This is a genomic window from Phenylobacterium sp. LjRoot225, from assembly GCF_964252855.1.
Lineage (GTDB): Bacteria > Pseudomonadota > Alphaproteobacteria > Caulobacterales > Caulobacteraceae > Phenylobacterium.
Genome location: NZ_CAXUPL020000003.1, coordinates 1 through 108,921, shown reverse-complemented (window position 1 = coordinate 108,921; position 108,921 = coordinate 1). Strand labels below are relative to the sequence as shown.

The window sequence follows — 108,921 nt, the reverse complement described above, 5'->3', positions numbered from 1 at the left end:
CCATCCGCGGCGTCTCCAGTCCTGACGGGACGGAGAAGGGCGATCCTTCCGCGGCCTTTCTCTTGAACGGCGTCTATCTGGCGCGGCAGCAGTCGCTCTCCGGATCCTTCTTCGATCTCGAGCGCGTCGAAGTCCTCCGCGGGCCGCAGGGCACGCTCTACGGCCGCAACGCGACCGCGGGCGTGGTCAATGTGATCACCAACCGCCCGAAGTTCGACTTCGAAGGCTCCGTGAACGGCGAAGTGGGCAACTACGACACCCGGCGCGCGGACGTGATGGTCAACATTCCCGCGTCCGAGACGGTCGCGGTCCGTCTGGCCGCCGCCTACAACAAGCACGACAGCTACCTGGTCAATCCGCCAGGCGTGGATCGAAGCCTCGGCGTCGACCAGGACGAGACCGCGGTCCGGGGCAGCGTGCTCTGGAAGTTCGGAAGCCAGGAGCAGGGCAGCCTGCTGGTCGTCGGCGACTACGCGCACCAGGGGGGCGCCGGGCCGATGCCCGTGCGGGCGCAGGACTTCTTTACCGACGTGCTTTCGACCAACCCGACCTATGTCGGCGGGAGTTCGAAGGCGCTTCGCACGGTCCGCTACCCCTTCTTCAGCGACCAGAAGCAGGACAACAAGATCTACAGCATCACCGGAGAGCTCAACTACGAGCTGGGGCCGGTCGCGCTCACCTACCTGGGTTCATACCGGGTGTTCGACCGCTACAACCTGCAGGTCCAGGCCTTCCCCAAGTCCGCCAGCTTCCCGGACAATGTGGTGACGGGGACGACGAAGGCGCAGTCTCACGAATTCCGGGCGGCGACGAAGAAGGGCGGCCCGCTCGATGCGGTCGTCGGCCTCTACTACTTCAAGGAAAAGACCGAGGACTCCGAGAACATCCTTACAAACTTCTCGGGCTATTCGATCTTCGCCTTCCTCTATCCGGAGGTGGTCGCCGAATCCAAGGCGGCCTTCGGCCAGGCCACCTACCACGTCACCCCGAAGCTGAGGCTGACCGGCGGCCTGCGCTATTCGCGCGATCTGAAATCCAGGGAGGGCGTGATCATCGGTCAGAACGGCTCGACGGTCATCGATCCGACGCTCTACACCGTTCTCACCCTCCAGAACGCCCGCAAGACCTTCTCGAAGGTGACCTGGAAGGTGGGCGCCGACTACGACCTGACCGACCGGATCATGGCCTATGGCAGCGTTTCGACCGGCTACAAGGCCGGGGGCTTCAACGACGGCTGCATGGCCGGCTCCGCCGGCTGCGTCACACCGACCGTCGACAGCCGCCTGTTCTACAGTCCGGAAGAACTGACCGCGTACGAGGCGGGACTGAAGGGTCGCTATTTCGACGGCATGCTCAGCCTCAACCTGACGGCCTTCTTCTACGACTACACCAACCTCCAGCTGAACAGCCAGCAGGAGCCGCCGGCCCCTCCCGGCCAGCTGACGCTCAACGCCGGCAAGGCGCGCGTGAAGGGCGCGGAGATCGAGGCTGTCTTCACGCCGGGCAGGAACGACCGCTTCGACCTGTCGATCGCCCTGCTGGACGCCCACTATGTAAGATACCGCCCCAGGCTCACCGCCGACTACGCCAGCGCCGACCTCGACAATTCGCCGTCCACGGTCGTCGTCGCCGGCTACACGCGGACATTCCCGCTTGGCTCCGGGGCGAAGATCACCGCCCACGCCGACACCCGCTTCAGCAGCTCCTACTTCAACACGGACTTCAATATTCCGGCGCAGTTCCGGCAGCCGTCCTATTGGAAGAGCAACGCGGTCGTCACCTACGCCGCGCCCGAAGACAAGTGGTACGTCGAGGGCTTCGTGAAGAACATCGAGAACAACATCGTCTTCAGCGGCTACCAGTCGGGCCGCATCTACGTCTCCGAACCGCGTCTGTTCGGCATGCGGGCCGGCGTCCGGTTCTGAGCCGAGCGCTGTCGACCTCCAGGGCGGGCGGAAGCCCGCCTGGAGGGATCGTCCGGTCTACGATCAATCTGTATTCATTCGGGAAGTGACGATGACGCGTTCAGGGTTCAGGCCGCAGGCGTCGGCCGTGTTGCGCCGCCGGACCATGCTGAAGGGCGCTCTGGCGGCCTGGGGCGCGCTGGGCTTGCGGCCTGCGCGCGCGGCCCCGATCGGACCAGGTCCCAAGGGCGACATCGACGCCCGGGTGCGGGATCTGCTGGCTCAGATGACCGTCGCGGAAAAGGTCTCGTTGCTGTCTGGCGCGACCCGCTTCGCCACCGCCGCCATTCCCAGGCTCGGCGTCCCGTCTATCCGCATGGCTGACGGACCGAACGGAATTCGCGCCAACGAGACCTGGCCGGCCACCGTCTTCCCCGCCAGCGTCGCCATGGCGGCGACCTGGGATCCCGAGCTGGGCGCCCGGGTGGCCGGCGCGATCGGCCGCGAAGCCCTAGCCTACGACTATTCCATCGTCCTCGGCCCGGCCATGAACATCCAGCGCGTGCCGCTCGGCGGCCGCAACTTCGAATACTTCTCCGAGGATCCGCACCTCACCGGCCGGATCGCGACGGCCTGGACGAAGGGCCTGCAGGCGGTGGGGGTCCTGGCGACGCCGAAGCATTTCGCGGCGAACAACCAGGAGCACGAGCGCCGGCGGGTGAGCGCCAACGTCTCGGAGCGGGCGCTGCGGGAGATCTACCTGCCCGGCTTCCGCGCCGTCGTGACCGAGGCCGATCCGGGGCTGCTGATGACGGCCTACAATCGCGTCAACGGCGTCTTCGCCTCGGAGAACCGCTGGCTGCTGCGCGACGTGCTGAAGGGGGAGTGGGGGTTCAAGGGCGTGGTTCTCTCCGACTGGGGGGCCACGCATTCGACTGCGCCGGCGATCACGGCCGGTCTCGACCTGGAGATGCCCGGGCCGGGGATCTTCTTCGGCGAGGCCCTGGTGAAGAGCGTCGAGAGCGGCGAGGTCGGCGGCGACGTGCTCGACGAGGCGGCCGGCCGAATGCTGCGCATGATCGTGCGCACCGGCGCGATGGACGGACGGAGCAAGACCCCGCTCGCCGTCATCGACTCGCCTGAGCACCGCGCAGTGTCCCTGGCCGCCGCCGAGGCCGCCGTGACGCTGCTGAAGAACGACGGGGCGGCGCTTCCGCTGGTTCCTGCCCGGCTGCGAAGCGTGGCGGTCATCGGTCCGAACGCCGACGCGCGGGTCATCCAGGGCGGGGGCAGCTCGGAGGTGACGCCGATCCGGGTGGTGACGCCGCTCGAGGGGCTGAAGGCGGCCCTGCCGAAGGGCGTGGAGGTCCTCTTCAGCAACGGCGTCCTCAACGACCGCTTTCCACCGGTCGCCGATCCGCGTCTCTTCTCGACCTCCCGCAAGCGGTCCGACCGGGGGCTCACCCGGCGATACTGGACGCACGGGGCGATCGAGGGCGCTGCGGCCGAGACCCGGACCGACGACGTCTTTATGCGGTTCTACTTCGGTCACGAGCTCGCGCCGGACCCGCAGCATAAGCTCGCCATGCAGTGGACCGGATACTTCTGGCCTTCGGCGAGCGGCGAACACCTGTTCAGCCTGTGCGACCATGGAACCACCACGGTGTGGCTCGACGGCAAGCCGATCATCAGTCCGTCGATGGCCGACGAGTCGCCGCCGCTGTACGACATGCTCGAGTGGCGGGCGCGCTACGCCAAGGTCTTCCTCGAAGCCGGGCGGCCCTACGCCTTCCGGATGGACTTCCTGCCGGCCGGGCAGAAGTACGTGGCCTATCGCCTGGGCGTGCAGTCGCCGGCGGGCTCGATCGCTGAAGCCGCCGCCGCCGCGCGCGGCGCCGACGCGGCCATCGTCTTCGCCGGCAGCTCGACGACGTCGGAGAGCGAGACCGCCGATCGGCCGGACCTGAAGCTGTTCGGCGAGCAGGACGCGTTGATCGAGGCGGTGGCGGCGGCGAACCCCCGCACCATCGTCGTGCTGAACATGGGCGGCCCGGTCGAGATGCCGTGGGTCGACAAGGTTCCGGCGATCGTCGCGGCCTGGTTCCTGGGCGGCGAGACCGGGCATGCGCTGGCCAACGTCCTGCTGGGCAAGGTCAATCCGTCAGGCAAGCTGCCCGTCACCTTCCCGAAGAAGCTCGAGGACAATCCGACCTACAAATACTACCTGGGCGGCCTGGAGGCGGAGTACGGCGAGGACCTGTTGGTCGGCTATCGCTGGTATGACGCCAAGGAGATCGAGCCGCTCTTTCCGTTCGGGCACGGGCTTTCCTACACCCGGTTCGTCCTGAGCGATCTGGCGGTCGGTAGGGACGGGGAGGGTTGGCGGGCGACCTGCAGCATCCGAAATGCCGGCGCGAGGGCCGGGGCGGAGGTCGTGCAGCTCTATCTGGAGACCCCGAGATCTACGGGGGAGCCCCTGCGGCAGCTCAAGGGATTTCAGCGCCTGTATCTCGAGCCGGGCGAGCAGCGCGACCTGAGCTTTGCGATCACCCCGGACGACCTGAGTTATTGGGACGCCGGCCAGAAGCGATGGCGCTTCGATCCCGGGGTCTATCGGGCGCACCTCGGCCGCTCCTCCCGGGATTTGCCGCTGTCCGCGGCGTTCACCGCCCTTGGTCATAGTTGAGGAGCCTAGCCCATGGCGAGATACCGCACGACGATCCTAAACCCGCTTCCCGATGCTGTGCTCGCCGACGCCTTGGCCCGCATGCCGGCGGACCAGCATCTCATCTGGAATGGCCGCCCTTGTCCCGGCCACCCGGGTTCGGCCCGCGCCCTGGCCCTGCGGCTGATCAATGAGATCTGGGAGCCCGTACCCCTGCGAATTCTCGTCAGCCGCGCAGCCCGGCTGTCCGGCCGGTCCGGTCTGAATCCCGACACCGTCCGTAACGCTGTCCGGATGCACCAGAGCGCCAGCTATGCGTCCTATTTCCTCGTTCGCCGCACGGGCCTCGGCGACTATGTTGCGGTCGTGGACGTGCCCTATCCCTCCTCTGGAGGTCGCCTGCGCGAGGGCGAAGTGGTTCTCGGTCGCGCGGGCGCTCGGTATGACGGCAGCGGCGTCCTAGTTTGCGCCGTTCCATGAGAGGTGTCGCCTAGTCGCAGCGAGGAGAGCGCCGCCCGTGGCCTGCTCCTGGCGCTAGCCAGTCGTGCGCAGGGGTAAGAGGGCGCGAAGATCCGCGCCCCTGCGACAGCCAAGGTGGCGGCGCCGTTTCCGTCGCAGGGCCTCGTTGCAAAAGTCTGCCGCAGAATAGCTAGGGCTCGCGACTAGAATCTGCGAAATTTCCAAAATAATCATCGGCTACGCTCGAGTGTCGACGGACGACCAGACGCTGGACGTCCAACGCGGCACGTTGTGCGCTGCCGATTGCGAGCGGATCTTCGAGGAGAAGATCTCCGGCTCCTACCGCTCGCGCGGCGAGATCACGCTTAGCAGCCACCGGCACGACGTGTCGGGACTCGGTACGACGATCGGGAAATTGATGGCGCGCGAGCGAGCATGTCCGCAAAGATGCTCAACCAGAGTGTCCTGCGACGCGCGATCGAGAACGCCATGACGGAGCAGACGCCGTCGGCGTCCTGGCGCGGCAGCTATGAGACGAGCCTTGTCCCAAAAGCGGATCTTCGGCGCTCGGTCTTCGAACTCGCGGATGGCGAAACCGCGACCGCCCGTCTCGCGCGCGAATGCCTCGTTGGGATGGATAAGGTTCGGGACATGTATGGCTGGTCGAGCGGGAACCCGCGCCACCCGGATATCAAGTCCGGGCGGCCATGGCCCCGTGGTGTTGAATAGCGGATAGGCGAGGGGGCAAGCTGACGGGTTGCAGAGCGCGCGCACCAGCAGCCGGTCGCGTTCCTCGCCGGGATCGCGCCACGGCTGGATCTCCGTGTCCACGCCGGTCTGCTGATCTGCGCCGAAGAATTGCTGGCGGGTGCGGGTGCGCACGCGCTGGTCGGCGCAATCGACTTCCTGTTCGCCCACCTGCGCCTCCGCGTCGGCGGCGCTGGGGTAGAGCTTGAGTTCGAGAACGGGGAGCGCCGGGTTCGAGAGGCCTGTCGTGCGGCGGTGCTCCGTATCGACCGCGATGAGGCTGAACCTGTCCCAGTGCAGGATGCGCCAAGTCTCGGCCTGGGCCGCGCCGGCCCATAGCGAGAGTAAGATCGCAACCGAAAGACGCGCATGGCGCGACCCCTCCATCCTCTTGTCGCGACAAGCGCTGGCTTAGGAGGCGGGAGGTTAGCCGGTGGCGCTCGAGAATGTATTTATCAATTGGAACAATGCATGCGGGTGTCGCGGGCGGAAGCCGCCGCGCCAGACGCGCTTTGCGCGGCTTCCTGAGCCAACTGGTCGGCGCGCCGTCGAGCGCGGGCCTCGGCGCTGTTGACCAGGGCCCAGCGCAGCGTACGCCCCAGCGCCCGAACACCGAAGCGCGCAGCCGCGCGGCGGGGCGCAGACAGGCGAAAGCCGTGCATCTCAGCGGCCCAGTCGGGCAGCAGATCCTTGGCCGCATCGAAGGCGATCGACATGGCAGGCGCCGCGGCCGCGCTGGGAGGGCTCTGAGACAGCAGCGCCAGGGCCACTTCGCGGGTGCGGTGGTCGTAGCGCAGCTTGGACGAACGGCGCGGAAGTAGGCGGCGATCTCGGCGCGGCTTTCAGGTACGCCCTCCGCACCCAGGCGTCGGGCGATCTCGGCGGCCTCCCGGAAGTAAGCGTCCTGCGCCTTCGGCGGGAAATCCGGATCGACGTAGCGGAGATAGGCCGCCAGGAACGAGCTGACTTCCGCCACGTGCACCCAGGTCAGCAGATCAGGGTCGTCAGCGGAATAGCGCGTGCCCTCGGGCAAGGTCCCGACCACCCTTGCATGCACGCTGCGAACGCGGTCGATGAAGGCCTGGGCTTCGGCTTGGTCGCCATAGGTGGTGCCAGCGATGAATTGCGCGGTGCGCTTCAGGCGTCCGGTCATGTCGCGCCGAAAGTCGGAATGGTCCCACACGCCCGCGAGCGCGCCGGGGTGCAGCATCTGGACGAGCAGGGCGGTGATCCCGCCGACCATCATGCTCGCGAAGTCGCCGTGCACCTTCCAGCACGCGCTTTCGGGACCGAAGAAGCCTGTGTCCTGCCGATTGCGCTCAATCGTGTCGTCGCCCGTGCCGCCGACGAGCTGGCGCACCTGGAGCACGATCGCCTTGCGGATCGGCGATGGCACGGGTGATTTGGATGTAAGCGGCTGCATCAGGCTCCAAGATAGTGGACGCGTATGGGTGTGAAAGCGCTGCATTGTGGCATGTGTCTTGCCAAGCTCGAGCCCGTCCCGCTGCCCTGCCTTCGGTGACTGCGCTGCGAAAGTGCCCGGAGATGATCTCAGATACCGAGGTCTGCTTCCAGCTCAGCGACACGTGCTCTGACCCGCGCGATCTCCCGCTCATTGTAATGCGGCGCGTCTGGGCCGTGGCTGTGCGAGACGGCTCCAGTTGCCAGATCCGCCAGCTGGTCGCGCAGCTTGGCCAGTTCGGCGGCCTTTTCCTGTTCGCTCATGGGTTAATCTAGCACGGCGCCCGTTGAGGCCGCCCAGCGAATGTCCGGTTCCCGGAGCGGCGTCAGAGTCCGCTACTGGCGCTTTTGACCCTTTCATGCTCGCCAGAAACGCGGCTGTCTCCCCGGACTTCGCGGTTCGATGCCCAGGGAGGTAATACCGAAAGGTCGGGGCCCGGCTCAAACAGAGCCGCGCACCCGAGCTTGCACCTCGCCAAAAACCTGGACGCAGAGGATCTCGCCGTCGCGGAACACCGGATCCAGCAGGTCCGTGCGGCCGCGCAGCTGGTCGGTGCGAACCGTCTCGAAGGCGCCGTCCTCGCTCCGAACCAACGACAACCGTCCGGCCTTTGAGGCCTTGCTGAGGTCAGTGGCCGGCCGCTTCTGCACGTCGGTCCACGCGCCGTCGATTTCGGCGGCCGAGCATTTCATGGCGAACCGCAGAGTGTCGCGGTTGCACTTCTGCAGGAGGCCGCCGCCCATGCCGAACACCACGTTTTCCGCCGAGATCCCGGCATGTTCCAGCCGCTCCAAGATCTGGCCGATCGAGGCTTCTTCCACCCCGTCGCCCTGGATCACCCGCACGTGGTCGGGCAGGACCCGGAAGCCCTTGCCGTTGATCGTCGCGCCGTAGGCGTCCATCAGGGCTTCGATCGTCGAATGCACGATCTCCGTCGGATCGCCGGAGTCCGGCCGCACCACCAATCGCGAGCCGGAGGCGTCGACGATCGGCTTCAGCTCGCGGCCCCAGAGCGCCCTCACCGCATGGTCGAGGTCGTAGGAGTCGCTCACCACGGCGATGATCGGGAAGGCTGGAGCGAACTGCTCGATCATGTTGCGATAGGCGTCCGCCTCCTGCGCCGGGCCCCATGAGGTGATGGTGGAGTGCTCGGCTGCCGGCACCGAGAGAGCGGTGATCGGGGCGTCATAGAAGCGGCTCGCCGCGATGACGCCGGCCAGATTGTCCGTGCCGTCGAAGGACAACAGGTGCGCCATCCCGCCCAGCGCCGCGCTCTCCAGCGAAGACACGCCGCGCGAGCCGAAATCGTTCAGGGCGAAATTGAGCGCCGGCCCGGCGGCCGGGTCCGCCGTGCGCTCCAGATATCCGCCGATCAGCTTGCGGATGCGCCAGGAGATGGTCGCGACGGTCGTCGGATACCAGATGGCGCGCAAGAGGGCGGTTTCGATGAACGAGGTCAGCCAAAAGAAGTCGGGATCGGTGTTGACCACCTCGGCCATCACATGGCCCTCGGGCAGCACCGTCCCCTCGGCGACGGCGCGGATCTCCAGTGGCAGTCGGCCGCCGTGGCGTTCCACCAGCAGGCGCCATCCCGCCAGGTTGAACGGGATCCCGTGCGCCTTGGCGACGGCGGCGGCTTCATCGACGTCAGCCATCGTCACGGGCTTGGTGACATAGGCCTTCAGGAAGGCCTGCAATCCGAAGACCACAGCCTCCGGGAAGTCGCCGCCCTTGCGCGCCTCGACATAGCTGCTGACCCGCGTCGTGCCCGGCGGATACTGCAGGAAGTGGGAGTGCTTGTAGGAGTCGGTGTTGAGGATCGCGCTGAGGATCAGGTCGGTCATGGATGTCCCCCGTGAACGGAATGGTGAGTGGCGCTTCGGTTCAGGCCCTGGCGTGGGTCGTTCTGGACGCGCCGAGCAGCTCCTGGACGATGTCCCAGTGGTCTTCGAACATGGTCTCCGGCTTGAGATCGGCGACTGGCGTCCAGAAGGCGTGCTCGGCGTCGTCGCTGGCCTCGACGGCAGTCAGGCCACCTCCGTGGTCCGGGATCTCGATCAGGAAGCCGTGGGTGATGGTGCGACCACGGTCGGAGCGGTTGGGATCGTCGAATACCTGGCGGGCGCTGATCAATCGCTTCAACTCGGCAGCCGGGAGGGCGATCTGCGTCTCCTCCGCGAGCTCGCGGGCGACGGCGTCTTCCAGCCGCTCGTGCGGCTCGACGAAGCCCCCTGGTAGAGCCAGGCGGCCGCGCCCGGGGGCATGTTTGCGCCGGATCCCCAGCACATGGCCCGCTTGCACGACAACCGCGTCAACCGTCACGAAGGTCGGCGCATAGGGCGCCCCGGCCCAGGCCGTCTGGTAGCGGTCGATCGCGCGCCATTCCTCGGCCAAGTCGTCAGCGTCCCGAGCCTCATCGGCGAAGCGCCTGAGGAAGGCGAGGGAGGGTGTGAACTTATCAGCTTCGGGCGAGGTGAGAGGTCAATCTGAGGATCGCCCGTCGCGAAAAGGCTGAGATCCAGCCGCCACGGTTTACGCCCGGACGGTCTAATCTCGAGTTTCAGGCCTGAAGGATCCGCGCTCGCGCCTTGGGCCGAGCTCATCTCAGGTAAGCTCAGGGTGGTCGGCAAACGGCGGCGGCTCACCCCTCGCTCTCCAGGGCTGCGGACCAATCGTATCGGTAGCTCGCGACCCAGAGACGATCTGCGACCCACGAGAGATACTGTTCCGTCGTCTCCTCGCTGATGTGCCCCATCACGGGCCTGAGATAGAGGCGCACCAAGTCCAGTCCCATCTGGGGTATCAGCGACTTCGGCAATTCCTTGCCGATGCCTGCCATGGACATCTGCTCTTTAAGCAGCGTGAGAAGGGTCCGACAGGCAAAGACGTGCCTGCCGACGTGCGGCGTGTAGCCTGGGAACGGCAGCGCCGTTCCACCGGTCCACGCCTTGGAAAAGCTACTTCTCGAAAAGACGCCACCAGTCCGCTCGGAAAGGAAGAGTTGTGGAGGCGCTGGCAAGCTGGGATTCTTGTCGCGCCACCTTTCGAGCGCAAACGGCCGGCGCAGCCTACGATAATCATGCAGTGTCTCGAGGAACTCTCGATCGAAGCGGAGTGTGCGGCTTCGGCCTATTTTGTGAGGGTCTTCTGCACGCCGACCGCCCTTCGTGCCGTATTTGACGATCATCTTGGCGGGACCGAGCGGATCGAGTGCGTTGGGGTCGGGCAAATCCTCCGCCCGGAACAACAGGGTTTCCTCTAAGCGACAGCCGGTCGTAAGAACAAAGGCCGCCGCCAAGGCCCATAGTCGCACCGGAGCGCCGCCTCAAATCACCGAGCCACACCTCGATCTCGTGATCGCTTGGCAGCCTCAAGTTCTTCGGATTAGCGCGATGCCGGCGACGGTGGATCGGCTCGTTAGGTCCTCCGTAGGCGCGGATTCCTGCGCGCGCGCGTCGGCGCGGGGCGAACTTTGGGTCAAACCGTGGTCGGTGGTCGCGGTCGCCCGCCCAGCAGAGAAACTCGAGCGCGATCGCCGTCCGCCTGTTTATTGTGGAAGGCTTGAGCCCGCCTTCTCGCTCCAGGCTCCATTGCTCATCGCGCGGTCGTAGGCATCGAGCAGCCCATGCGCATCGTCCGCGCGCCAGTCAGACCCGGTGGCCTCAAGGAAGCTCACGAAGTTCTGCAGGTCCGTGGCGTACGCCGTGACGGTGTTCTCAGCCAGGCGCGAGCCTTGGTAGTAGTCGGACGCGTTGCGCGCTGCCGGGTGCCAACGACCGCAGGCACGGTCACGAATGTAGGCGCTTGGCTCGTCAAGGTACGCTTGATCGAACGACAGCAGGAAGGGGACATGCTCAAGCGCTTGGCCCGGAGAGCCAGCGAGGGACCCGAGTGCTGGATGGACGAGAGTTGCCAAGGCAAATCCTGGTTGGCGATGCGCCAGCCAAGGCCGGCCTGCTAAGCCCCGCGAGAGGCTCTCCGCTTATAACCACGGTAGTCGGCGTCGATGGCGCCGGGCGTGTTCAGGCAGGTGACGCCGGCCTTCAGCGCCAGGCCGGAGCGCGGCCGCACCTGGCCTTCGAAGCCGGCCGGCAGGGCGAAGGCGAGGCCGGTCGGCACGGCGCGCCGCGATCCCGGCTTCAGCACGAAGGGTTCGTCGTCCGGCACGGCGGCGCGCAGGTCCATGCCGGCGGCCTGGGCGGTCTCGTAGGCGGGAAGCGGCAGGCCTGCGCCGTGCGGCAGGCGTTGGATCGGAATTACAGGTGTCACGAAAGCTCCTCGGCGATCCGTTCGGCGAGTTTGCGGGCGACGGCGCCCTTGGAAAGACGGTCCCAGCGCTCGACGCCCTTGGCGCTGACGATGGCGACGGTGTTGTCGTCGCCGCCCATCACGCCGGGCAGGCTGACGTCGTTGGCGACGATCCAGTCGCAGCCCTTTCGCGCCAGCTTGGCGCGGGCGTGGTCCTCGACGTCATTGGTCTCGGCGGCGAAGCCGACCACCAGCTTCGGCCGGCGCGCAGAGGCGGACAGGGTGGCCAGGATGTCGGGGTTCTCGACCAGGGCGATCGGCGGCGGGCCGTCTTCGCCCTTCTTGATCTTGCGGGTTCCTTGCGCCTGCGGCCGCCAGTCGGCGACGGCGGCGACGCAGACGGCCACGTCGGCGGGCAGGGCGGCCTCGCAGGCGGTCAGCATCTCCAGGGCGGTCTCGACGTCCACCCGTTTCACCCCGGGCGGGGTCGGCTGGGCCACGGGGCCGGCGATCAGGGTCACCTCGGCGCCGAGGGCGGCCAGGGCGCTGGCGATGGCGAAGCCCTGCTTGCCGGAGGAGCGGTTGGTGATCACCCGCACCGGATCGATCGGCTCGGCGGTGGGGCCCGCGGTGACGACGGCGTGCTTGCCGGCGAGCGGGCGGATGGCGTCGACCGCGAGCGCGGCCTGAATCGCGCCCAGGATGGCGGCGGGCTCGGCCATGCGGCCTTCGCCATATTCGCCGCAGGCCATCGGCCCCTCGTCGGGGCCGACGAAGAGCACGCCGTCGGCCTTCAGGGTCTCGAGGTTGCGGCGGGTCGCGGGATGCTCCCACATCCGCACATTCATCGCCGGCGCCATCAGCACCGGCTTGTCGGTGGCGAGCAGGGCCGTGCTGGCGAGATCGTTGGCCAGGCCCGCCGCGGCCTTGGCCATCAGGTCGGCGGTGGCCGGCGCCACCACCACCAGGTCGGCCGAGCGCGACAGCTCGATATGGCCCATCTCGGCCTCGTCGGTCAGGGAGAAGATGTCGGCATAGACCTTGTCCTCGGCCAGGGCCGACAGCGACAGGGGCGTGACGAACTGGGCGCCGGCCTGGGTCAGGACCGGCCGCACCGCCAGCCCGGCCTTGCGGGCCAGGCGGACGAGTTCGAGCGCCTTGTAGGCGGCGATGCCGCCGCCGACGATCAGGAGAATCCGCTTCTCGACCAAAGCCCGCCCTCAAACGCTCGGAGGCCGCAGCTTTAAGCCAAGAGGTCGCGCGGGACAAACGGCGACGCTCCGGTCGCGCCGGCGCCGGCGGGGCGAAACAATAGGGACTCGACTCCCGCGGGTTTTTCTGTTCCTTCTTTGTTCCAGCGTAGCTTCAAGGAGATGGAGATGGCTGGCATCAGAAGGGCGCCGCTGTGGATGGCGGCAGGCGCGATCGTCGCCCTGTTGACGGCGTGCGACAACGGTCCCTCCGCGGTGGCGGGCAAACAGGCCGCAGGCTCGCAGATGGCCACGGCCACAGCGCCGCCGGAGCCCGGCCAGGGCTCCAGGGTCGATCACCGCACGGATCCGGTGAGGCTGGTGGACGGCAAGCCCGTTTGGGCCGCCAGCCGCCGCTATTCCGCCGAGGAGAGCGCCCAGAACGCCTTTGACCGCAACGGCGAGGCGTTCGGCGCGGGCAGCCTCGACGACTATGTCCGCAAGGCGCACGCCTTCGTCGAACATCCGCCCAAGGGGGTCGAGACCCTCGCCCGCCCCAACGGCGACACCCTCTTCTATGACGCCAAGGCCAACGTCTTCGCCGTGGCCGACAAGGCCGGCGCCCCGCGCACCATGTTCAAGCCCGACGAGGGCGCCGCCTACTGGCAGGAACAGAAGGACCGCCTGGCCAGACGCCAGACCGCACGCGCCGAGAAGAAGTCGCGCGGCTCCGACGACGAGGCCTAGGAACCAGGCATCTGGATAGCCGTCGGGCCGAACGCCCCCTCAGTCGCTATGCGACAGCTCCCCCGCAAGCGGTGGAGCATCTTCGGCCGAGATCCTCCACCGCATCGCGGGGGAGGTGTCGGCGAAGCCGACGGAGGGGGCGTTTGGCGCCGGCAGCCGTCCAATACGACTCTTAGGCGGTCGCTTCGGTGTCAACGGGCAGGGCCGCATCCCACTCAGCGCGCACCTCGGCGTCTGTCTCGCCCGCGATCCGCGCCGCCCGCAGCCCTGCGAACTCCGCGGGGTCCAGCAGCTGCGACAGGGCCCAGACCGCCGCGCCGCGCACCACTGGCGCCGGGTCGTCCAGCAGCCGCTGCGCCTCCGCCGCAAGGTTGCGCTCGCCCGCGTTGCCGAGCGCGTAGAGCACATTGCGGACGAAGCGGTCGCGGCCCAGGCGCTTGACGGGGCTCTTGGTGAAGAGGGCGCGGAAGGCCGGGTCGTCCAGGCGCGAGAGTTCGGCCAGGGACGGCGCGCGCAGGGCGTCGCGGGCGGCCAGCTTCTGTTCGTGGCCGGCCTGGGCGAACTTGTTCCACGGGCAGACCGCCAGGCAGTCGTCGCAGCCGTAGATGCGGGCGCCCAGCGCGGTGCGGAACTCGCGCGGGATCGGGCCCTTCAGCTCGATCGTCAGGTAGGAGATGCAGCGCCGGGCGTCGAGCTGGAAGGGGGCGGGAAAGGCGTCCGTCGGGCAGGCCGAAAGGCAGGCCGTGCAGCTGCCGCAGTTCATCGGCTCGGCGGCGTCGGGGGCGAGTTCCAGCGTCGTCAGGACCACGCCCAGGAACAGCCAGGAGCCGAACTCGCGGCTGACCAGATTGGTGTGGCGGCCCTGCCAGCCGACGCCGGCCCGCTCGGCGAGCGGCTTCTCCATCAGCGGGGCGGTGTCGACGAAGACCTTCAGCTCGCCGCCGAAGCGCGCGCCGAGCCAGCCGCCCAGCTGCTTCAGCCGGCCCTTGATCAGCTCGTGATAGTCGTCGCCCCGGGCGTAGACGCTGATCGCCCCGCGGGTCGGGTCGGCCAGCGCGGCGAGCGGATTTTCGTCCGAGCCATAATTCAGGCCCAGAACGATGGCCGAGCGGGCCTGCGGCCACATGGCCTGCGGGTGGGCGCGGCGCGCGGCGGTCTCGGCCATCCAGCCCATGTCGCCGTGTCGGCCGGCGTCGAGGAACTCGCCCAGTCGCGCGGCGGCCGGCCAGGCCTGGTCGAGGTCGGTGAAGCGGCAGAGGTCGAAGCCGAGCCTCTGGGCCTCGGCGCGGATCTGGTCTTCAGGCCGCTTAGAAGTCGAGGTCGTCATAGTGACCGGCCGGCGTCAGCCCGGGCCAGCGGTCCAGCAGGATGGGCCGGAAGGCCGGGCGGGATTTCAGCTTCATGTACCAGGTCTTCACCGAGGCGAAGTCCTTCCAGGGCACGTCGCCGAAATAGTCGATGACCGACAGATGGGCCGCCGCGGCGAAATCCGCCAGGGAGAGCCGGCGTCCCGCCAGCCACTCGCGGCTCTGCAGCAGGCTGTCCATGTAGTGGAGGTGGTTCTTCAGGCCTTCGCGCCCCTGGCGCAGGTTGGCCAGCTCCGGCGCGCCCAGGCCGAGCAGCCGCTTCTCCATCTTCTCGTGCAGGATGAAGCCGCCGACTTCGAACTCGAACTTGCGGTCGAACCACTGCAGCAGCCGGCGCACCTCGGCCCGCTCGGCGGCCTCGACGCCAATCAGCGCCGGCTCCGGATAGGCTTCCTCGAGATGGTCCAGGATCGCCCGGCTTTCGCACAGCACCAGGGTCTCAGGCCCGCCGGTCTCGACCAGCACCGGCGTCATGCCCGAAGGGTTCAGCGCCGTCAGCGACTTCGGCCGCTCCCAGTAGCGAACCACCAACTCGCCGAACGCCAGCCGCTTTTCGCCCAGCGCCAGGCGCACCTGGCGCGAGGCGGGGTCGAGCGGGAAGTGGTGAAGGGTGCGTTCGACGCTCATCTTGGGGGGGTGTAGATGCGGCCGCCGGTGGATTCCAGGCCCGAATCCTCTGGATCCCAAAATGAGGCAGGACCTCTTAAGGCCCCGTTAGCTTTACGCCTGCGCCCGCGAGGTTTCTGCGAAAGCTCCGCCGTGAGGCTCGGCTTTGCCGCGCGGATCGGCATGGATGATGATGTCGGCGGAGGGGAACTCCTCCAGGACCCGCTTCTCGGCGTCCACCAGCACGACGTGGGCGTCGGCCAGGGTCAGCTCCGGGTCGAGGTCGATGTGCATCTGCATGTGGACATAGGGGCCGGCGGCGCGGGTGCGCAGCTGGTGCACCCCCTTGATCCGCGCATCGCGGCTGACCAGTTCGATGATGCGGCCCCGGGCTTCGGGGCTGAGCTCGTGGTCCAGCAGCTGGTTGGCCGCCTGGCGGAAGACGCCGATCGCGCCCCAGAGCAGCACACCGGCGACCAGCAGGGCGGCCAGGGCGTCCATGCCGCCCACGCCGAACCAGGCCGAGGCGGCGATGCCCACGAGCGCGATCAGGTTCGACCCGAGGTCGGAGGCGTAGTGGGCCCGATCGCCCGAGACGGCGACCGAGCCGGTGCGGCGCAGCACCCGGGTCTGGGCGGCGATCAGCCCGCCGGTCAGCAGGGTGGACATCGCCATCACCCCGATCGCCCAGCCCTCGGCCTTCAGCGGATGCGGCGCCATCAGGTCGACGACGGCCTCGCGGCCGATCAGGGCCGCCGAGGCGAACACCAGGCCGCCCTGAAACAGGCTGGCGAAGGCCTCGGCCTTGCCATGGCCGAAGCGGTGCTCGGCGTCCGGCGGGGCGGCGGCGTAGCGGACGGCGAAGAAGGTCGCCAGCGAGGCGATGAGGTCGAGGCCGGAGTCCGCCAGGGAGGCCATCAGGGCGACCGAGCCCGAGGCCAGCCAGGCGGCGAGCTTCATCCCGACCAGCACGGCCGCGGTGACCACCGACAGCAGGGTGACCCCTCGGGTCAGCGCCGCCGACTCCTCGGCGGGCAGGGCGGGATGGGTGTTCATCGGCGGCGGAACTTAATCGGCTCCCTCCCAGGCGCCAGCGCTAACGACTCGCAAGGCGGGACATCGCCGGCGCGCGGACCCCTGCGACGCCGACTGCGACTCTGGCGCCGCCCTCACCGTAATCGAATAGCAAAGGTTGTGCGGACAAAGCTCGCGCTCGAAGGGGGACCGAATGCTCGCACCCATGTTTGCGGCGGCGGCTGCGATCGCTGCGCCGGAAGCGCAGGCGACGACGGCGCGCGCGATCCAGATGGACTACGAACTCGGGGTCGTCAGCGACTATCGGTTCCGGGGCGTCAGCCTGTCCGATCGCAAGCCGGCGCTGCAGGCGGGCGCTCGTGCGACCTTCGCCGGCGGGGCCTATGTCGACCTCTGGGGCTCCACGATCGAGGACTACGCCAGCGAGGGCGACACCTCCGGCGCCAGGGTCGAGGTCGACGTCAGCCTGGGCTGGGCCTTCCAGGCGGCCGGGCTGGATATCGATCTCGGGATCGCCGCCTACGCCTATCCGCGCGCCGAGGACCTGTCCTACCTCGAGGCGCCGATTTCTCTGTCGAGGGCGATCGGCGTCGCGACGGTCACGCTCGGCGGCGCCTACGCTCCGTCGCAGTCGGCGCTCGGCCACAAGGACAACGCCTACGTCTACGGCTCCGTCGGCTGGCGGGCCGGTCCCGTCGAGCTGACCGTGCAATCCGGCTACGAGGACGGCGCGTTCGCCCCCGGCGGCAAGTGGGACTGGTCGGCCAGCGCCGCGCGCGCGTTCGGCCCTGTGCGCGCCGAGCTGAGCTATGTGGACGCCGACGAGCCTGGCGGGTCGGCCGCCCTGGTGGCCGGCCTGGCGGTCGGCTTCTGATGACCGCGCCTTGGTTCGTCACGGCCGGAGTGCGGCGTGCGCGGAGGTTCTGGCGCCATCACGCCGTCATCCTGGTGGCGCTCGTCGCCTTCGCCATGATCATGCTCGGCTTCGCCAGCCTGATCGTTTACGCCGGGGTGGCGACCAACCGCATCACCCAGGCGCGGGAAACGGAGTTGCTCCAGCGCGCGGCGGACCGGCGGCTGGTGACCCTGCTGGAGGACCTGACCTCCGCCACCGTCTGGAACGACGCCTACGAAAAGAGCATTCGCCCGACGGACTGGGAATGGCTCGATGTGAACTTCGGCCAGTATTACAGCCAGTACCTGAAGCACGACCTGACCATCGCCTTCGACGCGCAGGACCGCCCCTTCTACGCCTCCCTGGGCGGTCAGCGGGTTCCGGTGAAACGGCTCGAGTCCTTCGCCAGCGCGGTCAGACCCATCCTGCTCCAGGTCCGGGCGCGCGAGCACGCGACGATCATCGCCAACCCGCAGAGCCTGGGCTTCCCGCGGGTCGCCGCGGCCGGCGCCGGCGTCCGGGTGGGCAGGGACGTCTACCTGGCGCAGGCGAGCACGGTCGTCCCGGAGCCCGGCTACAAGGGGCGCCTGGTCGCGCGCCACCCGATAGTCGTCACCGCCATTCGCATCGGGCCGAAGTACCTCGAGGCGCTGAATACGGACTATGGCCTGCGGCGCGCGCGCCTGGTGGCGGCCGTCCCGCCCAGCGGCCCATCGGTCGCTGTGCGAGGCAGCGACGGCGCGCCGATCGGCGCCCTCGTCTGGACCCCTGAGCAGCCTGGTGTCGGTGTCTATGCGAACGCCAAATGGACGATCCTGGCGGTGGCGGCGTTGATCACCCTGCTCCTGGCGGTCCTGGTGCGGCGCATGGACCGGATGACCTTCGAACTGCGCGTGGCGCGGGAAAACGCCGACGCCGCCAATCGCGCCAAATCGGAGTTCCTCGCCAACATCAGCCATGAAATCCGGACGCCCTTGAACGGCGTCCTGGGCATGGCGCACGTCATGTCCGCCGCCGATCTGAGCGCCCCGCAGCGTGAACGCCTCACGGTGATCCAGGAGTCCGGCGCCACCCTGCTCGCCCTGCTCAACGACGTCCTGGACCTGTCGAAGATCCAGGCGGGAAAGCTGGAGCTCGAACAGACGGCTTTCAATCTTCATGACCTCTGCCGCACGGTGTGCGCGACCTTCGAGGGGCTGGCCGCCGCCAAGGACCTGCAGCTGGGCTTCACGATCGAGGCCGGCGACCCGCTCTGGTGGAAGGGCGATGCGCTCCGCATCCGCCAGGTGCTGTCCAACCTGATCTCCAACGCCGTGAAGTTCACCGAACAGGGAACCGTGCGCCTTCATGCCGCCGCCGCCGAGGGCGGGCTCGCCTTCTCGGTGATCGACACCGGGATCGGCCTGAGACAGGACCAGGTCGCGCGCCTGTTCCAGAAGTTCAGCCAGGCCGACGCCTCCACCACCCGGCGCTATGGAGGCTCGGGCCTGGGCCTGGCGATCTGTTACGACTTGGTCCATCTCATGGGCGGCGAGCTCCGCGTGCAGAGCGCGCTCGGCGAGGGATCCGCCTTCACCTTCATCCTGCCGCTGCAGGACGCGCCTGAGCTCAGCGGCCCTGCGCCGTCCTACCCGGACGGCCAGTGGACGCCGGAGAACGAGCGGCCGCTCCGTGTTCTCGCGGCGGAGGACAATCCCACCAACCAGCTGGTCCTGCGCGCGCTGCTGCAGCCCCTGGATCTGGATCTGCGGGTGGTCTCGAACGGCCTGGAAGCCCTGCAGGCGTTCCGGGAGGCGAGCTTCGACCTGGTGCTCATGGACGTGCAGATGCCGGAGATGGGCGGAGTCGAGGCGACCCGGGCCATCCGTCGCCATGAGGCCGAATCCGGTCGTGGGCGGACCCCCGTCGTCGCCCTCTCGGCCAATGTCATGACGCATCAGATCGAAGACTATTGGGCGGCCGGAATGGACGGCCATCTCGGAAAGCCGATCGAAGTGGCCAAGCTCTACAAGCTCCTCGAGGAGGTCGCCGCCGGGTCGCTCCTGCCGGCGCGGGCCGCGAGCTGATCAGTCGCCGTCCGCTTGGCCGTTGCGCCGGAGCCAGCGCATGGCGGCGAACACCATCAGCGCCCAGACGGTCCCGAGGCACCAGCCGGCGACCACGTCCGACGGCCAGTGCACGCCGAGATAGACCCGCGTACAGCCGATCAGGATGACCATCAGGCACATGAAGGCCAGCAGGCAGATCCGCCCGAGGAGGCGGGGATCCGTCTCGGCAATCATCAGGCCGAGACTGAGGTAGACGGCCGCCGAGATCATGGCGTGGCCGCTGGGGAAGCTGGCGTTGGCGACGAAGGCCAGGTGCAGGGACGGGTCCGGCCGGGCGCGGTCGAAGAGGCTCTTCAGCACGGTGTCGATGATCGAGGCGCCGACGAGCGAGGCGCCCAGCCAGGCGGCTTCCGCGCGGCGTCGCCGCAGCGCCAGATAGCCGATCCCGGCGGCGCCGAAGATCCACAGCAGGGTGAAGCCGCCCAGCGCACTGATGTCGACGGCCGACTGCAGCAGCCACTCAGGCCCGATCGGCCGGCTGATGTCGCCCGGTCGGCGCAGAGCCAGCAGGATGGCGCGGTCCGAGCGGAAGGTGTCGCCTTCCGCGATCTCCTCGGCGATGTGCGCCGCCAGCAAGGCCCCTGCGACCGCCAGCAGGAGCAGGCTCGGCCACAGCCACCGCACGACCCGGGGCGGATGGAGTTCCGCGCGGTTCATGCCGCGTCGGCGGCCCGCCTGGAGCCGATCGGGATATGGGCCGACCTGCCCCGTCCGCGGTTCTTGGCCTCGCCCATGAACGCTCCTCGATGGCGGCCGCCCGCCGCCGGGCGAGCATGGGGCGGCACGCGTCGTCCGCCGACGCAAGAAGTCCTCCGTCGGCCCTACGGTTCCGCCTGATCTGGCTCTAGCCCAGCCTGGGCTTCAGCTCGCGCGCGAAGAAGTCGATGAATTTCTCCTGCTCGTCGCCGACGCCCAGGAGGACGATGTGGTCGAAGCCGGCGTCGGCATATTTGCGGATCGCCTTCAGGTGGCTTTCCGGGTCGGGACCGAGGCCAGCGGACTCCTTGAGGTCCTCGGGCCGGACGAACTGCGAGGCCGCCTCGAAGCCCTCGACGGTCGGCAGTTCGCTCATCACGCTCCAGCCGAAGGCGCCGAAGCGGGAGCGGTCGCGCAGCAGTTCCAGCGCCGCCGTCTCGGTCTCGGCGTAGGCCAGGCCGACCTCGCCGTAGCGCGGTCCCGGCCTGGCGGCCTTGGCGAGGTAGTCCTGGACCAGCTTCGGATCGGCTTCCGTGGCCATCATGCCGTCGGCCTTTTCGGCGGCCAGCGCCACCGACTGGGGCCCGCTGACGCCGACGGTGATCGTGATCGGCCTGTCCGGCAGGTCGTAGAGGCGGGCGTGATCGACGGTGAAATGCTTGCCGCGGATCGTGTGGGCGCCGCCGCTCCACAGCGTGCGGAAGATGTCGATCGCCTCCTCCAGCATCTCGTGCCGTTCGGGGATGGAGGGCCAGCGCGCGCCGGTGACGTGCTCGTTCAGCCGCTCGCCGGCGCCGATCGCCAGGCTGAAGCGGCCGCCGCTCATCACCCCGATGGTCGCCGCCGCCTGGGCGATGATCGCCGGGTGGTAGCGGAGGATCGGGCAGGTCAGGCCGGTGGTGATGCCGATCCTCGAGGTGGTCGCGGCGATGGCGCCGAGGACGCTCCAGGCGAAGGGCGAATGCCCCTGGCTCTCCAGCCAGGGATGGAAATGGTCGGAGATGGAGACGAAGTCGAAGCCCGCGGCCTCCGCCCGTTTCGTGTTCTCGACCAGGGCCGAGGGGCCGTGCTCCTCGGTCATCAGCTTGTAGCCGTACTTGATCATCCCGCCTCTCCGTTCGTCTGGCGCTCAAAACCAGCGAACGGCGCATTCGATCCCCATGCAGGGTTCGCCTCCCCCGCGGTCGCGGGGGAGGCGAAGGGGTTATTTCTGCAGCTTGAGGCGCTTGCGGAAGAAGTCGGCCATCACCTGGAAGGCCTCGCGCGATTCCGGCAGGTCGATGTTGTAGAAGAAGGCGTGGCCCAAGCCGTCCCACATGTGGAGATCGGCCTCGACGCCGGCCTTGACCAGCTCGCGGTGGGTGTTGACCGCAGCGCTCATCTCCATCGCCCGGGTCGCGGTGACGATCAGGGTCGGCGGGAATTTCTTCAGGATGTCGGGCGCCAGCACCGGCGAGGCGAGCGGATTGGTCAGGTCCTCGTCGCGGAAGTAGCTGAGCCCGCCGGGACGCGGCCCCAGCCCCTGGAAGGGTCGGCCGAAGGCGCGGCTGTCGCCGCCCCAGCGGGCGTCCGCCGAGGCGCAGAAGATGCCGATGGCGCCGGGCAGGGGAAGCTTCTCCTTCTGGAACCAGGCCATGGACTCCGCCGTCAGAAGTCCGCCGGCCGAGCAGCCGAAGATGGCGATATCCTCCGGCCGGTGGGTCTTCAGGAGCTCGCGATAGACCGCCGCCACGTCCTCGCTGGCCGCCGGGAACTTGGTCTCCGGCGCCTGGCGGTAGGTGATGCTGACGATCTCGACCTGAGCGAGGGCGGCGAGCGGTATCGACTCGACCATGCCGGTGCCGCCGGCCGCGCCCATGACGAAGCCGCCGCCCGGCAGGTTGAGCAGGATCTTGCGCCGATTGGCGGCCGGAACCGGCTTGACCGGCGTGACGACAATGGCCTGAACCCCCGCGATGGTCGTTTCGCGCATGGTCACGGGATAGAGGTCGGCGTGGTGCTTGATGGTCCCGGCCATGTACTGGCCGATTTTTGCGCGCATCGCGCCGGCGCTGCCCGAGGCCAGAGCCCGGAACATCGGCTCTTCCGGATCGGAAGGCTTGCGCGGCAGGGCGGCCTTGGCCTCGTCGCTGAGGTAGATGGAGGGCGGCAGTTGGAAGGTGGGGACGTTCACCGTCCCGTCGGCTTCGATCGTCCCGGGCTGCGCGCCCGCGGGCGGAGCCGGTTGCGCGCCCGCGCCGTGGGCGGACAGGCCGCTCACGGCCAGGGCCGCCGCCGCGCACGCCAGCCGGCTGCGGAGGCCGGGCGAGAAGGGACGCAGCTCGTTTGAGGGTTTCCTGTAGGCTTTCATGTTCGCTCCCCTTGGCCGAACGCCCGGCTCTGGATAGAGGCCGGACGCCGAATGATGACGAAGGCCGTTACTTATGTTATATAACATAAATTGCAAGACCCGAGGCGCGCAAGTCCCCGCGAGCGATCATGGCCGTTAGGAAGATCAAGTTCGACTCGCTGGGCGACATGCTCGGCTTTCAGCTGCGTCGGGTGTCGGCCATGCTGAAGTCAGCGCTCGAAGCCGAGTTCGAGCCGCTTGGCCTTCGCACCAGCGAAGCGACCTTGCTGATCGCCATCGGCGAGTGCCCCGGCCGGACCCAGACGGAGGTCGGCCGGGATCTGCGGATCAAGCCGGCGAACATGGTCCCCCTCGTCGCCCGGCTGGCGACGGCGGGCTTCCTCGAGCGGGTCCCGGGCGCGCGCCGGGCGATGACGCTGCAACTTACCGAGGCCGGCGCCCGGCAGCTCGAGGAGGTGCGCAAGGCCCTGCAGCGTCACGAGGACCGGATCACCCAAAGCCTGTCGGCGCAGGACAAGGCGCTCGTGATCAACGCGCTCAAGCTCATCGCCGAACAGCAATGCCGCCGAGACCACGCCTAGGGCGTGACAGCCGCACCGGCCCGCCGGGCGGGTCGGCTAAAGGTGGCGGAGGATAAATTGCACCTGGTCTGCGAACAGCTCCTGGTCTTCCGGCGCCGCGCCCAGGAAACCGCCGTGCCCCATGGCTTCCCACACATGCAGTTCGGCGCTGACGCCGGCGCGTCGCAAAGCGCGATGCATCAGGACCGTATTTGACAGGAACAGGTCCCGCGTGCCCGACGTCAGCAAGGTCGGCGGGAATCCCTTGGTGAAGTCGCCAAAGAGGGGCGAGAGGTAGGGGTCCCTCAGGTCGTGCCCGTTCGCATAGAGCGCAATCGAGTTGGTAAGACGACCAAGTATGGCGTCGACGCCGTTGTTGGTCTCAAAGCTGTCCCCGGACTCGGTGAGATCGGCCTCCGGCGAGTGCAGCACGCAGGCCGCCGGCATGGGCAGGCCGTGGTCGCGCGCCTTCAGCAGGCAGGAGGCCGCAAGACCGCCTCCTGCCGACGGACCGTAGACGGCGATGTTTCCGGGATCGTAGCGGTCGAGCAGAAACCGATACGCCTCCACGGCGTCGTCGAGGCCTGCGGGGAACGGAGATCTTGGAGGCATCCGATAGTCGACTGAGAAAGTGCGAAGCTTCGCCTGCGCGGCGAGCCCGGCGGCCGCGTAGGCGGCGGCGATCCCGCCGCCGACGGTGAATCCGCCGCCGTGGACGTAGAGCACGGCGCGTCCCTCGTTCTCGGACGACAGCTCCTTCGGCGCGACAGCGTAGAGCGTCGCCGCGGAGAGACGATGTTCCTCGATCGCCAAGGCGCTCTGCTGCGCCGCGAACCGCGTCGCGATCATCTCCGTCAGCGACCTGTTGCCCTCTTCCACGCGGCGCTCCCAGGCTGCCACGTCCTGAGGATCGGGCTCCTCGATGCGACCGAAAGGGCTTCCCTGCGCCAGCACCGCCTGCGCCTGCGGGCTCACCGTGGTCGGCGCCGGGATCGTGCGCGCGGGCACGACCATCCCCTTTGCGCTGCCTTGCTCCATGACGTTTCGTCCCCTTGAGGCCTCTTGGTTCCACAGGTCGCTAGAGGCCAGCGCCCGCACTTCTGTCGAATGGCCGAAGTGTTCGAGAGGTCCGCGAACCGCAGGTCACCATGGCGAAGTGGCTGACACAAGCCGCCGACGGCCACCTGATCGGCCACCCGCTGCTGGGGCCTCACGCGCCGCCCTTGAGGCGCAGCCGGATGTCCTGGTAGGCCGCCGCGATGAGGTCCCTACAGGCCGAAGCGTCCGGCGGCCGCCCCCAGTGGAGCTTCACGTGGCGCATGCGCTTGCCGACGCCCTGCAGGAGCCCAGCCGGATCTTCCAGGGCCGCACCGTAGAAGAAGCCCAGGTTCGCATGCGCGGCGAAGGCGTCGACGTAGGCGAAGGCCGCATCCGCCACGCACACCGTCGGATGGCCGTCGTGGAGAAGCTCCCGGACATCCGCACCGCAGCCGCGCAACTCTTCGAACCACGGCTGGACCATGCCTCGCAGCGCGTCGCCCTGGGCGAACCAGGCGTCTACGTCGGGGTCGCGCCGAACGGCGCTCGGCAATCGGAAGAGGTCCGCCATCAGTCCAGGTTGGCAGTCCGGCGCGGAAAGTCGAGCCGACCTGCGCCGGCCCTCCGACGCCGGCCATCGCGGATCCGGAACCCGCCTCAATCGCGAAGGTTATCGGCTGTGCGCATTCGGATGCGCCATCCGGCCATGCGTCACGCGCTGTGATTGGGGAATGCAATATGTCTGACCGCGTGGTGGAACGAAGCGACTGGGCGGCCCTTGCGGGCGGTTTGTCCCGCCAGCTGCAGGGCGTTCAGGCGGAGATCGAGGTCGCCGCCCTCGGCATCGGCGACCAGATCCAGGCGGAGTGGGTTCCGCTCCTTGGCCTTGCCTATGACCCGAAAGACGACATCTTCGAAGTGGCCGTCGCAGGCCTTGATCACATCATCCACGAGCCCGAGACCCTGGTGGTCCAGCAGGAAGGCGCCGTCGTCCGCAACCTGGCCATCGGCGCAAAGAGCGGCGACCGTCATATCCTGCGGTTCCGCGAACCGTTGCGTCTCCCCCCGCCTGGGTGAAAGCTCTCCACCCTGGACGTCCCGAAGGTCGGCCGCCGTGGGCCGCGTCCTCGATCACGACGGTTCGAAAATGCTGGCCGGACGATCAAACGCCAGTGTCAGTTTCCTGCAACGGCTCATCATCAGGTGGCGCGCTGGTGACGAGCCCTCATCGCCCCCGCGCCTCGCAGCGGCGAGCCGCCGCTGCAACGGATGCCCCCCGCGCGTCATGGTGCGGGGGGCGTCTTCTTCATCAAACCTCGTTCCTGCCGAGGCGCGCGCCGCGCGCCAGCGAACACCATGAAGGCTCACGTTTGGCTGACGCGCAGGCGCACCGACACGATGGTGGAGAAAGATCGAGCACAGCCGATTGCGGCGCATATTTTAGGCTGGCTAACCTTGACCTTAGGTGGCGTTCAACTCACCTTGGAGTTGTGCGCTCCCGCCCCCCACGTTGCGCACACGCTCGGATGGCTCCGGTCGCTCCCCCCCTCGCGACCGGAGCCATTTCGCACGAGCCCCGGCGGGCGATCCGCAGGATCCAGGCGTGCTGGCGGCCTATCGTCCCTCCATCTGCTCAAGCATCCGCTCGAGAGTAGGAAGCTCGTCGGCCTCGCCGGGCGGCTTGTCCCAGCGGATGCGGTTGATGCGCGGAAAGCGCATGGCGACGCCAGACTTGTGCCGGCTGGAGCGCTGCAGGCCCTCGAAGGCGACTTCGAAGACCAGGCCCGCGTGCGGCTCGGCGCGGACCGAGCGGACCGGGCCGAAGCGCTCGATCGTGTGGTCGCGGACGTATTTGTCGATCTGTTTCAGCTCCTCGTCGGTGAAGCCGAAATAGGCCTTGCCGACCGGGGTCAGCGTCCGCTGGCCGGCCGCGTCGGCGGTCCAGACCCCGAAGGTGTAGTCGGAATAGAAGCTCGATCGCTTCCCATGCCCGCGCTGGGCGTACATCAGCACCGCGTCGACTAGGAAGGGGTCGCGCTTCCACTTGAACCAGGGCCCCTTCGGCCGGCCCGCCTCGTAGATGGAATCCCAGCGCTTCAGCATCAGCCCTTCGGCGATCTGCGGATCCCCGGCCGGCGGACGGGCCCGCAGGTCCGCCAGCTCCGGCCAGCTGTCGAAGGGCTGCAAGGGCGAGAGATCTATCCGGGCGGAATCCTGGCGCGCCACGAAGGCCTCGAGCCGGGTCCGGCGCGCGACGAAGGGCAGTACGCGGAGGTCGTCGGGCCCCTCCGCCAAGAGGTCGTAGGCGCGGATGGCGGCGGGATAGGCGGCCATCAGTTTGGCGTCGACGCTCTTGCGGTTCAGCCGCTGCTGCAGGTCGCCGAAGCTCGCGACCTGGCCGCCGCGGATCACCAGCAGCTCGCCGTCGATCACCCCTCCGTCGGTGAGCGCACCCAGGATGTCCGGGAAGGTGCGGGAAATGTCGTCGCCGGTGCGGGTGTAGAGCCGGCGCAAGCCCCCCTCGTTCACCGCCTGGACGCGGATGCCGTCCCATTTCCATTCCGCGGCGTAGTCGGCCGGATCGAGCTTGGCGAAGTCCACCGCCTCGTCGATCGCCTGGGCCAGCATGGCGGGGCGGAAGCGGGCGGGGTTCTCCGACGAGGGCTTGTCGGAACGCCCCTCCAGCCAGGCGAACAGGTCCTCGTAGGGCGGATGCAGCGCATGCCACAGCTCCTCCACCTCGGCGACGGGGACGCCGGCCCCCTCCGTCGGGATGTCGGCGGTCGCCTGTTTCGCCAGCCGGGCGGAGAGGCCGACGCGCAATCCCCCGGTGACCAGCTTCAGCAGCGCCCAGCGCTCCCGCGGCTTATTGAGGGCGTCCAGCCAGCCCTCGATCAGCCGCTGGACCTCGGCGCGGCTGGCGGTGCGCAGGGCGTCGACCACCTCGGACAGCTGCGGCTCACGATTGGCGCCCGGCCGGGCCGGCCAGACCAGGGCAGCGGTCTCGGCCAGGTCGCCGACATAGTCGTAGGACCAGGCGAAGAGCTGCGGATCCATCCGCTCTTCCACGGCCTTGCGGATGAAGGCCGGCTTGGCCGCGTTGAAGCTGAGCTCGCCGGTGAGCGCCGCCAGCGCCCAGCCCCGGTCGGGATCGGGGGTGGCGCGGAGATAGTCGCGCACCAACGTCAGCTTGGCGTTGCGCGAGGCCGTCAGGGACAACCGGTCGAGCAGCTCGGCGAAGGCGCGCATGCCCTAGAAAATAGGGGCCGGAGCCCGCGTCGCCAAATCAGCCCTCGCCCGCCATGCCGCCGGTGTCCCCACCGCTATCGCCGCCCTCGCCGGGCATGCCGGGATCGACGCTGTCGTCGGCGCCCCGCCGGGGCAGGTCGCCGCCGGTCTTTGGCGGCAGGCCGTCGCCGTCTGGCCTGGAGCGGCGACCGTCCGTGGGATCAGACGGCGGGGTTTCATAGGTTTCGGACATGGGTTCGCTCCTGGGCTCACGGATGCGAACGCGACGGGGGCCAGGACGCTCCCCGACCGACCGCTAGGCGCGGCGCGCGAGTCCCCCGGCCAGGGCGCGAGCGGCGCTGGCGGCGCGGTCTCCCTGCCGGTCTGGGCCTCGGCCCGGGCGCGGCTCAGCGCAAGCAGGTGGCAGCGGCCGCACTTCTTCGGACCTTTGCAGAGGCAGTCGTTGTTTGGAGACATCGGCGTCCTCTCGGGCCCAGCTCTGCTTCTGAACATCGGCGCGAGCCGCAAGCTCGGCAAGCTGTCGGAATGGCTCGCCCGGGCGCGTCCTTGTCTCGTTCGGCGCGGCCTCAGTCGTCCTCCTCGTCCTCGTAGCCCACCAGGGCCAGCGCCCGGGCCGGCACGCCGTGCAGCTCGGCCCAGCGGGCGAGCGCCTCTTCGCGGCCGTGGGTGATCCAGAGCTCGCCCGGGCGGATCTCGTCGACGGTCGCGGTCAGTTCGTCCCAGTCGGCGTGGTCGGAGATCACCAGCGGCAGCTCGACCCCGCGCTGGCGGGCGCGGGCGCGCACCTGCATCCAGCCCGAGGCGAAGGCCGCCACCGGATCGGGAAACCGGCGGCTCCAGCGGTCCTGCAGGGCCGAGGGCGGGGCGACGATGATCTCGCCGGCGAAGGCCGCCTTGGCCGCGGTGGTGGCGGGCAGCAGCGGGCCGAGCTCGACGCCGTGCCGCTCGTAGAGGGCGTTCAGCCGCTCCAGGGCGCCGTGCACATAGATCGGCCGCTCCCAGCCGGCCTCGCGCAGCAGGCGGATCACCCGCTGGGCCTTGCCGAGCGCATAGGCGCCGACCAGGTGCGAGCGCTCCGGGAACTGCGCCACCGAGCGCAGCAGGCGGGCGATCTCGTCGCGGTCCGGCGGATGGCGGAAGACCGGCAGGCCGAAGGTGGCTTCGGTGATGAAGACGTCGCAGGGGACCGGCGTGAAGGCTTGGCAGGTGGGATCGCGCCTTCGCTTGAAGTCGCCGGAGACCACCATGGTCAGCCCCTTCCAGCGGACCACCGCCTGGGCCGAGCCCAGCACATGGCCGGCCGGGACCAGGGTCACCTCGACCGCGTCGCGCGCCACGGCCTCGCCGTAGTCCGCGGCCTGCATGGCCTCGGCGAAGCCCAGGCCGTAACGCTCGCCCATGATGTCGAGGGTGGCCGGGGTGGCCAGCACCGCCCCGTGGCCGGCGCGCGCATGGTCGGAGTGGCCATGGGTGATCACCGCCCGCGCCACCGGCCGCGTCGGGTCGATGTAGAAATCCCCCGGCGCGCAGTAGAGCCCCTCAGGCTTGGGGCAGAGCAGGTCCTGCGGTCGGATCATGTCAGGGCATTTGGGGTGGGCGCGCGGCGGCGCAAGCTCAAGGCCCTCTCCCCGACGACGGGGAGAGGGCTCGTCTTGACGCCCTCGCGCCTCCCCCCTAACCCCTCCAGCATGGACGCCGAGATCGACGCCGACATCGATGTGGAGAAGGTCGCCAGGTTCATGCTGGCCGCGCCGCTGTCGCGCGCCCTGGGCGTCGGCCTGGTCGGCATCGAGGCCGGACGGGTGACCCTCGAGGCCCCCTGGCGGGAGGACCTGGTGGGCGATCCCGAGCGGGAGACCCTGGCGGGCGGGGTGGTGACCGCGCTGATCGACCATGCCTGCGCCGCGACGCTCGCGAGCATCAAGCGCGGCGGCGCGCCCACCCTCGACCTGCGCGTCGACTACATGCGTGCGGCCGGGCCGCGCGCCGGGGTGATCTGCGAGGCGCACTGCTACAAGCTCACCCGCACCATCGCCTTCGTCCGCGCTGTCGCCTGGGACGTCGACCGTAACGATCCCGTCGCCACCGCGCTCGCCACCTTCGCCGTCCCGGAGCCGCGCGCATGAGCGACCCTGCCGAGCGCCTCAACGCCTTCCTCGCCCGGACGCCCTACGCCCGGTTCCTGGGGCTGCGCGCCGAGCTGGCGGGCGACGAGATGACCGCGATCCTGCCGTTCGACGACAAGCTGATCGGCAATGTGAAGTGGCAGGCCCTGCACGGCGGGGTCCTCGGCGCCTTCATGGAGATGACGGCCCTGGCCCAGCTCGCCCTGTCGGGGGATCTGCCGCATCTGCCCAAGCCCATCGACGTGACGATCGAATACCTGAAGACGGGGCGGCCGCAGACCACCTACGCCCGCGCCGACCTGCGCAAGGTCGGCCGGCGCATCGCCAACGTCCATGTCGAGGCCTGGCAGGACCGTCGCGGCGAGCCGGTGGCGGCGCTTCGCGGCCATTTCCTGCTGCCTCGCGAGTAGGCGCGCCACCCCCTCCGTTGCCGCTCATCCCGGCGAAAGCCGGGACCCAAGCCGAACTTCCGAATGTCGCGCCGTGCGTCGCGCGGCCACCAGAGTCCTTCCGTCGACGCGGCTTGGGTCCCGGCTTTCGCCGGGATGAGCGGATGATGGGCGGATGGTGTGGGCGCATTACACCCGAAAGGCCTTGAGCCTGCGGCCCCGGGGGGGTACCGCCTCGCCATGTTGCAAGGTCTCTCCCACCGGGCTCGCGAAGCGAAGAGCTGGCCCTTCGAACAGGCGCGGCTCCTTCTGGACCGTATCCTGCGCCTGCGTCTCTCCGACGCTGAGCGCGATCTGGCCGCCAGCCTGATCGGCGAGGGCAAGGCGCGGGAGGCCGTCGCCGCCCTTCCGGCGCTGACCCGGCCGGTGATCTTCCAGTGCGGCTATGGCGCGTCCGGCCTGCCGCACATGGGCACCTTCGGCGAGGCCGCGCGGCCGACCATGGTGCGCACCGCCTTCCGGGCGCTCACCGAGGACGCCATCCCGAGCAAGCTGATCGTCTTCTCCGACGATATGGACGGCCTGCGGAAGATCCCCGACAACGTGCCCAACCGGCACATCCTGGAAGAGGACCGCGACAAGCCGGTCACCTCGGTGCGCGACCCCTTCGGCCGGTACGAGAGCTTCGGGGCGCACAACAACGCCCGCCTGCTGGCCTTCCTCGACGGCTTCGGCTTCGACTACGATTTCCACTCCTCGACCGACTGCTACAGGTCCGGCCGGTTCGACGCGGTGCTGCTGCGGGTGCTGGAGCGGTTCGACGCCATCCAGGCGGTGATGCTGCCGACGCTCGGCGAAGAGCGCCGCGCCACCTATTCGCCCTTCCTGCCGATCAGCCCGAAGACCGGCCGGGTGCTGCAGGCGCCGACCGTCGAGCGCAATCTCGAGAAGGGGACCATCGTCTTCCCGGACGAGGACGGGACCCTGACCGAGGTCCCGGTGACAGGCGGCCATGTGAAGCTGCAGTGGCGGCCTGACTGGGCGGCGCGCTGGACGGCGCTCGGCGTCGACTACGAGATGAGCGGCAAGGACCTGGTGGACTCGGTCCGCGTCTCCAACCGGCTGTGCAAGGTGCTGGGCGGCGAGCCGCCGGAGAGCTTCCACTACGAGCTCTTCATGGACGAGAACAACCAGAAGATCTCCAAGTCCAAGGGCAACGGCCTGACCATGGAGGAGTGGCTGCGCTACGGCACGCCCGAGAGCCTGGCCTACTACATGTACCAGTCGCCGAAGTCGGCGAAGCGGCTCTATTTCGACGTCATCCCCAAGGCCACGGACGAGTACCTGCAGCAGCTCGACGCCTATAACAAGATCCGCGCCGAGACCGGCCAGCCGGCGATCGACAACCCCGCCTGGCATGTCCACCGCGGGGCGCCGCCGGAGGCGGGCTCGCCGGTCAGCTTCTCCTTGCTCCTCAACCTGGTCTCGGCGGCCGACGCCTCGACCAAGGAAATCCTCTGGGGCTTCCTGGAACGCTACATCCCCGGCGCCAGCCCCGAGACCCAGCCGCTGCTCGACAAGCTCGCGGGCTATGCGATCAACTACTACGAGGACTTCGTGAAGCCCTCGAAGACCTTCCGCGCCCCCGACGATCGGGAGCGGGCGGCGATGGGCGATCTGGCCGGGCGCCTACGCGCCCTGCCGCCAGGCGCCGACGCCGAGGCCATCCAGAACGAGGTGTTCGAGGTCGGCAAGGCGGCGGGCTTCGAGCCGCTGCGCGCCTGGTTCTCCGCCCTCTACGAAGTCCTGCTCGGCCAGAGCCAGGGGCCAAGGTTCGGGTCGTTTGTGGCGATCTTCGGCGTGGAGCGGACCATCGCCCTGATCGACCGCGCTCTGGCGGGGGAACTGGCGGGGGTCTGAAGGGGCGGCTACTCCTGGGCGGCGTCCGGACGTCCTGTTGCGGCCCCGCACCAGCTTGGGCGCGGTGACGGGGAAGTTCTGACTCTTAGCTGACGTTGGGAACGTCCGATTGTCGCCGCCTGTCCGAGCTTCGCTGTATGAAGCCTCGAGCTGACGCGCTTCGGTCGTATCGCGCGCGAAGGATTGAACCGGGCTCACGCCCGGGCGCGAACGCGCTCGTCAGTTCACACCGGTCAGTTCCTTCATACTCGCCTTGAGCTCTGCGAACCTCTGCTCGCCAATCTGGCTTCGCCAATCCGCTTCCAGCCGCTGCATGGCTTCGATGGTGACATCCAGAATCTGCCAGCCGCGCTCGGTGTAGTGGATGGTTGTCTGCCGGCTCGCCGGTTCGGAGCGACGCTCCAGATAACCGCAGCTCTCAAGGTGGCCCAGGAGATGATTGAGCGCCTGCTTTGAGACGCCCAGGCGTCTGGCGACGTCGCTCGGCCTGGCGCCGTCGATCGGCGGATACTGGAAGAGGCCGAGGTGGGGCAGGCTGATGTCGCTCAGGCCCGCGTCCGCCAAAGCGTCGAGGATGCGGCCGCGCGCCAACTCCAGCCCCATGCGCATCAGAGCTCCGATGTAAGGCGCCTGGTCGAAGCCTGAGATTTTGCGAACCATGGGGCTTGACCGGGGGGTAAAGGGATTTTACCAAAATGAGCGTAAAGTGATTTTACCATGCGAGCGTGCGACAGCAAGCACGGTCGCGAGGCGCGGCCGGGTAGTGCCGCTTGGAGCCATCACGAGGGGGCTGCAATCTTGGCCGGTCAGGACGTTATCTCGATTGGATGCCTGGAGATCCGCTACCTTCGCGACGGCGCCGCCGACGGCGCGGCGGGCATGTTCGAGTTGACCGTGCCGCCTGGCGCAACGTCGCCGCCAGCGCACAGCCACGCCAGCGAAGAGATGCTCTACTGCCTTGAAGGTGTGCTGCGCACCACGGTCGGTGATGAGGTCCGCGACCTTGCGCCGGGCCAGAGCGGATATACGCTGCCGGGCGTGGTGCACGGCTTCAGCAACCCGCATGACCGGCCAGCTCGCGTGCTAGTGATCAACACCCCGGACATCGGCGCCCAGTATTTCCTGGACATCGCCGCAGCGGTCGCCGGGCCGGACGGCCCCGACCCGGCCAGGGTGGTCGAGGTGATGCGGCGCTACGGCCTGACCATCGCGCCGCCGAGGGGCAGCACCTCGTAGACCAATCCATCCAAAGGGTGTCGCCATGGTGGACCATCGGCTTCTTCGCATCGATGTGCTGTGTCCCGCCCGGACACTCATCGCTTCATTCGCGTCTCCGCTCGAGGCTTGGCGCTATGCGGCCTTGGTCTACGAGCCGGATTTCCGGCCGAGCCTGCGACGCCTGAGCGATGGCGCCGAGCTTGAATTCGTCGCCACGTCCACGGCGGCGGCCTTCGCGCGATGGGCCTGCGAGCCCGATGATGCCGCGCCTCGGGCGCCTGCCATCAGATGGAGCGTCGCAGTCTAGATCATCTAGGCTGCCCAGCCCGCGGGCAAATATTCCCGTAGGTATTCGCGTAGGTATTCGGGGACAGGATATCCTGTCCCCGAATACCTACAGCCGCCGCCAGAAACTCGTACTGACGCGCTTGCGTCCTTCAGCTTCTCGGCCGAGCCTCGAACGCTCGCGCCAATTCCTCCAAAGCCTCGGCATCGCCGTAGCGCATGGCCAGTTCACACGCGGCCAGGACGTAGCGCGCGACGGGCTCCTTGCCCGCATCCATGATGGCGGCTGGTAGGTGCAGGTTCGCCCCGTCCTCATCGAAGACGATGGCTGCTGCGTGGTCGGGGATCTCGGTCATGTCCGAGTTGTAGCGCTAAGCCGCCAGCGCTTGTACTTCCTAGCGCACAGGCCTTTCCTAACGAACGCCGTTCGACTATACGGGCGGGCTCCGCGCGACGGAGCCCACACTCGAACCGCAGGAGCCTCCGATGTCACGTTAGGTAATCACCTAGGATACGTGACAATGGCCCACTACAAACGCGGGTATCCAGCGACGCGCGCCAAGACGCGCGTGCGCCTTTTCAGCACGCCAGGGCGCTGGAATATCCAATACCACAACAGGCCCCGGCGACATCGGAACCGGCTCGCCTGCCACGACGTGGTGCGCGGAGTCGATTTCGACGAACTCCTGTGGCCGCTGGAGAAGAGGCCGCACCATTATTATTGGTAGCTCAAGATAGTCGCCAGCGCTTGTAATCACCTGCGCTGGCGATCTCGTCCACCCAGCCCTTCACGTATTCGGGGACAGGATACCCAGTCCCCCCGAATACCCAGTCCCCCCGAATACCCAGTCCCCGAGTACCCATGTCCTGAAACGAATTCCGTGACAGGTTAAATATTCCCGTTTTGTTCTTCATGAGTTAAGCTAGGGCATGGCCCGGCTCGCTCGCATCGTTGTCCCTGACCTGCCGCATCACGTCACCCAGCGCGGCAACCGGCGCGAGCCGATTTTCCTCGAGGATGGCGACCAGGACATCTACTGCGATCTCCTGGCCGAGTAGACCCGCAAGGCCGGCGTGCAGGTCTGGGCTTACTGTCTCATGCCCAACCACGTGCATCTGATCCTTACCCCCTCGACGGCGGAGGGGCTCAGCCGCGCGGTCGGCGAAACCCATCGCCGCTACGCCGCCTTCGTCAATGCGCGCGGCCGCTGGCGCGGCCACCTGTTCGAGAACCGCTTCGGCTCCGTCGCCATGGACGAGGCGCATCTGATCGCTGCGGTGAGATACGTGAGCCTGAACCCGGTGCGCGCCGGTCTGGCGCGCGATGCGCGGGCCTGGCCCTGGTCAAGCGTTGCAGCGCATCTGGTCGGACAGGATGACGGCCTGGTCGTGGTGCGCCCGGTGCTGGAGCGGGTGGAGGACTTCGCCAGGCTGCTGGATACGTCCGACACGGCGGAGGTCGCGTTCCGCAACGCCACCCAGGCCATCCGATCTGCCGAGATCATCGGTCGCCCGCTGGGGACCCCCGACTTCATCGCCGATCTGGAGCGACGGCTGGGCCGGCCGCTGGCGCGTCGAGCACCCGGACGCAAGCCCAGGCCACCGTCCGCGGAGCAGCCTCTCTTACTGTAATGGATAACCTGTCACCGAATTCCGCAATTTCTGACGGATGGCAATGTCGGGACTTGCCGCCGTTCAGTCACGGCGGACCCTTCACGGGTCGTCTCATCCCTAGAGGGCGCCCATGGCGCGCCGCCCGCTGGAGCCTTGACCAACCCGCCAAATCGTTCCCTGCTTGTTCACGTATGGCCGAGCCCGAATCCCTCTCCGATCCCGCCAGCGACCCGGCCCACGCCGGGGGCGCGGAGGCGGCGCGGGGGGTGATGGCGGCGCAGCTGGCGATGCTGGGGCGGCTGGCGGAGGCGGGGCTGAACCTGGCGCTGGCCATCGAGCAGCAGGCGACGGCGGCCCAGGCCGCGGCGCCCGAGGCGCCGGACGCGGCCGCCGAGCGGCTGGGCGCGCTGGCCCTGGCCTACGGGCGGGTCTCGCGGGCGGTGCGCCTCAGCGTCGCCCTGCAGGGCCGGGTGCTCAAGGAGCTGCAGGCGCTGGACGATGTCGCGGCGCGGACGCGCAAGGGCGAACTGGCGGAGGCCGCGCGGACGGCCGCGGCGCAGGCGGCCGAGCGCAAGGGCCGGGTCGAGCGCATCGTCGGGCGGGTGATCGCCGAGGCCTTCGACGACCAGGCCGAGGTCGACCGGGCAGCCGAAGAGGCCTGGGACCGGCTGGAGCACGACGACATCTACGGCGACCTTTCGCGCAAGCCGGTCAGCGAGCTCATCGCGCGCATCTGCCAGGACCTGGGCCTGGCGCCGGACTGGCCGCGCCTGGCCCAGGAGGCCTGGGCCGAGGAGGAGATCGCCGGCGGAGCCGCTGGCGCGCCGCTGTTGCGGCTGCGAGGGCTGGATCCGCCGGGCGCGGCGCCGGCCGCCGCCGAGCCTCAGGCCAGTGAGCTTCGGGCCGGATCGCCCGGCCTGAACTCCGGCTAGACCGTCCTGCATTCGCAGAATGCTGAAAACCCTTAAGGGCCATGGCGAGATTGGAGCTCTGGCTTTCGGCTTGGTCAAGGATCGCGCCGGAGGCGCGACCGCTACGCGGCGGCCCTGCGGGCCGTCCTTGAGCAAGCCGAAAGCCAGAGCAAGCCTGCCCCCATGCACTTAAGGGCCGTTCTTTCGCGGGCCGGCCTGATCCTGTGCAGCCCGCAGCAAAAAGGGCCGCCTCGCGGCGGCCCTTCGCAGTCTCGGAGACTTGCCCTGCGCTTAGAACGGCAGGTTGTAGAGCTTGACCGCGTTGGTCTCGAGGACCTTCTTCTTCACGCTGTCGTCGTAGCCGCCCAGGGTGTCCATGATGTGGTCCTGGACGCCCGGGTAGAGCGAGGTCGGGTGCGGGAAGTCGGTCTCGAACAGCACCTTGTCGACGCCGATGGTTTCCAAGAGCAGCTTCGGGCCGACGCTTTCGAACCAGTAGGTGCACCAGAAGTGGTCGCGCCAATAGTCCCACGGCCGGCGCTGCAGGATCTTCGACTTCGACGGCAGCATCTCGTCGAACTGGTGCTCCAGCGCTTCGAGGGCGAAGGGCACCCAGCCCATGCCGCTTTCGATCAGGCCGATCTTCAGCTTCGGGTGACGGTCGAGACGGCCGCTGACGATCCAGTTGCCGAGCGTCGCGGCGTTGCCGATGGAGAACATGGTGGCGACCACCGACAGGGTCTGCTCGAAGGCGAAGCCTTGCCAGGTCAGGGTGTTGGGATCGATCGCCGCGTTCAGGTGGAAGTTGATCGGCGCGCCGGAGGCTTCACACATCTCCAGCAGCGGGGTGAAGTAGTCGTCGAGGAAGGACGGCAGGCCCAGGCGTTCCGGGGTGTCGGGCAGGACGAAGCCCTTGATGCCCATGTCGAGGCAGCGACGGGCCTCGGCTTCCATGGCGGCCTTGTCCCACAGCGGCAGGTGGCCGAGGGTGAACAGGCGCTGGCCGGACTCGACCTGCCGTTCGGCGGCCGCGTCGTTGTACATCTGCAGGATGGCGACGCCGAGTTCGTTGTCGCCCAGCGACATCAGCGAACCGGCCTGGGTGACGCCCGAGTTCTGGTAGCAGATCTGGGCGTAGACGCCCATGTCGTCCATCGCCTGCAGCCGCGCCTTGGTCTCGATGGCGCCGGGGTGGCCTTCTTCGAGGGTCGGGAAGGCCAGGCGGCCGAGCAGCTTGTTGTTGTCCTTGCGGATCACGTTGCCGCCGAAGGAGCCGAAGTCGCGGTCGCCCACGAACCACTTGTCGACGCCGTTGACGCGGCGGCAATAGGGGACCTTGTCCTTGAACTTGGCCGGCGCGCGCGAGGTGAAGAGGTCGGGCGCCTCGGTGATGTGGGTGTCGCAGTCGACGATCTTGATGCCGGCCAGCGCCGGATTGAGCCCGGTCGACTGGGTCTTGTAGTCGACTTCCCGGATCACGCCGCCCGGGGTGTAGCCCTCGGCGCTCCAGTACTTCTTCGCGGACTGTGCGAGTTCAGTGGTGTTGTCGTCAGCCATGACTTCCTCCTAGGCTCGGCGCGGGCGCCACGGCCGCTCCGGGCCCAGTCGCTCACGCCGTTGTTCCATGACAGGCGCCCTTGCGACGCTCAGACCTTCTGCCCTGGGGCCCGGTTCGCCGGTCTATCCCAGAACAGAATGGGTCGCGACGACGACCGTTCCGATCGACGTGCGGCCCACACCTGCCCTTACCAGACCCATATTGACTCCTGCGGCCTTGACCGTCTCCCCGCTGACGGCCATGTTTTGTGCAGCAACGGCCAAACGGCCGGATCGAGACGCCCGATGCTCGCAAAGCCCTTCCCCGACCAGCCCATCAATCCGTTCGTGACCTTGGTCGATCCGGCCCACCGCCCCAGGGCCGGGGCCATCCCGCAGGACGACTACGACCTCGACACGCCGTGGCACAGCCACGACATGCACCAGCTGCAATACGCCTTCGACGGCTCCATCGAGGTGGAGGACCGGCAGGCCAGCTATCTGTGCCTGCGGACCCGCGCGATCTGGATCCCGGCGGGCGTCGTCCATCGCACCAGCCTGCATCGCGTCCGGTCCGGCTCGGTCCTGTTCTCGCCGGACATGATCCCCGAGGCCGGCGATCGGGTTCGCATCATCCAGGTCTCGCCCTTGATGCGCGAGATGGTGGTGGGCGCCATGCGCTGGCCGTTGACGCAGCCTCAGGACGAAACCGGCCAGGCCTATTTCGCGGCGCTCGCCAACCTGTGCTCGGAATGGATCAAGGAGGAGGCGCCGCTCCAGCTGCCCACCACGCGGGAGCCCCAGCTGGAGGCCGCGATGTCCTACACCCGCGCGCATCTGAAGGATGGCGACGTCGCCTCGGCCTGCGTGGCGGCCGGCCTTTCGGAGCGGACCTTGCGGCGGCGCTTCCGCAGCAGCTTCGGCATGAGCTGGGACGAATACCGGCGCCGGGCGAGACTGATCGCCGCCGCAGCCCTGCTCAGCGACGCGCGCACGCCGATCGGCGACGTAGCCGCCGAGGTGGGGTTCGAAAGCCAGAGCGCCTTCGCCCGGGCGTTCAAGGACCTGACCGGGAAAAGCCCGCGCGAATTTCGTCCCCGCTAGACGTCGATACCGCCCATCGGCGGGCCGCCGTCGATCGCGAGCGTCTGGCCGGTGATGTAGGAGGCTGCGTCGCTGGCGAAGAAGAGGATGCCGCTGGCGACCTCGTCCGGCCGGCCGGGCCGGCGCAACGGCGTGCTCGTCGCGGCCGCCTGGGGATCGAGGCCCGCCACCTTCCAGGCCTCGACGGCGCGCTCGGAGGCGACCAGGCCCACGGCGACGCAGTTGGCGCGGATCCCGTGGGGACCCCATTCCGCCGCGGTCACCTTGGTGAACATCTGCAGGGCCGCCTTGGCCGAGGCGTAGTGGGCGCCGCCCTTGACCCCGTTGATCCCGGCCGCCGAAGAGACGTTGACGATCGCGCCCGACCGCTGCGCGATCATGTGGCGGCCGGCTTCCCGGGTGCAGAAATAGGCCGAGCGGACATTGAGGTCGTAGCTCGCGTCCCACCCCTTGGTGGGCAGGTCGGCGAGCGGCCCCATGCGGGTCCCCCCGGCGTTGTTCACCAGGATGTCGATCCGGCCGAAGGCCTCGAGCGTGCGCTCGATCAGGCGGACGCATTGCGCCTCGTCCTTCACGTCGGTTGGAACCGCGAGGCAGCGGCCGCCGGCGGCCTCGCCGATCTCGGCGGCCTTTCGCGCCAGTTCGTCGGCGGAGCGGCTGGCGATCACCACCTGGGCGCCGTGCTGGGCCAGCAGCTTCGCCGTGGCCGCGCCGATGCCGGTCCCGCCGCCGGTGACGATGGCGACGCGGCCGGTGAGGTCGAGGAGGTTTGGGGCGAGGTCAGGCATTATCGCGGCCTTCAGCGGTCGCCGACCTGCATCAGCGCCCCGCCGCTCGCGGCGGAGGCCCGGATCGCGTCCAGCACCTCCATGGCGGCGACCCCGTCGGCGAAGGTCGGCAGCGGGACCGCGCTCGACGGCGTCCGCCCGTCGACCGCCGCCCGCAGCGCCTCGCACAGGCGGGTGTAGGGGCCGAGCTCGAAGTGCGAGAACCGCTTGCGGGGATCGTCGCTGTCCGCTGGCGGGGGCGGCGGAAGTTCGAGATCGGCGGGGATGGGGAGCTGGCGGACGCCGTCGCGATCGGCCAGCCAGACGTCGGCGCCCTCGACCCACACCGTGCCCTGGGTTCCGGCCACCCGGACCATGGTGGCGGACGGGCCCCAGGCGGCCGCCGTCTGCTGCACGACGCCCTCGGCGCCATTGGCCATCCGGAAGCGCAGGACATAGGAGTCCTCCGCCACGCTCTGGCGGGCGGAGACGATCGTCAGGGCCGCGCTCAGCGAGGCGAAGTCGCCCAGCCAGGTGCGCACCTGGTCGACGATGTGCGACCCCTGGGCGCCCAGCCAGCCGCCGCCGGCCTCGGGGTCGAACCACCATCGCGGCATCTTCGCCTCGGGATCGGCGATCATCGGCATGTACTGGCTGAGCGTCATGAACCGGGGCTCGCCGATCAGCCCATCGGCGATGGCGCGGGCGACGATCGCGCGTTCGGGCAGCCAGCGGAACTCGTTGCCGATCAGATGGGTGACCCCGGCGCGTTCGGCCGCGGCGAGCATGGCGCGCGCTTCCGCGACATCCTTGGCGAACGGCTTCTCGCAGATGACGTGGCAGCCGCGAGCCACCGCCGTCAGGGTCAGCGGGCCGTGGCTGTTCGGCGGGGTGGCGATGGTCACCGCCACGGCGCCGGTGCGGGTGATCGCCTCGTCGAGGTCGGTGAAGGCCTGGGGCACGCCATTGGCTGCGGCGCGCCGGGCGGTGCGTTCGGGATCCGCGCCCACCAGCCCCGCGACCTCGAAGCCGGCGGCCCGCAGAGCCGGGATATGGATGCGACAGCCGAAGCCGGTGCCGACCACCAGGGCGGCGGGCGGGGCGGAGGCGTTTGTTCCAGTCATCAGCGTTCACTCATCAAGGCGCGCACGTGGCGCGCGAGATCCATCGCCCAGCTCAGGGGGTCGTCGAGGCTCAGGCCCAGCTCCGGCCTGTCGAAGTGCTCGACCGACAGCAGGCCGCGGTAGCCGAGCGCGTCGAGCCGGCGCAGCACGGCTTGGAAGTCGACGACGCCGGTCGGGTCGTCGACGTGCAATTGGCTGCAGCCGGGCCGGCCCTGCCGCAGCTGGATGTGGTCGGCGAACTGCAGCATCTCCAGCGGGTCGCCGCCCCAGTCGGCGACATGGCCGGTGTCGACCAGCAGCCGCAGGCCGGGGACCTCGGCCATCATGGCGCGGGCCGTCTCCACCGAGTTCACCACCGAGCCGGCCCAGGGCTCCATCAGGCAGCCCGGCGCTTCGCGGAACTTGCGCACCGCCAGCTCCCATCGCCCCTCGCCTTGCGACGGCGCGGGCGTTGTCGTGCGGCCGGGCTGCGGCCCCGGCGCCGCGGTGAAACAGCCCACCGGCAGGGCGAGCGTCTCCGGATCGACGCCGAACCGCACGTCGATGTGCTCGAACCCGAGGTCGTGCGCCCGCACCGAGGCGCGGACAGAATCGTCCGGGTTAAAAGCATGTTCGACGACGCCGAGCGGATAGCGGGTCATCCGGGTCAGCTCAGCGCCACGTGGACCTTGGTCTCGGTGTTCGGTCCGCGCAGCATCTCGAAGGTGGCGGGCAGCTGCTCCAGCGAGACCGTCGAGGAGATCATCCGCGCGGGGTCGACGCGGCCGGCGTGCAGGGTCTCGGCGGAGTACTGGAAGTCGCGCAGGGCGTAGCCGACCGGGAAGCCCAGCTTCACCGCCTTCAGCGCGGCCATCGCCGGCATGATGGTGTCGGGATCGATGCAGAAGCCCAGCGACAGCACCTGGCCATAGGTCCGGACGTGGGCGATCGCCTTCTGGATGATGCCGGGGACCCCGACGCATTCGAAGACGATGTCGGGCGATCCGCCCAGCGCCTCGCTGACCTCGGCGACCTCGGCGTCGCCGGACTGGACGAAGGCGTCGGCGCCCATCTCCAGCGCCAGCGCGGCGCGGCGCTCGGACCGCGAGGCGGCGACGATCCGGCCGGCGCCCAGTCGCCTGGCCCAGTAGATGGTGGTCAGGGCGACAGCGCCGCCGCCCAGCACCAGCACCTTGTCGCCCGGCCGCATCGTCGCGAGCCGCAGCGCGTGCAGCGACACCGCCAGCGGCTCGACCAGGGCGCCGTCGGCCAGCGACAGCGTGCTCGGCAGCTTCACCGCTGCGGAGGCCGGCGCCCTCAGGTATTCGCCGTAGCCGCCGAACACCGGCTTGGTCTCGTGGCAGAGCACCGGATTGCCTTCGGCGCACGCCGCGCAGTGGCCGCAGCCCACCGACGGCACCGCGGTGATGATGTCGCCGGTCCTGAAGCCCTCGACGCCGGACCCGACCTCGACGATCTCGCCGGAATATTCGTGACCGAGCACCGTGCCGGGCTGGAAGTCGAAGGCGTGCCCGGAGGTCAGGTGCAGGTCGGTGCCGCAAATGCCGCAGCGGTGGACCTTCAGGATCACCTCGCCCGGGCCGGGCTTGGGATCGTCCAGGGTCTCGATCGCCAGCGGCTGGCCGGCTCCCTTGAAGACGGCGGCCCTCATCGGATGGTCTCCTTGGCGGACTTTGGCCTCAGGTCGAACTGGTCGATGTAGTCGCCGAAGCGTTCGCGGATCTCGTCCTCCGTGAGGCCGAATTTCGTCACGTCGTACTGGTGCTGGCCGTGGGCGCGCTCCGGATCGTCGGCGATCCGCTGCCGCATCGCCGCCTCGACCTGCGGCGTGAGCTCCAGGCCCAGGAAGTCGTAGATGTCGCGGACGACGCCCATCGGGTCGCGGTGGAAGTCGCCATGCACCACGTCGACCACCTGGTCGGGATGGAGCTGGCGCGTGCGTTCGGCGTCACGCATCGCCTTGGCCCATTTCTCGGTCTCGCGGATCCCGAGGATCTTCGCCCACAGCACCTCGCGGCCGACCTCCATGACCGGGTGGTTCTTGGCGAGCAGGCCGCAGAGCGAGGGCACCGCCTTGGCCGGGTCGCGGTGGGTCTGGATCACCCGCGCGTCGGGGAAGGTCTCGAACAGCAGGTCGAGGTTGGCGATGTGGCCGGGGTTCTTGAGCAGCCAGGGCTTTTCCGGCTCGCCGCTGCCGATCAGCTGGAGCACGCGGCGGAAATACAGATAGGCCGGCCGCTCGCTCTGGGTCCGCCACCAGACGTCGTAGCTGGCCGACGACCAGGCGCAGGTCCAGATGTTCGACATGAAGCTCTGGCCGAGCACGCCCAGGTCTTCGTCGACCTCCTCGGCCACCATGTTGTGCGCGGCGCGCATGTCGGGCGTCGCGGCGAACCGGGCGTTGAGCCGCTCCACCGCCGCCTGGAACAGGGGGTGGCCTTCCCAGGTCTCCCGCGGCGGGCGCGGCATCGGGGCGTCGATCAGCCAGCCCTGTAGCCCCTGGAACTGCGGATCGACCGCCATCAGCTTGTGCAGGGCGGTCGTGCCCGTGCGCGGGATGCCGGTGATGACCACGGGCGCCTTGACCGGGTGGCGATCGAAGCCCGGGTTCTCCGCCATGGACCGGATCGCCGAGGCCCGGGCGGCGAGGGTGCGCACCACCATGCCCCAGGCGATGCGGCGGCCGAACTCGGTGAACACCGGGTCGTAGTCCATCGACTGCAGCAGGACGCGCAGTCCCCAGCGATAGTCGTCGTCGCCGAAGTCCGACGCCCCCGCGTCGCGGGCCGCCAGCTCGTGCGCCAGGTCGAAGGTGTCGGCGAAGGTGTCGGGCGGGGCGAAGCCCGCCTCCAGGGTCATGGTCATGGCGCGTCGCTCACCAGCGACGGCGGCGCTGGGCCGCGCGGATGCGGGCGCGCAGTTCGGCGTCGCGTTCTTCGGGCGTGACCGTCGGCGTGTCCGCCGGCAGGTGTTTGCGCAGCTCGGCCAGCGGGACCCGCTTGATGATCGGGGTGGGATTCGAGTCGCAGTCGTACCAGCGGCCGTAGATGGTGCCCTGCTTGAAGCCGGCCGGATCCAGCCAGTTGGGGACGCCCGGATCTTCCAGCGCGATCACCGCGCGCAGCTTGCCGTCCGAGCTGATCTTGGCCATCGCGCCGTTGGTGCTCGACAGCCGGTAGACGTATTCGACGGCGTTGAAATAGGGGTCGTTGAGCTGGATGTTCCAGTAGGGCCGGACGTCAGGCAGCTCGGTCTCGATGATCAGCGCTTCGCCGTCCTCCAGTTCGAACACCGCCGGCCAGTAGACCTGTTTCGACAGGGCGCCCTGGTAGCGGACCGGCTCGAAGACGTTGATCCCGACGCGCTCCTTCACCCCGTTCTGCATGGCGAAGAACAGCTTGGTCGCCCGCCCCGGCATCTTGGCGATCTGCCGGATCCGCTCGAGGATCTCGTCCGAGGTGAGACGCGCCTTCAGAGGGACCTTGTCGAGGCATTCGATCGACAGGTCGGGATTGCGCTCGCCCGCCCAGTCGTAGCTGCGGAAGCGGACCATCATGACATTGGCTTCGGGCGCCAGCTTCGACCAGTTGCCGGTGTAGCCGGCGGGGCGCTCGGTGCTGAAGATGATCTCCAGCTCGCCATTGGGTCCGACCTGCAGGTCGCGGTCGTCGAGGTCGTTGTAGCCGCCGACCTCGGAGACGTCGTCGATCATCCCCGAAATGCCGCGCTGGGTGTTGAAGGTGACCATCTTCACCGTGCCGCGGTCGCCGGACACCCGATAGGTCAGGTCTCCGCGGATCGGGGCGTAATAGTAGATATCGTCCGGGTTCGGCTGCAGCGTGTAGACCGGGTTCCACAGCGGCGACCAATCGGGGTGTTCGGCGTCGGCGTGGAAGTAGGCGAAGTAGCCGTACGACAGCATCATCATGATCTGCCGGTACATGTCGGCGCGATAGTCCGGGTCGTCCGGACGCCAGCTGTTGGCGATCTGGCTGAGCGCCTCGTCGACGCCATCCTTCAGGTAATCGAGAATGTTCGGGGCGATCTGTTCGGCCATCGTCGGTTCTCCACCGGGCGGGTCATGAGCTGTTCGGAGTTGCGCGCTTCGCGCGGAGATCAGTTGCTGGGCGCGGTCTCGAAGAACTGCAGCCCGCCCGCCTCAGGCAGGATGTACTCGAGGAGCTGTCCGAAGCCGGGCGCCTCGACGATGATCGCCTTTAGGAAGCCCGGGACGTCGGTGCTGTGCAGCACCTTGAAGCCCGCCGCGGCGATCTCCTCTTGCACCGCGTCCCAGGCCTCGGCGGTGGGAACGTAGTAGCCCAGGTGATGCGGGGTGATGGCGAAGCCTTCGGCCGGAAGGCCATGACGGAAGACCTCCGAGCCCGGCCCTTCGGCCCACAGCAGCTCGTACATGACCCCGCCCGCCCAGCCGATCCGCATACGGATCTTGCCGCCGGCCGCGAGGTCGCCGTCCATGCTGCGAAACTCCTTCACCCCGAAGCGCTCGCCGAACAGGGCGAGGGCCCGGTCCAGGTCGGTGGTCGCATAGGCGATCTGGAAGTGGTCGTTGCGGAACAGTCCCGAACCGTAGGTGGCGTCGGGCCGGCTCAGAGCCTCTTTCATGGTCGTCATCCTCCCGAGCGGCGTTCGGCGCCCGCTCACGTCCTTGTTAGATAGTGAATACTATCTTATGACTCGATCGAGGCGGGCCGCAAGCCCGAACCTCGCCGATAATCCATTCGACAGCGGCCGGCGGGTCGCCGATATGCTCCATCCACCAGCTCAAAAAGGACCTGCGTTGCCGAAGACCAAGCTCCAGACGGCCGAGGCTCCGCCGCCCGCGCGACGCAAGCGGCGCTCGTCCGAGGACTTGATGAACCGGATCCTGCAGGCGGCCGGCGAGGAGTTCCGCCGCTGCGGCTACGCCGGTGCGACGACGGCGGCCATCGCCCGGCGGGCCGACGTCACCGAGGCCCAGCTGTTCCGCTACTTCGCCTCCAAGGCCGACCTGTTCCGCGAAGCCATATTCAAACCGCTTGAGCAGCAACTCGCCAGCTTCGTCGAAAGCCATATGCTCGACGGCGACATCGAGACGGTGCGCAAGACCACGGCCCTCTACATCGACGAGCTGCAGCGGTTCGTCGGCGAGAACGCCCAGATGCTCACCTCGCTGATCGTCGCCCAAGCCTATGATCCGGACGCCGCCGAGGGCGTCTCGGCGATCGGCAGCCTGCGCGAATACTTCGACCGCGGCGCCGCCACCATGAGCGCCCGGCTAACCGGTCCCTTCAAGGTGGACCCCAAGCTGATGGTGCGGGTGTCCTTCGCCGCCGTCCTGGCCTGCGTCATGTTCAAGGACTGGATCTTCCCGCCCGGCCTGGCGAGCGAGGAGGAGATCCGTGCGGCGATCAACGACTTCGTCCGCGAAGGCATCGGCGCGAACCCGCAGCTGGGTCCGATCGTCGGCTGACCGCCCAGAAGGCCTGGCGGTCAGTGGGGTGTTGATCTGAAGGAGCGGATCTCTTTGGCGGGGTCCAGCTCGATCCGCTCTTTTGTCTCCCTCCGCTCCTCCGTCCGCTCCGCATCCGCCGGCGGCTTGACGTAGGTCTCGATCAGCGCGCGCAGGGCCAGCGCCAGGCCCGGGCTGACGGTGACCGCCTCGGTGTACTTGATGTGGCCGCCGGCCTTCAGGCCGAAGCTGATCCGGATCATCCCGTCGATGACGTTCAGGAAGACTTGGTTCGCGTAGGTTCCCGGAGGTTCCAGCGCCGCGCGCTGTTCAGCGCTGCATGTATCGTCGTCGCTCACGGTCGCCGTTCTTCAGGTACGAGGGACACTCCCAAGCCAACGCTACGGCGCGGCCGAAGTTGCATCCCGGGCCTGGAATTGTGACCGGATCGCGACACGTTAATTTGCGCCGCCGCGCACCGCGGATCAGCCGCCGGTCAGACCTCGTCGGTCACCGTGTTGAACTGCGGGTGGATCTTCTTCCAGCGATTATACCAGTCGCGGCCTTCCTCGACCATGTCGGTCCCGGGGAAGGTCCGGTCCCAGGCCGCCCGCATCGCCTGTTCGACCTTGTCGAGCACGGCGACGTCGAAGCCCTCCGCCTCCACCCGGGCGGCCAGGGCGGTCGCCCCGGCCCGGCGCAGGATGCTGGGCAGTCGGGTGCGGATGGCGCTGAGCGCCCAGGGCAGCATCGGGCCATTGATCTCGGGGTCATAGCCCCAGACGATGTTCTGCTGCTCGGCGTTGAGAATGTAGTGGTAGTGCGGGACCTTCTCGAAACAGTCGAACCGCGCATATTCCTCGGATCGGTCGGCGCTGAAGACGTGGATGCTGGCGCCGCGTTCGCCGACCTTGCCGGTCTTGTCGCCGAGCACCCGGCCCTCGACCGCGAAGGTCACCGGGCCCGCCTCGAACCATTCGGCGTTGTGCGCCATGATCGGGATCAGCATGAATTTGTGAAGCTGGCCGCGGACCACGGAAACGGTCTTCTCCGGCTTTGAAGGGGTCGCGACCTCACTCATTTTTCTCTCCCGTTCGGCAATCCACCGCGATCATGCCCGGCTCTATTGGCGGGCTCTGGGTGAATTCTACATTGGGAATTTTGAATCGCAAATACGGATGTAAGCTTGGCCGGCCCGACGAAGCGCTGGCTTATTCGCCCTCGAAGGCCCATTGTGGCGGCGCGACGCCGTCGGGCGTGTGCCGCCAGCCAAGCGGTCGATCAATTCCGACATGGCGGCCCTTGAGATCCCTCATGCCAGTCCTGTCCTTGATCGCCTCCTTCGCAGGTGCGCGCGTTTGACCCTCATTCCGCGCGGCCCGACCCGAACCTACACCTTCCGCACCGGCGAACGCTCGGGCGTCTGGTACGTCAACAAGAACGACGTCTTCTACGGCGACTATCTGAGCCGCAACCAGGCCATCGAAGCCGCCTGTTTCGGCGCCCGTACGGTGGAAGCCAAAGGGGGTTCGGCGCGGGTGCTGTCGATGCCGGGCGACGTGCCGGTGGCCCATCAGCTCGCGGCCGCCAACCCTCGCGCCGCCGGCGGGCGCTCGTGAAGACCCTCCATGGCTGAGCGCACCGTCGCCGAGCTCGAGCGCGAAAACGCCTATCTGAAGCTTCGCCTCGCCCAGCTCGAAACCGACATCGTCCACATTCAGGCGGAGAACGGCCGGATGATGGAGGAGCGCGAGCGCACCCACGCCCGTCGCGCCGCCCGCGCCCCGAGCCCGCTGGGCGGCGGGCAATAGGGACGCCGAGGCTCGGCCCGCCTTCGGGTGGAAGCTCGCGTCGATCTCGCCGGCGTCATGCAGTCGGACCTTCATCGGTCGATCCTCAGCGTCGCCAGAGCACCAGCGTCATCGGATAGGTGACCCAGATCTGGCCGTCCTGGACCCGCGCCTTCAGGCCGAAGCAGTCGGCCCCGCCGGCGGCGTCGCGGGCATAGAGGGCGCGCACCCGCTCCAGCACGCCCGGCGGCGGAAACGAGGTCGCCAGCGTCATCTCCAGCGGCAGATCCGTCGCGCGGGGGCGGACCTCCAGCTCCTGCAGGCCCAGCCCGGCGCCCAGGGCGCGCAGTTCCGCGACGGTCAGGGCCCGGGCGTGGGAGGGATCGCGCAGCAGCTCCACGGCGTCGAAGGCCGGCGCCTTGTCGGGCGCGGGCGTCAGGTCGAGGACGGCGATCCGTCCTCCGGGGACGCAGGCGCGGCGCATCTCCGCGAGCGTCGCGGCCGGATCGGCGGCGTGGTGGAGCATCGACCGGCTGGTGACGATGTCGAAGGTCCCGTCGGCCACCGGCAGGGCCGTCGAATCCGCCTGCCTCCAGTCGATGTTGGCGACGCCGGCCTTGGCCTGCTGGTCGCGCGCCTTGGCGAGCATCTCGGGCGTCAGGTCGACGCCCGCCACCTGTGCCACGTGGGGGGCGATGGCCACGGCGAACTGGCCGGAGCCGCAGCCAACGTCCAGCACCCGGTCCGTCGGCGCGGGCGCGAGGGCCTCGATCAGCGGATCCTTCGCCGCGCCGCCAGTGTTGAGGGGGGCGGTGTTGACGAGGGCGGCGTAGGCGTCCGCCTGCTGGCGGAATTGGTCGAGCACGCGGGCGTTCTGGTCGGCCAGGTCGGGCATGGTCGCCTCCTTCGAAATCGAACCCGAGGATGCGCCGGCGGGCTTTGACCGTCTCGCCGCCATCGGCCATGTTTCGCGCCGGAGCCGCCAAAGCGATCCTGGGACCGCCGATGCCTGACGCGCCGCTCAAGACCCTCGTCGATCCGAGCCGCCGGCCCGCGGCGGGCGCGATCGTCCAGGACGACTATGACCTGGACTGCCCCTGGCACAGCCACGACATGCACCAGCTGCAGTACGCCTTCGACGGCGCAATCGAGGTGGAGGACGCCCACGCCCGCTACCTGCTGCCGCGCAGTCTGGCGGCCTGGATCCCGGCCGGCGTGGCCCACCGCACCAGCCTGCATCGGGTGCGCTCCGGCTCGATCCTGTTCGGGCGCGACACCGTGCCGCCGACCGGCGACAGGGTGCGGATCGTCGAGGTCTCGCCGCTGATGCGCGAGATGGTGCAGGGCGCCATGCGCTGGCCGCTGACCGCGCCGCAGGACGCGACCGGCCGCGCCTATTTCGCCGCCCTGGTCCGCCTCTGCGCGGAATGGATCGTCGAGGAGACCCCGCTCAGCCTGCCCACGGCGCGCGAGCCCCGGCTGCAGGCGGCCATGGCCTACACCCGCGCGCACCTGAGGGACGGCGACATCGGCGCGGCGTGCCGGGCGGCGGGCCTGTCGGAGCGGACCCTGGGCCGCCGCTTCCGCCACGAAATCGGCATGAGCTGGGAGGAGTATCGACGTCGGTCCCGGCTGCTCGCCGCCGCCGCCCTGCTCGACGCCGGCGAGGCGTCGATCGGCGAGGTCGCGGCCGCGGTCGGGTTCGAGAGCCAGAGCTCTTTCGCCCGGGCGTTCCGGGGCCTGACGGGCAAGAGCCCGCGGGAATTTCGCCGGCGATAACGTCCCCGGCACGGTTTCCCCAAGTGTATCTTGACGTAAACGTCAACCGGCGTAGGGTGGGCGCCTGTTCGATGCGCCCGAGGATCACCTCATGTCGACGGATCTGCGCCGCCCCAGCCGCACCTACACCATCCGCCAGCTCTGCCAGGAGTTCGGCTGCACCCCGCGCGCCCTGCGGTTCTACGAGGACAAGGGGCTGCTGGCGCCGGCGCGCCAGGGCCTCAACCGCGTCTATTCGCACAAGGACCGCGCCCGCCTCGCCCTGATCCTGCGCGGCAAACGGCTCGGCCTGTCGCTGATCGACATGCGCGAACTGCTCGACCTCTATGAGGTCGGCGACGGCGGGGTGGAGCAGAACGCCCTGTCGCTGCGCAAGTTTCGCGACAAGCTGGTCGAGCTGGAAAAGCAGCGGGCGGACCTCGATGAGGCGATCGCCGAATTGCGTGAAGGCATCGCCGGCCTCGAGAAGCGGCTGGCGGACAAGCGGCCGGATCTTCTGCCGCGCGCCGCGGATTACGACCAGATGCTGCGCCGACACCTCGACGGCGCCGAGCACGGCTGAAGCCGTTCACGGCCCAGCCTTTTCCCAGCGACGGGAGCCTCCATGACCTATCAGCCGCCGGTGCGCGATTTCACCTTCCTGTTGCGCGACGTCCTGAAGATCGAGCGCTACGCCAACCTGCCGGCCTTCGCCGACGCCTCGATCGAGACGGTCGAGGCGGTGCTGGAGGAAGCCGGCCGCATCTGCAGCGAAGTGCTGGCGCCCTTGAACCGCGTCGGCGACAAGGAAGGCTGCCAGTGGAGCCCGGACTTTACCGTCAGCACGCCGACCGGCTTCAAGGCGGCCTACGCCCAGTTCGTCGAGGGCGGTTGGCCGGGGCTCGGGGCGGATCCGGCGTTCGGCGGCCAGGGGCTGCCCGCGGTGGTCAACCTCGCCGTCTCGGAGATGTCCTCGGCCGCCAACATGGCCTTCGCCATGTATCCGGGCCTGACGCACGGGGCCTATTCGGCGATCAACAACGGCGGTTCGCCGGAGCAGAAGCAGCTCTATCTGCCGAAGCTGGCCTCCGGCCAGTGGTCGGGGACCATGAACCTGACCGAACCGCACGCCGGCACCGACCTCGGCCTGCTGCGCACCAAGGCGGTCCCGCAGGGCGACGGCAGCTACAAGATCAGCGGCCAGAAGATCTTCATCTCCGCCGGCGAGCACGACCTGACCGAGAACATCGTCCACCTGGTGCTGGCCCGCATCGAGGGCGCGCCGGCCGGGACCAAGGGCATCAGCCTGTTCATCGTGCCCAAGTTCCTGCCCGACGCTGACGGCAATCCCGGCGCGCGCAACGCCGTGAAGTGCCTGAGCCTCGAAGAGAAGATGGGCATCCACGGCAACGCCACCTGCGTGATCAGCCACGAGGAGGCCACGGGCTGGCTGGTCGGCGAGGAGAACCGCGGCCTGCCGGCGATGTTCGTGATGATGAACGAGGCCCGGATCGGCGTCGCCGTCCAGGGGCTGGCCCAGGCCGAGGCCGCCTACCAGGAGGCCGCGGCCTACGCCAAGGACAGGTTGCAGGGCCGGTCGCTGACCGGGCCGAAGAACCCCGACGGGCCGGCCGACCCGATCATCGTGCATCCTGACGTGCGGCGCATGCTGATGGAGGCCAAGGCGATCATCGAGGGCGGCCGCGCGCTCCTGCTGTGGACGGCGCTGCACGGCGATCTGGCGAAGGGCGCCGCCGACGAGCCGACGCGCCAGAAGGGCGAGGACTACATGGCCCTGCTGACGCCGGTGCTGAAGGCCTTCCTGACCGATCGCGGCTTCCTGATCGCCTCGGACGCCATGCAGGTGCACGGCGGCGCGGGCTTCACCGAGGCCGTCGCGGCCAGCCAGCACCTGCGCGACAGCCGCATCGCGCTGATCTACGAGGGCGCCAACGGGGTGCAGGCGTTGGACCTCGTGGGCCGCAAGCTGGCGGCCAACGGCGGCCGTGCGGTGATGACTTTCTTCGCCGACATCGACGCCTACGTCGCCGCCCACGACGGCGACACGGTGCTGAAGCCCTTCCTCGAGGGGCTGGCGCAGGCCAAGGGCGAGCTGCAGGAGGCGACGATGTGGCTGATGCAGAACGGCCTGGCCAATCCGGACAACGCCGGCGCCGCCTCGACCGACTATCTGCACCTCTTCGCCCTGACCGGCCTGGCCTTCGCCTGGGCCCAGGTGGCCGAGGCCGCGCAAGCCCGCATCGCTGCGGGCGAGACCGACCCCTACTACGCCAACAAGCTGATCACCGGCCGCTACTACCTGACCCGGGTCCTGCCGGAGAGCGGATCCAGGCTCGCCAAGCTGAAGGCCGGCGCGGAGCTGATGATGACCCTGCCGGCGGAGGCCTTCTGATGGCCCTCTACCGGGCCAACATCGACTGGGTGCTCGAGGACGGCGAGGACTTCCCGAACGGCCGCTACGGGCGCGGCCATTCGGTGATGTTCGAGCCGGGGCCCAGGGTGCGCGGCACCGCCTCGGCCCATGTGGTCGGAAACAAATGGGCGGAGGAAGGCGCGGTCGATCCGGAGCAGATGCTGGTCGCCTCGATCTCAGCCTGCCACATGCTGAGCTTCCTGCATGTGGCGCGGCTGGCGGGCTTCGTCGTGACCCGCTACCGCGACGAGGCCGAGGGCCTGATGGAGAAGAACCCCGAGGGCCGCATCGCCGTCACCCGCGTCGCCTTGCGCCCGACGATCGACTGGGCCGGCCGCACGCCCGATCCGGCCGAGCTCGACCACCTGCACCACGAGGCCCACGAGGCCTGTTTCATCGCCAATTCGGTGAAGACCGAGATCGTCGTGGAGCCTTGCCCGACGAGCGCGTGATATTTGATGTAAGTCCGACTAACATCAAACTTGCAGAGCGGTGATATTCACGTTAGCCTATCTAACATGAATTCCGCGTCACCCTCTTCGATCCGCCGCGAGTACCGCCAGGGCGCCCGCGCCGAAGCAGCCGAAATCACCGGCCAGCGCATCGTGGGCGCCTTCCTGACAGCGCTCCGCCAGCAGTGGCTGGAGGACATCACCCTCGAACAGGTGGCCCGCGACGCCGGCGTCAGCGTCCAGACGGTCATCCGCCGGTTCGGCGGCAAGCCTGGACTTCTGGAAGCCGTGGCGGAGCTCGTGGAGCTGGATGTGCGCAGCGCCCGCGGCCTGCCGCGCGGCGACATCGAGACCACCGTCGCCAATCTCTGCACCGACTACGAAAGCACCGGCGACATGCTGGTTCGCCTGCTGGCGCAGGAGGCGAGACACCCGGCGCTCCAACCGCTTCTGGCGCTCGGCCGGGCGCATCACCGCCAATGGGTGGCTGAGGTCACCGAGCCCTGGATCGAAGGGCTCGACGCGCCGGCGCGCGAAGCCGCCCTGGACGCCATCGTCGCAAGTCTCGACGTCTACGTCTGGAACCTGCTGCGGCGCGACATGGGCCGTTCCGCCGACCAGACGCGGGCCACCATCCTTGGGATGGCGCAAGCCATCCTGCGCGATCTCAAAACCTCCGGGCGATAGGAGACCCCATGTCCGTCAATCCCGCCGACCGTCCGCTCGACCTGCTGCTCGCCACCTGGGAGGGCGGCGGGACCCTGCTGCCGATGATTGTCGTCGCCCGGAAGATGCAGGCGCGCGGCCACACGGTCCGTATCATGGGCGAAGCCTGCCAAGCGGCCGACTGCAGTGCGGCCGGGGTCGACTTCGTCGCCTGGACGCGCGCGCCCAGCCGGCGCGACCGCTCGCCGGAATCCTGTCCGGTGCGCGACTGGGAAGCGAAGAGCCCGGCCGAGGCGATCGGCCGGTTGATCTCAGAGATCATGGCCGGCCCTGCGCTGGCCTACGCCCACGACCTGACGGCGGAGCTCGCCAGGCGGCCCGCCGACCTGGTGGTCACCTCCGAGATGCTGATGGGCGTGCTGGCCTGCTGCGAGCGCCTGGACCAGCCGGTGGTGGCGCTGACCGCCAACATCTGCTTCCTCCCCTTGCCAGGTTCCCCGCCGTTCGGCGGCGGCATGCCGCCTGCCAGGGCCGAGGCGGAGCGGGAGATGCTGGCGCAGGTCCGCGCCGGCGTTGCTCAGCTGCTCGACAGCGGCCTGCCGGCCTTGAACGCCGCGCGCGCCCAACTCGGCCTCAAGCCGCTTGCCCATCTGGCCGACCAGCTGCAGGCGGCGAGCGCGCCTCTGCTGCTGGGCGCCAGCGAAGCCTTCGACTTTCCTTGGCAGGACCGGCCCGCCTGGGTGCGCTACGTCGGACCGCAGATCTCCGATCCGCCTGGCGCGTCAGACTGGGCGTCCCCCTGGCGGGAGGATCCGCGCCCGCTGGTGTTGGTCGGCTTCTCGACCAGCTACCAGGACCACGTCGGCGTGCTGCAACGGGTGCTGGATGCGCTTGCGGCCCTGCCGGTGCGCGTGCTCCTGACCACCGGCGAGACCATCGATCCCGCGGAGCTGTCGCCGGGTGCGAACGCCGTCGTCGTGCGCCATGCGCCGCACGTGGCGGTGATGCGCGAGGCCTCTGTCGTCGTCACCCACGGCGGGCACGGAACCCTGATCCGCGCCATGGCCCAGGGATTGCCCAGCCTTGTCATCCCGCACGGCCGGGACCAGGACGACAACGCCCGGCGCGTCACCGAGCGCGGCGCCGGCCTGAGCCTTCCGCCGGGCGCCAGCGTCGCCGAGATCGCCGAGGCGGCGCGCCGGTTGCTGGAGGAGCCTGGTTTCAGGGGAGCCGCCGAACGCCTGGGTCACGCGGTGCGCGCGGAAGCGCAGGCCTCGCCGGTCGTCGAGCTGCTGGAAGCCCAGGCCGGCGCGCAGGCGCTGACGCCGGCCTAGACCATTCGCCGCCGAAGTGGACGCCGGTTCGGCGTAGCGAATGGTCTAACTTCAAGACCTTATGAGCTTTCGGCGGCTCATTCGAACCGCCGAAAGCTCTAGCCGTCAGGCGTCGAGCAGCGCCCTCAGCCGTGCTTCCAACCCCGCCGCGTCCTTCAGCTCGCACTCCCAGACCGTCTCCACCCGCCAGCCCATCGCCGCCAGCGCCGTGCGGTTCTTCTCGTCGCGGGCGCGGTTCCTGGCGACCTTGGCGGTCCAGTAGTCGCGGTTCTGTTGGGGAACCCGGGCGCCGCGGGCGCAGTCGTGGCCGTGCCAGAAGCAGCCGTGGACGAAGACGGCGAGCTTTCGCCCCGGCATGGCGACGTCTGGCGAGCCCGGCAGGTCCTTGCGGTGCAGGCGATAGCGGGCGCCGAGCCTGGTCAGCGCCCGCCTCACGATCATCTCGGGCTTGGTGTCGCGACCCTTCACCCGCCGCATCACGGCGGAGCGCTGGGCCTTGTCGAAGACGTCGGTCATTTTAGATGCCGCTCATCCCGGCGAAGGCCGGGACCCAAGCCGAAACGCCGCATGGGCGCAGCGAGCGACGCCATCGACGGAGCTTGAGCCACTGGCCCCGCTTGGGTCCCGGCTTGCGCCGGGATGAGCGGGGTTGAGCAGATCAGAGACCGTCAAACAGCATCGTCGAGACGTAGCGCTCGGCGAAGCTGGGGATGATGGCGACGATCAGCTTGCCGGCCATGTCGTCACGGCTGGCGACGTCGAAGGCCGCGGTGAGCGCCGCGCCGGAGGAGATGCCGACCGGGATGCCATCCTCGCGGGCGACGCGCCGGGCCATGGCGAAACTGTCGTCGTTGGTGACCTGGACCACCTCGTCGATGATCCCGCGGTCGAGGATCGAGGGCACGAAGCCCGCGCCGATGCCCTGGATCTTGTGCGGCCCGGGGCTGCCGCCGGAGAGCACCGGCGAGGCCTCGGGCTCGACCGCGATCATCCGCACCGAGGGCTTGCGGGCCTTCAGCACCTGGCCGACGCCGGTGATGGTGCCGCCGGTGCCGACGCCGGAGACCACCGCGTCGACGCGGCCTTCGGTGTCGTTCCAGATCTCCTCGGCGGTGGAGACCCGGTGGATCAGCGGGTTGGCGGCGTTGTCGAACTGCTGCGGCATCACCGCGCCGGGCGTGGCGGCGACCAGCTCCTTGGCGCGGGCGACCGCGCCGGCCATGCCGCGTTCGGGCGGGGTCAGCTCGAGCTTGGCGCCCAGCAGGAGCAGCATCTTGCGCCGTTCGATCGACATGCTCTCGGGCATGACCAGGGTCAGCCGGTAGCCCTTGGCGGCGGCCACGAAGGCCAGGGCGATGCCGGTGTTGCCGCTGGTCGGCTCGACGATCACCCCGCCGGGCTTCAGCAGGCCCTTGGCTTCGAGATATTCGATCATCGCCACGCCGATGCGGTCCTTCACCGAGGCGATCGGGTTGAAGAATTCGAGCTTGGCGACCACTTCGCCCTTCGGCTTCAGCGCCGCGGTGAGCCTGGGCAGCCGCACCAGCGGCGTGTCGCCGATGGTGTCGATGATGGAGTCGTAGATCTTGCCCCGGCCGGCGCGCTTGTAGCGCGCGGCGTCGTAGATCTTGTCGGGGGTCGCGTCCATGGATGGATCTTTCGTCGAGTAGAGCCCTTCGCGGCCAAACCTAAGCTTTCCGGTCGGATTTGGAAGCTCTGTCGGCAGGGGCTCGTCGCGATCCTAAATCAACGCGCGTCGATCTCGAAAGTGTCGAACTGCGACTTCACATCCGTATCGCGCCGATGCGGCACGGGCAGGGCCATGCCGATGGCGATCGCCGCCGCCGCGGCCGCCGCGAGAAGGACTTTCAGCCCGACCCCGCCGCCTCCCGTTTCGTTGTTCCGCATGGCTCATCAGCCTTCTGCCGATCGTCTCCGAGTCCACCAACCGGCTGAATCAATTCCGGTTCCTACGGCCGAGGCGGCGGCCGCGACACAGCGCCCTGCGTCGCGGTGGAGGATCTCGGCCGAAGATGCTCCACCGCGCGGTGGGGAGCTGTCGGCCAGGCCGGTCGAGAGGGGTGTTCGGCGCAGCATTTTTACGCGAAAGCCGCATCGCCAATCGGGCGATTCCCCCCCATAACGGCGACCATGCGCGCCTCGCTCGCCGAACCCGATCTGGAGCCGTCCAGCCTGGAGCCCCCTCACGCGGAGCCCATGGGCGAGGCGCGCGCGATCCTGCGGCGCACCTTCGGCCATGCGGAGTTCCGCGGGCTGCAGGCCGATGTGATCGGCGAGATCCTCGCCGGGCGCAGTGCGCTGGCGGTGCTGCCGACCGGCGGCGGCAAGAGCGTCTGCTTCCAGATCCCGGCGATGATGCGTCCCGGCCTCGGCCTGGTGGTCTCGCCGCTGATCGCCCTGATGGCCGACCAGGTCGCGGGGCTGCAGCAGTCCGGGGTCGCCGCGGCCCGGCTCGATTCCAACATCGATCCGGCCGAAAAGGCCGAGACCTGGCGCAAGATCGACGCCGGCGAACTCGCCCTGCTCTACATCTCGCCCGAAGGGCTGATGCAGCCCTGGATGCTGGAGCGGCTGTCGCGCACGCCGCTGTCGGTGATCGCCATCGACGAGGCCCACTGCGTCAGCCAGTGGGGTCATGACTTCCGGCCCGAATACCGGATGCTGGGCCGGCTGGCCGACATCTTCCCGGGCGTGCCGCGACTGGCGGTCACCGCCACCGCCGACAGCCGGACCCGCGAGGACATCCGCACTGAGCTTCGGCTGCACGACAGCCGCGAGTTCGTCGCCAGCTTCGCCCGTCCGGAGCTGATCCTATCGGCCGAGCGCCGGCGCGGCTCGGCGCTGAAGCGGGTGGTCGAGCTGGTCGCCGCACGGCCGAACCGCTCGGGCGTGGTCTACGCTGGCTCGCGCGACGGGACCGAGAAGATCGCCGAGGCCTTGCGCCAGGCGGGCGTCCCGGCTGTCGCCTATCACGCGGGCCTGGAGCGGAACCTGCGCAACCGCCGGCTCGAGGAGTTCCTGGAGGCCGACGCCGCGGTGATGGTGGCGACCATCGCGTTCGGCATGGGCGTCGACAAGCCGGACGTGCGCTTCGTCATCCACGCCGATCCGCCGGCCTCGATCGAGGCCTATTGGCAGGAGATCGGCCGCGCCGGGCGCGACGGCATGCCCGCCGAAGGGATCACCTTCTACGGCTCCTCGGACCTTGCCTGGGCGATGCGCCGGATCGGCGAGCGCGAGGTGGACGAGGCGGTCAAGCAGGTCCAGGTCCGCAAGGTCCGCCAGCTCTACGCCCTGCTCGAGGGCGCCAGCTGCCGGCCGGCCGGCGTCCGTCGCTACTTCGGCGAAACGGGGGTCGAACCCTGCGGCCAATGCGACAACTGCGTCAGCCCGCCGGATTCTAAAGATGCCACAAAGCCGGCTCAGATGGCGCTGTCGGCCGTGCACCGGCTGGGCGGCCGCTTCGGCCGCGGCCGACTGATCGACCATCTGCTCGGCAAGACCAAGGAGGTCAGCGACCAGGAGGCCGCCATGTCCACCTACGGCGTCGGCCAGGAGCTGAACGCCGTGGAGTGGCGCGACCTGGTCGAGCAGCTGCTGTTCGAGGGCCTGCTGCGGGAGGACCCGAACGACGGCCGGCCGCTGATCGGCCTGGGCGACGCCGACGGCGTGCGCGCTGTCTATCGCAGCGAACGCCAGGTGCTGGTCCGCCTCGAGGCGCCCGCGCCGGAGGCCAAGCAGAAACGGACGCGCAAGGGCCGCGAGACCGCCGCCGAGATGTCGCCGACCGACCAGCCGCTGTTCGAGGCGCTGCGGTCCTGGCGCAGCCGCGCCGCCAAGGCCCAGGCGGTGCCGCCCTACGTCATTTTCCACGACCGCACCCTGGCCGAGATCGCCCAGGCCAGGCCGAGCTCGCGCGCGGCGCTGGAACGGATCTCGGGCGTCGGCGAGGGCAAGCTCGCCCGCTACGGCGAGGCGGTGATGGAGGTCGTCCGCAGCTTCGCGGAATAGATCCGTCGATCTGCGCCGGCGGCGAGCCGAGCCTTCAGGCCTCGACGACGTCGAGCGCGGGCTGTCGCGCGGAGACCGTCTCGTTCACGGCCTGGCCGTCGAACTGGGCGCGAGCTGCCCGGATCTCGTCGCGGTGCTGGCGGGCCCACTGCGACAGGGCGCGAACAGGCTCGATCAAGGTGCGGCCCAGCGGCGTCAGCTGATACTCGACGCTCGGCGGAACCGTGGCGAAGACCGTCCGGGTGACCAGGCCGTCCCGCTCGAGAAGCCGCAGCGTGAGCGTCAGCATGCGCTGGGAAACCCCGTGAATGTTGCGGCGCAGGTCGTTGAACCGGCGCGGGCCGCCGTCGAGCGCGCCCACCACCAGCAGGCTCCACTTGTCGCCGACGCGGTTCAGCACTTCGCGAATATCGAGGCACGCGTCGTCCGGGGCCGTCGAATATCCAGGTGACAAAAATGTGCCTCCTTCTGGCGGGGGGAACGGGCTGATAGTCCCAGTTCCGATTGGTGACCAGGGATCAAATCGGAACTGGATTACCACGAACCGGATGCGACGTCAGGCGCTTGGGTGAGCCAGGCTTCGCATCGAACAGCCGCAGGAAATCAAAGATGAGCGATCAAACGGGCAAGGTGGTCCTGGTGACCGGCGCCAGCCGAGGTCTTGGACGCGGGATCGCCCGCCAGTTCGGGCGTCTTGGCGCGACCGTCTACCTGACCAGCCGGCCGACCAGCGGAGCCCAGCTCGCCGAGGCCGCCGCCGAGGTCACGGCCGGCGGGGGCAAGGGCGTCGCGGTCCCGCTCGATCAGCATGACCCCGCAGCCGTCGAGGCCCTGTTCAACGGCATCCGCGACGAGACCGGCCGGCTCGACATCCTCGTCAACAACGCCGCGGCGGTCGCGCCCGAACTGGGACGGCCTGGCGTCTTTTGGGAGAAGCCGCTGGCGCTTGGCGACATGATCGAGATCGGCCTGCACACCAACTACATCGCCGCCTACTTCGCCGCGCCCCTGATGGTGGAGCGCAAGCAAGGACTGATCGCCAACATCTCCTTCTACGGCGCGGTCACCTATTTCCACGGCCCTGCCTACGGGGCGGCCAAGGCCGGGACCGACAAGATGAGTTTCGACATGGCGCTGGAGCTGCGCCCGCATGGCGTCGCCAGCGTCTCCGTCTGGCCGGGCTTCATCTATTCGGACGAGCTGGCCAAGTTCGCCGAGACGACGCCCAAGGAGTATCTGCCGGCGGCGCTCGTCGAGCACCTGCCGCAGTTCGAGCGGCCGGAGTTCACCGGCCTGGTGATCAACGCCCTGCATGACGATCCGAAGCGGATGGAGCTCTCGGGACAGGCCCTGATCGGCGCCGAACTCGGCGAGCGTTATGGCCTGCGCGACATCGACGGCAAGCAGCCCCTGTCCTACCGCGACACCATGGGCCAGCCGATCACCTTCCTGCCGCCCGATCCCAAGCGGCCGATGGGGTGAGCGGAGGCTCACGACCCGGCGGGCCCGATCTTCACCAGATTGAGCGCTGGCAGCGGACCCCCGGGGAACTGGGCCAGCCGCCCGCCTTCGACCAGTCCGCCCAGGTCGACGCCTGCGAAGCCCAGGCGGTCGATCAGGGTCGCGACCTCGGCCTTCGCCGCCTTGTCGTCGCCCGAGAAGAACAGCACCCGGCGGCCGCCGCCTTCGCGCGGATCGGCCTCGAGCAGCGGCGGCGCCAGGGTGTTGAAGGCCTTGACCAGGCGTGCCCCCGGGACCAGCCGGGCCATCACCTCGCTGGAGGTGAAGCCGGCCAGCTCCGCGGGCCGGAACAGCGGCGCCTCGATGGGATTGTTGGCGTCGATAACGATCCGGCCGTTCCATGGGCCGAGGCCCGCGACCGCATCGGGTATCTTCGACCAGTTGACGGCGAGGAAGACGATGTCGGCGGCGGCCGCGTCCTGTGGCGTCGTGGGGGTGATGCGCGGTCCGGCCTGCTTGACGAGATCTCGCAGGCTCTCCGGGCCGCGGCTGTTGGCGATCTTCGCGTCGAGGCCGGCGCGGGCGAGGGTGCGGGCGATAGCCGAGCCGATGGCGCCGGCGCCGATGATGCCGATGGTCATAGGACGTTCTCCTGAAGTCTGGGGGCGGGATCAGGCGGTGAAGCCGCCATCGACGGCCAGGTCGGCGCCGGTGATGAAGGCCGCCTCGGGGCTGGCGAGATAGGCGACGGCGCTGGCGATCTCTTCAGGTCGGCCGTAGCGACCCACCGCGATGCCGGGGCCGACGATCTGCGAGAGCGGGCCGTCCGCTGGGTTCATGTCGGTGTCGGTCGGACCGGGATGGACCGTGTTGACCGTGATCCCCTTAGGTCCGAGATCCCGGGCGAGGCTGCGGTTGAAGCCGCTCACCGCGCCCTTGGTCAGGGTGTAGACCGAGGCCGTCGGGAAGGCCGCGTAGCGTGCCATCGAGCTGCCGATGTGGATGATCCGGCCGCCCGACGTCATGTGTCGGACCGCCTCCTGCGTGGCCACGAAGACGCCGGTGACGTTCACCGCCAGAATGCGCTCGTAGTCCTCGAAGGCGACCTCTTCGATTGGGGCGGTGTTCCCCATCGCCGCATTGTTCACCAGGATGTCGAGGCCGCCGAAAGCCTCGACGGTCTGGGCGACGGCGCCGCGCACCGCCGCGGGGTCGCCGGCGTCGGCCCGGATGGCCAGGGCGCAGCCGCCGGCCGCCTCGATGGCGCGCACCACCTCGTCGGCTTGGCCGGACGAGGCGCTGTAGGTCAGAGCCACGCGGGCGCCGTCGGCGGCGAGGCGCCGGGCGATGGCTGCGCCGATGCTGCGCGATCCGCCGGTCACCAGGGCGGTCTTGCCGGCCAGGGGCGGGGCGGGGGTTGAGAGGGGCATCTGCTGAACTCCGTCAGGGGGTTTCGACCCCGGCAAAGATCGCCGATCACTTCCTCCTTTTTTAGCCAGATTGGACTAGGATCACTTTCAACGAATAATTGGAGATATGGCGTGGAAAGCCTGGCCAACCTGTCGGCCTTCGTCCGCAGCGCGGAGATGGGCGGCTTCTCGACGGCGGCCCGGGCGCTCGGCCTGACGCCGGCTGCGGTGAGCCGCAGCGTGGCCATGCTGGAGCGCAATCTCGGCGCCCGCCTGTTTCACCGCAGCACGCGACGGCTGACCCTCACCGAGGCGGGCGAGAGTTTTTTCCACGCTATCCGGGACGACCTGGAGCGGCTGCAGGGTTCGATCGCGGCGGTCAGCGCCGAAGGGGGCGAGCCGGCGGGCGTTCTCAAGGTGAGCCTCAGCCCGACCTTCGGGGTCGAGCACATCCTGCCCCTGCTGCCGGAATTCCTGGCGCGCTATCCGCGGGTGAAGCCCGACTGGCGGTTCGAGAACCGGCCAGTCGACCTGGTGGGCGAGGGCTATGACGCGGCGATCGGCGGCGGCTTCGAGCTCAATCCCGGCGTAATCGCCCGCATCCTTGCGCCGGCGCACATCATCGCCGTGGCCTCGCCCGCCTATCTGCAGGGTCGTCGGCCGCTGGTGGATCCCGCCGACCTGGCCGGCCTCGACGGCGTGGTCATGCGGTCGGAGCGCACGGGCCGGATCCGCCAGTGGCTGATGCGCAACGCCGCGGGCGAGGAGGTGGCCGCCCCCTTGGCCGAGACGATTGTCGTCAACGACCCGACGGCCATGCGCCAGGCTGCGATCCTCGGCCTGGGCGTGGCGCTGGTCGCGGTTCCCGACGCCGCCGCGCACCTGCAGTCCGGCGCGCTGGTGCGGCTCGCGCCCCACTGGTGGGCCGACGCCGGGCCGATCTCGATCTATTTCGCCAGCCGGGCCCTGCTGCCGACCAAGACGCGCGCCTTCGTCGACTTCGTCTCTGAGGCCTTCCAAGCTCGTCGATTGGCCGAGCGCTTCGCGGGCAGTCTTGGCGCCTGACGCGCTTAATCCCTTTCGAACGCCCGAGCTTGCCCTAAATAGACGCCTCGGGGCCGCCCGTAGATAATGTCACCTCGCGTCGGGCCGGCTTAGGCCGGCTCGGCCGGCGGTTGGACGGCGGCGGCGCGCCCTGAACGTTGAAGCTTTGGGAGGCGCCCATGTCCGAGACCGCGAACCCTCGGGACCGCTCAGGCGGATTTCCGGTGCGCGGCCTCATCATCGTCCTGCTGGTCGTGGCGGTGCTGTTCGCGGGACTGATCGGCTGGCGCAGGGCGCGCACGGCCGCGCCGCCGCAGGGCGCGCCGCCGCCGACCGTCGTCTCGACCATCGTCGTCCAGCCGCAGACTGTGCCGGTCGCCCTCGAAAGCGTCGGGACCCTGCAGGCGGTGCGCCAGGTGACGCTGGCGCCGGAGACCGTCGGCCGGATCGTCGCCATCCGCTTCGAGGGCGGCGCCCGCGTCGGCGCCGGCGCGGTGCTGATCCAGCTCGACGACGCGCCGGAGCGGGCAGATCGCGCCGCCGCCCAGGCCAAGGCGGATTTCGCCCGGGTTCAATTGCAGCGCTCCCAGCGCCTGCAGCCGACCGGCTTCGAGCCCCGCCAGACCACCGACCAGCGCCGCGCCGAATACGATGCGGCGGTGGCCGCGGTGCGCCAGCTCGACGCCCGCATCGCCCAGAAGCAGATCCGCGCGCCCTTCGCCGGCGAACTCGGCCTGCGGCGCGTGAACCCCGGCCAGTATGTGAACCCGGGCGACCCGATCGCTACCCTGACCGCCCTCGATCGCCTGTTCGTCAACTTCAACCTGCCCCAGCAGGACCTCGGCAAGCTTCGCGTGGGCGGGTCCGTCGAGGTGGCCGTCGACGCCTATCCGGGCCGGATCTTCACCGCTGTCGTCAACGCCATCGAGCCGCTGGTCGGCGCCGACACCCGCAACGTCAGCGTCCAGGCGACCCTGCCCAACCCCGGCGGGACGCTGAAGCCCGGCATGTACGTCACGGCCCGCCTGATGCTGCCGCCTCAGCCGAACGCCCTCCTGACGCCGACGACCGCCATCCAGACCTCCTCCTCCGGCGACAGCGTGATGGTGGTGCGGAACGGCAAGGCCCAGACGGTTCCGGTGCAGACCGGTCGGCGGATCGGCGACAAGGTGGTGGTGACGACGGGCTTGAGCCCCGGCGACGTGGTGGTCACCGACGGCCAGCTGCGGGTCCAGCCCGGCGCGCCGGTCAAGATCGCGGCGCAGGGCGGTTGAGAGGATGAAGAGCTTCACCGACATCTTCATCCGCCGGCCGATCCTCTCGGTCGTCGTCAGCCTGCTGATCCTGCTGGTCGGCGGCAGCGCCGTGGTCCTGCTGCCGGTGCGCGAATATCCGAACCTGGAAAGCGCCACCATCGTTGTCGACACCAGCTTCCCGGGCGCCACCCAGGAGGTGATGCAGGGCTTCGTCACCACCCCGATCGCCCAGGCCATCGCCACCGCCAACGGCATCGAATACCTGACCTCGACCTCCCGTCAGGGCAGCAGCCAGGTCAAGGCCAAGCTGGTGCTGAACGCCAACGCCGACCGCTCGATGACCGAGATCCTGGCCAAGGTGCAGCAGGTCAAATACCGCCTGCCCGAAGGCGCCAGCGACCCGGTGATCAGCAAGATCACCGACGGGGCGACGCCGGTGGAGTACGTCTCCTTCGTCGCCGACAAGCTGTCGCGCCCGCAGATCACCGACTTCGCCGCCCGGGTGGCCCAGCCCCTGATCACCGCCGTGCCCGGCGTGGCGGCCGCCGACATCTTCGGCGGCCAGACGCTCGCCATGCGCATCTGGGTCGATCCGGTGAAGCTGGCCGCCCGCGGACTTTCCGCCGGCGACCTCGCCGCGGCGCTGCGGGCCAACAACGTCCAGGCCGCGCCCGGCCAGCTGAAGGGCTCGTCCACGGTGATGAACATCACCGCGGCCACCGACGTCACCAACGTCGAGGACTTCCGCAGCATGGTGATCAAGTCCGCTCCGGACGGCATGGTGCGGCTGAGCGACGTGGCCACGGTGGAGATCGGCGGCTCCAACTACGACACCAGCTTCAGCACCGACGGACGCCGCGCGGTCACCATCGGCATCTCGCCGAACCCGGACGGGAACCCGCTGGAGATCGTCAAGAAGGTCAACGCTCTGATCCCCGGCATGCAGCGCGTCGCGCCGCCGGGCATGACCATCGTCGACCAGTTCGACGTGGCCCACTTCGTCAACGCCGCCATCTCCGAAGTCATCCACTCGCTGGTCGAGGCGATCGTCATCGTGATCGTGGTGATCTTCCTGTTCCTGGGCTCGCTGCGGGCCGTGCTGATCCCGGTGGTGACCATCCCGCTGTCGCTGATCGGCGCCGCGGCCATGATGCTGGCCATGGGTTTCTCGATCAACCTGCTCACCCTGCTGGCCATGGTGCTGGCCATCGGCCTGGTGGTCGACGACGCCATCGTCGTGGTGGAGAACATCCACCGCCACATCGAGGAGGGGCTCTCGCCCGTCCGCGCCTCCATCGTCGGCGCGCGCGAGATCGTCCGGCCGGTGATCGCCATGACCATCACGCTCGCCGCCGTCTACGCCCCGATCGGCGTGATGGGCGGGCTGACCGGGGCGCTGTTCCGGGAGTTCGCCTTCACCCTGGCGGGCGCGGTGATCGTCTCCGGCGTGGTGGCGCTGACCCTCTCGCCGATGATGAGCTCCTGGCTGCTCAAGTCGGCCCAGTCCTCGGGCCGCCTGGCCACCGCCATCGAACATCTGATGGCCCGCATCACGGCCGCCTACAGCCGGCTGCTCGACCGGACGCTGGCGGCGCGCGGCCTGGTGCTGGTCTTCGGCGTGGCGGTGCTGGTGGCGATCGTGGTGCTGTTCTCCGGCGCGAGACGCGAGCTCGCGCCCTCCGAGGACCAGGGCTACGTCTTCGTCGTCACCAAGGGCCCGCAGTACGCCAACATCGACTACACCAGCCGCTACACCGCCGAGGTGGAGAAGATATTCCGCAGCCTGCCGGAATATGTCAGCAGCTTCTTCAACAATGGCACGGACGGGCCGAACAACGCCTTCGGCGGCGTGCTCCTCAAGGAATGGGACGAGCGCAGCCGCAGCACCGACGAGATCCAGGCCGAGCTCAACCAGCGCGGCGCCAACATCACCGGAATCTTCGCGACCGCCTTCCAGCCGACGCCGCTGCCGGCCTCGTCAGGCGGCCTGCCGGTGCAGATGGTGGTCCGCTCGCCGGACGACTTTCCGGTCCTCTATGCGGCGATGGAGAAGATCAAGGACGCCGCCTGGGGCAGCCAGCTGTTCGTCTTCGTCGACAGCGACCTGGCCTTCGACAGCCCCGAGGCGCGGATCACCATCGACAAGGCCAAGGCCGGCGAGATGGGCGTCAGCATGCAGGCCATCGCCGACACCCTCGCCATCCTGGTGGGCGAGAACTACGTGAACCGGTTCAACTTCCACAACCGCTCCTACGATGTGATCACCCAGGTCCCGCGCAGTCAGCGGCTGACGCCGGAGAACCTCGGCCAGTTCTATGTGAAGGCCAGCTCCGGCCAGCTCGTACCGCTGTCGACGGTGGCGCGCGTCGACATGCGCCCGGAGGCCAACGGCCTGCCGCAGTTCAACCAGATGAACGCCGTCACGCTTTCGGCCGTGCTGGCGCCCGGCGTGACCATGGGCGAGGCGGTGAAGTTCCTGGAGAGCCAGCCGCTGCCGCCCGGCGCCACCGTCGACTGGCTGTCGGACAGCCGCCAGTACGTGAAGGAGGGCAATCAGCTGACGATCTCCTTCGCCTTCGCCCTGGTGGTGATCTTCCTGGTGCTGGCGGCGCAGTTCGAGTCCTGGCGCGATCCGATCGTCATCCTGGTGACGGTCCCGCTGGCGGTCTGCGGCGCGTTGATCCCGATCTATCTCGGCTTCACCACGCTCAACATCTACACCCAGATCGGCCTCGTCACCCTGATCGGCCTGATCTCCAAGCACGGCATCCTGATGGTGTCCTTCGCCAACGAGATCCAGAAGCGCGAGAACCTCGACCGGAGCGCCGCGATCGCCAGGGCCGCGGCGGTGCGGCTGCGCCCGGTGCTGATGACCACCGCGGCCATGGTCGCGGGCCTGGCGCCCCTGCTGTTCGCCGGCGGTGCCGGCGCGGCCAGCCGTTTCGCCATCGGCATCGTGGTGGTGATGGGCATGCTGGTGGGCACCCTTTTCACCCTGTTCGTCCTGCCGACCATCTACAGCCTGGTGGCCGGCGACCACCGGGCGAGCGCGGCCAGCGCGCGCGAGCGGGAACTGGCCGCTCCGGAGGAGGCGCATGCCTAAGCCCGCGGACGCGCCGAAGGTCGAAGGCGAGAAGGTCAAGCTGCAGAAGCGCCACCTGGTCCAGGCGGCCGCCGACCGGCTGCGCGACCTGATCCTGGCGGCCGAGCCCGACACCCAGATCGGCTCGCTGAACGAGGTCGCCCGCGAGCTCGGCGTCGGCATCGTCACCGTCCAGCAGGCCGCCCGCATCCTCGAGCACGAGGGCCTGCTGGAGGTCCGTCGCGGTCCAGGCGGCGGCTACTACGGCAAGCGTCCCGACGAGGCGGCGCTGGAGCGTTCGATCGCGGCCTACATCCGCGTCCATCCGGCCGCCTTCAAGGAGGTGTCGGAGATCGTCTCCCTGCTCGACTGCGAGCTGATTCCGGCGGCGGCCCGCTGCACCGACGAGGTCCTGCGCGCGGCGCTGCGCGGCCTGGCCGCCCGCGTCGAGACCTCCGACACCGCGCAGGCGCGGATCGCGCTCGAGCAGGAGCTGCACAACACCCTCTACAAGATGGTCAACCGGCCGCTGATCGAGCTGCTCACCCGGGTGACAAGCCAGCTGCAACGCAGCCAGCCCGCGCCCCCGCTGTTTTCAGGCCCGGAAGGCGTCGCCGCCTGGAAGGCGGGCCGCAGCCGGATCTTGCAGGCCGTGCTCGCCCAGGACGAGGAGCTCGCCCGGTTCGAGGCGGTCCGCTACCGCCAGGGCCTGATCGCCCGGCTGCGCCGGTTGCGCGGCGAGGGTCCGGCCGCGGTCTGAGGGCGCGGCGGACCTCAGAGGGGGCGGACGGACGACCTAGCTGTCGATACGAGGCCCCGGCTGCGCGGTGACTATGGCGCGCAGCAGGTCCAGCAGCTTGCGACGTATCCCGCCGCGGGGCAGCTTCGTGAACAGGATGGCCAGCTCCGCCCCTTCCGACGTGAGCAGGAGGTTGTGAGCGGCCAGGTCGGTGGTGGTCGGCCTCTCAGGGTTCTCGGTCGTGGAGATTCCATCGAAGAAGTAGTTCACACTGGTGTCCAGCGCGCGGGCGATCTCGAACAGCTTCGAAGCGCTCACCCTGTTCGCGGCGCGCTCGTATTTCTGCACCTGCTGAAACGTCAGGCCCAAGGCTTCGGCGAGCTTCTCCTGGCTGAAGCCAAGCTCTTTGCGACGCATGCGGATCCGCAGTCCGACCTGCTGATCCACCGGATGCGGGTCGGCGTGCAACGCCTCTTCGGTGGTCGAGGCGGCGCGGGGTCGAGAAAAGGTAGTCATCTGTCGCTTGCTCCCATCGGCGAGGTGGCGACGCTGGGTCCCACGTAGAGCAGGGTGACCGAGGCAAGCTCCGGTTGAAATTCCGGACGATTACCTCCGTACTTTTACGGGGCGCCCGTCGGTCAACCCCTCGCGACCCATGCGATGACTGGCGATCGTCTCGACGACCTCTCGCCCGGCGCGTCTGAATAGCTGCGTCGCGGCGCCTCATGGTCATTCCCGAATGCGTCTCAGATCCGCGCCTCGCCGTGGAGCCGCCGCAGGCGCACCAGCAGGTCCTGGCGGTAACGCACGGTCTCGAACCGGGCGAGGTCCTCGTCGCCGGACTGGATCGCGTCGACGATCCGACGGCGACCCGCGCGCCAGGCGTCGATCCCGTCCTGGTCGAGGAACATGGAGGGGGCGGGACTGGCCTTGTAGACGCTCATGGTGACGCGTCCGAGCAGGCCCATCAGCGGATGGTCGGCCATGCGGAACAGGACGTCGTGCAGCGCCTCTTCGACCGCGAGCTGGCTTTCGATCGTGTCGCTGCGCGCGAGCATGGCGAGCACGCGCTCGAGCCTCGTCTTCAGGTCGGCGTCCCTGGACCGCGCAGCGGCAGGCGCCAGCTCGCACTCCAGCAGGGAGGTCATCTCGAAGAGTTCGCGGAAGCGGGCGCTGTCGACCCGCAGGTAGCCGGCGATCGAGCGCTCCAGCGAGGCCTCGGTCGGACGCTTGCCGTAGTAGCCGCCGCCGGGACCCCGCCGGACCTGCAGCAGGCCTTCATGCTCCAGGATGCGGGCGGCCTGCTGGACGGTCACCACGCCCACCCCGAGCTCGCGGGCGATGTCGGTCAGCGAGCCGATCTGTGTGTCGGGCGCGGAGGCCAGAATCAGGTCGCGCAGACGATCGGCCGACGCCTCCACGAGGCGGCGCCGATCTGGCTTCGGGCTCTCGCGCATTGGCGTCTCGCCCGAGCGGCTTAAGGCCGCAGGATCCAGCCGCCGTCCACGTGCAGGGTCGGGCCGGTGACGACGGCGACCTTGCCGTCGAGGCGGTACTGATCGATCGAGAAGGTCATCAGGAAGTCTCCGAAAATCGGTCCAGGCGCGATCAGGCTTCGAAGGGCAGGCCTTGGGCGACGCGCTTGCCCATTTCGAACACCGTCCCCTGCATGACCGACGCCTTCGGCCAGCCGCCATGGATGGCGTACTGCAGGACGTACTCGTGCATCTCGTCGATGGTGGCGTTGCCGCTGGCCATGGCGGCGTAGGTGTGGCTGCGGATGGGAACGTCCGACGAGGATTCCGAGACGCCGACCATGGTGATCCAGCGACGCGACCGCTGATCCAGGCCGGGCCGCATCCACATCTCGCCGAAGACGAAGTTGTTAATCCCGGCGTCGAAGTAGGCGACGACCGGCGGCGGTCCGCCGATGGTCATGACCGAGAGGAAGTTGGCCGCCCCTTCGGCGTGCCGGACCTCGGGATCCCAAGGCTCAGCGCGGATCGGCGCGTACTCCGCCGGGGGCAGGCCGAGCGCGGTCGCTACCCGGGTGATGGCCTGATCCCAGGCGCCGCCGCGCGACCAGCCGGCGTAGACCGCCAGGTGCAGGGCGCCTTCGCGCAGCTCCGACAAGGTGACTTCGCCGGTGGTCAGCGCGCCGCGGACATAGTTGTCGAGGATCTCGGTCGGACCGGGCGAGCAGGCCGCTGCGGCCATGGCGATCCAGAAGCGCGAGCGCAGGTCGAGGCCCGGCCGGGTCCAGACCTCGGCGTAGATGAAGTCGCGCCAGGAGGCTTCCAGCAGGGTCTTCGGCTCCGGCTCCGGCGCGCCGGTCAGCGCCGCCTGCTGCTCGACGCCCCTGCGGGTGCGTTCGACGGGATCAAGGAGGCTCATTGCGCGCCCTCCACCTTGGCCAGGTTCACCCAGACGTTCTTGATCTGCAGGAACTCGTGCAGGCCGGCTTCGCCGCCGAGCCGGCCGTAGCCGCTCTGCTTCCAGCCGCCGAAGGGGACGTTGGGCTGCATCGCCTCGCCCGAGCCGTTGACGTGGATCTGCCCGGCCTGCAGCTGGCTGGCCACGTAGTGGCCGCGCCGCAGGTTCTGGGTGTGGACGTAGGCGCCCAGGCCGTAGTCGGTGCCGTTGGCGAGCGCGATCGCCTCCTCCTCGGTGTCGAACGGGGTCACCGCCAGCACCGGGCCGAACACCTCGTGCTGGGCGATGGTGTTGTCCGACCCGACGTCGGCCATGATGGTCAGGGGCAGGTAGAAGCCGCCGGCGAAATCGCCGCCTAGCCGACCGCCGCCGGTGACCATGCGCGCGCCTTCCGCGGTCGCCTTGTCGACCATGCCGCAGATCCGCTGCAGCGAGGCCTCCGAGATGACCGGGCCCATGATGGTGGCTTTGTCGAGCGGATCGCCGACCTTGATGTGGCCGCTGATCCCCTGGAGCATCGCCAGGTACTGATCGTAGATCGGCCGTTCGACGAGCAGGCGGGTGCCGTTGACGCAGCCCTGGCCGCTGACGCTCATGGCGCCGGAGAGGCCGCGCTTGGCGGCGTCTGCCAGGTTGGCGTCGGCGAAGACGATCACCGCCGACTTGCCGCCGAGCTCCAGGCCGCAGGGCTTGAGGGTTTCGGCGGCGGCGGTCAGCACCTTCTTCGCGGTGGCGCCGCTGCCGACGAACTGCACCTTGTCGATCCCCGGATGGCGCACGATCGCCTCGCCGACATCCGCGCCGCCGGCGACGACGTTGACCACGCCCGGCGGAAAGCCGGCTTCGAGGAAGAGCTCGCCCAGCCGCATCACCGTGTAGGGCGCAAGCTCCGGCGCCTTGACCACGATGCAGTTGCCTGCGGCCAGGGCGGGGGCCATCACCATGGTCGCGGCGAACAGCGGGCCGTTCCAGGGGACGATGGCGCCGACGACGCCGTAGGGCTCGTAGGCGACGTAATCATGGGCAGGGCCGCCCCAGGTGGCGATGGTCTGGCCGTGGATCTTGTCCGCCCAGCCGCCGAAGTAGCGGAACTTCTGGATCGCATCCAAAACCATGTAGGGGGCCATCAGCGACGGCGAGCCGTTCTCGATGGTCATCAGCTCGGCCAGGCCGGGCACGTTCTGTTCGAGCACCGCCGCCATCTTCAGCATCAGGTCGCGGCGCTTGTCGCCGGACAGCGCGCGCCAGGCGGGAAAAGCCGCGCGGGCGGCCTGGACCGCGGCGTCGACGTCGGCGGGGCTGGCGAGGCCGATCTCGGCGGTGACCGTGCCGGTCGCGGGATAGATGTGCGACCAAGTCTGGCCGCCGCCGCGGGTCAGCCGCTGGTCGCCGATGATCACCGGAAATTGCGGAAGCACGTCCTTGCTGGGGACCTGGAACGTCATGCGGATCCTCCCAGGGCGCTTGCCGCGCCCGCATCATTATTCGCTCATCACGAGCCGACATCAGGCCGCGTCGCCTCGAAGCGGCTCGCCGTCGGCGCTGATGTGGCGGGCATAATGTGCGCATTGACCGGGCTGTCAATCGCACCTCGCGGCCAATATGCTCGATACGGGCCAACCAACACGCATGTTATTGGGCGACGTCGCGGCGCTCGAAGGCAAGCGTCGCCGGCCAGGCCCCGCTCGACACCAGACGCTCCACTTCCTGGCGCACCACGGAGCCGAACTCGGCGACGAAGGCCCGCGGCATGACGAGATGCGGCCTGGCGGCGAAGACCAAATGCTGAGTCAGGACGGGATTGCAGATCGGCGCATGACGCAGGCGGCCGGCCTCGATCTCCCGCTGCAGGGCGCAGGCCGGCAAGACGCCATAGACGAGGCCGGACTCGATCAGCTCCTTCGAGATCGACAGGGAGTCGACGTCGAGCGGGACATGGATCTTGACGTTCAGGGCCAGCGCCGTGCGTTCGACGATGCTGCGGACGCCGGGCTGCAGCCTCGGCAGCACCAGGGGAAATTCGCTAAGCTTCTCGAAGGCGACGGGCTGGTCGGCGGAAAGGCGGCTGGCGGGGCCGCCCACCAGAACCAGATCTTCGCTCAGCAGCTCGCTGGCGAACAGCCGCTCGTCCGGCGCCGGCCCGTGGATCACGGCGAGATCGACCTCGCCCTTGAGCATGCTCTCGACTAGCTGGACGGTCTCGCGGTCCACCACGCTCAGCTTCACCATCGGAAAGACCGCGGCGAGCCGATTGAGCAGGGGTCCGGCCAGCACGCAGGCCGCGGTCTGCGGCATGCCCAGCACCACCCCGCCCTCGAGCTGGGCGAACGGCGAGCCGACGTTCTGCATGGCGAGCTCGAGCTGGCGCAGCGGCCCGACCATGGAGCCGCGCAGCTGCTCGCCGTGCTCGGTCAGCTCCATGCCCTTCGACGTCCGGGTGAAGAGGGCGACGCCCAGGGCCTCCTCGAGCAGGCGCATCTGACGGCTCAGCGCCGGCTGGGCGATGCCGAGCACCCGCGCCGCGCGGCTCATCGAGCCCTCGTCCGCGATCCGCAGGAAAAACTGGAGCCGCCGGATGTCCATGCGGCTCCAGCCATACCAAGTCGTTATGGAGCGACGCCAGACTTTGTCTTGGTTGGGGCGACCCATTGCGTCCTAGCATGGCCGAAAACCAGGGAGGCTTCGATGGCGCAAAGCGCGGACTACGGGCTCGGCGAGTTCCCCTTTCCCCGGGGCTGGTTCGCCGTCGCCAACGGCTCGGAGATCGGCGGGACCCCGACCACCGCCCGCTACTTCGGCGCGGAGGTGGTGATCTTCCGCGGCGAGGACGGCCAGGCGGTGATGCTCGAAGCCTACTGCCCGCACATGGGAACCCACCTCGGCCGGAGCCGATCCTCCTACATCGTCGCCAGCGGCCAGCACGTCGAGGCGGGCGGCATCCGCTGTCCCTTCCACGGCTGGCGGTTCGGCCCCGACGGTCGGTGCAACGACATTCCCTACTTCGACGGGCCGATCCCCGAACGCGCCCGCCTGCGCAGCTGGCCCGTCCAGGAACGCTACGGCCTGGTCTTCTGCTGGAACGATCCCGAGGGCCAGGGGCCGGACTTCGACCTGCCGGAGTTTCCGGAATGGGACGATCCGCAGTGGATGCGCTGGCCGGGGTTGGAGCACCTGGGGGATCTGCCCTGCCATCCCATCGAGATCTTCGACAACAACTCCGACTGGGCCCACCTGATGTACACCCACGGCGGCGTGGTCCGGTTCTACGAGAACGAGGTGGACGGCCACTGCTACCGGCAGCGTGAAAGCATGGTCGGCCACGCCCAGGGCATCGGCGACAGCTTCGGGGCCGAGCGGCTGCTGTCGACGGTGAACAGCTATGTCGGGCCAGGGCTCAATGCAGCGCGGTTCCTCGAGGCGAACGCCGCCCAGTTGATCGCCGTGACTCCGATCGAGGACGGCTCGGCCCGCCTCTGGCAGTGCGCGATGATCAGGCGGCCGGACGGGACAAGCGACGACCAGGCGCAGGAGGCGCTGCTCAACTTCAACCGCAACATGGCCAAGGGTCTTGGCCATGACGACGGCGAGATCTGGGCGCACAAGCGGGCCGCCATCCAGATCCTGCAGCTGCCCACGGACGGCCCCTTCCGCCAGGCGCGCACCTGGTACAGCCAGTTCTTCAATCCGCGGTCGAAGGCCGCCGAAATCCTCGAACGGGTCGAGGGCCTGCACTATGTGCGCGGCGTGCCCGCCTTCTCCGAGATGGCGGCCGAGTAGGGGCCATGGAGTTTCGGGAACTGGGCCGCAGCGGCCTGCGCGTCAGCGCCGTGGGCCTGGGGGTGATGACATTCGGCGCCCAGACGCCGGAGGACGACGCCTTCCGCCAGCTCGACCTGGCGTTCGAGGCCGGCGTCACCCTGTTCGACACGGCGGAGAACTATCCCGTCCCGGTCCGCGCCGAGACCCAGGGCCGCTCGGAAGAGATCCTTGGCCGCTGGATCGCCGCGCGCGGCGTGCGCGACCAGGTGGTGGTGGCGACCAAGGCGGCCGGCCCCGGGAACGCGGCCGGAGACATGACCCATATCCGTGGCCCCGATCGCCGGCTCGACCGGGCCAATCTCAAGGCCGCGGCCGACGCCAGCCTGCATCGTCTGAATACGGACTATATCGACCTCTACCAGGTCCACTGGCCGGAGCGGCCGATCACCACCCAGGGCCGCACGCGGTTCTCGCACCTCCCCGACGCGCCGGGTCTCACGCCGATCGAGGAGACCCTGGCGGCGCTGGGCGAGCTGGTCGCGGCCGGCAAGGTGCGCCAGATCGGCGTGGCCAATGAATCGCCGTGGGGCGTGATGCGCTATCTGGCGGCGGCGGAGGCGAGGGGCCTGCCGCGGATCGTCAGCATCCAGAACGGCTATTCCCTGCTCGATCGCCAGTTCGAACTGGGCCTGGCCGAGATCGCCATGCGCGAGCAGGTCGGGCTGATCGCCTACGCCCCGCTGGCGGGCGGCCTGCTGACGGGCAAGTACGCCGAAACCCGCAAGCCGATCGAAGGCAGCCGCTCGGCCGTCATGCCCGGCTTCGCCCAGGCGCGCTTCACGCCGAAGAAGCTGGCGGCCACCGCCGCCTATGTCGACCTGGCGCGCCGCAACGACTTGGATCCCGCCGAGATGGCGCTGGCCTTCGTCCGCCAGCGGCCGTTCACCACCTCCGTGCTGATGGCCGCCAGCCGGGCCCCGCAGCTGCAGGCCAATCTGAAGAGCCTGGCGCTCACCCTGCCGCCCGAGCTCATCAAGGCGATCGACGCCATCCACGACGACCAGCCGAACCCGCGATAGGGCGGCTTTCGGGATGAGGACCGAAACGATCATGTCTGAGCCGAAGGCGCGCCTGACGCCGGCGGCCCCAGTCGGTTCAGAGCAAGTCGCTCAAAGCCACTTGGCGCGCTTGAACCGCGAATAGAGGAAGGCGCAGACCACCGCGATCAGGGCCACCACGGCGAAATAGCCGTACTTCCAGCGCAGTTCGGGCATGACGTCGAAGTTCATCCCGTAGATGCCGGCGATGGCCGTCGGCACGGCCAGGATCGCAGCCCAGGCCGCAAGCCGCCGGGTGATCGCGCCCTGGCGCTGCTGCTCCAGAAGGGTGCTCGCCTCGAACACCGACGCCAGGACGTCGCGAAGCCCTTCCACCAGAGACGCGACGCGTCGGACGTGGTCGCCGACGTCGCGAAAATAGGGACGCACCTCCGGGTCGATGCAGGGCTGGTCATGGTGTTCGAGGCGGTTGGCCACCTCCTCCATGGGGCCCAGGATTCGGCGGAAGCGCATCAGTTCGCGCCTCAGGTTGAAGATGCGGGTGACCTCGTCGCGGCTCAGGAAGGCGTCGAGGGCGTGGCGCTCCATCGCCAGCACCTCTTCCTCGATCGCCTCGACGATCGGGAAATAGCCGTCGACGATAAAGTCGAGCACGGCGTGGAGGATGTAGTCGACGCCGTGTTTCAGGTGGGCCGGCGCCGCCTCCAGATGTTGGCGCAACTCGATGTGGGCGCGCGCCGAGCCGTGACGCACGGTGATGAGGTGGTGGGGCCCGACGAAGATGTCGGTTTCGCCGTAGCCGATCTCCTCGCCCTCAAGGTGCGCCGTCCGGGCGACGACGAACAGCTGGTCGCCATAGACGTCGATCTTCGGCATCTGCTGGGCCGTCAGCGCGTCCTCGACCGCCAGGGGATGCAGGCCAAAACGATCCTGCAAGACGCGGAGCTCCTCCTCGGAGGGCTCGAGAAGGCCGATCCAGGCGAACTCGCCGTCGCGCAGATCCAGGCTGGCGGGGACGGCGAGGTCGATCGCCCGCAGACGCTTTCCATCGCCATAGACATAGGCCGCAACGACGCTCATTCGGTCCTCCCTGGCTCAGCCAGTCCGCGCACGGCGCTGCAACGCATGGCCGAGATCCTTGGGCTAAACCGGTTCGCGCGGAAGGCCGATGGTCTTGCAACGTCGGGACAGTTCGCCGCGATCGCCTATCGGCGCGCGCTTTAAGCAAACTCGACGGTTTCGCCCCGCCCGCCGGCGCGGCGGCTTGACGGGCAGGGCCGTGGTGAACGTCATGCCCTTATGGATAGGCAGCTAAGCTCCGCGGCCGGCTACAGGTCCGACGTCCAGGGGCTGCGCGCCCTCGCCGTGCTGTTGGTGGTGGTCTTCCACGCCGATCCGCGCTGGATCCCGGGCGGGTTCGTCGGCGTGGACGTCTTCTTCGTGATCTCCGGCTATCTCATCACCCGCCTGATCGTGCGGGAGGTCGAGGCGAAGGGGCGGCTGGACTTCCGGGCCTTCTATGCGCGACGCGCCGCGAGGCTGCTTCCGGCCTCCCTGCTGGTCCTGCTCAGCGTGATGATCGCCAGCCTGCTCCTGCTCTCGCCGAGCGAGCAGAAGGATACGGCGAAGGCCGGGCTGGCGACGGCGGCCTATCTGAGCAACTTCCATTTCATCCGCGAGGCGCAGGACTATTTCGCCGCGTCGTCCGCCAACAATCCGCTGCTGCATACCTGGTCCCTGGCGGTGGAGGAGCAGTTCTATCTCGTCTGGCCGCTGCTGATCGTCGCCGGCCTGCGCCTGTTCGGGGCCAGGCGGCTTCCCGTGGTGCTGGGCGTCGCCGGCGCCGCCTCGTTCGGCCTCTGCCTGCTGCTGATGCGCGAGCACCAGACCTGGGCCTTCTTCGCCTCTCCTCCGAGAGCCTGGGAGTTCGCTGTCGGCGGGATCGCCGGGTTCGCGTCTCCGTCCCGGTCCGTCTGGGTCGGGCGCTTCGCCTCCTGGCTCGGGTTCGCCGGGATTGCCGGCAGCGCCGTCCTGCTGACCGAGGCGGCGCCCTTTCCCGGCGTCCTGGCCCTGCCGGCGACCCTCGGAACCGCCGCCATCCTGCTGGCCGAGGGCCAGGGGCTGGGCGCGATCTCGAAAGCCCCCGGCGTCCAGTGGCTCGGGAACGTCTCCTACTCCTGGTATCTCTGGCACTGGCCGGTGTTCGTCTTCGCCCGACTGGCGGGCGCGCCCGAGACCGCCCTGGTCCTGGCAGGCCTGATTCTGCTTTCGCTCGCCCTCGCCAGCCTTACCTATTGGCTGGTCGAGAACCCGGCCCGGCGCCTGGCCTGGGTGCGCTCGCGGCCGGGCCGGACGGTGGTCGCCGGGCTCGGCGTGAGCGTGATGGCGGCCGGCTGCACCGTGGGGACCTATGCCGCCTCCGAGGTCAGCGCCAACTCGCCGGCCCAAAGGCGCATCACCCGGGCCGTGGAGGCCAGGGCCGTCGCCAGCAGGCCCGAGTGCAATCCCGCCCCGGACGATGCGACGGTGAAGACCTGCGTGTTTGGAGACCCCAGGGGCGCCCGGACCCTCGTCCTGTTCGGCGACTCTCACGCCAACATGTGGTCCACCAGCGTTGACGCCGCGGCTCGCCGAAATGGCTGGAAGCTGGTGACCTTCCTCAAGCCCTCCTGCCCGGCCGCGACGATCCCGGCGACCTACTATGTGAAGCTGAAGCGCCCCTTGCGGGAGTGCGTGGCCTGGCGGGCCGAGGCCATCCGCCGGATCATCGCCCTGCGGCCGGACGCGGTGGTCATCGCCAGCGCCGAATTCTATCTGCGGCCGACCCAGGCCGGGGCGGTCCCTGTTCCCGTGGCGCAATGGCGGGCCGGCCTGCAGAAGACCGTCCAGAGCTTCGACGCCGCCGGCATCGAAGCCATCCTGGTCCGCGACGTCCCGGCCCCGGGCTACGACGTCCCCACCTGTCTGTCTCGCGCCGTCACGCGCGGCCTCGCCGACGCCGCCTGCCCGGTGGACGCCGAACGGGCGATCAATGCGGACGCGGTCCGAGCCGAGGCTGATGCTGTGCAGGCCGCCAGGCATGCGACCCGCCTGGACCTGACGGACCAGTTCTGCACCGAGGGCCGGTGCGATGTCGTGCGGCGCGGAATCGTCATGTACCGCGACGACAATCACATGTCGGCGACCTACGCCCAGGCGATCGAGCCGGCCATGGAGGCGAGGCTGAAGGCCCTGATGAATTAGGGCGCGTTGCGCAGCGCCCGAGGCGCGCATCTTTGCAGGCGCGTTTCGGGCGCAGGTCGGCTTGTGGACCGTCCGTGAATTGCTGATCGGCTCGCGTGAGGCTCAGGACCTCAAAATTCATATTGTGTTCACGGGTGACAGCGCGAGCATGGGAAGCCGAGGGAGGTTGACGCCCCATTCTGAAGCCAACTTCTGCGACGGTCCTTCGCGAGAGCAGCGGCGGAATTGTCTTCTCTGCCGCAGGACTTAGAAATAGGGCCGAATCTACAGCTAAGCGGCCGACCGCCCTTGTCCTCGATTTGGGCACATCAGCCGTGGGTGGTTCTCGTTGGCCATGCCTGATTTGACCCCAAGCTACCGGCGTCCGTCTCCGTAAATTGGCAGCGACGGGATCAGACTTGCAAGGCGCGCGTTGCAACCTTGGCAGGTGTTTTCACCGATGCACCATCTTCACCACCCGTTGTTTGTGGCCTTGTCCCTGGTCGTGGCGGTCCTGGGCTCGTGGACTGCACTGGACCTTTTCCGACGCGTCCGCTCGCATATCGGCCGGGCCCAGCGCGTGTGGCTCGGGACAGCGGCGGTGGTTATGGGCCTGTCTATCTGGTCCATGCACTTCATCGCCATGCTCGGCTTCGATCCCGGCAGCGCTGTGCGCTATGATCTGCCGCTCACCTTCCTCTCCTTGGTCCTCGCGATCGGCGCGACGTCGGGGGCCTTCTTCGCCGCCTCGAAGCCTGGAGCCGGCGCCGCCCGCATCTCGCTGGCCGGCGGCGCCATGGGCGCGGGCATCTGCCTCATGCACTACGTGGGCATGGCGGCGCTCAGGACCGCGGCCTCGCTGGGCTACGACCCGCCGCTTGTAGCCGCTTCGCTCGTGATTGCGGTGAGCGCATCCACGGCGGCGCTGTTCGCCGCGCGGTGGGAGCGGACGCTGCGCTGGCGCGCGGTGGCCGCGCTGGTCCTGGGCTTTGCTATCGCGGGCATGCACTATACGGCCATGGCCGCCCTGCGGCTTACCCCCCTCGACAGCGCCAACGTGGCCGTGCCGGGCGCGCCACCATTCATGCTGGCCACCAGCGTCGCGGCCGGCGCATCGGTGATCCTCCTGCTAGCACTGCTGGCCTCCTTGTTCGACCAGCGCCTGAACGTCCTGGCGGCGCTGGAGGCCGGCGGCGTGGGCTATTGGGAGCTGTCCTTGCCGCAGATGAGCTTCCAAATATCGCCGCGGGGGAAGGAAATTTTCGGGCGCAACCCGAACGCGCCTTTCGCGCCCGAGGACGTCGTGGCCGCCCTCGCGCCGGAGGAGCATTCCCGGCGCGGATCGACCTTCCAGTCTGCGCTGGCGGACTCGAGGGAGTACGACGCCGAGTACCGTCTTGCCGGCGATGGACCCCCGCGCTGGATCAATATCCGCGGGCGCGTAGTGGCGCGGCGCAACGGCCATCCTAGCCGCATGTCGGGCGTGGTCCTCGACGTCTCCGACCGGCACGCCGCCTTCGCCGCACTGGCCGAAAGCGAACGCCGTCAGCGCCTGCTGATCGACGAGCTGAACCATCGGGTGAAGAATACCCTGGCCACCGTGCAATCCATCGCACGGCAGTCGGCGAAGGGCGCGATCTCACAGGAAGCCTTTCGCGCCGCCTTCGAGGCCCGGCTTGTGGCGTTGTCCGAGACCCACAACGCGCTCACGCGCAGCCGCTGGTCGGGAGCGTGCCTAAAGGAACTCCTGGGCCAGGAGTTCGCACCCTATGCACCGAGCCAGGTTCACTTGGAGGGCGAGGACATCCGGTTAGAGCCGCGCCATGCGCTGGCGCTTGGGATGGTCTTCCACGAGCTCAGCACAAACGCGGCGAAGTATGGCGCTCTCTCGACGGTCGAGGGCTGCGTCACCGTCTCCTGGCGCTCGCTGCGCGACATGTTGGAGCTGTCATGGTCGGAGACGGGCGGACCGCCGGTCCGCGCGCCCATACGTCGGGGCTTCGGCTCCCGGCTGATCCAGGGCTCCGTCGATCGCGAGCTCGGCGGTTCGGCCGAACTGTCCTACGATGACCAAGGATTTCGCGCACGACTTACCATCCCGCTGGCGCCTCTCCCGGTATGGGACAGGGTAGTCGACTAGATGGGCGGGTCCAGAGCGGCGCCGGTTCAACCCGCTCTAGGAGCTGTGGACACTTAGCGTAGCCAGAGGACGATGGCTGCGAGGGTGACGATGGCGAGATAGTTCCTGGCGGTCTTCTCGAAGCGTGTAGCGACGCGCCGGAACTGCTTGAGCCTGCTGAAGCAGCACTCGACCAGGTGGCGCTGGGCGTAGAGGTGCTTGTCGAGCGGGTGCTTGCGGGATCGGGACGGGTTGTTGGGGATCACCGCGACCGCGCCCTTCTCGGCGATCGCCTGGCGCAGGCGGTCGGAGTCGTAGGCGGTGTCGGCCATTACGGCCTGGGCTGGCAGGCCTTCGATCAGCGGGCCGGCCTGGGGCGCGTCGCCGCGCTGGCCAGCGGTGAGCGTGAACCGCACGGGACAGCCCAACCCTCGCACGGCCATGTGGATCTTGGTGCTCAAGCCCCCGCGGGAGCGGCCAATGGCCTGATCTTCAGGCCCCCCTTTTTCGCCCCCGCCGCGTGCTGGTGAGCGCGGACGATGGTCGAGTCGACGATCAGGTACTCGAAGTCGGGATCATTCGAGAGCGCCTCGAAGATGCGCCACCAGATCCCCTTGGCGCTCCAGCGGCTGAACCGCCGCCAGACGCTGTTCCAGTCGCCGAACACCTCCGGAAGATCCCGCCACGGCGAACCGGTGCGCACCACCCACAGCACGCCTTCGACGAACATCCGGTTGTCCCGGCCCGTCGAGCCCTTCTGATCCGGACGGCCGATGACCAGCGGGGCGATCCGCTCCCACTGGTCGTCGCTAAGCACCAAGCGGTCCATCACCCCCAAGACTGCCCCCAAAAAGCAGTCTTGAATCACGCTTCGGAGTCGCAGGGAATCCTAAGAGTCCACAGCTCCTAGACGTCGACCTCGGCGTCGAGGGCGTTTTCCTGGATGAACTCGCGGCGCGGCTCGACTAGGTCGCCCATCAGCCGGGTGAACATGCCGTCGGCGTCGTCGGCGTGGTTGACCTTGACCTGCAGCAGGGTGCGGGCGTTGAAGTCCAGCGTCGTCTCCCACAGCTGCTCGGCGTTCATCTCGCCCAGCCCCTTGTAGCGCTGGACGGAGAGGCCCTTGCGGCCGTTGTCCATCACCGCATTGACCAGGTCGATCGGCCCGCGGACCGTGGTCGGCTTTTCCTTGCGGGTGAAGGTCGCCGGCGCCGAGAAGATCTTCGCCAGCTCCTTCGACCGTTCGGCCAGGCGCCGGGCGTCGGCGGCGTGCAGCAGCAGTTCGTCCAGCACCAGCCGCTCGGAGACGCCGCGCTTGACCCGGCTGAAGGCGTAGCCCCCGCCGGCGGCCTGTTCGCCGGTCCAGGCGCCGTCGCCTTCCTCGGCGTAGAGGTCCAGCCGCCTGGCCGCCGTCGCCAGATCGCCGCCGTCCGCCAGCAGGCCGGCCAGGGCCGCCTGTTCGATGGCGAAGGCCGGCGCCCGGGCCGCCAGACGCTCGACGTTGGCCTTGGCCCCGCGCGAGGTCTGCACCATGGCCAGGAGGTCCTGGCCGATCAGCCGTTCGCCGGAGGCGAGGTCGAGGTGGGCCCCGTCGACGCCTTCGTCGATCAGGTAGGTTTCGAGCTCGGCGTCGTCCTTCAGGTAGCGGATCGACTTGCCCTTGGCCGCCTTATAGAGCGGCGGCTGGGCGATATAGAGATAGCCCCGCTCGATCACCTCCGGCATCTGCCGGTAGAAGAAGGTGAGCAGCAGGGTGCGGATGTGCGCGCCGTCGACGTCGGCGTCCGTCATCAGGACGATCTTGTGGTAGCGGATCTTCTCGATGTCGAAGTCTTCGCGGCCGATGCCGGCGCCGAGGGCCGTGATCAGGGTGCCGATCTGGTCCGAGCCCAGCATCTTGTCGAAGCGCGCGCGCTCGACGTTGAGGATCTTGCCGCGCAGGGGCAGGATCGCCTGGTTCTCGCGGTTGCGCGCCTGCTTGGCCGAGCCGCCGGCCGAGTCGCCTTCGACGATGAAGATCTCCGACTTGGCCGGGTCCTTCTCCGAGCAGTCGGCGAGCTTGCCGGGCAGGGAGCTGATCTCCAGCGCCGACTTGCGGCGCGTCAGCTCGCGGGCCTTGCGCGCGGCCTCGCGGGCGGCGGCGGCCTCGGTGATCTTCATCACGATGGAGCGGGCTTCGACCGGATGCTCTTCGAACCAGGTCGCCAGTCCCTCGCCGACCAGGCCTTCGACGGCCGGGCGGACTTCCGACGAGACCAGCTTGTCCTTGGTCTGGGAGGAGAATTTCGGATCCGGCACCTTGACCGAGAGCACGCAGGTCAGGCCCTCGCGCGCGTCCTCGCCGGAGACCGAGACCTTCTCACGCTTCGCAGCCCCGGAGCTGTCGGCGTAGTTGGTGATGATCCGCGTCAGCGCCGAGCGGAAGGCCGCCAGGTGGGTGCCGCCGTCGCGCTGGGGGATGTTGTTGGTGAAGCACAGGACGTTCTCGTGGTAGCCGTCGTTCCACCAGAGCGACATGTCGACCTCGACGTTCTCGCGCCGGCCGCGGATGACGATCGGAGCCTTGAGCAGCGGGGTCTTGGCCTTGTCGAGGTGGCGGACGAAGGCCTCGATGCCGCCCTCGTAGTGCATGACCTCGACGAAGGGCTCGGCCTCGCGGTCGTCCTTCAGCCAGATGGTGACGCCGGAGTTCAGGAAGGCCAGCTCGCGCAGCCGGTGCTCCAGCGTCTTGCGGTCGAAATCGATCAGCCGGAAGGTCTCGGCCGAGGGCAGGAAGGTGACCTCGGTGCCCGACAGGAACTCGCCGTTTTCGCGCAGGGGCGCCTTGCCGGTGATGGCCAGGGGCGAGACCGGGTCGCCGCGGCGGAACTCCATCTCGTGGGCCAGGCCGCCGCGATAGATCTTCAGCTTCAGCCAGTCGGACAGCGCGTTGACCACCGAGACGCCGACGCCGTGCAGGCCGCCGGAGACCTTGTAGGAATTCTGGTCGAACTTACCGCCGGCGTGCAGCTGGGTCATGATGACCTCGGCCGCCGAGACGCCCTCGCCCTCGTGGATGTCGGTGGGGATGCCGCGACCGTCGTCGGTGACGGTGCAGGAGCCGTCGGCGTTGAGGATCACCTCGACCCGCGTCGCCCAGCCGGCGAGGGTTTCGTCGATGGCGTTGTCGACCACCTCGTAGACCATGTGGTGCAGGCCCGAGCCGTCGTCGGTGTCGCCGATGTACATGCCCGGACGCTTGCGGACCGCGTCGAGGCCCTTCAGGACCTTGATGGATTCCGCGCCGTACTCAGCCTGGCCGTTGGAAACGGGGCCATTGCCCTCGAGGCTTGGGTCGTTGGTCTCGATCTCTTCGCTCATGCTTCGTCCGGTTCGGGGTCGCCGCCGCTTCGCGAGGCCAAGACCTCCAGGCGACCCTGCTTGCGTCTCACGCGCGGGCGCGCGTACGCGGGGTCTTAGAGAGGAACCTATATAGGAAAGACCTGCTGATTCTGCACCTTTTTGCGCGCCGACGGACGTGTTCATCCAGGCTGCGCAGCCTGGGTTGGCGTGGGGGCCAGGCGAGGCGGGATGGGCTTGGTTTTCGGGCTGGCCGGGATCCCGGCGGCGGGTGCGCCCCTGGGGTCACGCGAACCCGGTAAGCCCCGCCGCATCCACCCGCACGCCCTGGGCGCGGCCGAGCAGGTCCTCGAACAGGTGCTCGTCGGTGCCGGTGAGGAAGGCCTGCAGCTGAAGGGCCTCGAGCTCGTCGAACAGGGCGGCGCGGCGCCTGCGGTCCAGGTGGGCGGCCACCTCGTCCAGCAGCAGGACGGGGCTGGGCTGGCCCTCGGCGCGGGCCAGGCGGGCGGCCTGGGCGAGGACCAGGTTGAGGATCAGCGCCTTCTGTTCGCCGGTGGAGCATTCGGCGGCCGGACGATCCTTCTCGGCGTGCACCACGGAAAGGTCGCCGCGATGCGGCCCGGTCAGCGCCCGGCCGGCGCCGGCGTCGCGCTCGCGGCCGGCGGCCAGGGCGGCGGCCAGCCGCTGTTCGATCTCGGCGATCTCCGCGCCATCGAGCGCCATCTGCTCCCAGGGACCGGTGAGGCCGAGCCTGGCCTGGGGGAAGGGCCGTTCGCCGCGGCTGTCGATCTCGGTCTGCAGGGCCGCCAGCGTGCGGCCGCGGGCCTCCGCCATCAGGGCGCCGGCCTCGGCGAGCCTGGCCTCCAGGGCGTCGAGCCAGGCCGGGTCCGCCGGCCCGTCGACCAAGAGCCGCATGCGCTCGCGCATGGTCTTTTCGTAGGCGCTGGCGTGGGCGGCGTGGCGCGGGATGGCGGCGAAGACCAGTCGGTCGAAGAACCGTCGCCGGTCGCCTGCGCCTTCCAGGAAGAGCCGGTCCTGGGCGGGCGTCAGCCAGACCTGGCGCACGTGCTCGGCGAGACGGCCGGGCGGCACGGTCTCGCCGTTCAGCCTCACGATCCGGCGCGAGGCGCCCGGCTGCTCGACGCCGGTGCCCAGCTTGAGCGTCTCCTCGCCCGAGGTCAGCTCCGCGGCCACCGCCCAGGCGCGCCCGGTGGTCTCGCCCGGCAGCCTGCGGCCCACCTCCGCCAGGCTTGCGCCGCGCAGGCCGCGGCCGGGGGTGAAGAAGCTCACCGCCTCCAGGAGATTGGTCTTGCCGGCGCCGTTCGGCCCGACCAGGAACACGGCCGCGCCCGTCAGGGCGAGCTCCGTCCGCGCGTAAGAGCGGAAGTCCGTCAGGGTCAGGCGGGTGAAGGCCGCAAGCGTCACGCCGCCGGTCATACAGGCTTTCGGAGATTTGCGGGACTGGACTATCAGGGGGCCATGACGCCTGCGCCGCTCCGCATCTTCGTCGACGCCGACGCCTGTCCGGTGAAGGACGAGGTCTACAAGGTGGCCGCCCGCTATGGGCTGAAGACCTTCGTCGTCTCCAACAGCTTCATGATGGTCCCCCGCTCTGCGATGATCGAGCAGGTGGTGGTCGACTCAGGCCCCGACATCGCCGACGACTGGATCGCCGAGCGGATCGCGCCCGGGGACATCGCGGTGACCAACGACATCCCGCTCGCCGAGCGGGTGCTGCAGGCGGGCGGCGCAGCCATCACCCCGAGCGGGCGGCCCTTCACCCATGACTCCATCGGCTCCGCCATCGCCCAGCGCGCCCTGATGGAGCAGCTGCGCTCCACCGGCGAGATCACCGGCGGACCCAAGCCCTTCGACCGCAACGACCGCTCGCGCTTTCTGCAAGCCCTCGACGAGGCGGTGCAGCGGGAGAAGCGGCGCAAGCGGTGACTGTCATCCCGGTTTTTCGCGCAGCGAAAAGACCGGGACCCATGAACACGGCGCTGCAATGCGGGACGCGGCCGGGCCGTGCGAGTTCTCATCTTCCGGTGTTCATGGATCCCGGTCGGAGTTTATCCTCGGGCCGACCTTAGGTCGGACCCGGGGGCTTCGCGAAACCGGGAGGACACTGAGGGTGTGTGGGCTACGCCCCCCAACCCAGCCGACGGGCATAGGCGACCACGTCCGCCGGCCATTTGGCGACGTTGGTCTCGAACCCCTGTCGGTCGTCAGCGAACAGCGCCCGGATCGCTTCCTCGTAGCCCGGCAGGTCGCCGGCCATGGAGGACATGAAGCGGAAGGCCGCCTCCTGGCTGGCCTTGCGATCGCCGCCGTCGCTATCCGCGCGGCGGGCCTGATCGACGAGCTTGCGCAGGGCGACCGAGGCGCCGCCCGGTTGGGCGCCCAGCCACTCCCAGTGGCGTGGCAGAAGGGTGATCTCGCGCGCCACCACGCCCAGCTTCGGCCGTCCGCGCGGGCGGGGCGCGGCCTGGGGCGCATAGCGCGCCGCCACCTCCGCCGCCGAACCCCGCAGGTCGAGATCCACCACCCGGCCGGTGAGGTCGTCGAACGCCAGCACCGGGCCGTCCTCGTCGCGCTGCATCGCCGCTTGGGCGGTGGCCGCGACATCGAGGGGCGCGCCCGTCACCAGACGCTGTTCGCCGGCGAAAAGGGTCCAGGTCGCGGGGGGCTCGCTCATGATCGGATTTCTGCCATAACAGTCGAGCTGCGTCAATTTGATCCGGATGTAATTGACATTTGATATTCGCCCGGGCTAAATTCAGCTCCATGGAGAAGTCAGCGCGTCGGGCGGTGGTCGCCGCCTATAAGGAGGCCAGGAAGACCGCAGGCGTCTACGCCGTGCGGTGCGCGGCCACGGGCGAGGTCTGGGTCGGCCGCAGCGCCGACCTCGCGGCCCAGCAGAACAGTCTCGACTTCCAGCTGCGGCACGGGCCGAACAATCCGGCGATGCGCCGGGCCTGGACCGCGCACGGCGCCTCGAGCTTGCAGTTCAAGCCGCCGGAGACCGCGCCGGACACCCTGACGCCGGCGGGCTGTCGCGATTTACTGAAGGCGCGCGCCTTGCATTTGCGCCAGGCGCTCGGCGCCGCAGCGATCTGAACGATCGTCGCCTGTCACGGGTGACGTTGCGCTTCCTCGCGCCTATCTTCCCCGCCATGAGCGACACCCTCGAAGCCGCCCCGCAGACTCTCGACGAGATCCCGCGCGAGCCGACCCAGGATGGGCCGCGCGTCCGCCTCTATCTGGTGGACGGCTCGGGCTTCATCTTCCGGGCCTTCCACGCCCTGCCGCCGCTGACGCGCAAGACCGACGGCCTGCCGGTCGGCGCGGTCGCGGGCTTCTGCAACATGCTGTGGAAGCTGCTGGTGGACATGAAGGCTCAGGAGGATGCGCCGACCCACCTGGCGGTGGTGTTCGACCACTCCGAGAAGACCTTCCGCAACAAGCTGTACGCCGAATACAAGGCCCACCGGCCGCCGCCGCCGGAAGACCTGATCCCGCAGTTCCCGCTGGTGCGCGAGGCGACCCGGGCGTTCGGCGTGCCCAGCCTGGAGCTGCCGGGCTACGAGGCCGACGACCTGATCGCCGCCTACGCCTGCAAGGTCCGCGACGCGGGCGGCGAGGTGGTGATCGTCTCCTCCGACAAGGACCTGATGCAGCTGGTCGGGCCGCAGGTCGCCATGCTCGACACCATGAAAAACCTGCGGATCGGCCACGACCAGGTGGTCGAGAAGTTCGGCGTGCCGCCGGACCGGGTGGTCGACGTCCAGGCGCTGTGCGGCGATAGCGTCGACAACGTGCCGGGCGCGCCGGGCATCGGCATCAAGACGGCGTCGGCGCTGATCCTGGAGTACGGCGACCTCGACACCCTTCTGGCGCGGTCCCACGAGGTCAAGCAGCAGAAGCGCCGCGAGACCCTGATCGCCTACGCCGACCAGATCCGCCTGTCGCGCGAGCTGGTGAAGCTCGACTGCGACACGCCCTTGCCGACCCCGGTCGACGAGCTGGCGGTCGAGGAGCCGCAGGCCGAGGTGCTGGCCGCCTTCCTCGAGCAGATGGAGTTCCGCACCCTGGCCCGCCGGGTCGAGGCGCACGGCAAGGGGCCCGGCGCGGCCACGCCGCAACCCGAGGCCAGGGCGCCCGAGCCGCCCAAGCACGGCGCCATCGACGTCACCGCCTACCAGTGCGTCCGCGACCTGGAGACCCTCGACGCCTGGATCGCCCGGGCTCGCGCCAAGGGCCTGATCGCCTTCGACACGGAGACCGACGCCCTATCGGCGACCAGCGCGGAGCTGTGCGGCGTCTCGCTGGCGGTCGCGCCGGGCGAGGCCTGCTACATCCCGGTGAACCATTGCGAGTCCGACGGCCTGGCGCTGGAAGCTCCCCAGGACCTGGCGCAGATCCCGCTCGAGGCGGCGCTGGCGCGGCTCAAGCCGCTGCTGGAGGACCCTTCGGTGCTGAAGGTGGCGCAGAACGCCAAGTACGACCTGGCGGTGCTGTCGCGCTACGGGATCCAGGTTGGGCCGATCGAGGACACCATGCTGATCAGCTTCGTGCTGGAGGCGGGGCTGCACAAGAGCCACGGCATGGACGAGCTCGCCAAACGCTGGCTGGAGCATGAGCCGATCAGCTTCAAGACCGTCGCCGGCGCCGGCAAGGCGCAGAAGAGCTTCAAGCACGTGGGGCTGAACGAGGCGACCTGCTACGCCGCCGAGGACGCCGACGTGACGCTGCGGCTCTACGAGCACCTGCGCCCGCGCCTGGCGCACGAGGGCCTGCTGACCGTCTACGAGACGCTGGAGCGGCCCCTGCCCAAGGTGCTGGTGGAGATGGAGCTGGAGGGCGTCAAGGTCGACCCCGAGCGGCTGCGCGGCCTTTCCCACGACTTCGGCGTCCGCATGGCCGAGCTGGAGACCGAGGCCCATCGGCTGGCGGGCCGGCCCTTCAACCTGGGCTCGCCCAAGCAGATCGGCGAGGTGCTGTTCAAGGAGATGGGGCTGGCCTCGGGCCGCACCACCGCGACCGGGGCGATGTCGACCGACGCCTCGATGCTGGAGGACCTGGCGGCCCAGGGCCACGAGCTGCCGCGGACCCTGCTCGACTGGCGCCAGCTGTCGAAGCTGAAGGGCACCTACACCGACGCCCTGACCGCGGCGATCTCGCCGAAGACCGGGCGGGTGCACACCTCCTTCTCGCTGGCGGCGGCGAGCACCGGGCGGCTGGCGTCCTCGGACCCCAACCTGCAGAACATCCCGATCCGCACCGAGGAGGGCCGCAAGATCCGCCGCGCCTTCATCGCCGAGCCGGGCCATGTGCTGATCAGCGCCGACTACAGCCAGATCGAGCTGCGCCTGCTGGCGCACATCGGCGACATTCCGCAGCTGAAGAAGGCCTTCCAGGAGGGCCTGGACATCCACGCCATGACCGCCTCGGAGATGTTCGGCGTGCCGGTCGAGGGCATGCCGTCGGAGGTCCGCCGGCGCGCCAAGGCGATCAATTTCGGCATCGTCTACGGCATCTCGGCCTTCGGCCTGGCCAACCAGCTGAGCATCCCGCAGGACGAGGCCGGGGCCTATATCAAGACCTACTTCGAGCGCTTCCCCGGCATCCGCGCCTACATGGACCGGATGAAGCAGGAGGTCCGCGCGACCGGCTTCGTCACCACCATCTTCGGCCGCCGGGTGAACATCCCGGCGGCGACCTCGAAGTCGGCGGCCGAACGCGCCTTCGGCGACCGGGCGGCGATCAACGCCCCGATCCAGGGGGCGGCGGCCGACGTGATCCGCCGGGCCATGGTGCGCATGCCCGATGCGCTGCGGGCTGAGGGGCTGAGCGCGAAAATGCTGCTGCAGGTGCACGACGAACTGGTGTTCGAAGCCCCGGAAGCCGAGGCCGAGGCGGTGATCCGCGTCGCCAAGCGGGTGATGGAACACGCGCCGGAGCCCGCCGTCGCCCTGACGGTGCCGCTCGAGGTCGAAGCCCGCGCGGCTTCCAACTGGGACGACGCGCACTAGGCGGCGGCTGCACGCCCCCTCCACCGCTTCGCGGTCCCCCTCCCCCAATGGGGGAGGAGAGGGGCGGCGCAACCTCGAATCTCCTCCCCCTCTGGGGGAGGGGGACCCCGTAGGGGTGGAGGGGGCTCGCCGGTCTAAGCCGCCCGGCGCTGCACCTTGGACTGGATCAGGCGCTGCTCCTCGCCGTAGAGCCGCACGGCGGTCAGCACGCCGGTGGCGTAGGCGCCGGTGTCGAGGCCGAGCCGATGCTTCAGCATCTGCGGCTCCTCGGTCGGGGTGTGGCCGTGGACGATGACCTTGTCGAAGGGCCCGCGGTCGTCGAGGAAGTCGTAGCGGATCCAGAGCATGTCGCGCTCGGTCTGGTCCTCGAGCGCCACGCCCGGCCGGACGCCGGCGTGGACGAAGGCGTAGTCGCCGACCACCCGGACCAGCTCGAGCTGCTGGTAGAAGCGGCGATGGGCGGGGGGCAGGGCCTTGTCGAACGCGTCGCGCACCGCGACCCAGGCCTTGGGCTCGGCGCGCGCGGCGACCGGCTGAACGCCGTAGGACACCAAGGTCGCCCCGCCGCCGTGCTCGATCCAGGTGGGGGCGAACTCGGGCTCGTCGAGGAATTGCAGCAGGGCCTCCTCGTGGTTGCCCTTCAGCGGCGCGACCTCGAAGAAGCTGTCCGCCTGCAGCCGCAGGATGAGGTCGACGACCTGCCGACTTTCCGGCCCACGATCGACATAATCGCCGAGCAGGATCAGCAACGGTCGCTCGACAGGATTGGTCGAGGCCGCGTCCGCGGCGATGTCGTGCACGAGGGGACCCAGCACGTCCATGCGGCCATGCACGTCGCCGATCGCATAGACGAGGCGACCACCGGTCGAGGGCGGCGTTTCAAGCGTCCGTTTGCGTCCGAAGAGACGGCTGAGCAAGTTGTGGGTCCAATAGCCAGTTGTCCCGCAAGATAGGTCCCCGGGACCCGGCCGACAACGCGGCCAAGTGCAGCTTGGCCGCGAAGTCTTGAAATAGAACCAATCGCGTCAAATCGAGGCGCCGCAGGCTCAGGCGGCGCGCCGCCGGCCCGCGGGCTGGACGGCTCCGGCGCCGCCGAAGCGGAAGCGGCCCATCAGTTCGATCAGCTGCGCCATCTCCGCCTTCAGGGTGTGGCTGGCGGCGGTCGCCTGCTCCACCATGGCGGCGTTCTGCTGGGTGACCTGGTCCATCTCGCCGACGGCGGTGTTGACCTCCACCAGCGCCCGGGCCTGCTCCTCGGACGACGAGGCGATGTTGGCCACCAGGACGTCGATCTCCATCACCCGCTCGGAAATGCGCTGCAGCGCCTGGCCGGTCTCGCCGACCAGGTTGACGCCCGAGGCGACGTGGGTGGAGCTGGCGTCGATCAGGCCCTTGATCTCCTTGGCCGCGTCCGCCGAGCGCTGGGCCAGCGCCCGCACCTCGGAGGCGACGACCGCGAAGCCCTTGCCGGCCTCGCCGGCGCGAGCCGCCTCGACCCCGGCGTTCAGGGCCAGCAGGTTGGTCTGGAAGGCGATCTCGTCGATCACCCCGATGATCTGGCCGATCTGGCCGGAGGATTTCTCGATCTCGCCCATCGCGTCCACGGTCTGCCGGACGACTCCGCCGGAGCGATGGGCCTCCTCCTTGGCGCCGGCGACCACGTTGGCGGCCTGACGGGCGCCGTCGGCGGCCTGTTTGACGCTGGCGGTCAGCTGTTCGAGCGCCGCGGCGGTCTCCTCGAGGCCCGCCGCCTGGCGTTCGGTGCGCCGCGAGAGGTCGTCGGAGGCCCGCGCGATCTCGTCGGCGCTGGAGCGGATGGCGCCGGTCGATTGCGAGACGGCGCCGAGGGTTTCCTGCAGGGCGCCGAGGGCGGCGTTGAAGTCGGTCTTCAGCTTGGCGAACTCGGCGGTGACCTGTTCGTCCATCCGCGAGGCGAGATCGCCCTGCGACAGCCGATCGATGGCGCGGCCCAGGGCCGCCATGGCGTCGTTCTGGCGCGCCTCAGCGGCGCGGTGCTCGGCCTGGAGCCGCTCACGCTCCTCGTCCTTGGCGTCGAAGTAGACGTTGATCGCCAGGTCCATGTCGAGCAGCGAGGCCTTGACCAGGGCGCTCAGCGCGCGGCTGAGCTTTTCGCGACCGTCGCGGCGGACGCCCAACCCCTTGGGCCAGCTCGCGTCGACCACCGCGGTCACCAGCTGTTCGATGATCAGGGCATAGCCGGCGATGTACCAGCGCGGCTCCAGTCCGATGCGCGCGTGCGCCTCGCCGATGCGGCGGACGTTTTCACCGTAGCTGGCGTTGTAGTCGCCCTGGGCGATCAGCTTCCAGTGGCTGTTCTGGGCGGACTGGGCGCGGCTGATGTGCGCGTCGTCCTTGAAGAATTTGCGCAGCTCCGGGGTCGTGCGCACCTTGCCATAGAAGGTGTCGAGCGCCGGGCCGACCGACCGGGCGAGGACCTCGCGGATGTCGCGGAGCGCCGGCGCGCCCGGTTGCAGGCCCAGAAACTCGAGACGCTGTCCCAGGCTGTCGCGATTGTTCATCCGCCGCTCCCCTTATCCTGGAGGGAGAAGCGGCTAAGGCGGTTAACGCGAGGTTGCCGCAGGCCCTGGCCGCCGCGACCGAACGCCGCTGCCCGGCCCCTGGCCCGGGGATCGTTCGCGGCCCGCGTGCGCTTTGATGGCGATCGTGGCGCCGATCTCGCGCCTGAGACCACCTGCCGCACGCAACAGGAGCCATCCGGATGAAGGGTTTTGTCGAGGACATCGAGGAACTGACCGAGGGGAACGACGACTACCGGCGCGTTCTCTACACGGGCAAGCACCTGCAGCTGGTGCTGATGGCCCTGCAGCCGGGCGAGCAGATCGGCGTGGAGGTCCACGAGACCCACGACCAGTTCTTCCGCGTCGAAAAGGGCAAGGGCGAGGTCTGGATCGACGGCGAGCGGACCAAGATCAAGAGCGACGACGCCATCATCGTCCCCGCCGGCGCCCGCCACAACGTCGTCAACACCGGCCAAAAGCCGCTCAAGCTCTACACCCTCTATGGCCCGCCCGAGCACCGCGACGGCGTCGTCCACAAGACCAAGGCCGACGAAACGGAAGAGTATTTCGACGGCACGACGACGGAGGAAGGCGCGCGCCTGTGACTAGGCGGCGTCCGGTCCGATCTTGGCCGCCACCAGAGACAGGGCGCCCGCCGCCAGGGCGGCGCCCCAGAGCGCGGTGAGGCCCATCTGGGAATAGGCGGTCGCGCCGAGGAAGGCCCCGGCCAGCAGCCCCAGCCACAGCAGCAGATAGGGCGCCCAGCCCAGCGGGTCGCCGCCGTAGAGGGCGGCGGTGATCCGCTTGCCCAGCTTCACCAGGGTTCCGGTCATGTAGGTGACGCCGATCCGCACCTCGCCGTCCTCGCTGAAGACGGCGTTCTCGGCGCCCATGGCCAGCACCATGGCCGCGACGGCGAGCCGGCCGTCGCCGAGTCCGGCGGCGATCGCGGCCAACGCTAGCAGGCCGCAGACGAACAGCAGGACCATCGGGCGGCGGTGGGCCTTGGCCATCCGGCCGACTACGGCCCCGCTGATCACGCCGAGGATGAAGATGAGGATCAAGCTCGCGGCCGTTTTCGCCGCAGCGCCGCTCTCGGCGAGGCCCACGCCCACCCGTGTGGTGTTGCCGCTCATGAAGGAGACGAAGAAGCCGCCCAGGCGGATGAAGCCGATGGCGTCCACGTAGCCGGCCACAGCCGACAGGCAGGCGGCCAGCAGCCGCAACCTTCGATCATAGCCCGTCATGTGGATTGTCTAACGCCCAGCTCGCCGCCTGGCGAGCCCACGGGTTTCCTGGAGCAATCCAATCTCTCGGAAGAGATTGGTGGAGCCGAGCGGAATCGAACCGCTGACCTCCTCATTGCGAACGAGGCGCTCTACCAACTGAGCTACGGCCCCAGGAAGGCCGCGGAATAACCCTTTCTCGGTGGCGCCTGTCAAGCGCCCTTGCGCAGATGCGACGTCGCAAGGTCACTGAGAGTCGCCTTTAGCTGCGCCTTTGCGGCGCGCGGAAAGCCCGATAGAAGACCGCGCCATGGGCAGCTTCCTCTATTTCATCGTCCGCTCGCTTCTCGAGCTCCTGGTCTGGGCGATCATCATCAGCGCGATCCTGTCGTGGCTGGTGGCGTTCGACGTGATCAATCTGCGCAACCGCTTCGTCTACAACGTCTCGCGGTTCCTCGACGCCGTGACCCGGCCGGTCCTGGCGCCCCTGCAGCGGATCATTCCGCCGCTGGGCGGCGTGGATATCAGCCCGATCATCGTGATCCTCATCCTGCAGGGCGTGAACACCTACCTCCTGCCGCTGATCTTCTCGCCGCTCGTCAGCCTGATGGGCTGAGCCGCGCTTTGCGGCTCACCGTCCGGGTCACGCCGCGCGGCGGCCGCGACGCGGTCGAGGGCTGGGCGCAGGACGAGGCCGGACGGCCGGTGCTGAAGGTCAGGGTCGCCGCGGCGGCCGACGACGGCGCCGCCAACGCCTCCGTCATCGCCGTCCTGGCCAAGGCGCTCGGCCGGCCGAAGTCGGCGTTGCGCCTGCTGCGCGGCGAGACCGCGCGGGTGAAGCAGATCGAGGTCGAAGGCCTGGACGAGGCGCAGGCCCGCCAGCGACTGGGCGCGCCCGGGGCCTGAGGGACGGGATTTCTGCGGGTCGTCGGAACCCCGGTTTTAAGCGGGGGGTTGTTGCTGCGATCGCAGGGCGTTCGCGCCTCGGCGGTCAGGATCGGCCCGGCCCGACCCCTGGCATCCCCGACCCCGCCGGGCCGATCTCCTGCAAAATTCCCCGAATTCTGCCGCCCTCGACCTGCGGCCTGGAACCCTCTGGCGCTCCGGGCCGCACGGGGCGATGCTTCGACCATGTCCCGCTCTGATCTCTCGCGAATGATCGAGGAAGCCCGCCGCGTCGTGGTCTTCACCGGCGCCGGCATCTCGACGGAATCCGGCATCCCTGACTTCCGCAGCCCAGGCGGCGTGTGGAGCAAGATGAAGCCGATCTACTTCCAGGAATTCGTCGACGACCCGATCAAGCGGCGCGAGGCCTGGCGCCGGACCTTCACCGGGGCCGCGGGCTGGACGGGCGCCTCGCCCAACGCCGGCCACCTGGCGGTGGCGCGCCTGGTGCGAAGCGGCAAGGCGAAGGCGGTGATCACCCAGAACGTCGACAACCTGCACCAGGACTCCGGGGTGCCGCCCGACAAGGTGATCGAGCTGCACGGCAACGCCAGCTTCGCCAAATGCCTCGACTGCGAGGAGCGCCACGAGCTCGACGAGCTGAAGGACAGCTTCCTGAAGGCCGGCGAGATCCCCTACTGCCGCCGCTGCGGCGGCTTGGTGAAGACGGCTGTCGTCTCGTTTGGCCAGTCGATGCCGCACGAACCCATGGCGCGCGCCCAGCAGGTCTCGCTGAACTGCGATCTGTTCCTGGTGCTGGGCTCGTCGCTGGTGGTCTATCCGGCCGCGGGCTTCCCGCTGATGGCCAAGCGCAACGGAGCGGCCCTGGCGATCGTCAACCGCGAGCCGACCGAACTCGACGTCTATGCCAACCTGGTGCTGAACGAAGAGATCGGCGAGGTGATGGCCGAGGTGACGTCGGCCTAGCGACCGGTCGGCGGCGAACCCTAGGGGCGGTCCAGCTTGCGGCTGAGCTCGTTCAGCACCCGGACGCAGACCGCGAGGTCCGCCGGATCGATGCCGGCGAACATCTCCTGCTGCAGGTCGGTGACGATCTCGTGGGCCTGGTCGAGGATCGGCTGAGACGCGGCGGTCACCTGCACCACCTTGGCGCGGCGATCGACGCTGTGGGCGCGGCGCTCGACCCAGGCGTTCGCCTCCAGCGCGTCCAGCAGCCGCACCACCGTCGGCTCTTCGACGCCGAGGCGCTGGGACAGCTCGCGCTGGACCACGCCGTCGGCGCAGCCGGCGATCTCCGCCAGGGCGGCGCAGCGCGCGTCGGTCTGGCCGATGGACTTCAGGCGCTCGTTGAGCCGGGTGCGCCAGCGTCGCGCCGCGAGCAGAAGACTTTGCGCCAGCGCCGCACAGACGTCCTGCCCCTGGGGCTCGATCTGGGCCGTATACACCAACCGCACTCCGGACAACGTCATCTGACTAAAGCGTTACAGGAGAAAAGATCAGATGGTGAAGCATCATCCTTCTATTCGGGCGCGCCTGCGACAATGTGACCAAATTCAGGCGGTTCGAAATACAGGGTGTCAAGATTTTCGGCCCCCGCCAACACCAGAACTTGCCGTCTTACAACGCGGGGCGTGGGCGAAGTGGTCGGGGTTCGGCTTCATTATCCAGCGAATGATTCGCAGGAGTCGTGACCCTCTCGAACTTAGTTTTTGCCGCAGTAATCCTTTTTCAACAGGAGAAAGCCGAAATTCAGGACCACGGGGGGGCAGAAGCGCCTCGGGTTTACGGGCGGAGTCGTCGCTGTGGTTGGAACGAACCAGACGATTTTCAAGGCGTCGCTTGCGAGCGCCTGCGGGACTCGGGTCGTCCTCATGATGGAGCACGCGTACGCCGTCGGCGGCGGCGCGGCTGGCCATCCCCGATCAATCGCCGGCGACATCGGGAAAGAGCTCTAGCCCGCCATGGAAACCCCTGCTCCTGAGAGCGCGGCCGTCTTGCGGCTCGGTCAGGTCCTCGACCTGAACGCCGCCGGCCCGCTCGCACACGAGTTACTGGCCCTGCGCGGCCGCAACGTCGATGTGGACGCCTCCGCCGTCGAGCGGCTGGGCGCCCAGTGCCTGCAGGTTCTCCTGTCGGCCCACGCCACCTGGAGCACCGATGGGGCGGCCTTCGCCCTGGTCTCGCCCTCCGACGAATTCACCACGACCCTCGCGCTGCTCGGCGCGCCCATCGATCAGCACTTCAACTCTCGGGAGCTCAGCGCATGAGCAAGACCATCCTCACGGTCGACGATTCCCGCACCATGCGCGACATGCTGCGGCTGGCCCTCGTCGACGCCGGTTTCAACGTCGTACAGGCCGAGGACGGCGTCCACGGCCTGGAAGTCCTCGCTGGCGAGACGCCAGACGTCATCGTCACGGACATCAACATGCCGCGGATGGACGGATACGGCTTCATCGAGGGCGTCCGCGCCGACGCCCGTTGCCGCGCCATCCCGATCCTGGTGCTGACCACCGAGTCGAGCGCCGAAAAGAAGATGCGGGCCCGGGACGCCGGGGCGACGGGCTGGATCGTGAAGCCGTTCAATCCGGAAAAGCTGGTGGAAGCCATCCGCCGCGTGGCCGCCTAAAGCTTCTACGAAGGACCTACCCATGGATCCGATGGCGGAAATCAAGGCGACCTTCTTCCAGGAATGCGAGGAGCAACTCGCTGAACTGGAGTCTGGTCTCCTCGCCATGGAAGGCGGCGATACTGAATCCGAGACGGTCAACGCCGTCTTCCGGGCGGTGCACTCCGTAAAGGGCGGCGCCGGGGCTTTCGGCCTCGAGGACCTCGTCCATTTCGCCCACATTTTCGAGACGACGCTGGACGAAGTCCGCAGCAACCGCCTCGCGGCCTCGAACGAGGTGGTCAAGGCCCTGCTGCGTTCGGCCGACGTGCTCGCCGACTTGGTCCGCGCCGCGCGCGACGGGGGTGACGTCGACCAGGCCCGCTGCGACGTCTGCGCCGCCGAGCTGTCCGCCTTCACCGGCATCGAAGAATCCGCCGACGGCGACGACGGCATGGGCGAGATCGATTTCCAGCCGATGCAGATGGCGCCGCTGGACCTCGATCTCGACGCCGCCGAGGCGCCGGTCGAAGAGGCTGCGCCCGAGCCCGCCGTCTGGAGCCTGCGCTTCAAGCCGCGACCCGAGCTCTACGCCAAGGCCAACGAGACCGTTCTGCTGCTGCGCGAGCTCGCCCGGCTGGGCGAGGTCGAGGTCGAGCTGGACGCCAGCGACCTGCCGCAACTGCCGCACCTGGATCCCGAAGGCGCCTATCTCTCGTGGAACATCCGCGTGCGCGGCGGCGCCACCGAGAGCGACCTGCGCGAGGTGTTCGAATTCGTCGACGCCGACTGTGAGCTGGACGTCCAGGCGATCGGCGCCGACGGCGCGCCGATCGAGCTTCCGAACTCCGAGCTCGACATCGCCGCCCTGATCAGCATGGCCCAATCCGCCGCCGGCGAGGCTCCGCTCGAGGACGCGAACGCCGATCCCGAGCCGCCGCCTCTGCCGACGGTCGAGGTCGAGGCTCCGGTCGTCGACATGGCTCCGGCCCTTGCCGAGCTCGCTGAACCTGCGGCGGCTGCGCCCAATGCGGTCAACGCCCGCGGCGACGCCAACAAGAACGCCCCTCCGGCGGCGTCGGCGGCGGCGACCATCCGCGTCGATCTCGACCGGGTCGACCGGCTGATCGACCTCGTCGGCGAACTGGTCATCAACCAGGCGATGCTGGCGCAGCGGGTGAACGAGGCGGGCTTGGCCCGCGCGTCCAACGTGGCCGGCGGCCTGGACGAACTCGAGCAGCTGACGCGCGAGATCCAGGACAGCGTCATGGCGATCCGCGCCCAGCCGGTGAAGTCGGTGTTCCAGCGGATGCCGCGCCTGGTGCGCGAGCTCGCCAACATCACCGGCAAGCAGGTGAGGCTGCTCACCGAAGGCGAGGGCACCGAGGTCGACAAGACCGTCATCGAGCGCCTGACCGATCCGCTCACCCACATGATCCGCAACGCCATCGACCACGGCCTGGAGACGCCCGAGAAGCGGATCGCGGCCGGCAAGAATCCGGAAGGGACCTGCAAGCTCTCCGCGGCCCACCGGTCCGGCCGGATCGTCATCGAGGTCGCGGACGACGGCGGCGGCATCAACCGCGAGCGCGTCAAGCAGATCGCCATCGACAAGGGGCTGATCGCCGCCGAGGCGGTGCTGACCGACGAAGAGATCGACAACCTGATCTTCCTGCCGGGCTTCTCGACCGCCAGCGCCATCTCCGACATCTCCGGCCGCGGCGTCGGCATGGATGTGGTGAAGCGTTCGATCCAGGACCTGGGCGGACGGATCACCATCACCTCGCGGCCGGGCCTCGGCTCGACCTTCTCCATGAGCCTGCCGCTGACGCTGGCGGTGCTCGACGGCATGGTGGTCACCGCCGGTCAGCAGACCCTGGTGGCTCCGCTGACCTCGATCATCGAGACCCTGCAGCCGAAGCGCGTCGACGTTCACGGCCTGGGCGGCGGGGCGAGGGTGATCTCCATCCGCGGCTCCTACGTGCCGCTGGTCGATGTCGGCTTGGCCTTGGGCTACCGGTCCGAGCCGCTGGATTCCGAACAGGGCGTGGCCCTGCTGATCGAGGGCGAAGGCGGCACCCGCGCGGTGCTGCTGGTCGACGCGATCCAAGGCCAGCGCCAGGTGGTCATCAAGAGTCTGGAAGCCAACTACCGCCGCGTGCCTGGGATCGCCGCGGCGACCATTCTGGGCGACGGCCGCGTCGCCCTGATCCTCGATATCGACGCCCTGGTGGCGGCCTCGCGTACGGCCGACGCCCCCAGGCTGCTGCAGGCGAGCTGAGAGCATGAGTGAAGCTGCGAACAAGAGCGGCGCGGGCCGCGAGCTGATCTCCTTCCGGATCGGCGACCAGGAATTCTGCGTGAACATCATGGAGGTGCGCGAGATCCGCGGGTGGACGCCCGCGACCGCGCTGCCCCAGGCGCCGCCCTTCGTCCGCGGGGTGATCAACCTGCGCGGCGCGGTGCTGCCGATCGTCGACCTGGGCGCCCGCCTGGGGCTCGGAACCGCCGACCCGACCGCCCGCCACGTCATCATCGTCGCCCAGGTGCAGAACCAGGTCGTCGGCCTGCTGGTCGACGCGGTCTCCGACATCCTGACCGTCACCGACGAAGAGATTCAGCCGACGCCCGACGTCGCCTCCGAGATGGTGCGCACCTTCGTCCGCGGCCTGCTGGCCATCGACGGACGGATGGTCAGCTTCATCTCGCTGGACCGGGTGTTGCCCGACCGCGAACTCGATCACGCAGCATGACCGCCGCGCCCCCCATGGTCGGCCGTGAAGACCGCCGCACCCAGCTGGTGGACGGCGAATTCCACTTCACGGCGGATGACTTCCGCACGATCGCCGCGACGCTGCATTCCGCGGCCGGCATCGCGCTGCCGGAGAGCAAGGCGACCCTGGTCTACTCCAGGCTGGCCAAGCGGCTGCGCGCGCTCGGGCTGGAGAGCTTCCGCGAATACTGCGCCCTGGTGACCAACGACCGCGGGGTGGACGAGCGCCAGCAGATGATCGTGGCGCTGACCACCAACGTCACGCGCTTCTTCCGCGAGCCGCACCACTTCGAGCATCTGAAGGAAACGGTGCTGCCGCCGCTGCTCGCGGCCGCCAAGCGCGGCGGCTCGGTGCGGATCTGGTCGGCGGCCTGTTCGAACGGCCAGGAGCCGTACTCGATCGCCCTGACCATCCTGTCGCTGATGCCGGACGCGCCGGAATACGACATCAAAGTCCTCGCCACCGACATCGACACCCAGATGCTGGCCGAGGCCCGGGCGGGCGTCTACTCCAGCCAGATCGTCGCGGCGGTGCCCGGCGAGTTGCGCGCCCGCTGGTTCGAGCGCGACGGCGACAACTTCCGGGTCGCCGAGCCGCTGCGCCGGCTGACCACCTTCAACGAACTCAACCTGATCGGCGACTGGCCCATGCGGCGCCAGTTCCAAGCCATCTTCTGCCGCAACGTCGTCATCTACTTTGAAGAGGAGACGCAGGCGAAGGTGTTCGGCCGGTTCCTGCCGCTGATGAGCCCGGATGCGCGGCTCTACATCGGCCATTCCGAACGCGTGTGCGGCGACGCCGCGGCGCGACTGGAAACGGACGGCGTGACCACCTACCGCCTGCGGAGCGTGCGCTAATGATCCGTGTGCTGATTGTCGACGACTCCGCCACCATGCGGAGTCTCATCGCCACCGTCCTGCAACGCGACCCCGAGATCGAGGTGGTCGGCGAAGCGGGCGACCCGCTGGAAGCGCGTGAAGCGATCAAGCGGCTCAACCCCGACGTCCTCACCCTCGACGTCGAGATGCCGAACATGAACGGCATCGATTTCCTCGAGAAGATCATGCGCCTGCGGCCGATGCCGGTGGTGATGGTCTCGACGCTGACGGTGCGCGGCGCCGAGGCGACCATGGAGGCCCTCGAACTGGGCGCGATCGACTGCGTCGCCAAGCCCTCGACGGGCGGGCTGGAAGGCTTCCAGGACCTGCCGTTCAAGGTGAAGGCGGCGGCGAAGGCCAAGGTCCGGCCGCTGCGCACCGCCGAGCCGGGCGCGGCGAAGCCGGCGCCGCTGGAGCACACGCCCAACGACTGCATCATCGCCATCGGCTCGTCGACGGGTGGCGTCGAGGCGCTGATCACCGTGCTCAGCCGCTTCCCGGCCAACTGTCCGCCGACGGTGATCACCCAGCACATGCCGGCGACCTTCACCAAGAGCTTCTCCGAGCGGCTTGACCGCATGTGCGCGCCCAAGGTGGCCGAAGCGCACGACGGCGCGGTGCTGGAGAACGGCCGGATCTACGTCGCCCCGGGCGGCGAAAACCATCTGGAAGTCGGCGGCTCCGGGACCCTGCGCTGCCGCCTGTCGACCGGGGCGGCGGTCAACGGCCACCGTCCATCCGTCGACGTCCTGTTCCGTTCGGTGGCCAAGGTCGCCGGATCGCGGGCCATCGGCGCCATCCTGACCGGCATGGGCCGCGACGGCGCCGAGGGCCTCCTGGCCATGCGCCAGGCCGGCGCCCGCACCATCGGCCAGGACGAGTCCAGCTCGGTCGTCTACGGCATGCCGAAGGTGGCCTTCGAAATCGGAGCCGTCGAGCGTCAAGCGCCGCTCGAGCGGATCGCCGCCGAACTCCTCAAAGCGCCCAGCCCCAACCTGATCGAGAACGTCTGATGCCTGTAGCCTCTTCCCTCAAGGTGCTCGTCGTCGATGATCAGCAAACCATGCGGTCGCTGGTCCGCAGTGGTCTGCAGCAGCTCGGGTTCAAGGATATCCGGGAGTGCGCCGACGGCGAGGATGGCCTGCGCGCCATGCTCACCGCCAAGTCGCACCTGATCATTTCCGACTACAACATGCCAAGGCTCGACGGCCTGGGCCTGCTCCGCGCCGTTCGCGCCCACGAGCCCATCCGCGGCACGGCCTTCATCATGCTGACGGGCCGGGCGGACAAGGAGCTGGTGCAGCGCGCGGTGCAGTTCGGCGTCAACAACTACCTCGTGAAGCCCTTCACCGTGCAGACGCTGAAGGAAAAGATCGAGGCTGTGTTCGGCCCCCTCACATGAGTCATGTCGGGACCCGTCCACGACATGACGGCCTGCGGCCCGTGCACATCGTGCAGGGCGAGCAGTACGTCACAGACGACCCGGAGGTGGTGTTGACCACCCTCCTGGGCAGCTGCGTGGCGGCCTGTCTGCGCGACCCGGTCGCCGGGATCGGCGGCATGAACCATTTCCTGCTGCCCGGCGTGGACCCGAGCAAGGGCGACGCGGATTCCGTGCGCTACGGGGTGCACGCCATGGAGCTGCTGGTGAACGCCCTGCTGTCCCAGGGCGCCCGCCGCGAGCGGCTGGAAGGCAAGCTGTTCGGCGGCGCCAGGCTGATCACCGGCCTCACCGACGTCGGCGAGATGAACGCCACCTTCGCCGAGCAATTCATGCGCCGTGAAGGCCTGAGCAACATCGGCGGGTCGCTGCGCGGCGACGCCGGTCGGCGCATCCAGTTCTGGCCGGTGAGCGGCCGCGCCCGGCAGGTCCTCCTGCCGAAGGACACGCAAGAAGTCTTCGCCCGCGAAAAGACCATCCGCGCCCCCAAGCCCGCCGCCGACACCGGCGCGCTCGAGTTGTTCTGAGCCCCGGCGCCCGTGTCGAAAACCCTCCAGCCCCTGTCGCGCGCCCTCGGCGCCTGCGCCGGCGAACTCGCCACCCTGGCGGATCGCTGCGAAGCGTTGCAGGCGGGGCTGGCGCCGGCCCTGCAGACCGGGGCGGCGATCGAGGAGGCGCAGACGCTGGATCTGCTGACCCAGAGCCTCGCGGCGGTCGCCGACTATCTGCACGCCCTGTCGGCGACCCTGCCGGGCGAATGGGTGGTCGACACCGCCCCCGCGGCCTCCGTGGTGCCGCTCACCGAGCTGGCGTGGCGCCTGTTGGGCGGCCCCCTGCATCCGCCGCCGGAAACCGGCGAAATCGACTTCTTCGGAGCCTGTCCATGACGGAGAAGGCAGAAGCCCGCCTAAACCTGTCGAAGGCCACCGTTCTGCTGCTGCAGAACAACCAGTCCGAACTCGACATCCTCGGCCAGGTTTTCATCGGCTTCGGGGTCAAGGCGATCCGCAAGTGCCTCAGCCTCACCGAGGCCGAGGCCTGCATCAAGCAGGGCATCCTTTTCGACCTGATCATCGTCGACTGCGACATGGCCGGCGGCGCCGGCTTCGACTTCGTGACGCGGCTGCGGCGGATGGAAGACAACGACAACCGGCTGACGCCGATCATGCTGGTCTCAGGCCACACCGCGCCCAGCTCGATCACCAGGGCCCGCGACTGCGGCGCCAATTTCGTGGTCGCCAAGCCGATCACGCCGAGGACCATGTTCGACCGGGTGATGTGGCTGGCGCGCGAGACGCGGCAGTTCGTGGTCACCGACACCTATTGCGGCCCCGATCGCCGCCACAAGACCTTCGGCCCACCCGCCGGAACCAAGGGCCGCCGTCGCGACGACGTCTCCGCCAAGCTCGGCAAAGCCGGCGGCCCGGACATGTCCCAGTCCGACATTGACGCCTTGCTTAACCCGAAAAGGGCCGTCCTGTGAAACCCGGCAGCAACACCTTCAAGTACGAGAACCGGCTGGCGAAGAGCGTCGTCACGAAGGGCGGCATGACCGCTTCGGAAGCGCTCTCCGCCGCCCAGCAGGCTGTCGAACAGGTCCGCGATCCGACGATCGCCGAGATCGACGCCAACCTGAAAGAGATCTACGCCCTGGGCGAGCAGCTCAAGACTGCGGGGGTCTTCGATGAAGCCGGGCTGCAGGAGATCTACATCTGCGCCAACCGCGTGGTCGCCATGGGCGGGGTCTTCGGCCTCGCCGAGCTCGGTCAGGCCGCCTACAGCCTGTGCGAGCTGGTGAGCCGCTTCCAGACGCTGGAACGTTTCCACGGACAGATGGTGCAGGTGCACCTCGACGGACTGCGCCTGCTGCGCAATCCGGGCGACCATCCTGCCGCGATCCGCGAACAGGTGCTGGCCGGCCTGCGGCAGCTCGCCACCAGCGTGGTCTGACCCCGACCCCTGTCATCTGATCTCATCTGCGCTTCGCATCGCGCGCGCGGCCGCATAGAAGGCGGCCATGACCTCGCCCCACCCGCCGCTGCGGTCCTACGGCCGGCTGAAATCCCGCACCATCAAGCCGCGCCAGGCCGCGCTGATGGACACCCTGCTGCCGGCGATCCGCGCGCCGCTGGAGCCGTTCGAGCCGCGCGCCCTGATGCCCGGCGCTGCGGAGGTCTGGCTGGAGATCGGCTTCGGCGGTGGCGAGCACCTGGCGGCCCAGGCGGCCAAACGCCCCGACGTGCTGTTCATCGGCGCCGAGCCCTTCCAGAACGGGGTGGCGAGCGCGCTTCGGCACATCGACGAGGCCGAGCTGAAGAACGTGCGCGTCCACGACGGCGACGCGCGCGACCTCCTGGCCCGGCTGCCTGACGCCAGTCTTGAGCGGGTCTTCATCCTCTTCCCCGACCCCTGGCCAAAGGCGCGCCACCACAAGCGCCGGCTGCTGCAGGCCGACACCGCCGCCGAGCTGGCGCGGGTGCTGAAGGTCGGCGGGCGCCTACGCTTCGCCAGCGACTGGGCGGACTATGTGGACTGGAGTCTGGAGCGGCTGATCGCCACGCCGGGGCTGTCCTGGACCGCCGACCGGGCGTCGGACTGGCGCACGCCGCCGGCCGACCACGTCACCACGCGCTACGAGGAAAAACGCCTCGGCGACTGCGCTCCGGCGTTCCTGGATTTCGTGCGGACGTAACATTCCTCTCCCCGCAGGCGGGGAGAGGAATTGATCAGCCCAGCGCCTTGTAGCGCTCGATCGAGGTGCGGATCAGATCGGCGGCTTCCGCCGGATCGGCCCAGCCGATGATGTCCACCGACTTGCCCTTTTCCAGGTCCTTGTAGTGCTGGAAGAAGTGGGCGATCTGCTCGGTCAGGATCGAGGGCAGGGCCCGCCAGCTGTCGACGCCGTTGTAGAAGGGGTGGAGCTTGTCCACCGGCACGGCCAGGATCTTCTCGTCGCCGCCGGCTTCGTCGCGCATCATCAGCGCGCCCACGGGACGGCAGCGGATGACCGCGCCCGGCACGACCGGGGTCGGGCCGACCACCAGGACGTCCATCGGGTCGCCGTCGTCGGCGAGGGTGTGCGGGATGAAGCCGTAGTTGCCGGGATAGAACATCGCCGTGTGCAGGAAGCGGTCGACGAAGATCGCGCCGGAGTCCTTGTCCAGCTCGTACTTCACCGGTTCGCCGCCTTGCGGGATCTCGATGATGGCGTTGACGTCATACGGCGGATTGGCGCCGGTGGGGATCTTGGAGAGGTCCATGGGGGAGGATGACCTTTGAAGAACACGCGAAAGCGAGGCGCTGTGTGGACTAAAGCCGGCCGTCAGAAAAGGGCGCTCGCGCGGTCGGCGGCTTAAATCTAACGGCGGTCAATCTGCAGCCTGTTTGTCGCCAAAGGTTTGCGGCGGGGCGAGCATCGGTCGACTCTTCGCTCGAAATGCCGCCGAAACCCTGGGCGGCGCTTGATCTTGCCGTCGCGACCCGCCGCTATCGGCGCCACCGGGCGCGGGTGGATCTCCCGGGGCGCAGGTCGAACATCGGCGCCGTTCGGCCCGCGGCCCGTCTTCATGAATCCGTCAAGGCTGCTCGTCTGCGCGGCAGGTTTCCTGTTGCTGAAAAGGCGGTCGCGCATTGAGGGCTGACAACCGCGCTGACGCCCGCTATATTGGCCTCTACATCGCTGATCGCGCTGGATAGCGCCTTCAAGCGGCGGGCTGCGGCCCGGCCGCTTTTTTCTTTGCCGGAGGACGGCCAAGCTTATGCGCGGGAAGACCGCCGAGGATTTGCAACTGCTGGAGCTGCTCGACCCCGTGGCGGAGGCGACCGGCTACGAGATCGTGCGCCTGCGTCTCATGGGCGCCGATGAGCAGCGGCGACTGCAGATCATGGCCGAGCGCCCGAGCGACGGGGACATGAATGTCGAGGACTGCGCGCGGCTGTCGCGCGCGATCTCCGAGATCATGGACGCCGCCGATCCGATCACCGGCGAATATGTGCTGGAGGTCTCCTCCCCCGGCGTCGACCGGCCGCTGACGCGGCTGAAGGACTTCACGACCTACGAGGGTTACGAGGCCCGTCTCGAACTCGACCGCATCGCCGAGGGCCGCAAGCGCTTTCGCGGCCTACTGGCCGGCGCCGAGGCGGACAATGTGGCGATCGACCTGGACGGTGAGGAGCACACCGCCCTCATCCCGTTCGCCTGGATCACCGAAGCCAAGCTCGTCCTGACGGACGAGCTGATGAAGCGCGGCGCCGAAGTGCGCGCCGCTCGCGTCGCGGCCGAACAAGAACAACAGACTTCCGAGTAAGGGACCTGACCCATGAGCCTGACGGGCATTTCCGCCAACCGGCTTGAGCTTCTGCAGATCGCCGAGGCCGTCGCGCGCGAGAAGTCGATCGACAAGGAGATCGTCATCGAGGCGATCGAGGAAGCGATCCAGAAGGGCGCCCGCTCGCGCTACGGCGCCGAGCACGACATCCGCGTGAAGATCGATCCGAAGACCGGCGAGACGCTGGTCAAGCGGGTGATCACCGTGGTCGACGACGACGCCACCTACGGTGAGACCGAAGAAGGCCTGCCGGCGGAAGCGCCTCCGGGCATGATGCGCCTCTCCGAAGCCAAGCGCGTCTATAAGGACGCTGCAGTGGGCGCCACCTACGAAGAGATCCTGCCGCCCTTCGAGTTCGGCCGGGTGCAGACCCAGATGGCTCGCCAGGTGGTCACGGGCAAGGTCCGCGAAGCCGAGCGCGAGCGCCAGTACGAAGAGTTCAAGGACCGCGTCGGCGAGATCGTCAACGGCGTCGTCAAGCGCGTCGAATACGGCAACGTGGTCGTCGACCTGGGCCGCGGCGAAGGCATCATGCGCCGCGACCAGTCGATCCCGCGCGAGAACTTCAACATCGGCGACCGGGCGCGCTGCTACATCTACGACGTCCGCCGCGAGACCAAGGGCCCGCAGATCCTGCTGAGCCGCGCGCACGGCGGCTTCATGGCCAAGCTGTTCGCCCAGGAAGTGCCCGAGGTCTACGACGGCGTCATCGAGATCCGCGCCGTGGCGCGCGATCCGGGCAGCCGGGCCAAGATGGCGGTGGTCTCCAATGACAGCTCGATCGACCCGGTCGGCGCCTGCGTCGGCATGCGCGGCAGCCGCGTCCAGGCGGTCGTCGCTGAGCTGCAGGGCGAGAAGATCGACATCATTCAGTGGAGCCCGGACGAGGCGACCTTCATCGTCAACGCCCTGGCCCCCGCCGAAGTCTCCAAGGTCGTCATGGACGAGGAGGACGAGCGGGTCGAAGTGGTGGTGCCCGACGAACAGCTGTCGCTGGCCATCGGCCGCCGCGGCCAGAACGTCCGTCTCGCGAGCCAGCTGACCGGCTGGCAGATCGACATCATGACCGAGAGCCAGGAGAGCGAGCGCCGCCAGCGCGAGTTCACCGAGCGCACCGCCCTCTTCCAGGAAGCCCTGGACGTCGACGAGGTCATCGCCCAGCTGCTGGTCACCGAAGGCTTCGCCAGCGTCGAGGACGTCGGCTACGTCGACTCCTCCGAGATCGCCTCGATCGAAGGCTTCGACGAGGACACCGCCGAAGAGATCCAGGCCCGCGCCCGTGACTTCCTCGAGAAGGAAGCCGCGGAACTCGACGGCAAGCGCCGCGAACTCGGGGTCGAGGACGGTCTTCTGGAAATCGAAGGGGTCACCCTGCCGATGGCCGTGGCGCTCGGCGAGGGCGAGGTGAAGACCGTCGAGGATCTCGCCGGCCTGGTCCCCGACGACCTGCGCGGTTATTTCGAAACCAAGAACGGCGAGCGCGTGCGCGAGCCGGGCGTGCTCGAAAGCTTCAACCTGGACCCGGCGGACGCCGAGGCGCTGATCATGCGCGCCCGCGTGGTGATGGGCTGGGTCGAGGCGCCGGAAGTTCCGGAAGAGATCGCCGAAGAGCCGTCTGAAGAGCTGGCCGAGGGACTGGACGTCGTCGACGAGGCGCAGGAGCCTGCCGGCGAGGCGATCGAGGACACCGAGGCCTTCGCCGAAGCCGAGATGGAGGGCGAGGCGCGCGACGCCTGAGCTTCCTTCTAGATCCGCTCATCCCCGCGAAAGCGGGGACCCAGGCGTTTTGTTTCCGATTTGCCGCCCTACGAAAGTCCGCCCTTTGAACCGCAGCCAAAAAAGCCTGGGTCCCCGCTTTCGCGGGGATGAGCGGTAGAGGGGTGGCCCGCCGTGGAACAGACTTCCGATGATCCGGAACTGAACGAACCGTCTGCGCCGTACGATCCGCGTGAGCGGCGCGACATCGTCTCCGGCGAAACGCGGGACGAGGCGGGCCTGATCCGTTTCGTCGCCGGACCCGGCGGCGTGGTGACGCCCGACCTCGCCCGCAAGCTGCCTGGCCGGGGCGTCTGGGTCGCCGCCGACCGGAGCTCGGTCGAGACGGCGGCGAGAAAGGGTCTCTTTTCCCGCGCGGCCAAGGCCAAGCTTGTCGCATCGCCCGATCTCGCCGATCAGGTGGAGATGCTGCTGAAGCGCCGGCTTTTGTCGGGCCTTGGTCTTGCACGGCGCGCCGGCGATCTTACCTCGGGGTTTGAGAAGGTCTCCGCCGCGATCACGTCCGGCAAGGCGGCCTGGCTGATCGAGGCGTCCGACGGCGCCGCGGACGGCCGACGTAAACTCCTGGCCGTTGCCCGAAGGCATTCCCGCACCCCCGGGATTTTCGGGGTCTTTTCCGCGACGGAATTGGGTTTGGCCTTAGGCCTGGAGAATGTGATACACACCGCCTTCCTTGCGGGGCGTGCCGCCGATCGTTGGGCGCAGGACGCCCACCGGTTGGCGGGCTTTAGCCCGCTCCTTCCTGAGAGTTGGCGCGAGGAGCCTTAGAGAGGCAAGCGGGAGCCTGAGACGGTTTCCGCCCTTCTCGTATTGATCGATCCGAAGGTCGGGACCGCCCGGCCGCTAAGTAAAGCGAGCGCATGAGCGACGAGAACAACAACGGCCGCAACTCCGCCCCGGGCGGACGCCAGCCCCTGACCCTCAAGCCCCGCGGGGGTGGATCGGTCAGCGCCGGCACGGTGAAGCAAAGCTTCAGCCACGGCCGTTCGAAGACTGTGGTGGTCGAGACCAAGCGCCCGCGCACCCATGCGCCGGCGCCGAGCAACCTCGCCGCCCCGTCGTCCCACGAGAAGCGGGTCGACCAGCCCCGCTCCGGCGGCGGCGCGCCCCCGCGTTCGCCGCAGGGCGGCGACGGCCGCAGTCTCTCCGCCGAGGAGCTGAACGCGCGCCAGCGCGCCATTGAGCTCGCTCGCCAGAACCAGGCGGTCCAGGAAGCCGAACGCCGCGCCCGCGAAGAGCAGGCGCGCGCCGCCGCC

109 protein-coding genes, 1 tRNA gene and 4 pseudogenes (1 of these 114 only partly in view) are annotated in these 108,921 nt (G+C 68.9%); 59 read left to right on the top strand and 55 right to left on the bottom strand.

The annotated features are described in order from the left end of the window. The 4 genes and pseudogenes from ACSQ2B_RS15635 to ACSQ2B_RS15620 all read left to right on the top strand — a co-directional run. Window positions 1-1,925, top strand: partial view of a TonB-dependent receptor gene (locus tag ACSQ2B_RS15635; protein WP_436051228.1) — the 3' portion only. The gene continues 280 nt to the left of window position 1, outside the view; the window shows 1,925 of its 2,205 coding nt (coding positions 281-2,205); its start codon lies beyond the left edge, outside the window; it ends in the stop codon at window positions 1,923-1,925. Window positions 1,926-2,016: 91 nt separating this feature from the next. After that, the gene (locus ACSQ2B_RS15630) at window positions 2,017-4,590 is read left to right on the top strand and encodes a glycoside hydrolase family 3 C-terminal domain-containing protein (protein ID WP_436051226.1); all 2,574 of its coding nucleotides are present in this window, start codon (window positions 2,017-2,019) and stop codon (window positions 4,588-4,590) included. Between the two features lie 12 nt (window positions 4,591-4,602). Beyond that, complete coding sequence (locus tag ACSQ2B_RS15625) at window positions 4,603-5,049, top strand: hypothetical protein (protein ID WP_436051224.1); 447 nt, start codon at window positions 4,603-4,605, stop codon at window positions 5,047-5,049. Window positions 5,050-5,275: 226 nt separating this feature from the next. Then, a pseudogene (locus ACSQ2B_RS15620) lies at window positions 5,276-5,329 on the top strand (hypothetical protein); the annotation flags it as partial. A gap of 38 nt (window positions 5,330-5,367) precedes the next feature. On the opposite strand, the gene ACSQ2B_RS15615 reads toward ACSQ2B_RS15620, so the two are convergent. From ACSQ2B_RS15615 to coaBC, 9 genes and pseudogenes are all read right to left on the bottom strand, one after another. Then, complete coding sequence (locus ACSQ2B_RS15615) at window positions 5,368-6,162, bottom strand: hypothetical protein (RefSeq protein ID WP_436052633.1); 795 nt, start codon at window positions 6,160-6,162, stop codon at window positions 5,368-5,370. A gap of 68 nt (window positions 6,163-6,230) precedes the next feature. Then, window positions 6,231-7,018 (bottom strand): annotated as a pseudogene (locus tag ACSQ2B_RS15610) (oxygenase MpaB family protein). Window positions 7,019-7,326: 308 nt separating this feature from the next. After that, window positions 7,327-7,500, bottom strand: a complete 174-nt coding sequence (locus tag ACSQ2B_RS15605; protein WP_436051222.1) for a hypothetical protein — start codon at window positions 7,498-7,500, stop codon at window positions 7,327-7,329. 177 nt (window positions 7,501-7,677) lie between these two features. Beyond that, the gene (locus ACSQ2B_RS15600) at window positions 7,678-9,081 is read right to left on the bottom strand and encodes a nicotinate phosphoribosyltransferase (RefSeq protein WP_436051220.1); all 1,404 of its coding nucleotides are present in this window, start codon (window positions 9,079-9,081) and stop codon (window positions 7,678-7,680) included. Window positions 9,082-9,121: 40 nt separating this feature from the next. Further along, window positions 9,122-9,631 carry an NUDIX domain-containing protein gene (locus tag ACSQ2B_RS15595; RefSeq protein ID WP_436051219.1) on the bottom strand — a complete coding sequence of 170 codons (510 nt, stop codon included), beginning with the start codon at window positions 9,629-9,631 and terminating at the stop codon, window positions 9,122-9,124. 247 nt (window positions 9,632-9,878) lie between these two features. Next, window positions 9,879-10,484: a hypothetical protein gene (locus tag ACSQ2B_RS15590; RefSeq protein ID WP_436051218.1), complete on the bottom strand. Its 606-nt coding sequence runs from the start codon at window positions 10,482-10,484 to the stop codon at window positions 9,879-9,881. 300 nt (window positions 10,485-10,784) lie between these two features. Beyond that, on the bottom strand, window positions 10,785-11,153 hold the full coding sequence (locus ACSQ2B_RS15585; RefSeq protein ID WP_436051216.1) for a hypothetical protein: 369 nt from the start codon (window positions 11,151-11,153) through the stop codon (window positions 10,785-10,787). A 71-nt stretch (window positions 11,154-11,224) separates the two neighbouring features. Then, window positions 11,225-11,506, bottom strand: a pseudogene (gene dut / locus ACSQ2B_RS15580) (dUTP diphosphatase); the annotation flags it as partial. Further along, the gene (coaBC, locus tag ACSQ2B_RS15575; protein ID WP_436051214.1) at window positions 11,503-12,696 is read right to left on the bottom strand and encodes a bifunctional phosphopantothenoylcysteine decarboxylase/phosphopantothenate--cysteine ligase CoaBC; all 1,194 of its coding nucleotides are present in this window, start codon (window positions 12,694-12,696) and stop codon (window positions 11,503-11,505) included. The gene coaBC and the pseudogene dut, both read right to left, overlap by 4 nt. A gap of 168 nt (window positions 12,697-12,864) precedes the next feature. On the opposite strand from coaBC, the gene ACSQ2B_RS15570 reads away from it, so the two are divergent. Continuing rightward, window positions 12,865-13,422, top strand: a complete 558-nt coding sequence (locus ACSQ2B_RS15570; protein ID WP_436051212.1) for a hypothetical protein — start codon at window positions 12,865-12,867, stop codon at window positions 13,420-13,422. A gap of 172 nt (window positions 13,423-13,594) precedes the next feature. Here the strand turns inward: ACSQ2B_RS15570 and queG are convergent, their stop codons facing one another. The 3 genes from queG to ACSQ2B_RS15555 form a co-directional block, all read right to left on the bottom strand. Continuing rightward, window positions 13,595-14,749 carry a tRNA epoxyqueuosine(34) reductase QueG gene (queG, locus tag ACSQ2B_RS15565; protein WP_436051210.1) on the bottom strand — a complete coding sequence of 385 codons (1,155 nt, stop codon included), beginning with the start codon at window positions 14,747-14,749 and terminating at the stop codon, window positions 13,595-13,597. Next, the gene (fzlA, locus tag ACSQ2B_RS15560; RefSeq protein ID WP_436051208.1) at window positions 14,730-15,416 is read right to left on the bottom strand and encodes an FtsZ-binding protein FzlA; all 687 of its coding nucleotides are present in this window, start codon (window positions 15,414-15,416) and stop codon (window positions 14,730-14,732) included. The genes queG and fzlA overlap by 20 nt, the downstream gene beginning before the upstream one ends. A 93-nt stretch (window positions 15,417-15,509) precedes the next feature. Further along, on the bottom strand, window positions 15,510-16,451 hold the full coding sequence (locus ACSQ2B_RS15555; RefSeq protein WP_436051207.1) for a cation diffusion facilitator family transporter: 942 nt from the start codon (window positions 16,449-16,451) through the stop codon (window positions 15,510-15,512). A 172-nt stretch (window positions 16,452-16,623) separates the two neighbouring features. Between ACSQ2B_RS15555 and ACSQ2B_RS15550 the strand changes: the two genes are divergently transcribed. Next, on the top strand, window positions 16,624-17,304 hold the full coding sequence (locus ACSQ2B_RS15550; RefSeq protein ID WP_436051205.1) for a TorF family putative porin: 681 nt from the start codon (window positions 16,624-16,626) through the stop codon (window positions 17,302-17,304). After that, the gene (locus tag ACSQ2B_RS15545) at window positions 17,304-19,391 is read left to right on the top strand and encodes an ATP-binding protein (RefSeq protein ID WP_436051204.1); all 2,088 of its coding nucleotides are present in this window, start codon (window positions 17,304-17,306) and stop codon (window positions 19,389-19,391) included. Before ACSQ2B_RS15550 ends, ACSQ2B_RS15545 begins: the two co-directional genes overlap by 1 nt. On the opposite strand, the gene ACSQ2B_RS15540 is transcribed toward ACSQ2B_RS15545, so the two are convergent. The 3 genes from ACSQ2B_RS15540 to ACSQ2B_RS15530 form a co-directional block, all read right to left on the bottom strand. Further along, a complete protein-coding gene (locus tag ACSQ2B_RS15540; RefSeq protein ID WP_436051202.1) occupies window positions 19,392-20,090 on the bottom strand; it encodes a phosphatase PAP2 family protein in 699 nt (232 codons plus the stop codon). A 187-nt stretch (window positions 20,091-20,277) separates the two neighbouring features. After that, window positions 20,278-21,234 (bottom strand): TIGR03557 family F420-dependent LLM class oxidoreductase, encoded by a 957-nt coding sequence (locus ACSQ2B_RS15535; protein ID WP_436051200.1) that lies wholly within the window; start codon window positions 21,232-21,234, stop codon window positions 20,278-20,280. Window positions 21,235-21,333: 99 nt separating this feature from the next. Continuing rightward, the gene (locus tag ACSQ2B_RS15530) at window positions 21,334-22,479 is read right to left on the bottom strand and encodes an alpha/beta hydrolase fold domain-containing protein (protein WP_436051198.1); all 1,146 of its coding nucleotides are present in this window, start codon (window positions 22,477-22,479) and stop codon (window positions 21,334-21,336) included. A 128-nt stretch (window positions 22,480-22,607) separates the two neighbouring features. On the opposite strand from ACSQ2B_RS15530, the gene ACSQ2B_RS15525 reads away from it, so the two are divergent. Next, window positions 22,608-23,060 (top strand): MarR family winged helix-turn-helix transcriptional regulator, encoded by a 453-nt coding sequence (locus ACSQ2B_RS15525; protein ID WP_436051196.1) that lies wholly within the window; start codon window positions 22,608-22,610, stop codon window positions 23,058-23,060. Window positions 23,061-23,096: 36 nt separating this feature from the next. On the opposite strand, the gene ACSQ2B_RS15520 is transcribed toward ACSQ2B_RS15525, so the two are convergent. Continuing rightward, window positions 23,097-24,047, bottom strand: coding sequence for an alpha/beta hydrolase (locus tag ACSQ2B_RS15520; protein ID WP_436051194.1), 951 nt, complete (start codon window positions 24,045-24,047; stop codon window positions 23,097-23,099). Window positions 24,048-24,249: 202 nt separating this feature from the next. Continuing rightward, entirely contained in the window at window positions 24,250-24,648 is a 399-nt protein-coding gene (locus ACSQ2B_RS15515) for a DUF1801 domain-containing protein (protein ID WP_436051192.1), read from the bottom strand. A gap of 167 nt (window positions 24,649-24,815) precedes the next feature. Between ACSQ2B_RS15515 and ACSQ2B_RS15510 the strand changes: the two genes are divergently transcribed. Continuing rightward, window positions 24,816-25,154 carry a DUF5335 domain-containing protein gene (locus tag ACSQ2B_RS15510; protein WP_436051191.1) on the top strand — a complete coding sequence of 113 codons (339 nt, stop codon included), beginning with the start codon at window positions 24,816-24,818 and terminating at the stop codon, window positions 25,152-25,154. 537 nt (window positions 25,155-25,691) lie between these two features. Here ACSQ2B_RS15510 and ACSQ2B_RS15505 read toward each other — a convergent pair. The 3 genes from ACSQ2B_RS15505 to ACSQ2B_RS15495 all read right to left on the bottom strand — a co-directional run bounded on the left by ACSQ2B_RS15505 (window position 25,692) and on the right by ACSQ2B_RS15495 (window position 28,903). Continuing rightward, entirely contained in the window at window positions 25,692-27,326 is a 1,635-nt protein-coding gene (locus ACSQ2B_RS15505; protein WP_436051189.1) for a cisplatin damage response ATP-dependent DNA ligase, read from the bottom strand. 37 nt (window positions 27,327-27,363) lie between these two features. Then, window positions 27,364-27,558 (bottom strand): hypothetical protein, encoded by a 195-nt coding sequence (locus tag ACSQ2B_RS15500; protein WP_436051187.1) that lies wholly within the window; start codon window positions 27,556-27,558, stop codon window positions 27,364-27,366. Between the two features lie 334 nt (window positions 27,559-27,892). Further along, window positions 27,893-28,903 carry a ligase-associated DNA damage response exonuclease gene (locus ACSQ2B_RS15495; protein ID WP_436051185.1) on the bottom strand — a complete coding sequence of 337 codons (1,011 nt, stop codon included), beginning with the start codon at window positions 28,901-28,903 and terminating at the stop codon, window positions 27,893-27,895. 75 nt (window positions 28,904-28,978) lie between these two features. Here ACSQ2B_RS15495 and ACSQ2B_RS15490 point away from each other — a divergent pair, with 75 nt between their 5' ends. From ACSQ2B_RS15490 to ACSQ2B_RS15480, 3 genes are all read left to right on the top strand, one after another. After that, a complete protein-coding gene (locus tag ACSQ2B_RS15490) occupies window positions 28,979-29,452 on the top strand; it encodes a PaaI family thioesterase (RefSeq protein WP_436051183.1) in 474 nt (157 codons plus the stop codon). Then, a complete protein-coding gene (locus ACSQ2B_RS15485; RefSeq protein ID WP_436051181.1) occupies window positions 29,449-29,862 on the top strand; it encodes a PaaI family thioesterase in 414 nt (137 codons plus the stop codon). Before ACSQ2B_RS15490 ends, ACSQ2B_RS15485 begins: the two co-directional genes overlap by 4 nt. Window positions 29,863-30,081: 219 nt before the next feature. Then, window positions 30,082-31,761 carry a lysine--tRNA ligase gene (locus tag ACSQ2B_RS15480; RefSeq protein ID WP_436051179.1) on the top strand — a complete coding sequence of 560 codons (1,680 nt, stop codon included), beginning with the start codon at window positions 30,082-30,084 and terminating at the stop codon, window positions 31,759-31,761. 219 nt (window positions 31,762-31,980) lie between these two features. Here ACSQ2B_RS15480 and ACSQ2B_RS15475 read toward each other — a convergent pair whose 3' ends face one another. Beyond that, entirely contained in the window at window positions 31,981-32,370 is a 390-nt protein-coding gene (locus tag ACSQ2B_RS15475; protein ID WP_436051177.1) for a MarR family winged helix-turn-helix transcriptional regulator, read from the bottom strand. Window positions 32,371-32,559: 189 nt separating this feature from the next. On the opposite strand from ACSQ2B_RS15475, the gene ACSQ2B_RS15470 reads away from it, so the two are divergent. Continuing rightward, window positions 32,560-32,997: a cupin domain-containing protein gene (locus ACSQ2B_RS15470; protein WP_436051176.1), complete on the top strand. Its 438-nt coding sequence runs from the start codon at window positions 32,560-32,562 to the stop codon at window positions 32,995-32,997. A gap of 419 nt (window positions 32,998-33,416) precedes the next feature. Here the strand turns inward: ACSQ2B_RS15470 and ACSQ2B_RS15465 are convergent, their stop codons facing one another. Next, complete coding sequence (locus ACSQ2B_RS15465; protein ID WP_436051174.1) at window positions 33,417-33,620, bottom strand: hypothetical protein; 204 nt, start codon at window positions 33,618-33,620, stop codon at window positions 33,417-33,419. A gap of 574 nt (window positions 33,621-34,194) precedes the next feature. Here ACSQ2B_RS15465 and ACSQ2B_RS15460 point away from each other — a divergent pair. The 3 genes from ACSQ2B_RS15460 to ACSQ2B_RS15450 all read left to right on the top strand — a co-directional run bounded on the left by ACSQ2B_RS15460 (window position 34,195) and on the right by ACSQ2B_RS15450 (window position 35,810). Next, window positions 34,195-34,323, top strand: coding sequence for a hypothetical protein (locus ACSQ2B_RS15460; RefSeq protein WP_436051172.1), 129 nt, complete (start codon window positions 34,195-34,197; stop codon window positions 34,321-34,323). A 15-nt stretch (window positions 34,324-34,338) separates the two neighbouring features. After that, window positions 34,339-34,896, top strand: coding sequence for a transposase (locus tag ACSQ2B_RS15455; RefSeq protein ID WP_436051170.1), 558 nt, complete (start codon window positions 34,339-34,341; stop codon window positions 34,894-34,896). 173 nt (window positions 34,897-35,069) lie between these two features. Beyond that, window positions 35,070-35,810 (top strand): hypothetical protein, encoded by a 741-nt coding sequence (locus tag ACSQ2B_RS15450; protein WP_436051168.1) that lies wholly within the window; start codon window positions 35,070-35,072, stop codon window positions 35,808-35,810. 270 nt (window positions 35,811-36,080) lie between these two features. Here ACSQ2B_RS15450 and ACSQ2B_RS15445 read toward each other — a convergent pair whose 3' ends face one another. Then, a complete protein-coding gene (locus tag ACSQ2B_RS15445) occupies window positions 36,081-37,346 on the bottom strand; it encodes an amidohydrolase family protein (RefSeq protein ID WP_436051166.1) in 1,266 nt (421 codons plus the stop codon). 285 nt (window positions 37,347-37,631) lie between these two features. Between ACSQ2B_RS15445 and ACSQ2B_RS15440 the strand changes: the two genes are divergently transcribed. Then, entirely contained in the window at window positions 37,632-38,429 is a 798-nt protein-coding gene (locus ACSQ2B_RS15440) for an AraC family transcriptional regulator (RefSeq protein WP_436051164.1), read from the top strand. Here ACSQ2B_RS15440 and ACSQ2B_RS15435 read toward each other — a convergent pair. Genes ACSQ2B_RS15435 through ACSQ2B_RS15405 form a run of 7 tightly spaced genes read right to left on the bottom strand, consistent with a single transcriptional unit; the run spans window position 38,426 to window position 44,943 of the window. Then, the gene (locus ACSQ2B_RS15435) at window positions 38,426-39,217 is read right to left on the bottom strand and encodes an SDR family NAD(P)-dependent oxidoreductase (RefSeq protein WP_436051162.1); all 792 of its coding nucleotides are present in this window, start codon (window positions 39,215-39,217) and stop codon (window positions 38,426-38,428) included. The genes ACSQ2B_RS15440 and ACSQ2B_RS15435 overlap by 4 nt on opposite strands. Window positions 39,218-39,228: 11 nt before the next feature. Continuing rightward, complete coding sequence (locus tag ACSQ2B_RS15430; RefSeq protein WP_436051160.1) at window positions 39,229-40,320, bottom strand: Gfo/Idh/MocA family protein; 1,092 nt, start codon at window positions 40,318-40,320, stop codon at window positions 39,229-39,231. Beyond that, window positions 40,320-40,961, bottom strand: coding sequence for a sugar phosphate isomerase/epimerase family protein (locus ACSQ2B_RS15425; protein ID WP_436051158.1), 642 nt, complete (start codon window positions 40,959-40,961; stop codon window positions 40,320-40,322). Before ACSQ2B_RS15425 ends, ACSQ2B_RS15430 begins: the two co-directional genes overlap by 1 nt. Before the next feature lie 5 nt (window positions 40,962-40,966). Then, the gene (locus tag ACSQ2B_RS15420) at window positions 40,967-41,971 is read right to left on the bottom strand and encodes an alcohol dehydrogenase catalytic domain-containing protein (protein ID WP_436051157.1); all 1,005 of its coding nucleotides are present in this window, start codon (window positions 41,969-41,971) and stop codon (window positions 40,967-40,969) included. Next, window positions 41,968-43,185: a sulfotransferase family protein gene (locus tag ACSQ2B_RS15415; RefSeq protein ID WP_436051155.1), complete on the bottom strand. Its 1,218-nt coding sequence runs from the start codon at window positions 43,183-43,185 to the stop codon at window positions 41,968-41,970. The genes ACSQ2B_RS15420 and ACSQ2B_RS15415 overlap by 4 nt, the downstream gene beginning before the upstream one ends. A 10-nt stretch (window positions 43,186-43,195) precedes the next feature. Continuing rightward, window positions 43,196-44,377, bottom strand: a complete 1,182-nt coding sequence (locus tag ACSQ2B_RS15410; protein WP_436051154.1) for a hypothetical protein — start codon at window positions 44,375-44,377, stop codon at window positions 43,196-43,198. 59 nt (window positions 44,378-44,436) lie between these two features. Then, on the bottom strand, window positions 44,437-44,943 hold the full coding sequence (locus ACSQ2B_RS15405; RefSeq protein WP_436051153.1) for a VOC family protein: 507 nt from the start codon (window positions 44,941-44,943) through the stop codon (window positions 44,437-44,439). A gap of 250 nt (window positions 44,944-45,193) precedes the next feature. Between ACSQ2B_RS15405 and ACSQ2B_RS15400 the strand changes: the two genes are divergently transcribed. Next, on the top strand, window positions 45,194-45,790 hold the full coding sequence (locus ACSQ2B_RS15400; protein ID WP_436051152.1) for a TetR/AcrR family transcriptional regulator: 597 nt from the start codon (window positions 45,194-45,196) through the stop codon (window positions 45,788-45,790). A 20-nt stretch (window positions 45,791-45,810) separates the two neighbouring features. Here ACSQ2B_RS15400 and ACSQ2B_RS15395 read toward each other — a convergent pair whose 3' ends face one another. Continuing rightward, entirely contained in the window at window positions 45,811-46,128 is a 318-nt protein-coding gene (locus tag ACSQ2B_RS15395) for a hypothetical protein (protein ID WP_436051151.1), read from the bottom strand. Window positions 46,129-46,265: 137 nt separating this feature from the next. After that, window positions 46,266-46,850, bottom strand: coding sequence for a DUF7700 domain-containing protein (locus ACSQ2B_RS15390; protein WP_436051149.1), 585 nt, complete (start codon window positions 46,848-46,850; stop codon window positions 46,266-46,268). 277 nt (window positions 46,851-47,127) lie between these two features. Between ACSQ2B_RS15390 and ACSQ2B_RS15385 the strand changes: the two genes are divergently transcribed. Beyond that, on the top strand, window positions 47,128-47,388 hold the full coding sequence (locus ACSQ2B_RS15385) for a hypothetical protein (RefSeq protein ID WP_436051147.1): 261 nt from the start codon (window positions 47,128-47,130) through the stop codon (window positions 47,386-47,388). Between the two features lie 9 nt (window positions 47,389-47,397). Continuing rightward, window positions 47,398-47,580: a hypothetical protein gene (locus ACSQ2B_RS15380; protein ID WP_436051146.1), complete on the top strand. Its 183-nt coding sequence runs from the start codon at window positions 47,398-47,400 to the stop codon at window positions 47,578-47,580. A gap of 85 nt (window positions 47,581-47,665) precedes the next feature. Here ACSQ2B_RS15380 and ACSQ2B_RS15375 read toward each other — a convergent pair whose 3' ends face one another. Further along, window positions 47,666-48,454, bottom strand: coding sequence for a class I SAM-dependent methyltransferase (locus tag ACSQ2B_RS15375; RefSeq protein WP_436051144.1), 789 nt, complete (start codon window positions 48,452-48,454; stop codon window positions 47,666-47,668). A 110-nt stretch (window positions 48,455-48,564) separates the two neighbouring features. Between ACSQ2B_RS15375 and ACSQ2B_RS15370 the strand changes: the two genes are divergently transcribed. The 6 genes from ACSQ2B_RS15370 (at window position 48,565) to ACSQ2B_RS15345 (ending at window position 54,203) form a co-directional block, all read left to right on the top strand. Then, a complete protein-coding gene (locus ACSQ2B_RS15370) occupies window positions 48,565-49,338 on the top strand; it encodes an AraC family transcriptional regulator (protein ID WP_436051142.1) in 774 nt (257 codons plus the stop codon). 91 nt (window positions 49,339-49,429) lie between these two features. After that, a complete protein-coding gene (locus tag ACSQ2B_RS15365) occupies window positions 49,430-49,900 on the top strand; it encodes a MerR family transcriptional regulator (RefSeq protein WP_436051140.1) in 471 nt (156 codons plus the stop codon). 42 nt (window positions 49,901-49,942) lie between these two features. After that, window positions 49,943-51,730, top strand: a complete 1,788-nt coding sequence (locus tag ACSQ2B_RS15360) for an acyl-CoA dehydrogenase C-terminal domain-containing protein (RefSeq protein ID WP_436051139.1) — start codon at window positions 49,943-49,945, stop codon at window positions 51,728-51,730. Next, a complete protein-coding gene (locus tag ACSQ2B_RS15355) occupies window positions 51,730-52,203 on the top strand; it encodes an OsmC family protein (RefSeq protein WP_436051137.1) in 474 nt (157 codons plus the stop codon). Before ACSQ2B_RS15360 ends, ACSQ2B_RS15355 begins: the two co-directional genes overlap by 1 nt. Window positions 52,204-52,269: 66 nt before the next feature. Further along, window positions 52,270-52,890 (top strand): TetR/AcrR family transcriptional regulator, encoded by a 621-nt coding sequence (locus ACSQ2B_RS15350; protein ID WP_436051135.1) that lies wholly within the window; start codon window positions 52,270-52,272, stop codon window positions 52,888-52,890. An 8-nt stretch (window positions 52,891-52,898) separates the two neighbouring features. After that, window positions 52,899-54,203, top strand: coding sequence for a nucleotide disphospho-sugar-binding domain-containing protein (locus ACSQ2B_RS15345; RefSeq protein ID WP_436051134.1), 1,305 nt, complete (start codon window positions 52,899-52,901; stop codon window positions 54,201-54,203). A 105-nt stretch (window positions 54,204-54,308) separates the two neighbouring features. Here ACSQ2B_RS15345 and ACSQ2B_RS15340 read toward each other — a convergent pair whose 3' ends face one another. The 3 genes from ACSQ2B_RS15340 to ACSQ2B_RS15330 form a co-directional block, all read right to left on the bottom strand. Then, window positions 54,309-54,719 (bottom strand): very short patch repair endonuclease, encoded by a 411-nt coding sequence (locus ACSQ2B_RS15340; protein WP_436051132.1) that lies wholly within the window; start codon window positions 54,717-54,719, stop codon window positions 54,309-54,311. A 142-nt stretch (window positions 54,720-54,861) separates the two neighbouring features. Continuing rightward, entirely contained in the window at window positions 54,862-55,851 is a 990-nt protein-coding gene (cysK, locus tag ACSQ2B_RS15335) for a cysteine synthase A (RefSeq protein WP_436051130.1), read from the bottom strand. A gap of 98 nt (window positions 55,852-55,949) precedes the next feature. Next, window positions 55,950-56,111, bottom strand: coding sequence for a hypothetical protein (locus ACSQ2B_RS15330; protein WP_436051128.1), 162 nt, complete (start codon window positions 56,109-56,111; stop codon window positions 55,950-55,952). Between the two features lie 309 nt (window positions 56,112-56,420). On the opposite strand from ACSQ2B_RS15330, the gene recQ reads away from it, so the two are divergent. Next, window positions 56,421-58,235 carry a DNA helicase RecQ gene (gene recQ, locus ACSQ2B_RS15325; RefSeq protein ID WP_436052574.1) on the top strand — a complete coding sequence of 605 codons (1,815 nt, stop codon included), beginning with the start codon at window positions 56,421-56,423 and terminating at the stop codon, window positions 58,233-58,235. 34 nt (window positions 58,236-58,269) lie between these two features. Here recQ and ACSQ2B_RS15320 read toward each other — a convergent pair whose 3' ends face one another. After that, the gene (locus ACSQ2B_RS15320; protein WP_436051126.1) at window positions 58,270-58,689 is read right to left on the bottom strand and encodes a winged helix-turn-helix transcriptional regulator; all 420 of its coding nucleotides are present in this window, start codon (window positions 58,687-58,689) and stop codon (window positions 58,270-58,272) included. A 155-nt stretch (window positions 58,690-58,844) separates the two neighbouring features. On the opposite strand from ACSQ2B_RS15320, the gene ACSQ2B_RS15315 reads away from it, so the two are divergent. Next, the gene (locus ACSQ2B_RS15315; protein ID WP_436051124.1) at window positions 58,845-59,717 is read left to right on the top strand and encodes an SDR family NAD(P)-dependent oxidoreductase; all 873 of its coding nucleotides are present in this window, start codon (window positions 58,845-58,847) and stop codon (window positions 59,715-59,717) included. A gap of 8 nt (window positions 59,718-59,725) precedes the next feature. On the opposite strand, the gene ACSQ2B_RS15310 is transcribed toward ACSQ2B_RS15315, so the two are convergent. Together ACSQ2B_RS15310 and ACSQ2B_RS15305 are read right to left on the bottom strand one after the other, a co-directional pair. Further along, window positions 59,726-60,337, bottom strand: coding sequence for an NADPH-dependent F420 reductase (locus tag ACSQ2B_RS15310; RefSeq protein ID WP_436051122.1), 612 nt, complete (start codon window positions 60,335-60,337; stop codon window positions 59,726-59,728). A 30-nt stretch (window positions 60,338-60,367) separates the two neighbouring features. Further along, the gene (locus ACSQ2B_RS15305; RefSeq protein ID WP_436051120.1) at window positions 60,368-61,126 is read right to left on the bottom strand and encodes a 3-oxoacyl-ACP reductase family protein; all 759 of its coding nucleotides are present in this window, start codon (window positions 61,124-61,126) and stop codon (window positions 60,368-60,370) included. A gap of 111 nt (window positions 61,127-61,237) precedes the next feature. Between ACSQ2B_RS15305 and ACSQ2B_RS15300 the strand changes: the two genes are divergently transcribed. The 4 genes from ACSQ2B_RS15300 to ACSQ2B_RS15285 all read left to right on the top strand — a co-directional run bounded on the left by ACSQ2B_RS15300 (window position 61,238) and on the right by ACSQ2B_RS15285 (window position 67,247). Then, the gene (locus tag ACSQ2B_RS15300) at window positions 61,238-62,170 is read left to right on the top strand and encodes a LysR substrate-binding domain-containing protein (protein WP_436051118.1); all 933 of its coding nucleotides are present in this window, start codon (window positions 61,238-61,240) and stop codon (window positions 62,168-62,170) included. Window positions 62,171-62,328: 158 nt separating this feature from the next. Next, window positions 62,329-63,423: an efflux RND transporter periplasmic adaptor subunit gene (locus ACSQ2B_RS15295; protein WP_436051115.1), complete on the top strand. Its 1,095-nt coding sequence runs from the start codon at window positions 62,329-62,331 to the stop codon at window positions 63,421-63,423. Between the two features lie 4 nt (window positions 63,424-63,427). Further along, complete coding sequence (locus tag ACSQ2B_RS15290) at window positions 63,428-66,508, top strand: efflux RND transporter permease subunit (protein ID WP_436051113.1); 3,081 nt, start codon at window positions 63,428-63,430, stop codon at window positions 66,506-66,508. Beyond that, window positions 66,501-67,247: a FadR/GntR family transcriptional regulator gene (locus tag ACSQ2B_RS15285; protein ID WP_436051111.1), complete on the top strand. Its 747-nt coding sequence runs from the start codon at window positions 66,501-66,503 to the stop codon at window positions 67,245-67,247. The genes ACSQ2B_RS15290 and ACSQ2B_RS15285 overlap by 8 nt, the downstream gene beginning before the upstream one ends. Window positions 67,248-67,283: 36 nt before the next feature. On the opposite strand, the gene ACSQ2B_RS15280 is transcribed toward ACSQ2B_RS15285, so the two are convergent. The 5 genes from ACSQ2B_RS15280 to ACSQ2B_RS15260 all read right to left on the bottom strand — a co-directional run bounded on the left by ACSQ2B_RS15280 (window position 67,284) and on the right by ACSQ2B_RS15260 (window position 72,242). After that, window positions 67,284-67,742: a helix-turn-helix domain-containing protein gene (locus ACSQ2B_RS15280; RefSeq protein ID WP_436051109.1), complete on the bottom strand. Its 459-nt coding sequence runs from the start codon at window positions 67,740-67,742 to the stop codon at window positions 67,284-67,286. Window positions 67,743-67,972: 230 nt separating this feature from the next. Next, complete coding sequence (locus ACSQ2B_RS15275) at window positions 67,973-68,683, bottom strand: FadR/GntR family transcriptional regulator (protein ID WP_436051107.1); 711 nt, start codon at window positions 68,681-68,683, stop codon at window positions 67,973-67,975. A 151-nt stretch (window positions 68,684-68,834) separates the two neighbouring features. Beyond that, window positions 68,835-69,620, bottom strand: a complete 786-nt coding sequence (locus tag ACSQ2B_RS15270; RefSeq protein WP_436051106.1) for a carboxymuconolactone decarboxylase family protein — start codon at window positions 69,618-69,620, stop codon at window positions 68,835-68,837. Beyond that, on the bottom strand, window positions 69,617-71,104 hold the full coding sequence (locus tag ACSQ2B_RS15265; RefSeq protein ID WP_436051104.1) for an aldehyde dehydrogenase family protein: 1,488 nt from the start codon (window positions 71,102-71,104) through the stop codon (window positions 69,617-69,619). The genes ACSQ2B_RS15270 and ACSQ2B_RS15265 overlap by 4 nt, the downstream gene beginning before the upstream one ends. Window positions 71,105-71,291: 187 nt before the next feature. After that, window positions 71,292-72,242 (bottom strand): LysR family transcriptional regulator, encoded by a 951-nt coding sequence (locus tag ACSQ2B_RS15260; protein WP_436051102.1) that lies wholly within the window; start codon window positions 72,240-72,242, stop codon window positions 71,292-71,294. 102 nt (window positions 72,243-72,344) lie between these two features. Between ACSQ2B_RS15260 and ACSQ2B_RS15255 the strand changes: the two genes are divergently transcribed. After that, window positions 72,345-73,436, top strand: a complete 1,092-nt coding sequence (locus ACSQ2B_RS15255) for a Rieske 2Fe-2S domain-containing protein (RefSeq protein WP_436051100.1) — start codon at window positions 72,345-72,347, stop codon at window positions 73,434-73,436. A gap of 5 nt (window positions 73,437-73,441) precedes the next feature. Then, complete coding sequence (locus ACSQ2B_RS15250) at window positions 73,442-74,497, top strand: aldo/keto reductase (protein WP_436051098.1); 1,056 nt, start codon at window positions 73,442-73,444, stop codon at window positions 74,495-74,497. Window positions 74,498-74,587: 90 nt separating this feature from the next. On the opposite strand, the gene corA is transcribed toward ACSQ2B_RS15250, so the two are convergent. Next, the gene (gene corA / locus ACSQ2B_RS15245) at window positions 74,588-75,556 is read right to left on the bottom strand and encodes a magnesium/cobalt transporter CorA (protein WP_436051097.1); all 969 of its coding nucleotides are present in this window, start codon (window positions 75,554-75,556) and stop codon (window positions 74,588-74,590) included. 219 nt (window positions 75,557-75,775) lie between these two features. Here corA and ACSQ2B_RS15240 point away from each other — a divergent pair, with 219 nt between their 5' ends. Further along, window positions 75,776-77,719: an acyltransferase family protein gene (locus ACSQ2B_RS15240; protein ID WP_436051096.1), complete on the top strand. Its 1,944-nt coding sequence runs from the start codon at window positions 75,776-75,778 to the stop codon at window positions 77,717-77,719. Window positions 77,720-78,158: 439 nt separating this feature from the next. Then, entirely contained in the window at window positions 78,159-79,838 is a 1,680-nt protein-coding gene (locus ACSQ2B_RS15235; protein ID WP_436051094.1) for an MHYT domain-containing protein, read from the top strand. A 53-nt stretch (window positions 79,839-79,891) separates the two neighbouring features. Here ACSQ2B_RS15235 and ACSQ2B_RS15230 read toward each other — a convergent pair. The 3 genes and pseudogenes from ACSQ2B_RS15230 to recF form a co-directional block, all read right to left on the bottom strand. After that, window positions 79,892-80,646: pseudogene (locus ACSQ2B_RS15230) on the bottom strand (IS5 family transposase). Window positions 80,647-80,723: 77 nt separating this feature from the next. Further along, window positions 80,724-83,177, bottom strand: a complete 2,454-nt coding sequence (gene gyrB / locus ACSQ2B_RS15225) for a DNA topoisomerase (ATP-hydrolyzing) subunit B (RefSeq protein ID WP_436051092.1) — start codon at window positions 83,175-83,177, stop codon at window positions 80,724-80,726. 264 nt (window positions 83,178-83,441) lie between these two features. After that, complete coding sequence (gene recF / locus ACSQ2B_RS15220; protein WP_436051090.1) at window positions 83,442-84,593, bottom strand: DNA replication/repair protein RecF; 1,152 nt, start codon at window positions 84,591-84,593, stop codon at window positions 83,442-83,444. Window positions 84,594-84,635: 42 nt separating this feature from the next. Between recF and ACSQ2B_RS15215 the strand changes: the two genes are divergently transcribed. Next, window positions 84,636-85,103 (top strand): YaiI/YqxD family protein, encoded by a 468-nt coding sequence (locus tag ACSQ2B_RS15215; protein WP_436051089.1) that lies wholly within the window; start codon window positions 84,636-84,638, stop codon window positions 85,101-85,103. A 193-nt stretch (window positions 85,104-85,296) separates the two neighbouring features. On the opposite strand, the gene ACSQ2B_RS15210 is transcribed toward ACSQ2B_RS15215, so the two are convergent. Then, a complete protein-coding gene (locus ACSQ2B_RS15210) occupies window positions 85,297-85,851 on the bottom strand; it encodes a DUF2239 family protein (protein WP_436051088.1) in 555 nt (184 codons plus the stop codon). An 89-nt stretch (window positions 85,852-85,940) separates the two neighbouring features. Between ACSQ2B_RS15210 and ACSQ2B_RS15205 the strand changes: the two genes are divergently transcribed. Further along, the gene (locus ACSQ2B_RS15205) at window positions 85,941-86,273 is read left to right on the top strand and encodes a GIY-YIG nuclease family protein (protein WP_436051086.1); all 333 of its coding nucleotides are present in this window, start codon (window positions 85,941-85,943) and stop codon (window positions 86,271-86,273) included. 56 nt (window positions 86,274-86,329) lie between these two features. Then, on the top strand, window positions 86,330-89,188 hold the full coding sequence (polA, locus tag ACSQ2B_RS15200) for a DNA polymerase I (RefSeq protein WP_436051084.1): 2,859 nt from the start codon (window positions 86,330-86,332) through the stop codon (window positions 89,186-89,188). 134 nt (window positions 89,189-89,322) lie between these two features. Here the strand turns inward: polA and ACSQ2B_RS15195 are convergent, their stop codons facing one another. After that, a complete protein-coding gene (locus ACSQ2B_RS15195) occupies window positions 89,323-90,105 on the bottom strand; it encodes a metallophosphoesterase family protein (protein WP_436051082.1) in 783 nt (260 codons plus the stop codon). 129 nt (window positions 90,106-90,234) lie between these two features. Further along, the gene (locus tag ACSQ2B_RS15190) at window positions 90,235-91,728 is read right to left on the bottom strand and encodes a methyl-accepting chemotaxis protein (RefSeq protein WP_436051080.1); all 1,494 of its coding nucleotides are present in this window, start codon (window positions 91,726-91,728) and stop codon (window positions 90,235-90,237) included. A 200-nt stretch (window positions 91,729-91,928) separates the two neighbouring features. Between ACSQ2B_RS15190 and ACSQ2B_RS15185 the strand changes: the two genes are divergently transcribed. Continuing rightward, window positions 91,929-92,333, top strand: a complete 405-nt coding sequence (locus ACSQ2B_RS15185; RefSeq protein WP_436051078.1) for a cupin domain-containing protein — start codon at window positions 91,929-91,931, stop codon at window positions 92,331-92,333. On the opposite strand, the gene ACSQ2B_RS15180 is transcribed toward ACSQ2B_RS15185, so the two are convergent. Both ACSQ2B_RS15180 and ACSQ2B_RS15175 read right to left on the bottom strand, forming a co-directional pair. Next, a complete protein-coding gene (locus ACSQ2B_RS15180; RefSeq protein WP_436051077.1) occupies window positions 92,334-92,975 on the bottom strand; it encodes a YoaK family protein in 642 nt (213 codons plus the stop codon). It lies immediately after the preceding gene. Between the two features lie 77 nt (window positions 92,976-93,052). Then, window positions 93,053-93,128 (bottom strand) — tRNA-Ala (locus ACSQ2B_RS15175). 136 nt (window positions 93,129-93,264) lie between these two features. On the opposite strand from ACSQ2B_RS15175, the gene ACSQ2B_RS15170 reads away from it, so the two are divergent. The 3 genes from ACSQ2B_RS15170 (at window position 93,265) to ACSQ2B_RS15160 (ending at window position 94,826) form a co-directional block, all read left to right on the top strand. After that, window positions 93,265-93,570 (top strand): YggT family protein, encoded by a 306-nt coding sequence (locus ACSQ2B_RS15170; RefSeq protein WP_436051075.1) that lies wholly within the window; start codon window positions 93,265-93,267, stop codon window positions 93,568-93,570. Next, window positions 93,567-93,860, top strand: a complete 294-nt coding sequence (locus ACSQ2B_RS15165) for a DUF167 family protein (RefSeq protein WP_436052572.1) — start codon at window positions 93,567-93,569, stop codon at window positions 93,858-93,860. The genes ACSQ2B_RS15170 and ACSQ2B_RS15165 overlap by 4 nt, the downstream gene beginning before the upstream one ends. A 225-nt stretch (window positions 93,861-94,085) precedes the next feature. Then, the gene (locus tag ACSQ2B_RS15160) at window positions 94,086-94,826 is read left to right on the top strand and encodes an SIR2 family NAD-dependent protein deacylase (RefSeq protein ID WP_436051074.1); all 741 of its coding nucleotides are present in this window, start codon (window positions 94,086-94,088) and stop codon (window positions 94,824-94,826) included. Window positions 94,827-94,846: 20 nt separating this feature from the next. Here ACSQ2B_RS15160 and ACSQ2B_RS15155 read toward each other — a convergent pair whose 3' ends face one another. After that, complete coding sequence (locus ACSQ2B_RS15155) at window positions 94,847-95,305, bottom strand: MarR family winged helix-turn-helix transcriptional regulator (protein ID WP_436051072.1); 459 nt, start codon at window positions 95,303-95,305, stop codon at window positions 94,847-94,849. A 516-nt stretch (window positions 95,306-95,821) separates the two neighbouring features. Here ACSQ2B_RS15155 and ACSQ2B_RS15150 point away from each other — a divergent pair. The 12 genes from ACSQ2B_RS15150 (at window position 95,822) to trmB (ending at window position 104,253) form a co-directional block, all read left to right on the top strand. Then, entirely contained in the window at window positions 95,822-96,127 is a 306-nt protein-coding gene (locus ACSQ2B_RS15150; RefSeq protein WP_436051071.1) for an STAS domain-containing protein, read from the top strand. Continuing rightward, on the top strand, window positions 96,124-96,489 hold the full coding sequence (locus ACSQ2B_RS15145; RefSeq protein WP_436051070.1) for a response regulator: 366 nt from the start codon (window positions 96,124-96,126) through the stop codon (window positions 96,487-96,489). The genes ACSQ2B_RS15150 and ACSQ2B_RS15145 overlap by 4 nt, the downstream gene beginning before the upstream one ends. Before the next feature lie 22 nt (window positions 96,490-96,511). After that, window positions 96,512-98,749: a chemotaxis protein CheA gene (locus ACSQ2B_RS15140; RefSeq protein WP_436051068.1), complete on the top strand. Its 2,238-nt coding sequence runs from the start codon at window positions 96,512-96,514 to the stop codon at window positions 98,747-98,749. Between the two features lie 4 nt (window positions 98,750-98,753). Beyond that, complete coding sequence (locus tag ACSQ2B_RS15135; protein WP_436051067.1) at window positions 98,754-99,221, top strand: chemotaxis protein CheW; 468 nt, start codon at window positions 98,754-98,756, stop codon at window positions 99,219-99,221. After that, complete coding sequence (locus tag ACSQ2B_RS15130) at window positions 99,218-100,099, top strand: CheR family methyltransferase (RefSeq protein WP_436051066.1); 882 nt, start codon at window positions 99,218-99,220, stop codon at window positions 100,097-100,099. Before ACSQ2B_RS15135 ends, ACSQ2B_RS15130 begins: the two co-directional genes overlap by 4 nt. Then, window positions 100,099-101,133 carry a protein-glutamate methylesterase/protein-glutamine glutaminase gene (locus tag ACSQ2B_RS15125; RefSeq protein ID WP_436051065.1) on the top strand — a complete coding sequence of 345 codons (1,035 nt, stop codon included), beginning with the start codon at window positions 100,099-100,101 and terminating at the stop codon, window positions 101,131-101,133. The genes ACSQ2B_RS15130 and ACSQ2B_RS15125 overlap by 1 nt, the downstream gene beginning before the upstream one ends. Beyond that, a complete protein-coding gene (locus tag ACSQ2B_RS15120) occupies window positions 101,133-101,522 on the top strand; it encodes a response regulator (RefSeq protein ID WP_436051063.1) in 390 nt (129 codons plus the stop codon). The genes ACSQ2B_RS15125 and ACSQ2B_RS15120 overlap by 1 nt, the downstream gene beginning before the upstream one ends. Beyond that, window positions 101,519-102,088 (top strand): chemotaxis protein CheD, encoded by a 570-nt coding sequence (locus ACSQ2B_RS15115; protein ID WP_436051061.1) that lies wholly within the window; start codon window positions 101,519-101,521, stop codon window positions 102,086-102,088. The genes ACSQ2B_RS15120 and ACSQ2B_RS15115 overlap by 4 nt, the downstream gene beginning before the upstream one ends. Before the next feature lie 12 nt (window positions 102,089-102,100). Next, the gene (locus ACSQ2B_RS15110) at window positions 102,101-102,448 is read left to right on the top strand and encodes a hypothetical protein (RefSeq protein WP_436051059.1); all 348 of its coding nucleotides are present in this window, start codon (window positions 102,101-102,103) and stop codon (window positions 102,446-102,448) included. Next, window positions 102,445-103,044 carry a response regulator gene (locus tag ACSQ2B_RS15105; RefSeq protein ID WP_436051057.1) on the top strand — a complete coding sequence of 200 codons (600 nt, stop codon included), beginning with the start codon at window positions 102,445-102,447 and terminating at the stop codon, window positions 103,042-103,044. Before ACSQ2B_RS15110 ends, ACSQ2B_RS15105 begins: the two co-directional genes overlap by 4 nt. Continuing rightward, window positions 103,041-103,511, top strand: a complete 471-nt coding sequence (locus ACSQ2B_RS15100) for a hypothetical protein (protein ID WP_436051056.1) — start codon at window positions 103,041-103,043, stop codon at window positions 103,509-103,511. Before ACSQ2B_RS15105 ends, ACSQ2B_RS15100 begins: the two co-directional genes overlap by 4 nt. Window positions 103,512-103,578: 67 nt before the next feature. Then, window positions 103,579-104,253 (top strand): tRNA (guanosine(46)-N7)-methyltransferase TrmB, encoded by a 675-nt coding sequence (gene trmB / locus ACSQ2B_RS15095; RefSeq protein WP_436051054.1) that lies wholly within the window; start codon window positions 103,579-103,581, stop codon window positions 104,251-104,253. 34 nt (window positions 104,254-104,287) lie between these two features. Here trmB and ppa read toward each other — a convergent pair whose 3' ends face one another. Further along, window positions 104,288-104,821 carry an inorganic diphosphatase gene (gene ppa, locus ACSQ2B_RS15090; RefSeq protein ID WP_436051052.1) on the bottom strand — a complete coding sequence of 178 codons (534 nt, stop codon included), beginning with the start codon at window positions 104,819-104,821 and terminating at the stop codon, window positions 104,288-104,290. A 498-nt stretch (window positions 104,822-105,319) separates the two neighbouring features. On the opposite strand from ppa, the gene rimP reads away from it, so the two are divergent. The 4 genes from rimP to ACSQ2B_RS15070 all read left to right on the top strand — a co-directional run. Further along, window positions 105,320-105,868: a ribosome maturation factor RimP gene (gene rimP / locus ACSQ2B_RS15085; RefSeq protein ID WP_436051049.1), complete on the top strand. Its 549-nt coding sequence runs from the start codon at window positions 105,320-105,322 to the stop codon at window positions 105,866-105,868. 12 nt (window positions 105,869-105,880) lie between these two features. Continuing rightward, window positions 105,881-107,626, top strand: coding sequence for a transcription termination factor NusA (gene nusA, locus ACSQ2B_RS15080; protein WP_436051048.1), 1,746 nt, complete (start codon window positions 105,881-105,883; stop codon window positions 107,624-107,626). 180 nt (window positions 107,627-107,806) lie between these two features. Next, on the top strand, window positions 107,807-108,433 hold the full coding sequence (locus tag ACSQ2B_RS15075) for an RNA-binding protein (protein WP_436052571.1): 627 nt from the start codon (window positions 107,807-107,809) through the stop codon (window positions 108,431-108,433). 92 nt (window positions 108,434-108,525) lie between these two features. Further along, window positions 108,526-108,921 (top strand): IF-2-associated domain-containing protein (locus ACSQ2B_RS15070; RefSeq protein WP_436051046.1); only part of this gene is annotated, 396 nt, incomplete at its 3' end.

Excerpts from the sequence above, each read along its gene's own strand:
- ACSQ2B_RS15510 (WP_436051191.1), top strand. The coding sequence starts at position 24,816 with ATGTCTGACCGCGTGGTGGAACGAAGCGACTGGGCGGCCCTTGCGGGC.
- ACSQ2B_RS15160 (WP_436051074.1), top strand. The coding sequence starts at position 94,086 with ATGTCCCGCTCTGATCTCTCGCGAATGATCGAGGAAGCCCGCCGCGTC.
- ACSQ2B_RS15170 (WP_436051075.1), top strand. The coding sequence starts at position 93,265 with ATGGGCAGCTTCCTCTATTTCATCGTCCGCTCGCTTCTCGAGCTCCTG.
- ACSQ2B_RS15285 (WP_436051111.1), top strand. The coding sequence starts at position 66,501 with ATGCCTAAGCCCGCGGACGCGCCGAAGGTCGAAGGCGAGAAGGTCAAG.
- ACSQ2B_RS15105 (WP_436051057.1), top strand. The coding sequence starts at position 102,445 with ATGACGGAGAAGGCAGAAGCCCGCCTAAACCTGTCGAAGGCCACCGTT.
- ACSQ2B_RS15475 (WP_436051177.1), bottom strand. The coding sequence starts at position 32,370 with ATGCGCATGGGGCTGGAGTTGGCGCGCGGCCGCATCCTCGACGCTTTG.
- ACSQ2B_RS15125 (WP_436051065.1), top strand. The coding sequence starts at position 100,099 with ATGATCCGTGTGCTGATTGTCGACGACTCCGCCACCATGCGGAGTCTC.
- ACSQ2B_RS15275 (WP_436051107.1), bottom strand. The coding sequence starts at position 68,683 with ATGCGCGAGAGCCCGAAGCCAGATCGGCGCCGCCTCGTGGAGGCGTCG.
- nusA (WP_436051048.1), top strand. The coding sequence starts at position 105,881 with ATGAGCCTGACGGGCATTTCCGCCAACCGGCTTGAGCTTCTGCAGATC.
- ACSQ2B_RS15540 (WP_436051202.1), bottom strand. The coding sequence starts at position 20,090 with ATGAACCGCGCGGAACTCCATCCGCCCCGGGTCGTGCGGTGGCTGTGG.
- ACSQ2B_RS15485 (WP_436051181.1), top strand. The coding sequence starts at position 29,449 with ATGAGCGACCCTGCCGAGCGCCTCAACGCCTTCCTCGCCCGGACGCCC.
- ACSQ2B_RS15430 (WP_436051160.1), bottom strand. The coding sequence starts at position 40,320 with ATGACTGGAACAAACGCCTCCGCCCCGCCCGCCGCCCTGGTGGTCGGC.
- ACSQ2B_RS15305 (WP_436051120.1), bottom strand. The coding sequence starts at position 61,126 with ATGCCCCTCTCAACCCCCGCCCCGCCCCTGGCCGGCAAGACCGCCCTG.
- recF (WP_436051090.1), bottom strand. The coding sequence starts at position 84,593 with ATGACCGGCGGCGTGACGCTTGCGGCCTTCACCCGCCTGACCCTGACG.
- ACSQ2B_RS15400 (WP_436051152.1), top strand. The coding sequence starts at position 45,194 with ATGAACCGGATCCTGCAGGCGGCCGGCGAGGAGTTCCGCCGCTGCGGC.
- ACSQ2B_RS15440 (WP_436051164.1), top strand. The coding sequence starts at position 37,632 with ATGCTCGCAAAGCCCTTCCCCGACCAGCCCATCAATCCGTTCGTGACC.
- ACSQ2B_RS15145 (WP_436051070.1), top strand. The coding sequence starts at position 96,124 with ATGAGCAAGACCATCCTCACGGTCGACGATTCCCGCACCATGCGCGAC.
- ACSQ2B_RS15215 (WP_436051089.1), top strand. The coding sequence starts at position 84,636 with ATGACGCCTGCGCCGCTCCGCATCTTCGTCGACGCCGACGCCTGTCCG.
- rimP (WP_436051049.1), top strand. The coding sequence starts at position 105,320 with ATGCGCGGGAAGACCGCCGAGGATTTGCAACTGCTGGAGCTGCTCGAC.
- ACSQ2B_RS15265 (WP_436051104.1), bottom strand. The coding sequence starts at position 71,104 with ATGACGTTCCAGGTCCCCAGCAAGGACGTGCTTCCGCAATTTCCGGTG.
- ACSQ2B_RS15530 (WP_436051198.1), bottom strand. The coding sequence starts at position 22,479 with ATGAAAGCCTACAGGAAACCCTCAAACGAGCTGCGTCCCTTCTCGCCC.
- ACSQ2B_RS15310 (WP_436051122.1), bottom strand. The coding sequence starts at position 60,337 with ATGACCATCGGCATCATCGGCGCCGGCGCCATCGGCTCGGCTATCGCC.
- ACSQ2B_RS15375 (WP_436051144.1), bottom strand. The coding sequence starts at position 48,454 with ATGCCCGACCTGGCCGACCAGAACGCCCGCGTGCTCGACCAATTCCGC.
- ACSQ2B_RS15270 (WP_436051106.1), bottom strand. The coding sequence starts at position 69,620 with ATGAGCCTCCTTGATCCCGTCGAACGCACCCGCAGGGGCGTCGAGCAG.
- ACSQ2B_RS15255 (WP_436051100.1), top strand. The coding sequence starts at position 72,345 with ATGGCGCAAAGCGCGGACTACGGGCTCGGCGAGTTCCCCTTTCCCCGG.
- ACSQ2B_RS15555 (WP_436051207.1), bottom strand. The coding sequence starts at position 16,451 with ATGAACACCCATCCCGCCCTGCCCGCCGAGGAGTCGGCGGCGCTGACC.
- ACSQ2B_RS15190 (WP_436051080.1), bottom strand. The coding sequence starts at position 91,728 with ATGAACAATCGCGACAGCCTGGGACAGCGTCTCGAGTTTCTGGGCCTG.
- ACSQ2B_RS15240 (WP_436051096.1), top strand. The coding sequence starts at position 75,776 with ATGGATAGGCAGCTAAGCTCCGCGGCCGGCTACAGGTCCGACGTCCAG.
- ACSQ2B_RS15345 (WP_436051134.1), top strand. The coding sequence starts at position 52,899 with ATGTCCGTCAATCCCGCCGACCGTCCGCTCGACCTGCTGCTCGCCACC.
- ACSQ2B_RS15535 (WP_436051200.1), bottom strand. The coding sequence starts at position 21,234 with ATGATCAAGTACGGCTACAAGCTGATGACCGAGGAGCACGGCCCCTCG.
- cysK (WP_436051130.1), bottom strand. The coding sequence starts at position 55,851 with ATGGACGCGACCCCCGACAAGATCTACGACGCCGCGCGCTACAAGCGC.
- ACSQ2B_RS15355 (WP_436051137.1), top strand. The coding sequence starts at position 51,730 with ATGGCCCTCTACCGGGCCAACATCGACTGGGTGCTCGAGGACGGCGAG.
- ACSQ2B_RS15410 (WP_436051154.1), bottom strand. The coding sequence starts at position 44,377 with ATGGCCGAACAGATCGCCCCGAACATTCTCGATTACCTGAAGGATGGC.
- ACSQ2B_RS15250 (WP_436051098.1), top strand. The coding sequence starts at position 73,442 with ATGGAGTTTCGGGAACTGGGCCGCAGCGGCCTGCGCGTCAGCGCCGTG.
- ACSQ2B_RS15615 (WP_436052633.1), bottom strand. The coding sequence starts at position 6,162 with ATGGAGGGGTCGCGCCATGCGCGTCTTTCGGTTGCGATCTTACTCTCG.
- recQ (WP_436052574.1), top strand. The coding sequence starts at position 56,421 with ATGGGCGAGGCGCGCGCGATCCTGCGGCGCACCTTCGGCCATGCGGAG.
- ACSQ2B_RS15330 (WP_436051128.1), bottom strand. The coding sequence starts at position 56,111 with ATGCGGAACAACGAAACGGGAGGCGGCGGGGTCGGGCTGAAAGTCCTT.
- gyrB (WP_436051092.1), bottom strand. The coding sequence starts at position 83,177 with ATGAGCGAAGAGATCGAGACCAACGACCCAAGCCTCGAGGGCAATGGC.
- ACSQ2B_RS15420 (WP_436051157.1), bottom strand. The coding sequence starts at position 41,971 with ATGAGGGCCGCCGTCTTCAAGGGAGCCGGCCAGCCGCTGGCGATCGAG.
- ACSQ2B_RS15350 (WP_436051135.1), top strand. The coding sequence starts at position 52,270 with ATGAATTCCGCGTCACCCTCTTCGATCCGCCGCGAGTACCGCCAGGGC.
- ACSQ2B_RS15525 (WP_436051196.1), top strand. The coding sequence starts at position 22,608 with ATGGCCGTTAGGAAGATCAAGTTCGACTCGCTGGGCGACATGCTCGGC.
- ACSQ2B_RS15130 (WP_436051066.1), top strand. The coding sequence starts at position 99,218 with ATGACCGCCGCGCCCCCCATGGTCGGCCGTGAAGACCGCCGCACCCAG.
- trmB (WP_436051054.1), top strand. The coding sequence starts at position 103,579 with ATGACCTCGCCCCACCCGCCGCTGCGGTCCTACGGCCGGCTGAAATCC.
- ACSQ2B_RS15550 (WP_436051205.1), top strand. The coding sequence starts at position 16,624 with ATGCTCGCACCCATGTTTGCGGCGGCGGCTGCGATCGCTGCGCCGGAA.
- ACSQ2B_RS15630 (WP_436051226.1), top strand. The coding sequence starts at position 2,017 with ATGACGCGTTCAGGGTTCAGGCCGCAGGCGTCGGCCGTGTTGCGCCGC.
- ACSQ2B_RS15605 (WP_436051222.1), bottom strand. The coding sequence starts at position 7,500 with ATGAGCGAACAGGAAAAGGCCGCCGAACTGGCCAAGCTGCGCGACCAG.
- ACSQ2B_RS15425 (WP_436051158.1), bottom strand. The coding sequence starts at position 40,961 with ATGACCCGCTATCCGCTCGGCGTCGTCGAACATGCTTTTAACCCGGAC.
- ACSQ2B_RS15500 (WP_436051187.1), bottom strand. The coding sequence starts at position 27,558 with ATGTCCGAAACCTATGAAACCCCGCCGTCTGATCCCACGGACGGTCGC.
- ACSQ2B_RS15210 (WP_436051088.1), bottom strand. The coding sequence starts at position 85,851 with ATGAGCGAGCCCCCCGCGACCTGGACCCTTTTCGCCGGCGAACAGCGT.
- ACSQ2B_RS15365 (WP_436051140.1), top strand. The coding sequence starts at position 49,430 with ATGTCGACGGATCTGCGCCGCCCCAGCCGCACCTACACCATCCGCCAG.
- ACSQ2B_RS15515 (WP_436051192.1), bottom strand. The coding sequence starts at position 24,648 with ATGGCGGACCTCTTCCGATTGCCGAGCGCCGTTCGGCGCGACCCCGAC.
- ACSQ2B_RS15280 (WP_436051109.1), bottom strand. The coding sequence starts at position 67,742 with ATGACTACCTTTTCTCGACCCCGCGCCGCCTCGACCACCGAAGAGGCG.
- corA (WP_436051097.1), bottom strand. The coding sequence starts at position 75,556 with ATGAGCGTCGTTGCGGCCTATGTCTATGGCGATGGAAAGCGTCTGCGG.
- ACSQ2B_RS15315 (WP_436051124.1), top strand. The coding sequence starts at position 58,845 with ATGAGCGATCAAACGGGCAAGGTGGTCCTGGTGACCGGCGCCAGCCGA.
- ACSQ2B_RS15445 (WP_436051166.1), bottom strand. The coding sequence starts at position 37,346 with ATGGCTGACGACAACACCACTGAACTCGCACAGTCCGCGAAGAAGTAC.
- ACSQ2B_RS15150 (WP_436051071.1), top strand. The coding sequence starts at position 95,822 with ATGGAAACCCCTGCTCCTGAGAGCGCGGCCGTCTTGCGGCTCGGTCAG.
- queG (WP_436051210.1), bottom strand. The coding sequence starts at position 14,749 with ATGACGACCTCGACTTCTAAGCGGCCTGAAGACCAGATCCGCGCCGAG.
- ACSQ2B_RS15625 (WP_436051224.1), top strand. The coding sequence starts at position 4,603 with ATGGCGAGATACCGCACGACGATCCTAAACCCGCTTCCCGATGCTGTG.
- ACSQ2B_RS15370 (WP_436051142.1), top strand. The coding sequence starts at position 48,565 with ATGCCTGACGCGCCGCTCAAGACCCTCGTCGATCCGAGCCGCCGGCCC.
- ACSQ2B_RS15465 (WP_436051174.1), bottom strand. The coding sequence starts at position 33,620 with ATGACCGAGATCCCCGACCACGCAGCAGCCATCGTCTTCGATGAGGAC.
- ACSQ2B_RS15135 (WP_436051067.1), top strand. The coding sequence starts at position 98,754 with ATGAGTGAAGCTGCGAACAAGAGCGGCGCGGGCCGCGAGCTGATCTCC.
- ACSQ2B_RS15295 (WP_436051115.1), top strand. The coding sequence starts at position 62,329 with ATGTCCGAGACCGCGAACCCTCGGGACCGCTCAGGCGGATTTCCGGTG.
- ACSQ2B_RS15120 (WP_436051063.1), top strand. The coding sequence starts at position 101,133 with ATGCCTGTAGCCTCTTCCCTCAAGGTGCTCGTCGTCGATGATCAGCAA.
- ACSQ2B_RS15260 (WP_436051102.1), bottom strand. The coding sequence starts at position 72,242 with ATGGACATCCGGCGGCTCCAGTTTTTCCTGCGGATCGCGGACGAGGGC.
- ACSQ2B_RS15480 (WP_436051179.1), top strand. The coding sequence starts at position 30,082 with ATGTTGCAAGGTCTCTCCCACCGGGCTCGCGAAGCGAAGAGCTGGCCC.
- ACSQ2B_RS15205 (WP_436051086.1), top strand. The coding sequence starts at position 85,941 with ATGGAGAAGTCAGCGCGTCGGGCGGTGGTCGCCGCCTATAAGGAGGCC.
- ACSQ2B_RS15545 (WP_436051204.1), top strand. The coding sequence starts at position 17,304 with ATGACCGCGCCTTGGTTCGTCACGGCCGGAGTGCGGCGTGCGCGGAGG.
- ACSQ2B_RS15235 (WP_436051094.1), top strand. The coding sequence starts at position 78,159 with ATGCACCATCTTCACCACCCGTTGTTTGTGGCCTTGTCCCTGGTCGTG.
- ACSQ2B_RS15570 (WP_436051212.1), top strand. The coding sequence starts at position 12,865 with ATGGCTGGCATCAGAAGGGCGCCGCTGTGGATGGCGGCAGGCGCGATC.
- ACSQ2B_RS15185 (WP_436051078.1), top strand. The coding sequence starts at position 91,929 with ATGAAGGGTTTTGTCGAGGACATCGAGGAACTGACCGAGGGGAACGAC.
- polA (WP_436051084.1), top strand. The coding sequence starts at position 86,330 with ATGAGCGACACCCTCGAAGCCGCCCCGCAGACTCTCGACGAGATCCCG.
- ppa (WP_436051052.1), bottom strand. The coding sequence starts at position 104,821 with ATGGACCTCTCCAAGATCCCCACCGGCGCCAATCCGCCGTATGACGTC.
- ACSQ2B_RS15600 (WP_436051220.1), bottom strand. The coding sequence starts at position 9,081 with ATGACCGACCTGATCCTCAGCGCGATCCTCAACACCGACTCCTACAAG.
- ACSQ2B_RS15415 (WP_436051155.1), bottom strand. The coding sequence starts at position 43,185 with ATGACCATGACCCTGGAGGCGGGCTTCGCCCCGCCCGACACCTTCGCC.
- ACSQ2B_RS15380 (WP_436051146.1), top strand. The coding sequence starts at position 47,398 with ATGGCTGAGCGCACCGTCGCCGAGCTCGAGCGCGAAAACGCCTATCTG.
- ACSQ2B_RS15290 (WP_436051113.1), top strand. The coding sequence starts at position 63,428 with ATGAAGAGCTTCACCGACATCTTCATCCGCCGGCCGATCCTCTCGGTC.
- ACSQ2B_RS15450 (WP_436051168.1), top strand. The coding sequence starts at position 35,070 with ATGGCCGAGCCCGAATCCCTCTCCGATCCCGCCAGCGACCCGGCCCAC.
- ACSQ2B_RS15140 (WP_436051068.1), top strand. The coding sequence starts at position 96,512 with ATGGATCCGATGGCGGAAATCAAGGCGACCTTCTTCCAGGAATGCGAG.
- ACSQ2B_RS15115 (WP_436051061.1), top strand. The coding sequence starts at position 101,519 with ATGAGTCATGTCGGGACCCGTCCACGACATGACGGCCTGCGGCCCGTG.
- ACSQ2B_RS15405 (WP_436051153.1), bottom strand. The coding sequence starts at position 44,943 with ATGAAAGAGGCTCTGAGCCGGCCCGACGCCACCTACGGTTCGGGACTG.
- ACSQ2B_RS15435 (WP_436051162.1), bottom strand. The coding sequence starts at position 39,217 with ATGCCTGACCTCGCCCCAAACCTCCTCGACCTCACCGGCCGCGTCGCC.
- ACSQ2B_RS15505 (WP_436051189.1), bottom strand. The coding sequence starts at position 27,326 with ATGCGCGCCTTCGCCGAGCTGCTCGACCGGTTGTCCCTGACGGCCTCG.
- ACSQ2B_RS15390 (WP_436051149.1), bottom strand. The coding sequence starts at position 46,850 with ATGAGTGAGGTCGCGACCCCTTCAAAGCCGGAGAAGACCGTTTCCGTG.
- ACSQ2B_RS15460 (WP_436051172.1), top strand. The coding sequence starts at position 34,195 with ATGGCCCGGCTCGCTCGCATCGTTGTCCCTGACCTGCCGCATCACGTC.
- ACSQ2B_RS15360 (WP_436051139.1), top strand. The coding sequence starts at position 49,943 with ATGACCTATCAGCCGCCGGTGCGCGATTTCACCTTCCTGTTGCGCGAC.
- ACSQ2B_RS15180 (WP_436051077.1), bottom strand. The coding sequence starts at position 92,975 with ATGACGGGCTATGATCGAAGGTTGCGGCTGCTGGCCGCCTGCCTGTCG.
- ACSQ2B_RS15340 (WP_436051132.1), bottom strand. The coding sequence starts at position 54,719 with ATGACCGACGTCTTCGACAAGGCCCAGCGCTCCGCCGTGATGCGGCGG.
- fzlA (WP_436051208.1), bottom strand. The coding sequence starts at position 15,416 with ATGAGCGTCGAACGCACCCTTCACCACTTCCCGCTCGACCCCGCCTCG.
- ACSQ2B_RS15495 (WP_436051185.1), bottom strand. The coding sequence starts at position 28,903 with ATGATCCGACCGCAGGACCTGCTCTGCCCCAAGCCTGAGGGGCTCTAC.